General features: G+C 50.5%; 113 protein-coding genes (1 of these 113 running past the window's edge). 35 read left to right on the top strand and 78 right to left on the bottom strand.

Going from position 1 to position 115,343, the window contains the following annotated elements:
- The 7 genes from F3F96_RS08685 to F3F96_RS08655 all read left to right on the top strand — a co-directional run.
- Positions 1-1,235, top strand: the 3' portion of a protein-coding gene (locus F3F96_RS08685; RefSeq protein WP_176962870.1) for an aldehyde dehydrogenase family protein. Its footprint begins 217 nt before the window's first position; the window shows 1,235 of its 1,452 coding nt (coding positions 218-1,452); the start codon falls outside the window, past its left edge; it ends in the stop codon at positions 1,233-1,235.
- Positions 1,232-2,884, top strand: a complete 1,653-nt coding sequence (locus F3F96_RS08680) for an acetolactate synthase large subunit (protein WP_176962869.1) — start codon at positions 1,232-1,234, stop codon at positions 2,882-2,884. Before F3F96_RS08685 ends, F3F96_RS08680 begins: the two co-directional genes overlap by 4 nt.
- 10 nt (positions 2,885-2,894) lie before the next feature.
- Positions 2,895-4,244 carry a glutathione-disulfide reductase gene (gene gorA, locus F3F96_RS08675; RefSeq protein WP_176962868.1) on the top strand — a complete coding sequence of 450 codons (1,350 nt, stop codon included), beginning with the start codon at positions 2,895-2,897 and terminating at the stop codon, positions 4,242-4,244.
- A 1-nt stretch (position 4,245) separates the two neighbouring features.
- Complete coding sequence (locus F3F96_RS08670; RefSeq protein ID WP_176962867.1) at positions 4,246-5,475, top strand: sodium:proton antiporter; 1,230 nt, start codon at positions 4,246-4,248, stop codon at positions 5,473-5,475.
- 29 nt (positions 5,476-5,504) lie between these two features.
- Positions 5,505-6,119 (top strand): glutaredoxin domain-containing protein, encoded by a 615-nt coding sequence (locus tag F3F96_RS08665; protein WP_176962866.1) that lies wholly within the window; start codon positions 5,505-5,507, stop codon positions 6,117-6,119.
- Positions 6,120-6,242: 123 nt separating this feature from the next.
- Positions 6,243-7,199 (top strand): hydrolase, encoded by a 957-nt coding sequence (locus F3F96_RS08660; protein ID WP_176962865.1) that lies wholly within the window; start codon positions 6,243-6,245, stop codon positions 7,197-7,199.
- Positions 7,200-7,234: 35 nt separating this feature from the next.
- Entirely contained in the window at positions 7,235-7,636 is a 402-nt protein-coding gene (locus F3F96_RS08655) for a thioesterase family protein (protein WP_176962864.1), read from the top strand.
- 42 nt (positions 7,637-7,678) lie between these two features.
- On the opposite strand, the gene F3F96_RS08650 is transcribed toward F3F96_RS08655, so the two are convergent.
- The 5 genes from F3F96_RS08650 to F3F96_RS08630 all read right to left on the bottom strand — a co-directional run bounded on the left by F3F96_RS08650 (position 7,679) and on the right by F3F96_RS08630 (position 11,317).
- On the bottom strand, positions 7,679-7,987 hold the full coding sequence (locus F3F96_RS08650) for a hypothetical protein (RefSeq protein WP_176962863.1): 309 nt from the start codon (positions 7,985-7,987) through the stop codon (positions 7,679-7,681).
- Positions 7,988-8,002: 15 nt separating this feature from the next.
- Positions 8,003-8,401: a hypothetical protein gene (locus F3F96_RS08645; RefSeq protein WP_176962862.1), complete on the bottom strand. Its 399-nt coding sequence runs from the start codon at positions 8,399-8,401 to the stop codon at positions 8,003-8,005.
- Between the two features lie 3 nt (positions 8,402-8,404).
- Positions 8,405-10,003, bottom strand: coding sequence for a CRTAC1 family protein (locus F3F96_RS08640; protein WP_176962861.1), 1,599 nt, complete (start codon positions 10,001-10,003; stop codon positions 8,405-8,407).
- Between the two features lie 4 nt (positions 10,004-10,007).
- A complete protein-coding gene (locus F3F96_RS08635; protein ID WP_176962860.1) occupies positions 10,008-10,667 on the bottom strand; it encodes a DUF6796 family protein in 660 nt (219 codons plus the stop codon).
- 95 nt (positions 10,668-10,762) lie between these two features.
- On the bottom strand, positions 10,763-11,317 hold the full coding sequence (locus F3F96_RS08630; protein ID WP_176962859.1) for a sigma-70 family RNA polymerase sigma factor: 555 nt from the start codon (positions 11,315-11,317) through the stop codon (positions 10,763-10,765).
- Positions 11,318-11,493: 176 nt separating this feature from the next.
- Between F3F96_RS08630 and F3F96_RS08625 the strand changes: the two genes are divergently transcribed.
- On the top strand, positions 11,494-12,396 hold the full coding sequence (locus F3F96_RS08625) for an AraC family transcriptional regulator (RefSeq protein WP_176962858.1): 903 nt from the start codon (positions 11,494-11,496) through the stop codon (positions 12,394-12,396).
- A 6-nt stretch (positions 12,397-12,402) separates the two neighbouring features.
- Here F3F96_RS08625 and F3F96_RS08620 read toward each other — a convergent pair whose 3' ends face one another.
- From F3F96_RS08620 to F3F96_RS08495, 26 genes are all read right to left on the bottom strand, one after another.
- The gene (locus tag F3F96_RS08620) at positions 12,403-13,578 is read right to left on the bottom strand and encodes an alpha/beta hydrolase (RefSeq protein ID WP_206675305.1); all 1,176 of its coding nucleotides are present in this window, start codon (positions 13,576-13,578) and stop codon (positions 12,403-12,405) included.
- Between the two features lie 293 nt (positions 13,579-13,871).
- Entirely contained in the window at positions 13,872-14,564 is a 693-nt protein-coding gene (locus F3F96_RS08615; protein WP_176962856.1) for a cytochrome c1, read from the bottom strand.
- A 1-nt stretch (position 14,565) separates the two neighbouring features.
- The gene (locus F3F96_RS08610; protein WP_176962946.1) at positions 14,566-15,768 is read right to left on the bottom strand and encodes a cytochrome b/b6; all 1,203 of its coding nucleotides are present in this window, start codon (positions 15,766-15,768) and stop codon (positions 14,566-14,568) included.
- Between the two features lie 32 nt (positions 15,769-15,800).
- Positions 15,801-16,400, bottom strand: a complete 600-nt coding sequence (gene petA, locus F3F96_RS08605; protein ID WP_176962855.1) for a ubiquinol-cytochrome c reductase iron-sulfur subunit — start codon at positions 16,398-16,400, stop codon at positions 15,801-15,803.
- Between the two features lie 197 nt (positions 16,401-16,597).
- Positions 16,598-17,266: a ribulose-phosphate 3-epimerase gene (gene rpe / locus F3F96_RS08600; protein WP_176962854.1), complete on the bottom strand. Its 669-nt coding sequence runs from the start codon at positions 17,264-17,266 to the stop codon at positions 16,598-16,600.
- 132 nt (positions 17,267-17,398) lie between these two features.
- Positions 17,399-18,136, bottom strand: a complete 738-nt coding sequence (locus F3F96_RS08595) for a DUF1573 domain-containing protein (RefSeq protein ID WP_176962853.1) — start codon at positions 18,134-18,136, stop codon at positions 17,399-17,401.
- A complete protein-coding gene (locus tag F3F96_RS08590; RefSeq protein WP_176962852.1) occupies positions 18,133-18,360 on the bottom strand; it encodes a succinate dehydrogenase assembly factor 2 in 228 nt (75 codons plus the stop codon). The genes F3F96_RS08595 and F3F96_RS08590 overlap by 4 nt, the downstream gene beginning before the upstream one ends.
- Positions 18,361-18,370: 10 nt before the next feature.
- Positions 18,371-19,081 (bottom strand): succinate dehydrogenase iron-sulfur subunit, encoded by a 711-nt coding sequence (locus F3F96_RS08585; protein ID WP_176962851.1) that lies wholly within the window; start codon positions 19,079-19,081, stop codon positions 18,371-18,373.
- 107 nt (positions 19,082-19,188) lie between these two features.
- On the bottom strand, positions 19,189-20,985 hold the full coding sequence (gene sdhA / locus F3F96_RS08580; protein WP_176962850.1) for a succinate dehydrogenase flavoprotein subunit: 1,797 nt from the start codon (positions 20,983-20,985) through the stop codon (positions 19,189-19,191).
- A 157-nt stretch (positions 20,986-21,142) separates the two neighbouring features.
- Complete coding sequence (sdhD, locus tag F3F96_RS08575) at positions 21,143-21,502, bottom strand: succinate dehydrogenase, hydrophobic membrane anchor protein (protein WP_176962849.1); 360 nt, start codon at positions 21,500-21,502, stop codon at positions 21,143-21,145.
- Positions 21,499-21,888 carry a succinate dehydrogenase, cytochrome b556 subunit gene (sdhC, locus tag F3F96_RS08570; protein ID WP_176962848.1) on the bottom strand — a complete coding sequence of 130 codons (390 nt, stop codon included), beginning with the start codon at positions 21,886-21,888 and terminating at the stop codon, positions 21,499-21,501. Before sdhC ends, sdhD begins: the two co-directional genes overlap by 4 nt.
- 51 nt (positions 21,889-21,939) lie before the next feature.
- Positions 21,940-23,490, bottom strand: a complete 1,551-nt coding sequence (locus tag F3F96_RS08565; protein ID WP_176962847.1) for an NAD(P)H-hydrate dehydratase — start codon at positions 23,488-23,490, stop codon at positions 21,940-21,942.
- A gap of 50 nt (positions 23,491-23,540) precedes the next feature.
- Complete coding sequence (locus F3F96_RS08560; protein WP_176962846.1) at positions 23,541-23,921, bottom strand: VanZ family protein; 381 nt, start codon at positions 23,919-23,921, stop codon at positions 23,541-23,543.
- A 19-nt stretch (positions 23,922-23,940) separates the two neighbouring features.
- Positions 23,941-24,327 (bottom strand): holo-ACP synthase, encoded by a 387-nt coding sequence (acpS, locus tag F3F96_RS08555; RefSeq protein WP_176962845.1) that lies wholly within the window; start codon positions 24,325-24,327, stop codon positions 23,941-23,943.
- Positions 24,327-25,037: a pyridoxine 5'-phosphate synthase gene (locus F3F96_RS08550; protein WP_176962945.1), complete on the bottom strand. Its 711-nt coding sequence runs from the start codon at positions 25,035-25,037 to the stop codon at positions 24,327-24,329. Before F3F96_RS08550 ends, acpS begins: the two co-directional genes overlap by 1 nt.
- 190 nt (positions 25,038-25,227) lie before the next feature.
- On the bottom strand, positions 25,228-25,899 hold the full coding sequence (recO, locus tag F3F96_RS08545; RefSeq protein ID WP_176962844.1) for a DNA repair protein RecO: 672 nt from the start codon (positions 25,897-25,899) through the stop codon (positions 25,228-25,230).
- Between the two features lie 102 nt (positions 25,900-26,001).
- Entirely contained in the window at positions 26,002-26,397 is a 396-nt protein-coding gene (locus tag F3F96_RS08540) for a type II toxin-antitoxin system VapC family toxin (protein ID WP_176962944.1), read from the bottom strand.
- Positions 26,394-26,624, bottom strand: coding sequence for a CopG family transcriptional regulator (locus F3F96_RS08535; protein ID WP_176962843.1), 231 nt, complete (start codon positions 26,622-26,624; stop codon positions 26,394-26,396). The genes F3F96_RS08540 and F3F96_RS08535 overlap by 4 nt, the downstream gene beginning before the upstream one ends.
- A 65-nt stretch (positions 26,625-26,689) precedes the next feature.
- Positions 26,690-27,622, bottom strand: coding sequence for a GTPase Era (era, locus tag F3F96_RS08530; protein WP_176962842.1), 933 nt, complete (start codon positions 27,620-27,622; stop codon positions 26,690-26,692).
- Complete coding sequence (gene rnc / locus F3F96_RS08525) at positions 27,619-28,314, bottom strand: ribonuclease III (protein WP_176962841.1); 696 nt, start codon at positions 28,312-28,314, stop codon at positions 27,619-27,621. Before rnc ends, era begins: the two co-directional genes overlap by 4 nt.
- A 21-nt stretch (positions 28,315-28,335) precedes the next feature.
- Positions 28,336-28,806 carry a hypothetical protein gene (locus F3F96_RS08520; protein WP_176962840.1) on the bottom strand — a complete coding sequence of 157 codons (471 nt, stop codon included), beginning with the start codon at positions 28,804-28,806 and terminating at the stop codon, positions 28,336-28,338.
- A 7-nt stretch (positions 28,807-28,813) separates the two neighbouring features.
- Positions 28,814-29,488: a signal peptidase I gene (gene lepB, locus F3F96_RS08515; RefSeq protein ID WP_176962839.1), complete on the bottom strand. Its 675-nt coding sequence runs from the start codon at positions 29,486-29,488 to the stop codon at positions 28,814-28,816.
- 256 nt (positions 29,489-29,744) lie between these two features.
- Positions 29,745-31,568, bottom strand: coding sequence for a translation elongation factor 4 (gene lepA, locus F3F96_RS08510; RefSeq protein WP_176962838.1), 1,824 nt, complete (start codon positions 31,566-31,568; stop codon positions 29,745-29,747).
- A gap of 88 nt (positions 31,569-31,656) precedes the next feature.
- Complete coding sequence (locus F3F96_RS08505) at positions 31,657-31,911, bottom strand: hypothetical protein (protein WP_176962837.1); 255 nt, start codon at positions 31,909-31,911, stop codon at positions 31,657-31,659.
- Positions 31,908-32,552, bottom strand: coding sequence for a hypothetical protein (locus tag F3F96_RS08500; protein ID WP_176962836.1), 645 nt, complete (start codon positions 32,550-32,552; stop codon positions 31,908-31,910). Before F3F96_RS08500 ends, F3F96_RS08505 begins: the two co-directional genes overlap by 4 nt.
- Before the next feature lie 63 nt (positions 32,553-32,615).
- On the bottom strand, positions 32,616-33,677 hold the full coding sequence (locus tag F3F96_RS08495; RefSeq protein ID WP_176962835.1) for a hypothetical protein: 1,062 nt from the start codon (positions 33,675-33,677) through the stop codon (positions 32,616-32,618).
- Between the two features lie 277 nt (positions 33,678-33,954).
- Between F3F96_RS08495 and F3F96_RS08490 the strand changes: the two genes are divergently transcribed.
- Positions 33,955-34,683 (top strand): hypothetical protein, encoded by a 729-nt coding sequence (locus tag F3F96_RS08490; protein ID WP_176962834.1) that lies wholly within the window; start codon positions 33,955-33,957, stop codon positions 34,681-34,683.
- Between the two features lie 79 nt (positions 34,684-34,762).
- Here F3F96_RS08490 and F3F96_RS08485 read toward each other — a convergent pair whose 3' ends face one another.
- The 12 genes from F3F96_RS08485 to parC all read right to left on the bottom strand — a co-directional run bounded on the left by F3F96_RS08485 (position 34,763) and on the right by parC (position 51,218).
- The gene (locus F3F96_RS08485) at positions 34,763-35,704 is read right to left on the bottom strand and encodes a hypothetical protein (protein WP_176962833.1); all 942 of its coding nucleotides are present in this window, start codon (positions 35,702-35,704) and stop codon (positions 34,763-34,765) included.
- Positions 35,701-36,714, bottom strand: a complete 1,014-nt coding sequence (locus F3F96_RS08480; protein WP_206675303.1) for a vWA domain-containing protein — start codon at positions 36,712-36,714, stop codon at positions 35,701-35,703. Before F3F96_RS08480 ends, F3F96_RS08485 begins: the two co-directional genes overlap by 4 nt.
- 58 nt (positions 36,715-36,772) lie before the next feature.
- A complete protein-coding gene (locus F3F96_RS08475) occupies positions 36,773-37,531 on the bottom strand; it encodes a MotA/TolQ/ExbB proton channel family protein (protein WP_176962832.1) in 759 nt (252 codons plus the stop codon).
- Position 37,532: 1 nt separating this feature from the next.
- Positions 37,533-37,697 carry a hypothetical protein gene (locus F3F96_RS08470; RefSeq protein WP_176962831.1) on the bottom strand — a complete coding sequence of 55 codons (165 nt, stop codon included), beginning with the start codon at positions 37,695-37,697 and terminating at the stop codon, positions 37,533-37,535.
- Entirely contained in the window at positions 37,684-39,741 is a 2,058-nt protein-coding gene (locus tag F3F96_RS08465; RefSeq protein WP_176962830.1) for a PEGA domain-containing protein, read from the bottom strand. Before F3F96_RS08465 ends, F3F96_RS08470 begins: the two co-directional genes overlap by 14 nt.
- A complete protein-coding gene (locus F3F96_RS08460; protein ID WP_176962829.1) occupies positions 39,728-41,143 on the bottom strand; it encodes a hypothetical protein in 1,416 nt (471 codons plus the stop codon). Before F3F96_RS08460 ends, F3F96_RS08465 begins: the two co-directional genes overlap by 14 nt.
- A gap of 15 nt (positions 41,144-41,158) precedes the next feature.
- A complete protein-coding gene (locus F3F96_RS08455) occupies positions 41,159-42,400 on the bottom strand; it encodes a hypothetical protein (RefSeq protein WP_176962828.1) in 1,242 nt (413 codons plus the stop codon).
- Between the two features lie 19 nt (positions 42,401-42,419).
- Complete coding sequence (locus F3F96_RS08450; RefSeq protein WP_176962827.1) at positions 42,420-43,040, bottom strand: hypothetical protein; 621 nt, start codon at positions 43,038-43,040, stop codon at positions 42,420-42,422.
- Positions 43,041-43,208: 168 nt separating this feature from the next.
- Positions 43,209-43,937 carry an endonuclease gene (locus tag F3F96_RS08445; RefSeq protein WP_176962942.1) on the bottom strand — a complete coding sequence of 243 codons (729 nt, stop codon included), beginning with the start codon at positions 43,935-43,937 and terminating at the stop codon, positions 43,209-43,211.
- A 606-nt stretch (positions 43,938-44,543) separates the two neighbouring features.
- Positions 44,544-46,397, bottom strand: coding sequence for an ATP-binding protein (locus F3F96_RS08440; protein WP_176962826.1), 1,854 nt, complete (start codon positions 46,395-46,397; stop codon positions 44,544-44,546).
- Positions 46,398-46,479: 82 nt separating this feature from the next.
- Entirely contained in the window at positions 46,480-46,899 is a 420-nt protein-coding gene (locus tag F3F96_RS08435) for a secondary thiamine-phosphate synthase enzyme YjbQ (protein ID WP_176962825.1), read from the bottom strand.
- Between the two features lie 29 nt (positions 46,900-46,928).
- On the bottom strand, positions 46,929-51,218 hold the full coding sequence (gene parC / locus F3F96_RS08430; RefSeq protein WP_176962824.1) for a DNA topoisomerase IV subunit A: 4,290 nt from the start codon (positions 51,216-51,218) through the stop codon (positions 46,929-46,931).
- Positions 51,219-51,568: 350 nt separating this feature from the next.
- On the opposite strand from parC, the gene F3F96_RS08425 reads away from it, so the two are divergent.
- Together F3F96_RS08425 and F3F96_RS08420 are read left to right on the top strand one after the other, a co-directional pair.
- Positions 51,569-53,440 carry an ATP-binding cassette domain-containing protein gene (locus F3F96_RS08425; RefSeq protein ID WP_176962823.1) on the top strand — a complete coding sequence of 624 codons (1,872 nt, stop codon included), beginning with the start codon at positions 51,569-51,571 and terminating at the stop codon, positions 53,438-53,440.
- Complete coding sequence (locus F3F96_RS08420; RefSeq protein WP_176962822.1) at positions 53,430-53,702, top strand: GIY-YIG nuclease family protein; 273 nt, start codon at positions 53,430-53,432, stop codon at positions 53,700-53,702. The genes F3F96_RS08425 and F3F96_RS08420 overlap by 11 nt, the downstream gene beginning before the upstream one ends.
- Before the next feature lie 30 nt (positions 53,703-53,732).
- Here F3F96_RS08420 and F3F96_RS08415 read toward each other — a convergent pair whose 3' ends face one another.
- The 11 genes from F3F96_RS08415 to queG all read right to left on the bottom strand — a co-directional run bounded on the left by F3F96_RS08415 (position 53,733) and on the right by queG (position 62,558).
- Positions 53,733-53,942, bottom strand: a complete 210-nt coding sequence (locus F3F96_RS08415; RefSeq protein WP_176962821.1) for an NF038104 family lipoprotein — start codon at positions 53,940-53,942, stop codon at positions 53,733-53,735.
- A 169-nt stretch (positions 53,943-54,111) separates the two neighbouring features.
- Entirely contained in the window at positions 54,112-54,789 is a 678-nt protein-coding gene (locus F3F96_RS08410) for a tetratricopeptide repeat protein (protein WP_241697741.1), read from the bottom strand.
- A 3-nt stretch (positions 54,790-54,792) separates the two neighbouring features.
- Positions 54,793-55,584, bottom strand: a complete 792-nt coding sequence (locus F3F96_RS08405; RefSeq protein WP_176962820.1) for an SDR family oxidoreductase — start codon at positions 55,582-55,584, stop codon at positions 54,793-54,795.
- A 159-nt stretch (positions 55,585-55,743) separates the two neighbouring features.
- Positions 55,744-56,403, bottom strand: coding sequence for a TenA family transcriptional regulator (locus tag F3F96_RS08400; RefSeq protein WP_176962819.1), 660 nt, complete (start codon positions 56,401-56,403; stop codon positions 55,744-55,746).
- On the bottom strand, positions 56,404-57,903 hold the full coding sequence (locus tag F3F96_RS08395) for an AMP-binding protein (protein ID WP_176962818.1): 1,500 nt from the start codon (positions 57,901-57,903) through the stop codon (positions 56,404-56,406).
- Positions 57,900-58,535: a thermostable hemolysin gene (locus F3F96_RS08390; protein ID WP_176962817.1), complete on the bottom strand. Its 636-nt coding sequence runs from the start codon at positions 58,533-58,535 to the stop codon at positions 57,900-57,902. The genes F3F96_RS08395 and F3F96_RS08390 overlap by 4 nt, the downstream gene beginning before the upstream one ends.
- 123 nt (positions 58,536-58,658) lie before the next feature.
- Positions 58,659-59,252: a glutathione S-transferase N-terminal domain-containing protein gene (locus tag F3F96_RS08385; protein WP_176962816.1), complete on the bottom strand. Its 594-nt coding sequence runs from the start codon at positions 59,250-59,252 to the stop codon at positions 58,659-58,661.
- A 112-nt stretch (positions 59,253-59,364) separates the two neighbouring features.
- Complete coding sequence (thiD, locus tag F3F96_RS08380; protein WP_176962815.1) at positions 59,365-60,105, bottom strand: bifunctional hydroxymethylpyrimidine kinase/phosphomethylpyrimidine kinase; 741 nt, start codon at positions 60,103-60,105, stop codon at positions 59,365-59,367.
- Positions 60,102-60,737, bottom strand: coding sequence for a thiamine phosphate synthase (thiE, locus tag F3F96_RS08375; protein ID WP_176962814.1), 636 nt, complete (start codon positions 60,735-60,737; stop codon positions 60,102-60,104). Before thiE ends, thiD begins: the two co-directional genes overlap by 4 nt.
- On the bottom strand, positions 60,730-61,389 hold the full coding sequence (locus F3F96_RS08370; protein WP_176962813.1) for an HAD family hydrolase: 660 nt from the start codon (positions 61,387-61,389) through the stop codon (positions 60,730-60,732). The genes thiE and F3F96_RS08370 overlap by 8 nt, the downstream gene beginning before the upstream one ends.
- On the bottom strand, positions 61,386-62,558 hold the full coding sequence (gene queG, locus F3F96_RS08365) for a tRNA epoxyqueuosine(34) reductase QueG (RefSeq protein ID WP_176962812.1): 1,173 nt from the start codon (positions 62,556-62,558) through the stop codon (positions 61,386-61,388). Before queG ends, F3F96_RS08370 begins: the two co-directional genes overlap by 4 nt.
- 143 nt (positions 62,559-62,701) lie before the next feature.
- Between queG and F3F96_RS08360 the strand changes: the two genes are divergently transcribed.
- Together F3F96_RS08360 and F3F96_RS08355 are read left to right on the top strand one after the other, a co-directional pair.
- Entirely contained in the window at positions 62,702-63,037 is a 336-nt protein-coding gene (locus F3F96_RS08360; RefSeq protein WP_176962811.1) for a hypothetical protein, read from the top strand.
- A gap of 87 nt (positions 63,038-63,124) precedes the next feature.
- Positions 63,125-63,559 carry a hypothetical protein gene (locus tag F3F96_RS08355; RefSeq protein WP_176962810.1) on the top strand — a complete coding sequence of 145 codons (435 nt, stop codon included), beginning with the start codon at positions 63,125-63,127 and terminating at the stop codon, positions 63,557-63,559.
- Positions 63,560-63,572: 13 nt separating this feature from the next.
- On the opposite strand, the gene F3F96_RS08350 is transcribed toward F3F96_RS08355, so the two are convergent.
- From F3F96_RS08350 to F3F96_RS08330, 5 genes are all read right to left on the bottom strand, one after another.
- Complete coding sequence (locus F3F96_RS08350) at positions 63,573-64,064, bottom strand: hypothetical protein (protein WP_176962809.1); 492 nt, start codon at positions 64,062-64,064, stop codon at positions 63,573-63,575.
- A gap of 23 nt (positions 64,065-64,087) precedes the next feature.
- Positions 64,088-64,522, bottom strand: a complete 435-nt coding sequence (gene nusB, locus F3F96_RS08345) for a transcription antitermination factor NusB (protein WP_176962808.1) — start codon at positions 64,520-64,522, stop codon at positions 64,088-64,090.
- Positions 64,523-65,002: a 6,7-dimethyl-8-ribityllumazine synthase gene (gene ribH / locus F3F96_RS08340; protein WP_176962807.1), complete on the bottom strand. Its 480-nt coding sequence runs from the start codon at positions 65,000-65,002 to the stop codon at positions 64,523-64,525.
- Positions 64,999-66,213 (bottom strand): bifunctional 3,4-dihydroxy-2-butanone-4-phosphate synthase/GTP cyclohydrolase II, encoded by a 1,215-nt coding sequence (locus F3F96_RS08335; protein WP_176962806.1) that lies wholly within the window; start codon positions 66,211-66,213, stop codon positions 64,999-65,001. Before F3F96_RS08335 ends, ribH begins: the two co-directional genes overlap by 4 nt.
- A 152-nt stretch (positions 66,214-66,365) precedes the next feature.
- Entirely contained in the window at positions 66,366-66,971 is a 606-nt protein-coding gene (locus tag F3F96_RS08330; RefSeq protein ID WP_176962805.1) for a riboflavin synthase, read from the bottom strand.
- Between the two features lie 65 nt (positions 66,972-67,036).
- Here F3F96_RS08330 and recQ point away from each other — a divergent pair, with 65 nt between their 5' ends.
- A complete protein-coding gene (gene recQ, locus F3F96_RS08325) occupies positions 67,037-68,845 on the top strand; it encodes a DNA helicase RecQ (RefSeq protein ID WP_176962804.1) in 1,809 nt (602 codons plus the stop codon).
- A gap of 13 nt (positions 68,846-68,858) precedes the next feature.
- On the opposite strand, the gene F3F96_RS08320 is transcribed toward recQ, so the two are convergent.
- The 4 genes from F3F96_RS08320 to F3F96_RS08305 all read right to left on the bottom strand — a co-directional run bounded on the left by F3F96_RS08320 (position 68,859) and on the right by F3F96_RS08305 (position 73,750).
- Positions 68,859-69,344, bottom strand: a complete 486-nt coding sequence (locus F3F96_RS08320; protein WP_176962803.1) for a cyclic nucleotide-binding domain-containing protein — start codon at positions 69,342-69,344, stop codon at positions 68,859-68,861.
- Between the two features lie 207 nt (positions 69,345-69,551).
- The gene (locus F3F96_RS08315; RefSeq protein ID WP_176962802.1) at positions 69,552-72,023 is read right to left on the bottom strand and encodes a fatty acid cis/trans isomerase; all 2,472 of its coding nucleotides are present in this window, start codon (positions 72,021-72,023) and stop codon (positions 69,552-69,554) included.
- A 186-nt stretch (positions 72,024-72,209) separates the two neighbouring features.
- Positions 72,210-72,986 (bottom strand): TatD family hydrolase, encoded by a 777-nt coding sequence (locus F3F96_RS08310; RefSeq protein ID WP_176962801.1) that lies wholly within the window; start codon positions 72,984-72,986, stop codon positions 72,210-72,212.
- An 8-nt stretch (positions 72,987-72,994) separates the two neighbouring features.
- Positions 72,995-73,750, bottom strand: coding sequence for an HAD-IA family hydrolase (locus tag F3F96_RS08305; protein ID WP_176962800.1), 756 nt, complete (start codon positions 73,748-73,750; stop codon positions 72,995-72,997).
- A 78-nt stretch (positions 73,751-73,828) separates the two neighbouring features.
- Between F3F96_RS08305 and clpS the strand changes: the two genes are divergently transcribed.
- From clpS to F3F96_RS08265, 8 genes are all read left to right on the top strand, one after another.
- Positions 73,829-74,158 carry an ATP-dependent Clp protease adapter ClpS gene (clpS, locus tag F3F96_RS08300; protein ID WP_176962799.1) on the top strand — a complete coding sequence of 110 codons (330 nt, stop codon included), beginning with the start codon at positions 73,829-73,831 and terminating at the stop codon, positions 74,156-74,158.
- A gap of 319 nt (positions 74,159-74,477) precedes the next feature.
- Positions 74,478-76,739 (top strand): ATP-dependent Clp protease ATP-binding subunit ClpA, encoded by a 2,262-nt coding sequence (clpA, locus tag F3F96_RS08295; protein WP_176962940.1) that lies wholly within the window; start codon positions 74,478-74,480, stop codon positions 76,737-76,739.
- Complete coding sequence (gene tsaA / locus F3F96_RS08290; protein WP_176962798.1) at positions 76,736-77,335, top strand: tRNA (N6-threonylcarbamoyladenosine(37)-N6)-methyltransferase TrmO; 600 nt, start codon at positions 76,736-76,738, stop codon at positions 77,333-77,335. Before clpA ends, tsaA begins: the two co-directional genes overlap by 4 nt.
- Before the next feature lie 67 nt (positions 77,336-77,402).
- Complete coding sequence (locus tag F3F96_RS08285; RefSeq protein ID WP_176962797.1) at positions 77,403-78,350, top strand: SPOR domain-containing protein; 948 nt, start codon at positions 77,403-77,405, stop codon at positions 78,348-78,350.
- A 58-nt stretch (positions 78,351-78,408) separates the two neighbouring features.
- Positions 78,409-79,914 carry an SPOR domain-containing protein gene (locus tag F3F96_RS08280; protein ID WP_176962796.1) on the top strand — a complete coding sequence of 502 codons (1,506 nt, stop codon included), beginning with the start codon at positions 78,409-78,411 and terminating at the stop codon, positions 79,912-79,914.
- A 182-nt stretch (positions 79,915-80,096) separates the two neighbouring features.
- Positions 80,097-82,250: a diguanylate cyclase domain-containing protein gene (locus F3F96_RS08275; protein ID WP_176962795.1), complete on the top strand. Its 2,154-nt coding sequence runs from the start codon at positions 80,097-80,099 to the stop codon at positions 82,248-82,250.
- A 144-nt stretch (positions 82,251-82,394) separates the two neighbouring features.
- Positions 82,395-83,303, top strand: a complete 909-nt coding sequence (locus F3F96_RS08270) for a hypothetical protein (RefSeq protein WP_176962794.1) — start codon at positions 82,395-82,397, stop codon at positions 83,301-83,303.
- 80 nt (positions 83,304-83,383) lie between these two features.
- Positions 83,384-84,559, top strand: coding sequence for a diguanylate cyclase (locus tag F3F96_RS08265; protein ID WP_176962793.1), 1,176 nt, complete (start codon positions 83,384-83,386; stop codon positions 84,557-84,559).
- A gap of 26 nt (positions 84,560-84,585) precedes the next feature.
- On the opposite strand, the gene purT is transcribed toward F3F96_RS08265, so the two are convergent.
- The 3 genes from purT to F3F96_RS08250 form a co-directional block, all read right to left on the bottom strand.
- Positions 84,586-85,773, bottom strand: a complete 1,188-nt coding sequence (gene purT / locus F3F96_RS08260) for a formate-dependent phosphoribosylglycinamide formyltransferase (RefSeq protein ID WP_176962792.1) — start codon at positions 85,771-85,773, stop codon at positions 84,586-84,588.
- A gap of 72 nt (positions 85,774-85,845) precedes the next feature.
- Positions 85,846-86,289, bottom strand: a complete 444-nt coding sequence (locus F3F96_RS08255) for a DUF1499 domain-containing protein (protein WP_176962791.1) — start codon at positions 86,287-86,289, stop codon at positions 85,846-85,848.
- A gap of 23 nt (positions 86,290-86,312) precedes the next feature.
- Positions 86,313-86,654 carry a hypothetical protein gene (locus F3F96_RS08250; RefSeq protein ID WP_176962790.1) on the bottom strand — a complete coding sequence of 114 codons (342 nt, stop codon included), beginning with the start codon at positions 86,652-86,654 and terminating at the stop codon, positions 86,313-86,315.
- Positions 86,655-86,754: 100 nt separating this feature from the next.
- Here F3F96_RS08250 and F3F96_RS08245 point away from each other — a divergent pair, with 100 nt between their 5' ends.
- Complete coding sequence (locus F3F96_RS08245; RefSeq protein ID WP_176962789.1) at positions 86,755-87,354, top strand: SH3 domain-containing protein; 600 nt, start codon at positions 86,755-86,757, stop codon at positions 87,352-87,354.
- A 47-nt stretch (positions 87,355-87,401) separates the two neighbouring features.
- On the opposite strand, the gene F3F96_RS08240 is transcribed toward F3F96_RS08245, so the two are convergent.
- On the bottom strand, positions 87,402-87,614 hold the full coding sequence (locus F3F96_RS08240) for an RNA-binding S4 domain-containing protein (protein WP_176962788.1): 213 nt from the start codon (positions 87,612-87,614) through the stop codon (positions 87,402-87,404).
- 218 nt (positions 87,615-87,832) lie between these two features.
- Between F3F96_RS08240 and F3F96_RS08235 the strand changes: the two genes are divergently transcribed.
- A complete protein-coding gene (locus F3F96_RS08235) occupies positions 87,833-88,609 on the top strand; it encodes a hypothetical protein (RefSeq protein WP_176962787.1) in 777 nt (258 codons plus the stop codon).
- Between the two features lie 6 nt (positions 88,610-88,615).
- Here F3F96_RS08235 and F3F96_RS08230 read toward each other — a convergent pair whose 3' ends face one another.
- Together F3F96_RS08230 and F3F96_RS08225 are read right to left on the bottom strand one after the other, a co-directional pair.
- Positions 88,616-89,032 (bottom strand): hypothetical protein, encoded by a 417-nt coding sequence (locus F3F96_RS08230; RefSeq protein ID WP_176962786.1) that lies wholly within the window; start codon positions 89,030-89,032, stop codon positions 88,616-88,618.
- A 125-nt stretch (positions 89,033-89,157) separates the two neighbouring features.
- Positions 89,158-89,478, bottom strand: a complete 321-nt coding sequence (locus tag F3F96_RS08225; protein WP_176962785.1) for a (2Fe-2S) ferredoxin domain-containing protein — start codon at positions 89,476-89,478, stop codon at positions 89,158-89,160.
- A 123-nt stretch (positions 89,479-89,601) separates the two neighbouring features.
- On the opposite strand from F3F96_RS08225, the gene F3F96_RS08220 reads away from it, so the two are divergent.
- The 3 genes from F3F96_RS08220 to pflA all read left to right on the top strand — a co-directional run bounded on the left by F3F96_RS08220 (position 89,602) and on the right by pflA (position 95,027).
- Positions 89,602-91,263 (top strand): RluA family pseudouridine synthase, encoded by a 1,662-nt coding sequence (locus tag F3F96_RS08220; RefSeq protein WP_176962784.1) that lies wholly within the window; start codon positions 89,602-89,604, stop codon positions 91,261-91,263.
- 650 nt (positions 91,264-91,913) lie between these two features.
- The gene (pflB, locus tag F3F96_RS08215) at positions 91,914-94,166 is read left to right on the top strand and encodes a formate C-acetyltransferase (protein ID WP_370465525.1); all 2,253 of its coding nucleotides are present in this window, start codon (positions 91,914-91,916) and stop codon (positions 94,164-94,166) included.
- A gap of 66 nt (positions 94,167-94,232) precedes the next feature.
- Positions 94,233-95,027: a pyruvate formate-lyase-activating protein gene (gene pflA, locus F3F96_RS08210; protein ID WP_176962782.1), complete on the top strand. Its 795-nt coding sequence runs from the start codon at positions 94,233-94,235 to the stop codon at positions 95,025-95,027.
- A gap of 103 nt (positions 95,028-95,130) precedes the next feature.
- Here pflA and F3F96_RS08205 read toward each other — a convergent pair whose 3' ends face one another.
- The 3 genes from F3F96_RS08205 to F3F96_RS08195 all read right to left on the bottom strand — a co-directional run bounded on the left by F3F96_RS08205 (position 95,131) and on the right by F3F96_RS08195 (position 97,340).
- Entirely contained in the window at positions 95,131-95,274 is a 144-nt protein-coding gene (locus F3F96_RS08205) for a hypothetical protein (protein WP_176962781.1), read from the bottom strand.
- Between the two features lie 102 nt (positions 95,275-95,376).
- Entirely contained in the window at positions 95,377-96,045 is a 669-nt protein-coding gene (locus tag F3F96_RS08200; protein WP_176962780.1) for a DNA-3-methyladenine glycosylase I, read from the bottom strand.
- Between the two features lie 14 nt (positions 96,046-96,059).
- A complete protein-coding gene (locus F3F96_RS08195; protein WP_176962779.1) occupies positions 96,060-97,340 on the bottom strand; it encodes a M18 family aminopeptidase in 1,281 nt (426 codons plus the stop codon).
- A 194-nt stretch (positions 97,341-97,534) separates the two neighbouring features.
- Between F3F96_RS08195 and nhaB the strand changes: the two genes are divergently transcribed.
- Positions 97,535-99,058 (top strand): sodium/proton antiporter, encoded by a 1,524-nt coding sequence (gene nhaB, locus F3F96_RS08190; protein WP_176962778.1) that lies wholly within the window; start codon positions 97,535-97,537, stop codon positions 99,056-99,058.
- Positions 99,059-99,134: 76 nt separating this feature from the next.
- Positions 99,135-100,310 carry a methyltransferase gene (locus F3F96_RS08185; RefSeq protein WP_176962777.1) on the top strand — a complete coding sequence of 392 codons (1,176 nt, stop codon included), beginning with the start codon at positions 99,135-99,137 and terminating at the stop codon, positions 100,308-100,310.
- A gap of 191 nt (positions 100,311-100,501) precedes the next feature.
- Here F3F96_RS08185 and F3F96_RS08180 read toward each other — a convergent pair whose 3' ends face one another.
- A complete protein-coding gene (locus F3F96_RS08180) occupies positions 100,502-101,212 on the bottom strand; it encodes a cyclic nucleotide-binding domain-containing protein (protein WP_176962776.1) in 711 nt (236 codons plus the stop codon).
- Positions 101,213-101,631: 419 nt separating this feature from the next.
- Here F3F96_RS08180 and F3F96_RS08175 point away from each other — a divergent pair, with 419 nt between their 5' ends.
- The 3 genes from F3F96_RS08175 (at position 101,632) to F3F96_RS08165 (ending at position 103,212) form a co-directional block, all read left to right on the top strand.
- Positions 101,632-101,985, top strand: a complete 354-nt coding sequence (locus F3F96_RS08175; protein WP_176962775.1) for a hypothetical protein — start codon at positions 101,632-101,634, stop codon at positions 101,983-101,985.
- A 189-nt stretch (positions 101,986-102,174) separates the two neighbouring features.
- Positions 102,175-102,498, top strand: a complete 324-nt coding sequence (locus F3F96_RS08170) for a hypothetical protein (RefSeq protein ID WP_176962774.1) — start codon at positions 102,175-102,177, stop codon at positions 102,496-102,498.
- Between the two features lie 207 nt (positions 102,499-102,705).
- Entirely contained in the window at positions 102,706-103,212 is a 507-nt protein-coding gene (locus F3F96_RS08165; protein WP_176962773.1) for a hypothetical protein, read from the top strand.
- Between the two features lie 56 nt (positions 103,213-103,268).
- Here the strand turns inward: F3F96_RS08165 and F3F96_RS08160 are convergent, their stop codons facing one another.
- Complete coding sequence (locus tag F3F96_RS08160; protein WP_176962772.1) at positions 103,269-103,781, bottom strand: hypothetical protein; 513 nt, start codon at positions 103,779-103,781, stop codon at positions 103,269-103,271.
- 367 nt (positions 103,782-104,148) lie between these two features.
- Between F3F96_RS08160 and F3F96_RS08155 the strand changes: the two genes are divergently transcribed.
- Positions 104,149-105,018 (top strand): MYG1 family protein, encoded by an 870-nt coding sequence (locus F3F96_RS08155; RefSeq protein ID WP_176962939.1) that lies wholly within the window; start codon positions 104,149-104,151, stop codon positions 105,016-105,018.
- A gap of 40 nt (positions 105,019-105,058) precedes the next feature.
- Here the strand turns inward: F3F96_RS08155 and F3F96_RS08150 are convergent, their stop codons facing one another.
- A complete protein-coding gene (locus F3F96_RS08150) occupies positions 105,059-106,858 on the bottom strand; it encodes a GGDEF domain-containing protein (RefSeq protein ID WP_176962771.1) in 1,800 nt (599 codons plus the stop codon).
- A 526-nt stretch (positions 106,859-107,384) separates the two neighbouring features.
- On the opposite strand from F3F96_RS08150, the gene F3F96_RS08145 reads away from it, so the two are divergent.
- Positions 107,385-108,305, top strand: coding sequence for a phosphatidylserine decarboxylase (locus F3F96_RS08145; protein ID WP_176962770.1), 921 nt, complete (start codon positions 107,385-107,387; stop codon positions 108,303-108,305).
- A 408-nt stretch (positions 108,306-108,713) separates the two neighbouring features.
- Here F3F96_RS08145 and hrpB read toward each other — a convergent pair whose 3' ends face one another.
- The 3 genes from hrpB to F3F96_RS08130 all read right to left on the bottom strand — a co-directional run bounded on the left by hrpB (position 108,714) and on the right by F3F96_RS08130 (position 114,267).
- On the bottom strand, positions 108,714-111,332 hold the full coding sequence (gene hrpB, locus F3F96_RS08140) for an ATP-dependent helicase HrpB (protein WP_176962769.1): 2,619 nt from the start codon (positions 111,330-111,332) through the stop codon (positions 108,714-108,716).
- 296 nt (positions 111,333-111,628) lie between these two features.
- Entirely contained in the window at positions 111,629-112,090 is a 462-nt protein-coding gene (locus F3F96_RS08135; protein WP_176962768.1) for a VF530 family DNA-binding protein, read from the bottom strand.
- Between the two features lie 74 nt (positions 112,091-112,164).
- Positions 112,165-114,267, bottom strand: coding sequence for a bifunctional (p)ppGpp synthetase/guanosine-3',5'-bis(diphosphate) 3'-pyrophosphohydrolase (locus tag F3F96_RS08130; RefSeq protein ID WP_241697738.1), 2,103 nt, complete (start codon positions 114,265-114,267; stop codon positions 112,165-112,167).
- 582 nt (positions 114,268-114,849) lie between these two features.
- Between F3F96_RS08130 and F3F96_RS08125 the strand changes: the two genes are divergently transcribed.
- The gene (locus tag F3F96_RS08125) at positions 114,850-115,254 is read left to right on the top strand and encodes a hypothetical protein (RefSeq protein WP_176962767.1); all 405 of its coding nucleotides are present in this window, start codon (positions 114,850-114,852) and stop codon (positions 115,252-115,254) included.
- Positions 115,255-115,343 lie beyond the last annotated feature (89 nt).

Raw genomic sequence — 115,343 nt, 5'->3', positions numbered from 1 at the left:
AGGCCGTGGATCTGATGAGTGATCGGGCTGAAGCGCTGGCAGTTGAAGCAGCTCGTGAAGGCGGCAAGCCATTGCTTGATTCCCGCATTGAGATGGTTCGCTGTATCGACAGCATCAATATCTGTATCCATGAGTTACGCACGCATGCAGGCGAATCCATCCCCATGGGCAGCAATGCAGCATCGGCAGGACGCCTTGCTGTCACCTCTAAAGAGCCCATCGGGGTCGTGGTGGCTGTCAGTGCCTTCAACCATCCGTTGAACCTGATCGCACATCAGATTGGTCCGGCCATCGCCACAGGCTGTCCGGTCATCGTCAAACCGGCTGCAGATACCCCGCTCTCATGCATTCGTCTGGTGAAACTATTTTCTGAAGCTGGCCTGCCTGATGGCTGGTGTCAGTTTGTTATGCCGGAGTCGAGAGAACTGTCGGAAGAGCTGGTGAGCGATGAACGTGTGGCATTTTTCAGCTTTATCGGCAGCCCCGGCGTGGGCTGGTATCTGCGTTCCAAACTGGCAGCAGGCACCCGATGTGCACTGGAGCATGGTGGTGCAGCTCCGGTCATTGTAGCCGCCGATGCCGATATCGACCGGATACTGCCCAGCCTGATGAAAGGTGCATTTTATCATGCCGGACAGGTCTGTGTTTCCGTGCAACGGATTTTTGCACACAAGTCCATCGCCAAAGCGCTTGCTGAGAAGATAAAGGATGCCGCAGTCGCGTTGGTGGTCGGTGACCCGCTATCAGACAAAACAGAAGTCGGGCCTCTGATCCGTGAAAAAGAGGCGGAACGTGTGCATCAGTGGGTTCAGCAGGCGGTAGCAGCAGAAGCCGACCTCATGTGTGGTGGCAACAGGCTTGAAAACAACTGCTATGCGCCAACGGTGATTTTCAGTCCCCCGCTTGATGTCAACGTCTCCACCAAAGAGATCTTTGGCCCGGTGGTCTGCATCTACCCCTATGAGGATATCGATAGAGCCATTGAGATTGCCAATTCACTTGATGTTGCATTTCAGGCTTCGGTATTCAGCCGTGATATTGATACGGCTCTCTATGCCGCCAACCGACTTGCCGCCTCAGCCGTGATGATTAATGACCACACCGCATTTCGTGTCGACTGGATGCCATTTGCAGGGTTGAGAAGGTCAGGCCTTGGGGTTGGCGGCATCCCCTACACCATGCACGACATGCAAATTGAAAAAATGATTGTGATTCAATCAGGAGGCCTGTCATGAAAACATCGGAATTGCTTGTAGCCTGCCTCGAAGAGGAGGGTATCGAATATATTTTCGGCATCCCCGGCGAGGAGAATGCCGACTTCATGATGGCGCTGGAGCAATCGGACGCCATCAAATTTATTCTCACCCGCCATGAGCAGGGCGCGGCCTTTATGGCCGAGGTGTATGGCCGCCTGACCGGCACCCCTGCAGGTTGTCTCGGCACGCTGGGTCCGGGAGCCACCAATCTGATTACCGGTGTTGCCGATGCCAATATGGATCGCGCCCCGATGATTGTGCTGACCGGTCAGGGTGCATCTACACGACTGCATAAGGAGTCGCACCAGATCATGGATGTGGTGGCGATGTTTAAACCGGTCACCAAATGGGCCACCACCATTCTGCATCCGGCTTCTGTACCTGAAATTGTGCGCAAAGCCGTGCGTCTGGCACGCAGTGAAAAACCCGGCGCCTGCCTTATCGAACTACCTGAAGACATTGCCAAGATCGATACGGATGCAAAACCAATGACACCACACCGCTATCGCCGACCGGTCGCTGATCCTGAGCAGATCGACAAGGCATTTACGATGTTACGGGCTGCCAAACGGCCCATCATTCTGGCCGGCAACGGCTGCATTCGTCGACGTGCCAGTGCTGAGTTGCGTCGTTTTTGTGAAACCACAGGCATTGGTGTGATCAACACTTTCATGGCCAAAGGCTGTGTCGATATGGATGCGGATTACTGCCTCTATACCATCGGCCTGCAGGCCAAAGATGTGGTTTCCTGCGCACTGGATGCCGCTGATCTGGTCATCACCCTGGGATATGACATGGTGGAGTATCACCCTCGTCTATGGAACAAAGAGAAGGACAAACAGATTATCCATATTGATTTCATGCCTGCGGAAATTGATCAGCAGTATCATCCGGAGCTGGAGCTGGTGGGTGATCTGGCCCATACGCTGGCCACCATCAATGACAACATCGACACGCTCGGGGCGGTGCAGCGCAACCTCTCACAACAGAGCGCGACAAGAGCTGAGATGCAGCGCCAGTTGCTGGAGTATGCTGATGATGAGACCGAAGGTCTGATCCGGCCACAGAAGGTGCTGGCTGATGCCAGAGCTGTGATGGGCGCAGAGGATATTCTGCTCTCTGATGTCGGTGCCCACAAAATGTGGATCGCCCGCTATTACCAGTGCCATGAACCCAACACCTGCCTGATCCCTAACGGTTTCTGCTCGATGGGCTTTGCCCTGCCCGGCGCCATTGCCGCAGCCATGGTGCATCCGGATCGCAATATTCTCGCTATCTGCGGTGATGCCGGATTTCTGATGAATGTGCAGGAGATGGAGACCGCCAAACGGCTGAACAGCAATATCGTTGTCATGGTCTGGGAAGACAACGCTTATGGTCTGATCGCCTGGAAACAGCAGAATGAGTTTGGTCATCACACGGACCTCGCCTTCGGCAATCCGAACTGGATGCTTTTAGCCGAATCGTTTGGCTGGCATGGCCATCATGTTAAGAAGAGTGTCGAGCTTCAGGACACATTGAAACAGGCCTTTACCGAGTCCGGTCCTAGCCTGATTGTGATTCCGATCGACTACCGCGAGAATATGCTGCTGACAGAAAAGATGGGCGATATTGTCTGTTCCATATAACGGAGAACACATGAATTCAGATTACGATTATATAGTGATTGGTGGCGGCAGTGGTGGTGTAGCCACCGCCAGACGTGCGGCTGAATATGGCGCAAAGGTCCTGCTGGTTGAATCCAGTCGCCTTGGTGGCACTTGCGTGAATGTCGGCTGTGTGCCGAAAAAGGTGATGTGGAATGCAGCGGATATCCATCACCATCTGGAGCAGGCTGAAGGTTATGGGTTTGCTGTAGGAGAGCGGCAATTTAACTGGTCTAAGTTGAAGCAGCGCCGTGATGCCTATGTGAAAAATCTCAATGAGGTTTACGGGCGCCTGCTTGATAGCAGCAGTGTCGATGTGGCGTATGGGTTTGCCAGCTTTATTAATGACAAAACGATAGAGGTCGAAGGTCTCCAATACCGTGCTGAGCATATCGTTATTGCCACCGGCGGTTATCCCACCATCCCGGACATCACCGGAGCAGAGCTGGGTATCAGCTCCGATGGTTTCTTTGCACTGGAAGAGAGGCCTGAACGTGTTGCCATTGTCGGCAGTGGCTATATCGCAGTAGAGATTGCCTGCATGTTCAATGCACTGGGCTCAGAAGTGACCATGTTGTTGCGCAAACAGCAGCTGCTACGCCCCTTCGATGTGAGCGTGCGCGAGGCTTTGACAGAACATATGCTCGAGAGCGGCATCAATATTATCCCCAACACACAGATCTCTTCGGCGCGCCAACTTGCCGATGGCTGCATCGAGATTCAGTGCAATAATCATGAAACAATCCTGCATGTTGATGCGCTGCTCTGGGCAATCGGACGCCGCCCTGCCACGGACAAACTCAACCTTCATGCCGCCGGTATCGAAGTGAATGCAAACGGGACGATTCCCACCGACGCGTTTCAGAATACGAATCAATCGGGCATCTATGCCATTGGTGATATTACCGGACGGGCACAACTCACCCCTGTAGCAGTCGCTGCCGGACGCAAGCTGGCAGCGCGACTGTTTGATAACCATGCCGACAGCAAACAGGACTATGATGATATCCCCACCGTAGTATTCAGCCACCCACCTATTGCCACGATAGGCAAAACTGAGGATGAGGCGCGTGAGCTGCATGGCGATGCGGTAAAAATTTATCAGACACGGTTTACACCGATGTACTACGCATTTGCTGAAGAGAAGCCGAAAACCACCATGAAACTGATCTGTCTGGGCCGCGAGGAAAAAGTGATCGGCTGTCATATGATTGGTATGCATGTGGATGAAATGCTGCAGGGCTTTGCCGTGGCTATCAAAATGGGTGCAACCAAGCAGGATTTTGATCGCGCTGTTGCCATCCACCCCACCAGTTCTGAAGAGCTGGTTACAATGCGGTAATATGGACGGCGCTCACCTTTTTGATCCTGCTACAGCTGTACTGCTGGGCTGTCTGTTTCTATTGATGCTGGCCTTCCTTCGTCACTACACACAGAAGACACCCCTGCCCTATGAAGCGTGGATCATTCTGGTGGGTATCGTTTATGCGCAAATTCAGCCGCATCTGGCGCTACTGCCACCGGTCGGATTCCAGCCTGAGGTGATCATGCTGATGATTCTACCGCTGCTTATTTTTGCTGAGGGGCGCTCTGTACATATTCAGAGTCTGTTACAGGTTGCCTATCCTGTAGCATATCTTGCTGTTGCTGGCGTCCTGTTTGTTGCTGCTACGATCGGTTTTTCAATCGCCTGGTTGATGGGTATTGAGCCGATTCACGGACTGCTGCTCGGTGCAGCTCTGGCGGCAACTGATCCTTCGGCTGCAGGTGTGGTGTTACGCCGCTTCTCGATTCCTGAGAAACTACTGATGACTATTGAAGGCGAGTCGCTGTTTAATGATGGCGTTGCCATTGTCCTGTTCACGACAATCGCTGGCCTTGTCCTGTTTGAACAGCAGGTAACATTTACTTCTGTTGCGCTGGACACACTCTGGATCGTACTGGCTGCTGCACCAATTGGCTGGCTACTGGGATGGGTCACGGCCAAAGTGGTTGTCATCTGGTCTGTGCGCAATGAGTTCACCGGATTGACCCTTACTATTGTTTTGGCTTACGGCACATTCCTGCTGGCAGAACATCTGCTGCATATCTCCGGCATTATTGCGGTTCTCTTTGCTGCCCTGGCATTTGTGCGCGGCAGGTACACCAAATGTGAAGAGATGAAGCGGGATGGTAACGATGCTTTTCAGTCATTCTGGGCCTACATCGCAACACTGGCTGGCAGCACTGTCTTTTTCATGCTCGGTGTTGCGATAGGTGAACACACCTTTGTTCTCAGCTGGGCTATTCCGGGCATCGTTCTGATTGTGCTTCTCTCAAGGGTTGCGCTGATCTATGCCAGCCCATGGTTCGTCTCCTCCTGCAGACGCTGGCCTATGGCCTGGCGGCATGTGCTGACACTGGGCGGCTTACGTGGTGCCATTCCAGCAGCGCTCGTGCTGACCATCCCCGCTGAATATGCCTATCGGGAGGATTTTCTCTGTCTGGTCTTTGTGGTGGTGACGACAACACTGTTTATCCAGCCACTTCTACTGAAAACCTACCTGAAAAGGGCTCCGATTGAGTCTGACTGAACTGCTATGACTTGCACAAAGGAGAAGATATGCAACAACAACCGATAGTCGTCACTGTATTTCGCTGGGCCGGTGCATGGGGGCCATTCAAGGTGACCATCCCCTGTGGTGAATGCTCTCTGACCAAAGACGTAATCCATGACACCATCGAGAAGGAACTGGCGGGAATCCCGGTAGAGCTGGAGCTGCGGGAGTGGCTTACAGAGTGGTGGCGGCCTCTGTTCAAGGGTGGCTGGCATGCTCCCATCGTAATTGTGAACAATAAGGTAATCAGCCAGGGCGCGGCGTTAAATCGCGGTGTTCTGACTCAGGCAGTCATTGAAGCCTATGCGGGCAGAGAGCCGATCAGCGGAACCCACCTTTTCGGCAAAAAAACGTGCCCACACTGTGTGCGCGCTAAGGGATACCTTGAGAAAGCCAAGATTGATTACACCTATCATGACGTCGTTGAAAGCCCGCGCGGCCTGTATGAGATGCTTGCCAGAGTCAAACCGATCGTTGGCGCTAAAACTCCGATTACAGTTCCCCAGATTTGGGTTGATGGAGACCATATCGGCGGCGCAGATCAACTTAGTGAAATTATTCATAACACGGTAGAGCCCAATATGGATCGCGGCCAGTGTTCAATCTCTCCCCAACGCTAGCTGATGTTGTTTGAGATTCAGATGACTCCAATATATCTACCGAAACGTCTTAGCGATGACCTTCTCTATCGCAGCTTAAGTGTCGTTAACGGCTAACCATGTATTTTTTACCACACATCAGTAATGCCAATCATCCAGAGTAAATTCAAGCCTGCCTGGTGGCTAAGGAGTGGTCATGCCCAGACGCTCTGGCCCAAGCTGTTCCGCCTCAAACCAAAAATGGAGATGGCGTGGCAACGCGTGGAACTCATCGATGGTGATTTTATTGATCTGGTCTGGTCGGGTCCAAAAGAGGGGCGAACAGTACTGCTGCTGCACGGCCTTGAGGGCAACATCAACTCTCCATATATCCTCGGGTTGATGCATGAGCTTGAGTTACGCGGCTACCGCTCCTGCCTGATGCATTTCCGTGGCTGCAGTGGTGAGCCCAACCGTCTCTCTGAAAGCTATCACAGTGGCAAAACTGCTGATCCGCAGCAAATTCTCTGGTATCTGAAAGAGCATATGGATATAGATCTGTATGCTGCTATTGGTGTCTCACTCGGTGGCAATGTACTGCTTAAATGGCTGGGTGAACAAGGTTGTGCAAGCTCACTGAAAAGAGCAGCAGTGATGTCCGTCCCATTCAGCCTCGGGCATGCTGCTGAACGCATGAACAGAGGCTTCTCACGTTTCTATCAGTGGCATCTGATCCGCTCCTTGCAAAAGGGTTACAAAAATAAATTTGCACGCATCCCCTCCCCCTTATCTGTCGATGTTGATGGACTCGACAGTTTCAGGCTATTTGATGATCAAGTCACAGCCCCACTCAACGGATTTAAAGGGGCGGATGATTATTATACGCAGGTCAGCAGTCGCCAGTTCATTCCGGATATCTGCGTACCTACTCTGATTCTTCATGCCGTTGATGATCCCTTCATGTTTCCATACTCGGTTCCTCATGAAGATGAACTGCCGGAGAATGTCTGGCTGGAACTTGTTGAGCATGGTGGCCACGCAGGTTTTATTAGTGGTGTTATGCCAGGTCAGGAGAAATACTGGGGTGAACAACGTTTGGTGGAATGGATCGATAGTGTCTGAAAACAGTAGAACTATGCCAAAAGAGAGGTGCTACCATGACACATATCAGTGAAATCCATATCCGCTTTGGTGATATTGATGCCATGGGCCACGTGAACAACAGTATCTACCTGCAATATTTTGAGCAGGCTCGTATGCTCTGGTTCAAAGAGATGATCGGTTCAGATTGGAACTGGACTACCGACGGCATTGTTCTCGCCCACTGCGAGATCGACTATAAACAACCACTCTATCTGCATGACCGGGCTGTGATCGAAACCTCGATAGAACAGCAAGGAAGGGCAAGTTTCACCGTGGGCTACCGTATCATCAAAACAGAAGATGACAGAGAGCTACTGGTCGCCACGGGAAACACCGTGCTCGTGTGTTTTGACCATCAATCTCAAAAGGCAAAATCTATTCCAAAAGAGTGGCGAAAAAGGATGAGTGCCACCTAGATGTATAAATTAAGCCGAGCGGTTTGAAGCAGGTTTACCGACCTAAATCACCTCTTTACTGACTGCGTCAGAGTCAGTGATGTCGGTTCCGGGTCTGGTCTGGCGCAGCGCGGAACTGATAATGGTAATTCGATCTCCGATTTTATTCTCCAGCCAGAAGAACATCTTGTTAAACCAGTTTACACGTACACGCAAAAACTGAAGTCCCCGTCTAGCACGCGGGCTTGTGCAAATGAGTGCCGTCAAACTTGCCGCAATTATCAGTGTTCCTCCGGGAATCGGAGTAAGCATGGAAACAAGCCCAAGCAGCAACGTAACAGTGGCTATGACGGCAATGATAGTTTTTACCATGTGGTGCTCCTGTTATCACGTGACCTGTGCAGATTTCTGAGTCCACTTGAACAGACCAAAAATCAAAATACAGAGAGCCAGGGACACATAGCAGAGAGGCAGCCAACCAAATCCTATAGGGCAGGCATGTCCGTTGATGATCTCCAGCGCAGTGCCTGAGAGTGCAATCAGGAATGTGATAGCCCATCCGCTCAGGAAAACAGGCGTCGAGATGTGTTTTACCGGGATGGAAAGCAGCAAGGCCAGGAACATCAGGCCGTAACCAATGGTTACAATATAGCAGATCGGTAAACCGACTATGTTCGGGCAGCTTTCTGCACCCGTTATCTGCAGATAAGAGACCTTCACGACACCGCTTAACCCTATGGCGACAAAGCACCATAGGGCTAAGCGTTTTACATATGTCGTATTCAAAATTTAGAAACGAACCAGTGTATTATCAAATGAACCGTTTTTGCTTACCACTTTGCCATTGAGATAGGATACATTGATCTCCGAGACCTTCTCATCACGCAAACCAAAAATGATGATTCGCGAGCTATCTGAGCAGAGCCCCTCGCCGGAAACATAGGGGCGACTCAGTGTACGACCATCCGTAAGCTTGACGGTAACCGTGGCGCCAATTGAGCCCACCGTATGAGGCAACTCCACCTTCAGATAGTTGCCTTTTCCGGCATGGCTGAGAAATAGTTTGGAATCGCCATTGAGGTTGGCATGCACAATGTCAGGGCGACCATCACCATTGAAGTCTGCAGTCAGCGGTGAAATCGAATAGGTCTGGTTGATCACGCCCGCCTCTTTTTCTGCCGGAGCAAATTCACCATTGGCTTTTTGCAACAGCAGGCGCCCGTTCAAGCGAAGGAATGGCACTTTATGAGGCGGCAAGCCGATATAGTTCTCAGAAACGAGCAGGTCTTCCATGCCATCAAGATTGAGATCTTCAAACACGCCGCCCCATGAGAACTCATAGTCAGCGATCTTGACCTTGGCGGCGACATCTTCAAATTTAAAGCCGCCTCTGTTTTGAAACAACATCCATTTCCAGTTACTCACCTGCTCATCAGTGAGGTCACCACGAATCATGAAATTAGGTGGCGTTGAGCCAACATTGGAGAAGAAGAAGTCAACCAGCCCATCGTTACCCAGATCGGTGATACCCAGACCCATCGGATAGCTGAATTCATTCGTATTAGGGTTGCTTACCCGCTCAAACTTCATGCCACCCAGGTTTCGCCAGGTCACAACGTGGCCTGTGTCATGGGCAACAATCAAATCCTCTTTGCCATCGCGATCAATGTCGATGAAGGCCGACTGAAAGGTGTTATGTTTATAAGTGAGCCCTGCCTGATCGGTCATGTCGGTAAAGGTGTTGTCACCGTTATTGATAAACAGTCGGCTTGAGCCACCGTACCCTTCACGAAACAGGTTCTGACCTTCAACCAGATCATGACGAATATAACCTGCAACATACATATCAAAGGCACCGTCACGATTCAGGTCAGCAATAGCGATAGAGAGCGGCACGGTGCCATCAGGCATGGCTGCATTAAGCTTGGTTGAAGTGAATGAACCCTGATTGTTCTGATGTAGCCAGATACCGTCCTGGCGCGCCACGAGAAGATCCTGACTACCATCACCGTTCACATCCAGAACGACACTTCCATAACTGGCAGCATTGCCTTTGGTAAGACCGGCAGCGCCCTCTATGGCGACCAGCTGATTATTTTTAAACTTGAAGAGCCCGTCCGGGTTATTTTGTCCACCACCTAAAAACAGCTCTTCGATGCCATCGCCATCAATATCAATGATGGCCGATGCCAGAAAAGGCAGGCTGACTGTAAAGTCGTTACCCTGATTGAAAGCAATGGCTGATGCCGTAAAGGTTGGCACCTCAACACCGGTCAGATCAACATCATAATCATCCTGTCTGTCCATCATGGATTTACCTGTCAGCATGGCCATAATGAGGATCACCAAAGCTACAACAGTAAGCAAAAGCCTTTTTAATATACGCATATCTCTACCCCTTGATACTTTTAGAATAAAAAATTGAGAACACAAACAGCACCGCAAATGCAACATTCAGTGCAATAGGCATCAGGTAGATGCCAACAGCCGGTGCAACAGCCCAGATAGCAAAGCTGACCAGAATAAGCAGAATAGGATTAAGCCCTGCTACCCAGCGCGGATAATGGCTACGTCCGGAGAACACCAGCCAGACAAAGATCACTGAAAATCCCAATACAGCAAGGCGTGTTATCTGCAGCAGGTTTTCGTAACGCAACTCATAGGCTGCAATCAGAGATGAAACGCTTGAGACATCACTGAAATTGATAAGCCCGCTTACGCTCGAACGGGAGCCGATCCAGACTGCACCGATGATGATGCCATACGACATAATGGCAAATGCAATACGTGATGCCATGCGATTGGCCGGTTCCAACATCTTCATGATGTGCCAGAAGCCAATAATATATAGCGGAGCGGCAAGCACGCCTATGAAATGACCGACGGATGCTCTCCCTGCATCAATGCCCTGCATGAATGCATAACCACCAGCCTCACCAAAGCGCCCCAAGGGATCAAAATGCAGCAGGAACTCTCCTGCGCCCACAAGAACAGCAGCGATCAGTCCAATCACTCCGGCAATAACAAGTTGTTGTCTATTATCAATTCCCATCTTCTCTCCTTAATAAAACAGATGAGTCGGGCAGAGGCCTGATAGCTTACAAAAGAATATATCCAGAACTCCCCTTATCACTTTTGTCTGGTCTCTCACGTAAGCCAGTGAGTTTCCAACCCCTCTTTCAATGCAGTTCTGGCGCGATGAAACAGCACATAAGCATGCCCTGATGTAATTTCATGAATCTGACAAATCGATGTAGTATCGTGATGACCCAGTTCCCGTTGAAGGAACAGCTCCTTCTGCATTGCAGGCAGTCGATTAATACAGAAGAGCAGCACCTCACTTAGCTGCCGATTATGGAGTTGTAATTCAGGGCAGTTTTGCCGTTCAGGGAGATGCTGCAGCCAGTAGTTATTATCACTGTTATTATCAAGGACTGTTTCAACTTCGATCTCACGCATCAAATCCCTCTGGCGAATCAGGTAGCGAATATGATCATTAATCTTATGCTTAAGAATGCCGACCAACCATGTGCGCAAAGCTGACCTTCCATCAAATGTCAGCCTGTTTTTCCATGCTGCCAAATAAGTTTCCTGAACAAGATCTAAGGCAGCCTCTTCATCGAACAGTCGTGATATCGCAAAACCAAACAGATAATCCCTATGTTCTGTTACACATGATTGAAAGTTACTCTCTGTGACCACAAATCATCCCCTTATTGAATCCTAGGCCTCGGGATTATTGAAACTTATGGCATTAATATTCAATACCCTTAAACATAATATGGTCGAATGGACTCTTTTATAGTCCGATCAGCTAAACTCAGATAATCATAAACTCATGATGTTTCTCATATGGAAGCGATGATGTAATCTACGGTATGGATATTATTTCGGATGTTTTGCACACGCTTCGTTTTACGGGCAATGTCTTTATGCGTGCCAATATGGCTGGCGAATGGGGTGTCCATTATCAGGCTATAGACCTGCCAGTCTTTCACTATCTGATGCGTGGAACAGCATGGATCGCTACCGAGAATCAGAAATCATTCACTAAGCTTGAAGCCGGTGATGTTATCTTTCTGCCTTCTGGAACAGGCCATTTTATTGCCAGCTCCCCGGAGTCTGAGTGTACAAAAATGACCATTGTGCCCGATGAGACCTGCATGCCGACAGAGATCTCTGATGCCGATGCAGAGCAGCAGGTTCTATGCGGTGTTTTCCTCACCAAGGATGATTTCCAGCACCCGCTATTCACATCGCTACCTGAATTAATGCACGTTAAATTCTCCAGCATCCATAGCTCAGAAGCATTTCATCCACATGTTGCTCACCTTATCCACACAGCGATTAGCAACGGATATGGTGGCACGGATATTTTAATCGACCGACTCTACGAAATACTGTTCATCCAACTTCTGCAACAATATTTCAGCGGCAACAGACATGTAGACAGCTTTTACAATGCCCCGGCTATGACTCGGGTAGGCGATATCTTAAAAGAGATCCACCTCAATCCCGGCAAAGCGTGGACACTGGATGAGATGGCTGAAGGCGCTTACATGTCCCGCTCTGCATTCACTGCCAATTTCCGTAAATGCGTGGGTATGTCTCCGATGACATATCTCACCATGTGGCGGATGAACAAAGCCCGCTCACTGATCCGTAATACCGGCCTGTCATACAGGGCCATTGCCAAAAAGGTGGGTTACAGAACACAGATGGGCTTGAACAAAGCTTTTAAACAGCAGTTCGGTTACTCCCCCAAGGAGCTACGCAAGTAGTTAGCCTTACTCTCTGTTGTTAGGGTAGTCAGCAGGCATCTCCCAGAAGTTGTCCTCTTTATGAATCAGTGGTCTGTTTTTGCTTCCTGGTTTACTGCTGTCGCGCAGCACACGGATCAAATCTGAACTGGCTGATGGGCTATCAAGAAAATAGGCGTGACTGATAAAACTTCCAACATCGAGTACATTGATAAAACTGACATTTTTAACCGAGGCAAATATCTGCCTTTCAGTGTCGCTGAAATTCTTCGATTCCAGTTTGCCCAGACGCAGTCCTGTCATAAGCGATTCTGAAATATTCAGAGCATTGTCGGTTTGGGCGGTATATATGGTGATTTGACCGATGGCAGGGCCAAACTTTTCAGCCATCAAGCGCTGGCGCATGACACCGAAATCAAGATCAGGCGCAGCCAATATCAGGTTTTTGATGCGCAGGTCCTCTAACGGCCTTTTACCCGCAGCCCGGCTCTCGATCATAAGCTCTCTTAATGCCGTTGTAGTGACATCTGTGCCTCGGCTGTGTGCGATAATGTGGATGTTCTCTATCTCATTGATTGATGCCAGGAGTTTAAGCATCTTCTTCAGATGAAATACCGTAAATTCACCAGACTCCCGATCAACGAAATAACCAAACAGGCCACCATGTGCTGCCGGCCATGTGTAGAGCAGTGGCACCCCTTGCCTGCCACTGAAATGCCATATCTCTGCCAGACTGGCGGCTGCATCATCGAAAGAGTTATTGAAGCCGTGGATAAAGATAACCACATCTTTACGCTGCGTAAGGCTCAGACGTCGGGCTATCTCTTGTTTAAATTGGGCTGCAGTTTTTTTAAACGCCGCCTCTACATCCGGATTGGTTACAGGCCTGCCAGCCACTATGGAGAATGCATGTGGGGTTTCAGGAAACCTGCCCTGTTCGATGCGCTTGCTTACGCTTAATTCATGCGAGCTACTTCTGGATGCAGACTGACTATCTTTTACAAGTTGATCCCAGCTAACATCATCTCCGATATCAACTGTGGCCGAACCAAAAGCGACTGATGCAGAGCGACCACTGCCATATTCAAGCTGCCTCTTTTCAGGATCTGGCAGACGATCTGTCACATAGAGCAGGTCAATGCGGGAGCTCTTATGCTCCACCGTAATGTCAGCGTCGGGATATCCTTTTTCCCCACTGTACATGTTTGGTGTAGGCATCAGTACAGGAGCTGAGGCACAGCCACTTAGGAATAAGATAGAGATGGATATCAATGTTTTATGGTTGAACATACTCCCTCCTCCACCACTGATTAGGATCATTATAATTAGACCGGAGTTATAGTGAAAAGCTTACACTAAAATGAACAACATTAATTCCAGCTCAGCAACATCTGCTCACTCAAGGTAGGAATCGACAATAAAATACGAAACAGCTGACAACAAAAAAGGCCCGCCATAATGGCGGGCCTCTCTATTTTGCGACTGAACTATTCAGATCAGTGTTTGATATCTTTCCAGACTTCTACTTTCAGACGCCAGAGAACCAGAGTCAGAAGCAGCAGGAAGCCCATCACCCAGCAACCAATAGCGCGGCGGGTGTTCTGATGCGGATCACCGATGAAAGCCAGGAATGCAGCCACATCTTCAGCCTGCTGTTTCAGCTCAGCAGTCTCATCTTCATCATGATCCAGCCATGAAAGTGGATCCGGCATGGCGATACGGTTACCCGGGAACACCTTGTTCCAGTTACCATCAGGAACCTTACCTTCAGGATCATGCTCATAACCGATCAGCAGTGAATAGACATAGTCAGCACCACCACGACGGCCAGGAACAATCAGAGACAGATCAGGCGGAGCCTTACCATAGGAAACCACTGCATCTTCAATCGACAGATCAGAGATCATGCCGCTCATCAGTGATTTCTCACCACGCAGTTCATCCACCGCTTCACGGCTCAGGCCGATTTCAGGATAAGCCATCAGACCACGGTAGGTGATGTACTTAGCTGAGTGACAACCCATACAGACGTCAGTGAATACAGTCAGACCACGACGGATCTGCTCCTGATCACTTACATCAACATTGGCATGCTCAAGGTGAGCACCGCCACCACTGGCCACTGCCTGAGATGAGAAACCCATTACCATTGCAGCAACCGCTGCCATCACGAATTTAGTCATCTTCATGTTAAATCCCCTCCGGCACTGGTTTCGTCTTCTCGAATTTCGGCAGCAACGGCAGCGCGAAGAAGAAGAGGAAGTAGTATGCAGTTGCAATCTGACCTACAACTTTAAGTGTTGCAGTTGGTGCAGAGTGACCACAGTAACCCAGTACAATCACATCGATGAAGAACATAATCACCATGATCTTGTAGACCGGACGATAACGTGCCGAACGCACTGCTGATCTGCAGAGGAATGGCAACACGAACAGAATCGCAAGTGAACCACCCATCGCAGCAACACCCAAGAGCTTGCTCTCAAACGAACGCAGGATCGTGTACCAAGGCGTCAGGTACCAGACCGGCGCAATATGAGCAGGCGTCTGCAGGTTGTTCGCAGGTACATAGTTATCCACTTCAATGAAGTAACCACTCATCTGAGGGTTGAAGAATACGATGTAGCAGTAGAAGAGCAGGAAGAAAGCAACGCCGAACGCATCCTTAAGTGTGTAATAAGGATGGAAAGGAATCATCTCTTCAGGCTTGTGCAGATCGATACCTTCAGGGTTGTTGGAGTGAACCACATGCAGTGCATGGATATGGCCACCAACAATCGCTGCCAGCAGCAGTGGGAACAGATAATGCAGTGAGAAGAAGCGGTTCAGCGTTGGATCACCAACTGCAAAACCACCGACCAGAACCTGGCCGATATACTCACCCAATACCGGAATCGCACCGAACAGGTTGGTAATCACGGTAGCACCCCAGAAGGACATCTGCCCCCAAGGCAGCAGATAACCGAAGAATGCAGCACCCTGCATAATCAGCAGAATCACAACACCAATAATCCACAGCAGCTCACGCGGAGCTTTAAATGAACCGTAGTACATGCCGCGGCCGATATGCATATAGACCACAACAAAGAACATTGAAGCACCAACCGCATGCATGTAGCGGATCAGCCAGCCGAAGTTCACATCTCGCATGATGCGTTCCACCGAATCGAAGGCGACGGTGAATCCACCGAATGTCGCTTCTGCTGATGGCTTGTAATACATCACAAGGAAAATACCGGTCAGAATCTGCAGCACCAGCACCAGCAGTGCCAGGGAACCGAAGTTCCACATGTAGTTGAGATTCTTTGGAGCCGGATATTCAGTCAACTGAGACTTAATAATCGCCCCAGCATCAGTTCGCTTGTCAATCCAGGCGAACAGGTCTGTTTTCATAATTTTATCTAACACTTTACCTCCCCCCTGAATTAACCGATCACTACTGTAGTGTCGGTTTTATATTGGTATGGCATCACGTGCAAATTGTGCGGTGCAGGTGAACCATTAATAACGCGTGCTGAAATGTCATAGTAAGAGCCATGACATGGGCAATGCCATCCGCCAGCCCAATCGTCAGGAACAGAATCGCCCCACTCTTTACGGCCTTCAGATGGTTTAAACAACGGAATACAACCAAGATGGGTGCAACTTGCCACCACAATCAAGTATTCAGGTTTAATCGCACGATATTTTCGTTTTTCCGGTGTATCCATCCACTCCTGCTGAACTTCAGCAATGGCTTCAGAATTTACATCCTTCAGCTTGTCGTCGTGGCCATCCACCTGTTTGAGCAGTTCCGGTGTACGATGCACTACAAAAACCGGTTTACCCTGCCACTGAATAGTGACCAGCTGACCGGCTTCGACTGTAGAAACATCAAACTCTGTTTTAGATGCGGCTAGTGTATCCGCAGCCGGCAACATACTGCCGATAAACGGAACAACTGTAGCGCCTGCAGCAACAGCCCCTAAACCACCCGCAGCAACGTAAAGAAAATTACGGCGCGACTGATTTGCTTGATCTGTCATAGACTCTCCTCCCCTCGTACATTTTCAGACTAAATCTAAAGGATGCATGACTATCAGCGAGAATAGTGACGGTCAACCTTTAATGAACGTGAAACCTTACTCCATTCACTGGCGCACTTCAAAAGAAAAAACCCGCCAGCCATGAGGCTGACGGGTTATGATTATCTGAATTAACCCTACTAAAAAACGGGCTAATCTTATGCGTTATCGGCCAGATCTCTGATCTCTTTGATTGCCTTGGCATAATCATCCGTGTTGTAAACTGCAGAACCGGCTACTACCGCATCTGCACCCGCGCCACCCACTTCAGCCGCAGTCTTCACATTGACACCACCATCAACTTCCAGCCATGCATCAGAACCGGCATCATCAAGCATCTTACGTGCTTCACGAATCTTGTCGGTTACCGCATGGATATAAGACTGACCGCCGTAACCCGGGTTCACACTCATCAGCAGCACCAGATCAACGCAGTGCAGTACATTCTTAATGGTAGATACCGGTGTGCCTGGATTCAGACTGACACCTGCTTTCTTACCATACGAGCGAATCAGCTGCAGCGTGCGCTCAAGGTGAATGCATGCTTCCTGATGCACAGTGATGATATCAGCACCGGCATTGGCAAAGGCTTCAACCTGTGTATCGGGATGATTCACCATCAGATGCACATCAATCGGTTTATCGGTATAGCTGCGGATCGCCTTGCAGATGTTATCGCCAATGGTAATCGGCGGCACAAATGAACCATCCATAACATCGAAATGAATCCAGTCAGCGCCCGCTTTATCAACAGCAGCGATCTCGTCACCCAGTCGTGCAAAGTCTGCCGACAGAATGGACGGTGCAATTACAGTACTTTTTTTCATGGAAAGGCTCCCCTAGTTAACGAATCCGGCTTTTTTCATCCTGCGACAGCACAGGCAGGTCAGAGGATGAAAAAAGCCAAATTCTGTTTATTCCCAATTTTTCTGAGAGACCGCAAAATAGCGATTTTTGCCTTATTCGTCCAGCGTGGATAACCATCGGCTCAGTGCTGATATCTGCTCATCAGTGAGCGGTCCACCTACATTTTTGGCAAAGCCGGGCATATGATGAGAACCTGTGCCGTTGGCAATCAGGGCGGAGAAGGCATTCACGTCACCAATATGAGCCAGAGCCGGAGCCACCCCACCTTTGCCACCTTCACCATGGCACATGGCACAGACTGCGCCATAGATATCACGGCCAGCCATCTTTCCTTTGGCAGGCTCAAAATGGCAGGTCGCACACTTGCCATCAAAAATCGAACGCGTTGTCCCCGCCATATGCGGATTCGGACGTATGGTAAAATTAATCCAGGCCTTGCTGGTTTTGCCATCGCCATCGGTCAACATCACCCACTTCTTAATAGCGTCCTGTTTGGCAAAGGTGTCCACCTTCACACTTATGCGTGTAAAACCACCCGGCATCAGCAGTGAATCTTCAGGTTTAACCTCCGTACAGCCACAGGAGGCCTGCAGATCGGCAATCTGCTGCATACTATTGCCGGAGTTGCGCACACGCAGGTAAGCCACCACATCATCGCCCTCTTTCAGGGTGCCCAAATCAACAACTGCAGGTTCAAACACCAGCAGAGAGGCATGCTCCTCCTGTGAAAGCAGTGGTGGCGCTTCACTTGCCGGCTTAACTTGCATCGGCTCTGAGCAGCCATTGATCAGTAAAACAATCACCATCGATAAAAAGAATCGAACCATCATCTGCACAACCACTTCTCCAGCACCTTAGGAACTTCAGTTTCACCTGTCATCATCATCTGCAACTCAGGCGCCTCGCATTGTAATAACAATTCAATGGCTGAGACCACCCCTGTATCCTGCATATCGGCATCAAGCAGCGGCGATAACCATGCGTCCAGCTCCAGCATACCCTGCCGGTTCAAGCGATAGCGCATACGACGGATAAGAATTTCCGGCTCAGTCATAGATTATAAATCAGGATTTACGGGCAATCAGTTTGCGTTTGATATGATTGATCGCCGCGGTTGGATTGAGCTCTTTCGGGCACGCTTCCATGCAGTTCATAATCTGATGGCAGCGATAGAGACGGAATGCATCCTCCACCTGATCAAGACGCGCACCGGTCGCCTCATCACGTGAATCAACAATCCAGCGGTTGGCATGCAGCAGTGCAGCAGGGCCGAGAAAACGGTCGCCATTCCACCACCACGACGGGCATGAGGTGGTGCAGCAGCCACAGAGAACACACTCGTAGGAGCCATCGAGCCTGGCCCGATCCTCCGGTGACTGCAGCCGCTCATGCTCAGGCACCGGTGTAATGGTCTGCAGCCACGGTTGAATCTGGCGGTACTGATCAAAAAAGTGATCCATATCGACAACCAGATCACGAATGACATGCATGCTCGGCAGAGGCCGCACATGAATCGGCTGCTTCAGCCCTGCAATCGGTGTAATACAGGCTAAGCCGTTCACACCATTGATATTCAAACCATCAGAACCACAGATACCTTCACCACAGGAGCGGCGATAGGTCAGTGTGCCATCGAGCTCCCACTTAATATAATTAAGTGCATCCAGCAGTTTCATGCCGCTGTTAAGCACAGGCACTTCAAACGCCTGCATCACCGGTTTGCCACCCTTTTCAGGGTCGTAACGGAATATGGAGAGTCTGATCATCTCACTCATAACCTCCTCCCCTCCGCCCACGGATGGGCGGCTTTAGTAAGCATGGCAAAACCACGCTTTTGGCATGCGTCAAAAGACCGAAGGCACGATGCTCTGAGGCCGTTCAATTAATACACCCTCTTTTTGGGCGGGAACGTTTCAACACTCATCGGTTGTGTACGCACAGGTTTGTAATCCAGCTTCACCCCGTCATCTCCGATGTAAGCCAGCGTATGCTTCTGCCAGAGCGCATCATCACGATCCGGGTAATCATCACGGGCATGTGCTCCGCGCGACTCGGTGCGTGCCAGTGCCCCGGCAGCGGTGGCGCGGGCGAGCCCCATAAGATTCTCCAGCTCCAGCGCCTCAACCAGTTCGGTGTTAAACAGACGGCAGTTATCATCAATACGGGCATTGGCCACCTCAGCAGCGAGCGCCTCGATCTGCTCAACCCCTTCGCGCATCACATCCTCTGTGCGATAAACACTGAAATGATCCTGCATAATCGACTGCATACGACTGCGCAGCTCTGAAATGCGCATGCCCGTTGTCTGACCGGTAGATGCAAACCATTTCTCCACCCGATTAAAACCATCCTTCCAGCAGTCGCTATCAAGCGGAGGGTGGTAACGCTGCTGCTTAAGAAATTCGATTACCCGCTCGCCACAGGCGTAACCGAAGACAACAATCTCCAGCAGTGAATTACCACCCAGTCGATTGGCGCCGTGTACCGAGACACATGCTGCTTCACCGATCGCATAGAGGCCGGGGAACACCCTGGCTTTGTCATCACCATCACTATAGACCACTTCGGTATGAAGATTGGTCGGCACTCCGCCCATGGTATAGTGCATGGTTGGCTGCACCGGAATCGGCTCTTTGGTGCAGTCCACGCCCGCGAAACGCAGTGCCAGTTCATGAATGTTGGGCAGGCGCTGCATAATCAACTCTTCACCCAGATGATCGAGCTTGAGCAGCACATGATCTTTGTTCGGACCACAGCCACGTCCGGCGCGAATCTCCAGCGCAATAGCACGGGAGACCACATCACGACTGGCCAGATCTTTGGCTGTAGGCGCATAGCGTTCCATAAAGCGCTCACCCTCAGCGTTGAGCAGATAACCACCTTCACCACGTACACCCTCAGTAATCAGCGGCCCGACATCGGCAATGCCGGTAGGATGAAACTGGAAAAACTCCATATCCTCAACAGGCAGTCCCGCATCAAGCACCAGTGCGCCGCCATCACCGGTACAGATATGGGCATTGGTTGTTGTTTTGAACACACGCCCTGCCCCGCCGGTTGCCAGAATCACCGCTTTAGCCTGGAACATGTGATAGCTGCCAGAACCGATATCCCACGCCATCACGCCGTGACAGCCATCTGCATCGGTGATCAGATCAAGGGCGAAGAACTCCTCATAAAAATGGGTGCCGGCGCGCAGATTCTGCTGATAGAGGGTATGCAGAATAGCGTGGCCTGTTCGATCTGCTGCTGCACAGGTGCGCAACGCCTGACCACCCTCACCGAATTCACGCGACTGGCCACCAAAGGCACGCTGATAGATCGTACCGTTATCAAGCCTCGAGAAAGCCACACCCTGATGCTCCAGTTCACGCACAATGCGTGGCGCAGCCCGACACATATATTCAATGGCATCCTGATCACCCAGGTAATCCGATCCTTTAACCGTATCATACATATGCCAGTGCCAGTGGTCAGAGAGCACATTACCAAGGGAGGCATTAATGCCACCCTGTGCAGCCACGGTATGCGAACGGGTCGGCAGCACCTTGGTGACAATAGCCACGCGGTAACCCGCATCGGCCAGTTGCAGCGCACAGCGCATACCGGCTCCGCCGGAGCCGATGATCACAACATCATGGAAATGGTTAGTCACCTTATCGGTCGAGAGGTAAGTCATGCGAACGTCTCCAAATATCTATTCAGGGTGTTTGGATTTTGTTCGCAATCAAGGCGCAAGGAGCGCAGAAGCGGAGCGTATTGTTTAATACGGGAGCATTCGAGCACCGCAGCAACGCAGAGTGCGGACAAAAGACGAATGCCATGGGTAGATATTTTCATGCCCAGGCCCAAATAATAGCCAACCACCAGATACCAAAACCGCTCATCATCACCAGCATCGCGCCAATCAGAGGAATGCGCCAGAATATGCGATGAATATAATCCTCAAGAATCACCTTCAGACCTGCATAGGCGTGAATAATCAGTGCCAGAATAAGAATCGTATGCAGAACTCTGGAGTAGATATGATCGACAATATCAAGCAGTGACTGCTGATTAAGTGAGCCACCATAGACTGAGACAAGCAGGAAAAATGGCAGTGGCAGAAGCAGAAGCAGCACAACGGCAGAGAGTCGCTGCCAGTACCAGTCGGAGAGACCGCTGTGAGCTGAACCCGGCTCTTTCACCGTTCTCATAACAGCACCAGCAGCAGTAGTGCAGCAGCGACAGCTGCAGTGGCTATCACAGCCATGGCTGTATTGCGCAGTCCGGCGCGGCTCTCAAACCAGCCTGTATCGATACAGAGAAAACGAATGCCATTGATAAAGTGGTAGATCAGCGCCACACCCATTAGCCAGAGAAAGAGTTTACCCCAACCCGAATGCAGCCAGAGCAGTGTGTTATCAAACTGTTCTGTGCTGCCGGTCATGCCACGCAACAGCCAGAGGTAGATCGGCACAAACAGCACCAGTGCCACTCCACTGGCGCGGTGGGCAAGACTGGCGATCATGGTCGGATGCCAGCGGTAGATACTCAGACGTGGAGATAGTGGTCGTTCTTCTTTTTTCAGTTGATGCTGCATCTACAAAACCTTGAGATCACAGATATTGGACACCATCACTTCTCCCTGCCATCACCCCTTTTCAAGTTTCTGGCGCATGTCAGAGACAAGCTTAGCCAGTTCACCGGCAAGATACCATCCCCCCTTCGCCCCCGCCTTGGCATGCAGGGCCACTGTCGATGAGATCAATTCAGCCAATGTAGCGCCGTCACCTTTGCGGCGAGCAAGCTGGGCGCCGATCATACCGGCAAGCACATCTCCGGAACCGGCCACAGCAAGGTGCGGCGAACCGAACGGATTGAGATAGATATCGCGCTGTGGTGATGCAACCAGCGTTTCAGATCCTTTCAATACAACCCAGCAGTTATAACGGCCAACCAGACGCAACACGGCCTGTTTACGGTCATCCTGAACCCCACCGACGTCTACCCCAAGCAAGCGTGCCGCCTCACCCGGATGCGGTGTTATCACTGTTAAAGCCGAACGCGTCGCAACCTTCTCCTGCAGAGCAGGGTTCACAGCGATAATATTCAGGGCATCGGCATCAATAACCATCGGCTTATCAGATGCAAGCAGCGATTCCAGTAGTGCATCCCTCTCCAGCCCCCAACCGGGCCCAACTACAATAGCGTCAGCCCTCTGCCACGCGGTGGAGGATTCAGGGTGTGCCATCACCTCCAGGTTGGCAGATGCAACAATGGACCACACCTCATCCGGGCAAGCGATGCTGGCCAGACCGGCACCAGCGGCATAGGCCCCAAGTCCTGCCAGTTGCGGTGCACCGGTGTATCCGACTGAACCACCAAATACACAGACATGACCGAAAAATCCTTTATGGGAAAGACGCGGCCTTGGTGGCCAGGCTGCCCTAAGATACTCTTTATTAATCAGACAGGTGCTGTTGACGCAGAAGCAGTTGTTATCATCCTCACAATCACAGGATGCATGCCAGCAGGATTGAATGATCTCATCACTGATACCGATATCTGCAGCATCAAGCAGAAGGCCGGTATAATCACGTCCCTCAGCAAGCCAGTGCCCCCATTTGGAGGCAGCAAGAGGCAGGGTAATCGTGGCATTGACTGCCGCGCCAAGCAGAGCGCCTGTATCTGCACAGATACCACTGGCGATATCAATGCTGATAACAGGACGATCACAACTGTTAATTCTAACTACCGTCTCCGCCATCAAACCTTCCAGCGGGCGGCAGAGACCGGTGCCAAACATCGCATCGATAATCATTACCGCACGACTAAGCCAGCGCTCCACCTCACAAATATCATCAACGGATGTCGCTTCCCTGATTTTAACACCGGTCTTAATAGCCAGCTCCACATGCGCCTTGCTATCCCCGACGATTGAATCGACAGGAACCAGTGAGACGACGGTAACCTGAATACGGTACTTACGCAGATGATGGGCGGCGGCAAAACCATCACCGCCATTATTGCCAGGCCCGGCAAGGATCAGAACTCGGCCGTAATCGGGCATATTTTTCAGCGCAACACCGGCAACAGCACGGCCGGCACGATCCATCAGATCAAAACCTGAAATGCCTGATTCTATCGCTATCTCATCCGCCCTGCGCATCTGGGCGGCAGTTAAAATCCGGGTAATACTCATTCACACCCCTGCGTCGAAAGATTGTTGATTTCCGACGTCCCGCTTAACTTTTACACACGTCCAATAGCTACAGCCTCTCTTTTCCAGAGGGTAAGTGTCAATAGCAGAGCCCCGAAAAGATCAGCAAGCCAGTCAAGAAATGAGGCGTCGCGACCAGCTACAAAGGACTGGTGCCACTCATCACTGGCACCATACAGCGCAGCAAAAAGAACAGCAGAAAACGCTAAGAAAGCGGGTGTGAAACGGGCATAATCAGAAACATAGATCCAGCCTGCACGCCAGAAAAGAAAAGCCATTAAAGCATATGCACCAGCATGAATAAACTTATCCTGCATGTTGAAAAGATCAGGAACAGGCAGCATAGGCTGACTGGAGAGGTAGAAGATCAGCGCACAATAAGAGAGGAGCAGCAGAGCCCACAGGCGAGACATGTAAGACTCTGATTTTTGTTTAATGGCCTGACTCGGCAATGGCAAATGCCATGGCGATACCATCATCGTCGGTCAGGGAGAGATGAACTGTTTGTATACCCAGCTCAGCAGCCATCTTGGCAGCCACACCGTGCAGAATAATCTCAGGTTTGCCGGAAGCCTGATGAATGGTCTCTATATCTCGCAGGGTAATACCGTGGCGAAAGCCTGTACCGAGCGCCTTGGAGGCAGCCTCTTTGGCAGCAAAGAGCATCGCCAGTCGGCGTGCAACATTGCCTTTGGCTCGGGCCTGCTCAACTTCTTCCTCAGTGTAGACACGATCCACAAAGCGATCACCGAAACGCTCGAGCGAGGCGGCGATACGGGCGATCACCACGCGATCAGTGCCGATACCGAAGATTGCCATCAGCGATCCATCACCGCTCTGAAATCGGCTACTGACTGCCCCAAACCTTTAAAGATCGCATCGGCAATAATGGCGTGACCGATATTAAGCTCTTCGATTTCAGGAATAGCACAGATCGCCGGTGTATTTTCCAGCGTCAGCCCGTGACCGGCATGCACAATCAGACCTATCTCACTGGCCAGCTTGGCCCCTTCGGTAAGTGCTCTTAACTCTTTGGCCTGCGCTTCACCGCTATAGTTAGCATAGTGGCCTGTATGCAGCTCAACCACGGCTGCCCCGATCTCCCGACTTGCCCTGATCTGCTCGGCAATCGGATCGATAAACATCGATACGCGCACACCGGCTGCACTGAGTCGCGCAACAGCAGGCGCCAGACGCGCCATATGCCCGACCACATCCAGGCCACCTTCAGTGGTCAACTCTTCGCGCTTCTCCGGCACCAGACAGCAGGCAGCAGGCGCCAGACGTTCACAGATCGCCACCATCTCATCGGTTACACCCATCTCCATATTCAGATGCAGACCGGGTATAGCGGCAAGACGTTCAATATCGTGATCCTGAATATGACGGCGATCCTCGCGCAGATGCGCGGTGATGCTGTTGGCACCACTCTCCAGACAGATCGATACCGCATCCAGCGGATCGGGATACATAGTACCGCGCGCCTGCCGGATTGTGGCAATGTGATCGATATTTACACCTAGACTGATCATATTCTCTTCCTTAGATCTAAATTCAAAACCTGTCTCCACAGAGTACGCAAAGTTACGCAAAGGAAAATCATTAAAAACACCCGCTTTGTGGTTCGGCATGCATGGATAATTCCAAAGCACCTGGTTCTCCAATATTATAAATGCTTCCTCTGCGAACCTTTGCGTACTTTGCGGTAAAAAAAAACACTCACACTTTAAAGCTGTCAGTGGCCTTGATGCCGTGCTGCTGCAGGATCAGGCGAATCATCTCCCGCCATCTTCCGGCATTGGCTTCGGAGAGCATCACCCGCTCGCCATGCATGAGTGCGGCAACAGTTTTTCTCAGACCTGCGGATATTTCCATACCTTGACCGCATGCGCCACAGAGCAGATGCCCCTGCTTCCAGAACATGCTGCCATTTTCCTCTGTTCCACAGTGCCAGCAGCACGACATATCACCCAGCCAGCCGGTCTGTTCAAGCAGTTTCCAAACCGCCACGAGCAGCGGTTGCTGACTACTAACCGCAAGCAGTTGCAGGGCGGAGTGCAACTCCTCATAGCCGTGCGAATCGCCCTCCTGAAACAGGCGCGATGCAATCGCAATCAGCTCTTGCCCACCGAGCATCTGTGCCGGTTGCAACAGCGCTGCACCCCGATTCACATCAGTGAGTGTGCCCATGCCGGTGCGACCCGGTCGCCAGCCGATCTGCAACTCATACAACGGTTCAAGGCTGGCACGAAAAGCACTTTTCGGACGCCTCGCCCCTCTCGCCATCAACGCGATACGCCCGTGATGTTCAGTAATAAAATGGCAAATCAGCGACGTATCCCCATAAGGAATTCGCCTGACCAGCAGTGCCCTATCCTGAATCTCAGCCATACCCTACTTTCGCCCCAACAGAAATACTGTACGCGCTGGGTTGATCGGATGGTTTTGTCTCTTCGTTATATTTCAATCGAGTCTGACTCCATTGATTTCTCATCAATACCAATCAGTAATCTGTAAACCATCAATGCGTGAAAATTCTTTTGTATTGTGCGTAACAAGTATGCCCTGATGTGCCAAAGTAGTACCAGCAATCAGCGTGTCCATCGGGCCAATGGGTCTCCCTGCCAGCTCCAAAGATGCGCGAATCATGGCAGCAGACTTCGCTTCTCTGTCTCCCAACGGTAAGACTATGACAAGCTCAGTTAACGTTTCAAGCTGCTGACGACGCTTTTCAGGTGCTATCGATTTAGCCAAACCCACTTCCAGTTCGTATAACACAATGGATGGAATGGCTATGTCTCTAGGCGGGTGTTTCAATAATTGCTCTGATACTTGACCCATGCCCTTGAAATAGTAGATCAACGTATTTGTATCGAGAACATACATCAGAAAGGTTCTCGCTTGGCATCATCTCCGGATGTGCCGCGAATTTCTTCTGCAGATGGAAAGTCAGGCCAGGCACCTGCTAATTGAGCTACAGACTCGGGCCATTCACTGCCCGCCTTCTCATGGATTATGCGCGCCACCCATTTGCTCTTAGATATACCTGAAGCCTTAACCGCCGAATTCATCTCTGCTTCGGTTTTGTCATCAAGATATACTGTGACTTGACCCATAACTTACCTCCTGACAACACATATACATGCAAGTATATGTAATCAGCTAGGAAGAGACAAGCGGTCTACTGATCAGCCCCCAAGCCGAGATCTATCAGTTTGCCGGGGTGATTGAACCAGTCTTCATCCACCTTAGCCCAGAGGTTGAGGCGGACTTTGCAGCCGAGGATCTCTTCAAGACCCTGACGTGCGCGGGTGCCAACCGTTTTCATACGGTCGCCGCCCTTGCCGATCAGCATCGGCTTGTGGCGTTCGGCGCCGACCAGAATCACGGCATCAATTTCGATCATATCGCCATGCTCTTCAAAGCGTTCGATATCCACAGCCGTCTGAAATGGGATCTCCTGATGCATGGAGAGGAATACCTGCTCGCGCACATATTCTGCGGCAAGCTGGCGCTGGCTCTGATCGGTAAACCAGTCGGGATCATGGATCGCCGGCTGCTGAGGCAGGTATTTGGTGATCTCCTTGATCAGCCCGTCAACCTGAGACCCTTTTTTGGCAGAGACCGGTATATAGGCCTTAGCTCCGGGATCGAGTCGCTGAATTTCCAGTAGACGCGGCAACAGTCTGTCCTTGTTGGCTTTATCCACCTTGTTCAAAATATGAATGCGCGGCTGCGTTAAGCGGCCATCGGCAAAACGCTCAATCAGCATGCGCGTCTGAGCATCCAGAGGAACACTGGCATCCTGCATAATCGCCAGCACATCAGACTCTTCTGCTGCTGCATAAGCGATACGCACCATATTCTTATTAAGCTGTTTGCTGCCCTGATGGATACCCGGTGTATCGACAAAGATCATCTGTCTCTCATCATCGGAGAGAATACCTAAGATACGGTGGCGCGTGGTCTGTGGCTTGGGTGTTACAATCGCTACCTTGGCACCGATAATCTTATTCATCAGTGTCGATTTACCTACATTGGGGCGCCCTAATAGCGCAACTGTGCCGCAGTGGAAATCACCATCATTCTCGCCATCTCTTTCGCTATCACTCATACTTTCAACTCTCTCCATGCCTGCTCCGCAGCTTCAATCTCTGCCTGTTTCTTGCGCTCACCAAAACCTCTGCCTGCCGCCTTCTCCTGCACACTACAGCGCGCTTCAAAACGCGGTGAGATGCCGACACCGCGATCAATCAACTCATACTCCGGCAAACCCCAGCCATTGGCCTGGGTTAGCTCCTGCAGACGGGACTTGGCATCGCGGGTATCCACCCTATCGATATCCACAAGCATCGCTGCCCACGCCGTTTGCACAACCTTGCGGGCTGACTCCCAACCGCCATCCTCAAAGATAGCACCAATCAGCGCCTCAACAGCATTAGCTCCAATCGAGGGTGATTTAATGCCTCGCTTTGTGCGCTCACTATCACCGACAATCAGATGCGGAATAAGCTGCCAGGCTTTGGCCACCTCAAGCAGCCCTTCCTTTCTCACCAGTGCCGAACGCATACGTGAGAGTTCACCCTCAGGGCTATCGGGAAAACGGCCGTGCAGAATTTCAGAGATCACCAGCCCCAATACAGCATCACCGAGAAACTCCAGGCGCTCCATATGTTTGCCGCCCATGGCAATGGATGCAGAACGGTGCGTCAAAGCACGGGTAAGCAGAGCCTGATCTGTAAAACTATAATGGATTCGCTTCTGCAGAGCCTGTTTGGTGGCGCCTGCAGTCGATGCTTCACCCATGGTCAGGAAAACGTCACAGCGTTATTTGTTGGAGATCGCATAAGGCTCAAACTCGATATCGGTGCGCAGCTTATCACGCACAATATCCATCCCCTCCAGCTGATCAATATTATATCTGCCCTCTTCATCCACAGCCTGCACAGGACCCAGTGGCCAGATCACAACCGAGTAACTGGAAGATATCTCAAGCATCGAACCTTCGCGGCGGATGACCAGGTTATCCTGAAATTCTGGTGGCAGATCAGATGGAGATAGATACATCACATTGAACAGCTGTGGCAGACGGGCACGAATAGCCGCCTCGCTGGCATTGCTCATCTTCTCAGGCACGCTGTCAAAGACATCCTGCACTTTCCAGTTGGTGTAGTGAGCCTGAAAAACCAGCGCGCCATACCAGATAGCAAAACCCACCAGCGCCAGCCAGAATAGTGTTTTAACCATGGAGAAGCCGCGCTCGTTTGACCCCGTCTCAATCAGGAATGAAGCGGACAACAGGCGCTTATTCAAGGACAAGACCTAAACGATCCCAGCGAACTTCACTCTTGAAACCGTCCCACGACCACCAGATGATCGCAGCACGTCCAACCATGTAAGCCTGCGGCACAAAACCCCAGAAACGGGAATCACGAGAATTATTGCGGTTATCACCGACTGCAAAGTAGTGCCCTGCCGGCACGGTCCACTCACCATCGCGAATGGAATAATCTTTGCGCAGCACATGATGTTTAACGCCTGAGAGATTCTCTTCATAGAGGCCAGAAACATCAGCTGTACCATCGGCCATGTAATAGGCACGTTTACCCTTCTCCACCAGTGGCATCTCTTTGCCATTCACCGATAGTTTGTTGTCGCGATAGGTGACCACATCACCGGGAATACCGACGATACGTTTAATATAATCCTTACTCTTATCCTCTGGATAGACGAACACCGCCACATCACCACGGTTGGCCTCTTTGGAGAGAATCTGGATATCGGTGAGAGGAATGCGGAAGCCGTAGGGGTAACGCAACACAAACAGGTAATCGCCAATCTCAAGGGTTGGCACCATGCTGGTAGAGGGGATTTTGAACGGAGCAACCACAAAGCTGCGAATAGTTATCGCCAGCACAGCGATGATCAGCAAGCTCTCAAGCCACTCCCGCCATACCGGTTTGTCAGGGCCTGTTACCATGAGAACACGACTGTAGCGACGTGGTCATTTTTTCGGCCCGGCAAGGCTTTGCGAGCGTGGCGTGCTTGTTGCACGCAAGAGAGCGATAACGTAGCCGGATGGAAAAATGGCCCGTCCCGCAGGGCTGCGCCCGAAATGGGCTCATGCATCGTTGCTCGTCGCTTATTTGGATTCACCAAACCGCACTCCTCGCGCCTTGCCTGCCCCCATTTCGGGCAGCAGCGCTTCACTCGTGTTCTCATGGCAACAGGCCTTGTCACTTGCCATCCCCCAGCTTGAGCACAGCCAGGAACGCTTCCTGCGGCACGTTAACACTACCGATCGACTTCATCCGCTTCTTACCCGCCTTCTGCTTCTCCAGCAGCTTGCGTTTACGCGAAATATCGCCGCCGTAACATTTGGCCGTCACATTCTTACGCACACCTTTGACTGTCTCACGGGCCAAGATACGGCTACCGATTGCAGCCTGCAAGGGAACATCAAACTGATGACGTGGAATCAACTCACGCAGTTTCTTAACCAGATCGCGACCACGCGACTCGGCAATGGAGCGATGTACAATCAGCGAAAGCGCATCTACAGGTTCAGCATGCACCAGCACATCAAGCTTCACCACATCACTGACAGTGAACTCGGAGAGCTCATAATCCATCGATGCATAACCGCGTGATACCGATTTAAGCTTATCGTAAAAATCGATCACCATCTCAGCCAGTGGGATGCTATAGGTGAGCATCACACGCCCCTGGCCGATAAATTTCATATCCTGCTGCATGCCACGTCGATCCTGGCAGAGCTTGATCATGGTGCCGACAAACTCTTCCGGCATAAAGATATTGGCCAGCACCGTAGGCTCTTCAATGCGATCGATATCCAGCGGTTCAGGGAACTCACTCGGATTAGAGATCTCAATCACCGTACCATCGGATTTATGGATGCGATAAATCACACTCGGCGCCGTGGTAATCAGATCAAGATCATACTCCCGCTCCAGTCGCTCCTGCACAATTTCCATGTGCAGCATGCCGAGGAAACCACAGCGGAAACCAAGACCCAGTGCTGAGGAGGCCTCAGGTTCAAAGGTGAAAGCCGGATCATTCATATTCAGTTTTTCCAGCGAGTCACGCAGATCATTGTAATCGGCAGAATCGACCGGGTAGAGACCGGAGAAAACCATAGGCTTGGGCTCTCGGTAACCCGGCAGCGGCTCGGTCGCACCATTTTTCAGCGTGGTGAGGGTGTCACCTACTTTCAGGTCAGCCAGTGTTTTGATACCACCAATGAGAAAACCCACGGCACCTGAATCCAGCTGTGGTGTAGAGAATGGTGTAGGCACGAAATAACCGACATCCTGCACTTCATAGGAGGCGGCTGTTGGCATCGACATCAGGCGGAACCTGTCGCCCTTTTTCACTGTGCCCTCAAAAACGCGAATCAGTGCCACTGCCCCCACATAGGAGTCAAACCAGGAGTCCACCACCAGCGCTCGTAGTGGTTTATCATCATGGTCTTCAGGCGGAGGAACATGTTCAACAACCGCTTCCAGCACATCGATAATACCAATGCCGGTTTTAGCGGAGATCGGAATAGCGTAGGATGCATCCAGTCCAATAACATCTTCAATCTGACGCTTGGCTTCCTCAATATCCGCGCTCGGTAGATCGATCTTGTTGATCACCGGAATAATTTCGAGATCATTCTCCATCGCCAGATAGACATTAGCCAGTGTCTGCGCCTCGACACCCTGCGCCGCATCAACAATCAGCAGCGCACCTTCACAGGCCTGCAGCGAGCGGGAGACCTCATAGGTGAAATCCACATGACCAGGGGTATCAATCAGGTTAAGCTGATAGGTCTCACCATTTTTTGCGGTGTAGTTCAAAGTAGCAGTCTGCGCTTTGATGGTAATACCGCGCTCCTGCTCCAGATCCATGGAGTCGAGAACCTGCTTGGTTTTCATCTCGCGCTCGGAGAGCGTACCAGTGATCTCAATCAAACGGTCGGCAAGGGTAGACTTGCCATGGTCGATATGGGCGATAATAGAAAAGTTGCGAATGTGGGTTTGCTTAATCTTACTCATTGGGGCGGCAGTGTAGCGATGCGCCACGCCTTGCGCCATAAGGTTATGACACGTTTCAGCTGCTAGTGACTGCTGCTCTGACTAATAATCAATTCAATCGCTGCACAGTGACCCTGCCATCAGCGGATACATTGACCTGATAACGGGCCCCATCTGCACAGGTCGCCTGAATGGTTTTATTGCCACTGGCATCTTCGCGCTCACTGATATTGCTCACGGTTCTGCCGGGGCATGCGTGCCCGCGCAGCATAATCGTAGTGGCAATATCTTCGGCTTTGGTCACGGCATGTGCCGCAGGTATCATGAACATCACTGCCAACAGAACTATCAAATATCTTTTCATACCTTCACCTCCAGCAAACTTTTCCAGATCGACTCCCGGCTCACATAAAGATCACGGGAGAGATTTGGATCCCTCTCAAGCAGTGCAACCATCTTTAGCAACAGACCATCAAAACTGGCTCGCATCTCGGCAATTTTCAGTTCAAGTTTGTTCTTTTTGCGGTGGCGATTAATCTCATCCACCAGATCAAGAATGTCGCTGCGAATGGCCAGCTTGGTAAAAACGCCAATAGCATCGGTCTCTTTCAATCGCGTTTTCAAGCTCTCAATATCAACTGCGATCTGTTTTTCACCCGAACTTTCCACAGCTGAAGCCTCCTGCTCTGTCTTGGCCTGTTGAGGCTGCTTCTCCTGCAGAGGGAGAGGCTCAGAATGAACCACCTTAACCGGCGCCCTGCTCTTCTCTCTCTTCACGGGCTGCTCACGCTTGGCTTTTGTAATCGGCGGCTCAGCCATCTCTTCGCTAACTGGCTGCACAGCTTTCTCTACCTTGGCAGGCTGCACACTGGCACTCTCCGCTTTACCGCAAGCCTGGGCATCAATATTGAGAGGAAAGGCCAGAAACAGTACGGCCAGACAGGTGGCGACCACAACAAAAAGGTCCATGACGTTGGGATTACCCGTTGTTTGATACTTGCTCATAGGGCTATTGTAGCCGATAAAACCGGAATTGGCAGATGCAAACATTACACCGGCACGATGAATTTACCCCTTAAACCGGGAGAGAACAGCGTTAGCCGCAACTATTGCACCATCATCCTCATGCAGATCAGGAAACTGACGCGTTGAAGCAAGTGCGCCGCTTAAGGCTGATAACCAGCACCCCTTGCCAAAATCTGTGCGATTCATGCCATGGCTGGGAAAAACACCCTCAAGCCAGCCCTTTAACATCGGATATTCAGGAAAATCAGGCCGCTCCACCCATGCCATGGGGGTCCCTGTTCGCCAGCTTTCGGCCAGAATACCGTAACCGGGTTTACAGACTACCACATCAACAAACGGCATAAGATCCACCGCCATGCAGCCGGAGCCAAAACTAATCGAGGTAACATTCTCCGGCGCCTCATGCAGGGCAGAAGGAATCAAAAACTGCCACGCATCCATCGCTGCCAGAGCCTTAATATCAAAAGCGGGTTGATTCGAACCACCAAAAATCACCAGCGCGACATGCTTTCTGGTGCGTTCAAACGGTGATGTGTCAACCGAAGGATGGGCTGCAATCAATGGAATAGACTGGCGTCTGGGAAACTGATCCATATCCATGGCCATCGGTGGTGTGAGCAAGAGATCACACATTTCATAGGCCTCTTTTAGAGTTGTAATGACCGGATCATCCGTCTCAAGCCAGTGCGAATAGATGGTGAACCAGTCCAGTGTTGCCAGTCCAGCTGAGGGGATGCCCAATGCTCTGGCTGCAGGAAAGGCCAGTGGTGAGATATTGGAGAAGACAAGCGAAGGTTTAAATCTGTTCAGAACATCTATTTCACGTTCAATGCGATCAGCCATCGTAGCTGTCCACTCTCGCATCAGCGCAATGGAGCCATCCCGATCCTCTTCAATGGCACTTTTCTGAATCACGCCGATATCAACTGACTCAGCATCAAGCTCAAAATCAAAATCGAGACGAGCCCTTAACTCTCCCTCTGACAATGCACAGCGAATCAGAAACCGGCACTCCGGTCTGATCTGGTGAATCCGATTGAGCACCGGTGCCATCTGCGCCAGATGCCCGAATCCATGCCCTGAAATATAAACTGCAATATTCATAGCTGAGCACTGTAACAATCCAGAGCAACGCTGAACATTGTCCAAACAGTCCGACAACGATGCACAGTTAGAAAACTCTGCCTCCGCTGCAGGAAGTTTATGCCTCTCCCGGCTACGCAAACAGCTGTTCACCTCATCACTCAGGACCCCCTAAACTTAGCATTAACGTTGAAACAGCATGCTTTTTTAAACGCTGAAGAGCTGCAAAACCGGCCATCACCAACTTGGCCTCATGATTGCTTTATTATCTCTAAACACCGCGCTACCGGAGCACGCCATGCACAGTTCAATCTCTAAATCGCTTATCCTGCTATCACTCGCACTGATAGCCCTCTCAGGCTGCAGCCATGTGGAGGCGATCTACAAAGATGGTAAATCGATGCTCTCAGATAGCATGAAATCAGATGCCTCGGAGACGATGAGCCCGCAGCTGCAGGCTGTGGATCGGGCCAATGACAGAGAAGCAGCGCGCAACAAACTGGCTCGTGAAATGATTGCAGAGTCTGATCGCAGCTGTGAAAAACAACTTTCCAGAATCGATTCTGCTGTCGAAAACTGGAACATCAGCAGCAACTCTCCAGGTGAGCTGGAGGAGAAACTCGATAGCGTGATCAGCAAACGTCAGTTCGACAATGTAGGCAGTGCCGCACCTCTGTTTGCACAGAGCAGCTCAGCAGATGCAGGCAAAAGACTTGCAGACACACTGGTAACAACCATCAAAGATCAGCGCAGTCGTGCCCGCATCGAACTCGACAGGCGCATGGAAGCCAGCATTACCCACTACTCACTCAAGCAGGTCATGATCGATATCCGCAGCTACCACAACAGCTGCACAACAGCATTTGCTGTTAACCAGCTCGCAGGCAAGAGCACAAAGAAGATGACGTCTGAAGAGAAAAATGCAGCCATTGATGAGCTGATTGAGATGCGCAAAAAACTGATGCGGGAAGGTCTGAACCCTCGCCCTATTCAGCAGAAGATTGATGCCATCATCATGGCCGAATAAGTCTGCTAACTAAGATATAAAAGAGACGCTGACAGCCTGAGTTGCATGACGGATATAGCCTACAGCATGTATCCGGAGGTTATGGTGCCAGCGCTAAAAATGTACCGCCATTTCGCTTTGTTACCTCACGCATCAAAATAGAGAAGCGATTGGTTGCATAGTTGGACATAAAACCCACAGCATGAATCTTAGCCAACTGTTTGCCGGTTATCTTATTGCGATTCAATTTTTCAACACTATCAACCACAGCATCATAGGATGAACCGGTATAATCATCGCCAAAGATATAGATCGACAGGGAGATATTCGCTTTCGCGTACCTCTTGAGTGCAACCTCAAGCCCCTCAACCGGACTGCTGTTGGAGGCGGATTGCCATGCCCCAAAAACCTTCATTACACCACTGCGTCGCTGTGGTGTGTCGGGAATCCACTTGCCGACATAACTTGAAATCAGATGAATGCCGTTGTCATTCATAATCTGAAAACCCTTCACCTGCGGATGAATCTTCAGCACATTGATCACCTCCCGCGATACGCGATCCCAGATGGTGAGCATGCTGCCCGAGGTATCGACGATAAAGATGATATAATCGCTATCAACCGGAATGCCACCAACCTCCACATCCCGTGTTGTCGATGAACTCGGCCTAATCGAGGCCCGTTTAAGCGCCGACTGAACAAGTGAGAGCCCTTCAAGATCGCCATCCAGCTTCTCAACCTCTCTGGTTTTTGCGCCCAGCGCACTCTCTGCAGCAATCTGCGAGTCATTAAGTTGCGCGTTGATCTGTTTCAGCCTGCTTAACTCACGCTCTTTCTTTTCAAGTGCCGCAGCTGAAACCTCAACACTGCTTTGTGCAGCGATCACCTGCTGCAACAGCTCCTGGGTCGTACCCACATCACTTGATGAGCCCTCAAAGGGCTTGGATAGCAATACCAGCAACACCACCGCCGCAAATGCGGAAGAGATGATATCGAGAAAGGAGATGGTAAATATCTCAAGGTTTTCTCGCCGCTGCTTCATGGCCAACTCACTGCCGGCGTGATAAGCAGACCACCTGTTGCCGCACTCCAGCGCCAGAACTCCGGAGCTGCCTGCGGGTCACCTTCGATCGGTAGCAGCACAACATTCACTTTCGTGTCTCTGCCAGGCGCACTCTCAGCAACCGTTTGCCGGAACAGTTTCACACGGCAAAGGCCGGAGATATTGTTCGATCTGCCCAGCAGAGAGCTACAGGCGGCAAATGGATTCAAACTTGAGTATCTTGACTCTCCTGCTGTAGGCAGGCCATCGGTGACCAGATAGATATCTGTTGGATTCAGGGAAGCAGCCTTCTGCAAGCCCAGCTGCAGGTTGGTCGCTCCGGTTGGCACAAACTGATCCAGTTCCCTCTGAACCTGACCAATAGCACTGGCATCACGAGCATTGAACCAGCCGCTGCCACCTAGCACCTTCACCTGTTTGTTAAATGCGACGACAGCGACCTGACTCGATTGGGGTGAACGGGCCAGCAGCCACTGCACAATACGTTTGGTGCGCTGCCACTTGGGGCCTCTCTTTTTCTCGGCATCACTGCTGTTTTTTCGACGAATGATCTCAATCAGCTTCTCATCCGTCATTGAGGCGCTGCTATCGATGAGATAGAGGATTTTACGACCCTCGACTTTGAGCCCCATGATATAGTCCTCTTCACCACCAGAGCCACTCTCCACCACATCATCTTTTTTTGCCCGGGGCGCATTTTTTATGCTGTTTTTCACAGATGACATCACCACCTGCTGCTGTTTCAGCGCATCACTTTTTTGCGATATCTCTCTTTTAAGGGTCCTGATCTCAGCCTGAACAGTGGCCATTTTCGCCGCTTCAGCCAGAGCATCCCGGTCGCGCTGGTTAAGCGAGCGCTTCAGACTCTCATCCTGCTGCTCAAGACGCTGCAGATCAGCCTGTAGAAGATCGGCCTCCGGAGTGCTCTGGCCAACATCAAACTTCACCAGAATCAGCACAAGAATAATCGCACCAAGCCCGGATGCCATGATATCCAGAAATGCGACATTGAACCCTTCGGTTTTACGATGGCGTTTCAGAGTCGGCCTACTTCTCGGATATCCGTTTCAGCAGAAACTTCTCACAATAGGCTTGGGTATCCACCACAAGACCATCCTGCAGTCGCAGCAGCTGATGCAGCAGAAACATCAACAGAATGCTGATCAACAGTGCCACAAAGGTGGAGTTAAATGCCAGTCCCAGACTGTTTGTCATACCGGCGATATCGCCTGCCAGTGCCTGATCAGCCTGCGCAAGTGCACCGCCGATACCTCTCACTGTGCCGATAAACCCGATCGATGGAATAGCCCATATCAGATAGCGGATCATCGAGTTTTCAGCATCATGCCGGATAGCCAGCGCTTCTATGCTTGATTCCACGGCATCCGAAGTGTTCTGGACATCACTGGTGATCAGATAACGGCGCAGACTGGCCATTAAAGCGATCACCAGCGGTGTTGAACTGATCTCTGCAGGCAGTCGCTCCAGATTAGAGAGCACGGTTTTAAGCTCTCCGCCACTCTCTTCACCGTTTTCAAGAAGATCGACTGAGAAGAGGTACTGATTTTTTAGTATCGCCAGACATTTACTAATAATCAGAAATCCAGCCCAGAGCATCAGGATGATGCATATCTCCTGCTCGTAATCCTTGAGGATCACAAGCATATCGCGTGGGGCTGACTGCCCGGCCTGCTTTGCAGCATCAATGATCATATCCGCCTGTGGCCGGATAAAACCGATATAGGCAAGATGCACGGAAATGGCACTGACAATCAGCGCTGTAAGGCTTTTCATCATCTCACTCATATCAGATATCCACGGGGAAGGTGGCTGCTGAATCAAGCTGAATCGACTGCTTGGCGGCATAGGCAACACCGGCAACCAGCCCGACCATACAGATACCGAGCAGGGCTATGACCATGATATTTCGCGCCTTTACGGCAGGTTTTCCGGATTCTCTACTCGTCTCCATTTTCGCCTCCATAAACATACCTCGCAACTCTGAATCCTATATCACTGCGCCCCGTTTTTTCACCCTCACGGTAGGCGGCGCGAAGTTCGGTGATTCGTCCTGAGCGCCAGTTCGAACCTTTAACCGTATGGGTATCTCCCACCATCTCGCCTAACGGATCAACCTCCACAGCCTGCCCGCTGCCTGGCACCAATGTATAGACATCATGTACCCACTCACTGACATTGCCGGTCAAATCATACAGACCCATAACTTCAGCAGGAAAACTTCCGATTGGTGCTACCGTTGCAAATCCATCGGAGTAGTTCGGCACATAATGCGATGTTTTGCCTTTGGCATGTTCATCTGCAATGTTACCTGCCTTTGGCGGAATCGTTGTATCATCACCCCATGTGAAACGGCTCTGTTTGGCTTTAGACGCTTTTCTGGCCAGCCACTCCCACTCCGCTTCGCTCACCAGCCGGTAACCATCGGAGGTGATATCTGAACCTTGCAGCTGACCACCACGAATAGTGTAAAATGGCGTTTTTTTCTCCTGCTGACTGAGCCAGTTACAATAAAGTGCAGCCTCAATCCAGCTGATCGAGGTAATCGGTTCGTTGCCTGCCCCCTGCACCGGTCTGAATCGTCCATACTGGGCTCGGGAAACCTCATGTGTGGAGACATAAAATGGCATACTCAGCTTCACTGTTCTTAAAAACTCATTGGCGCGCTGCCCCTTTTCATGGCGTGGAGCCCCCATCACAAACGTACTATCTGGTTTGAACAGTTTCAGCGTTATGCCAGCCGCATTGGTATAACGCTGCGGTGATTCTGCAAGCCTTGCCTGCATCTTCGTCTGTAGTGTCACCCTGACCTGCTGCGCAGCTTTACTACTTGGAGTCAGCGTTTTTCTAAACGAGCGGTAGCCTTTTTTATGCACAAGCAGCCGATGCGCCACTGCAGGCAGTACCAGCTGCAGCGGCGTCTGGCCGATATCTTTACCATCGAGATTCACAGTTGCAGATGGTGTGGAGAAGAAACTGACCTTACCCATCTCCGCCTTTAAGCTGAAAGAGACCCTCCTCTCCTCTCCGGCAGCAACGGTTATCCGTTTTTGTTGCGAGAAGTATCCATCTTTAAGGTAGATAATCGTATTCTTCACACCTGCTTTGACAGCCAGTGGCGCAGCAGGAGATACCGATTTACCGTTGAGCAGCAGCTTACCGCCTGAAGGTGCCACATCGATGTGCAGCACTGCCTCTTTGAGTGCTAAGCGATAATCCCTCTCGATGCTCTGCTCACTGCTGGTGATCTCAATATTTTCTGTGATGCTCTGATAATCGTTATGGCTCACGCCAATCTGATAGCTGCCACCCGGCCTTAATAGCCGCAGCGGTGAGATGCCAACCGGATCGCCATTGATTTCAATCCTGGCACCAGCAGGCTGTGTATCAATCTTAAGTTCTCCCTCAACCGGCTGCAGATCAACGTTCAGCTTGAGAAGCTTTCCACGCTGTAGGGTCACAGGAAGGCTTTTTTTCTGGTAATAGGGATTATCGATCTCAACAACATGATCACCCGCAACCACTTCATGCTTCAGAGCAGCTGCAACAGCAACCAGCTGGCCATCGATCAACCAGCGGCTATGTTCAGATTCTGGCGCTGTTGTGATCTGCAACTCGCCGGGAAGCTCGGATAACTCAACACGAATCGTTCTGCCTGCTTCAGTGCTCTGCAGCGTTTTACGCAGCGACCTGAAGCCTGCCGCTGAAATCTCAACAGTCGAACGCCCACTCAGGGCGTAGACCGTATGGCCTATCGTTGCCGCAAAACCATCCACCACACTCAGGGTGGCACTCGCCTGCGCCTCTTCAGGTGCCACCTCGATGCGCGTCGCGTTGGAGTAAGCGATAAATCCAAGGGCAAAGATCAGCGCCGATAGCAGGCCGGCAGCAATAAAGAGATAGACAACCCTCTGTCGCGCTTTGGCACGCAGCAGTTCGGCAGTGATTCTGTCGATCTGTTTCTCTTCAGGTTGAACAGTAGTTTCAGATGCGCTCATCACACACCACCTCTACCTGCAAGGCCGGTTTACCGACAGGCAGTCGAACCTGAACAAGTTTGGACCTGTAACCACTACGACTACCCTCAAAGGTATAAACTCCGGGTTTTAAGGCGATCTCACGACCATGAGTCAAACCTACCTTGCCGACCCCTTTCACCACGATATAGGTTTGATTATCCGATTTCACAAACACCGGAATTTTCACACTCATACTGGCAAGAAGATCCTTCAACGCACCACTCTTTTCAGCCAATGATCTGCTGTAAGCGGTCAATACAGTTGCCTGAATAAGCTTATCCTCTGCGGCAGCAAAAATGTTTGCGGACGCGAGCCTTTCCGGCCGCTGAATATAATCGGTGATATCACGTTGCAACGCAACGATCCTGCTTGCCAGTTGCAGACCATCGCGAATCGCCTTCTCCTCAGGATGGCGCTGCAAGGCTTGCGCATAGAGCTGCTCTGCCGTTTGCCACTGATCTTCATCGATAGCCTTTTTCACCTTCTTTTTCGTCTGTTTCAAATCCAGTTCATCTGCAACGCTGATCATACCCTGTTTAAGAACCTTCAGCTCCGAACGCTGGGGAAACAGAGCCTTCGCCTCAGCATAATTGCGACGTGCGGCGCTGATCTGTTTTTTCTCCAGACTTAACAGGCCAGCCGCAATCAAGGCTGTGAATCGGCTCTCTCTGATTTTATCATGCAGCGCATCGCGCCGCTCTTTTAACCCCTGACGCTGAGGCGCAATATTGAAGGCCTCGGCAACTGCCGCATGCTCTTTCTCCAGATTGTTTTCGATCGCTGCGACATCTGCCGCTTTGAGCAGTGACAGAAGCTCAGGGAGCTTTTCAACCATTGCCTCCAGAACTTGAGCCTGTTCATCATCCTGTTTGAGTAGTAGGGCTTTGCTGATATGCAGTTTGCCTTGCGTATAATCATCCGCATTCACTGCCTGCCGGGTCAATGCAACCTCCGATGCAAACATAGAGTCCCTTGCCGCAAGCGCCTGTCCCGCCAAGGTTTCGAGTCGAATCAGCGAGCCAAGTGCAGAGGCGTACGCCCCGACAGCAAATGCTGAGATCGCTTCATCTTTAACTGTTGTGATCTCAATATCCCTGGGCTGATCCCACTTTTTCAGATTCGCACTGCTTAGATCCGCCTCAACCTCAGCCTCATAAGCCTGCAGCCGCTGCATAAACTGATTGCGAAGCTCTGACTCAGCGTTTTGCTGAGAAGATGCCTGCGGCTCAGATGCAGGTAGCAGTGGTGCTTGATCATCCAAACCTGAAATGAGCATAACCATAGCGATAGCACAGAGCAGCACGAAACTGGTGATCGCCACGATCCGCCTTCTATCTTTCACACTGGCCTGACTGGCCTGCTCAAGCTTCTTCTCTAACATAAGTTGCTTATCAAATCAGAGTTGAACATCAGGAGTGGCTTCCTGCTCATACATACTTTTCAGGAAAGCCCGCCACTGGGCAAACTGCTCTTTGGCACTACCGGTAAGTTTTGTGGTCGTTTTTTCAAAGTCCACAACCTGTGGTGCCATTTCACCATCGATAGATTGCCCGAGCTCATCCAGTGCTTCTCTGTGAAACTTCGCCTCTTCACTCATCTTGGAGCTCTCACCCAGCATGCCAGCTCCGATCTGACCGGCCACGATAGCTCCGGTTGTACCGGCACTGGCGCCTCCGTATGTATTGGAGCGGGCTCCGGCAATTGCAGAGAGCACCGCAACAGCAATCAAACCAACACCTGCAACAGCTTTACCAATGGCCGCATTTCTTGCCTCACGAGCCGCCCTCACCTCGTTAAAACTCTGCTTCTGCCACATCGTATAACTCTCTTCCATCTGTTGATTAAACTGCTCGTAATGGGGCTGCATGCGATCGGTAAAGAGTTGATCCCGAATCCGGATCGCCTGCACACGCTTGAGCATGCTGTCATCCTGATCGGGATAACCGATCAGCGACACCTTACCCCCCTTTCTCTTCATATAGCGGGAAAATGCCTGTTCAGAAAAGTTCTCACCAAAACGCAGATCAGTAAGCGCCTGCAACTTTGTTAACTGCGCATCATCCTGATCCATAAGCTCTTCAACAAGTCGATCTGCAGCAGCCGTGAAAACAGGGTCGTAGGGGTCTTTGCCCTTGTTTCTTATGTTGCTATGAAAATCTGCCGCCACCTCATGATCGAAAGTTTTATCAAACCACTTGTTGCCACTGATATCATAAACCTTGATATTGATCTCTACATTCTCGCCGTTGGACTCAATAATTTTTCCAACCACATAGAGGTCACCCGTCGCCTTTGCATCCGGCATCACCCGAACCGCCCCGAAAGCATTGGTCTCTTCAATTGCCAGTTTCATCTTGTAGGCAAAGCGGGATGCCTCTGCACGACGCAGCTCCGGCCAGATCCCCTCATCTGCATACTCTTCCGGATCATCTGGCAGGCCGGGATCAAAGACCGGAATAATAATATCCAGTTTTGGCTTTTGAATCTCCACCACCGCTTCAGGTTTTGCTTTCACATAGGCGGAGGATTTCTGAGGACCATCACTCACCTTGGAGGATCCCGAGCTGCCGGCAGCACAGCCGCTCAACAGAAACGAGCATGCCACGATCACTGCAATCGATTTTCTAATCAACATCATACCATTCATCTCATTCTACCTACGGCTTTGTAACAACCGGAAGCCCCTTGTATTTGCGATACTCATTCCACAATTTCTCTTTGATCACTGGATCAGTTTCATTCATTGCCGCCTGACGAATCTGCTCTTCAAGTACACTATCATTATCTGCCGGAGGAATATCATCCGGAATTTTTCCGCTGCCCGGCAAATGGGTTCCATCCTCAGGGGTGCCACCCTCAGGTTTGCTGGTTGGCAACTCACTGCTGGCCAGACTGCTTGCAGCCTCCTGCTCACTAGGAGCCTCGGTGCCGGACATCTCACTACTTGCTGTGGAGGAGCCCTGCCCGCCAGCACCACCGCCGCCGCCATCTCCAGAACCCCCGCCGTTACCGGCAGCCCCACCGCCAGCAGCAGCTGAACGCTCTTGCGCCATCTGGCAGCGCTCATATTTATTGAGAGATTTCAAGAGTGCCCTGTCCATGAGTCTGATCCTCTCCTGCTCAGTCAGATCCGAACGCGCATCAAAATCGACACTGATATCACTGCAGTCATCAGCAGCGCCAATGCTGGAGCCGCCATCCTCTTGCGCCGAAGAGAGACCCGCAGCCAACAGGGCTGCCAGCAGAACAAAAACATGAACAAATGTTTTTAACTTCATATAGATCCCCTGATATCCATGTCACGCTGAGAGTCTAACCGCTATATATAACAGGATAAGTGCGAATATTTCACCACCCAATTATAGGTGCTCATAACATGAATAAAAGGTTAACAGAGATAAAAATTGGTTTAACACGCCATCCCGGACAATGGCCGAACCTTGCAGTTACTGAATCGCAGCTCCGCTTCTGGCGCTGGCAGATGTTGAATCTACAAAGGGATTGCTGTTGCCTTGAATCGCAGCAATTCTCAAATTGCGCTCAATCTCCCAGGCATCCACCGGATCCTGACGATTCCAGATCTCGAACAGCCTGCGATCTTTCTTGCCGATCTTCATGCCGTAGGTTTTTTCCATGTAGAAATAGATGCGGGCAATATCGCCGCGAACGGCTTCAGCCGGTTCAGCTACCCGCTGTTTGAAGTCGACCTCAAAATCCACCTCTCCATATGCCCGGCTTTCACCTGCAATCATGCCGTAACGGAAGTTGGAACGATCACCGTTCAGCTCGCCAATGGCCGGCACAAGATTGAACATGTCCGACTCCATCGCCTGAAAAGTTGCATCAATTTTTCCGCAACATTTGCGCCCCTTGTAGGGCTTGCCTTTTGAGGTTGAGCAGACTTTATTTTGCCAGCACTGCAGGGCATGCCCAAACGCCCAGGCAGGCACCACATGCTCCCACTCGATCTTGCGTCCTCGCTTCTCATTCTTGCGCGCTTTGTAACCACAGCTCTTGCCATTCACGTGCCCTTTCTTGCCATACTCGCATCCGGCATAAAAGGTGAGGCGATGATCCTGATACATTTTCTCCAGCTCTTTTTTCGCTTTGCCAAAACTGTTGCCCGATTCGTTGCCGGCAGCATGAGCTGAGCTCGACAGCAGAGCGATCAGCATCATCAGAATAAAAGTCCTTATTGAAAAGGTAACGTCCATGTTACGCATAGGTTCCACTTCCATGTGTATAAAAATTTAACTTCGGCCAGCATCCAATCTGAGCACTGCGAAGGTTAACCGAAGTTAGCGATTTTCGTCACCACTACTGTGATCAGCGACACCCGCGAGCCCATCAAAGCAACGGCAATACGATCGCTAAAAAAGCGCTAAATCCCGACAGCTGTAGGAAAAGGACCTATACTTTCGCTATTTATCCACCGACGAAGTCGGTTCAAGGGCTGCTAATAGACCTTACAGGCACTGGTTAAAACATACTTTAACATGTGTATCTTAAACTGCTGTTTTATATAGACAAAGATATAAGCCCATTATTTAGGCAGAGGCAACCCATCTCTAGCGGCAACATGACAAGTAACGATTCACTCTATTTCATCCACTGAGTTATCCACAGGCCCTGTGGAGAGATGTCGCAACCCCTTTGATTACAACAACTTCGGTGATTTCAGAGGGACAGCGTGCCATCCCGGCAACTTTTCATACAACCTTTTCATCCACCATAGAGAATAGATCAGAAGAGGTGCAGCCATCCTGCATCGGCTGAAACTATCATGCCTGATCCAGCTGTTGACGGATAAGCAGACTCAACTCTTCAATGGCATAGGGTTTATGAATCACTGGATGATGAAGCTCCTCTCCCCCCCCTGAAAAGCTCTTTTCATCGTAACCGGTCACAAACACTACTCTGGCAGCAGGATCGATCTCTCTGATCTGCTGCGCAGCCATAATCCCTCCCAGCCGGGGCATCACGACATCGAGAATGACAAGGTCAATCTCCTCCCGTTTCTCTCTGTACAGTGAGACAGCCTGCTGCCCATCGGCGGCACCGAAGACACGGTACCCCAGCGACTCTAATACCTCGCAAGTTGCCACCAGAAGCCCCTCTTCATCATCAGCAAGCAAGATAGATTCACCCTGGCCCTGAACAGCTTCATCACTACCCGTAAATTCAACACCCTCTTCGTTTTCAATCAGAGGAAGAAAAACTTTAAAAGTGGCACCACAACCAGGCTCGGATTCAACCTCAATAATGCCGTGCTGACTCTTGATAGAACCGTAGACCATCGCCAGCCCAAGCCCGGTTCCTTTGCCTACCTCTTTGGTAGTGAAGAAGGGTTCGAATATATGTTCAATCACATCCGCTGCTATGCCGCGCCCATTATCACTGACAGTTATTCTGGCAAAATGTTCTGAGGTAACTGCATGTTTCTGCAAAAACTGCTCATCTGCATTGAATCGTTCCACACTCACACTGATATTCTGTTCAGCCATACCCTCTGTAGCATGGAAAGCGTTATTAATCAGATTCAGCAGCACCTGATGCAACTGGGTAACATCCCCGTTCACCGTAAGATCTTCATCACTCACATGGTAGGTGAGATTCACGCTCTCCGGCACAGAGACCCTGTTCAGCTTAATCGCCTCTTTAATAAACGAGCCAAGGGCAACAGGAGCCGTCTCCAGATGTGTCTTATGGGCAAAGGCAAGCAGGTTTTTTACGGTTTCTGAAGAGCGAAGAGATAACACCTCAATCCGGTCCAGCTTCTCAACCACATCAGGCAGGGTAGTCGCCCCCTGTTTAGCCAGGTAGAGATTTCCGACAATACCAGCCAGAGTATTATTGAAATCATGGGCAATGCCACCCACCAGCGTTCCAATCGCCTCCATCTTCTGGGCCTGATTAAACTGCCTCTCCATCAGCAGATGCGCCTCATTACTTGCTTCATAAGATATAGCCAAAGCAGCCACTTCATCAGGCAGATGACTGATCAACTCCTCCTTCTCCTCCCTCTTCAGGTCATCATCCATTAGATGTCTGACTTCATCAACCGGTTTGATCAGGTGCCTGCGCAGAGAGAAATGCAGAACCACGATTGAGAGGATAATAAAGAATATCAGCAGTGCTGCAGTCCAGCCGGTTGAAGTATAAATCGCTTTTAAAATCGGACCTTTATCCAGAATAAGAACCAGCGAACCTGTATGGCCGGGGATTCTCTCCTCAAACAGCACCAGATCATCTTCCAGCGCAACTTCGCTGCGCATCTCTTCCACACTCATGTTACGCGTCAGACTAACCCTTGGTGGCTCCCCATCCTTCAACGATACCTGCACCAACAAGCCTGATGCATCGACCAGAAGAATACCGGAGATTGACTCATCCTGAACCAGAGCCTCTGACTCCTCGGTAATACTTGTCGTATCACCCTGACTCAGATGCTTGGAAAACTCGGCAAGCTGATAATGCATGCGATGCCCGGCCATCTCGGCCACCATGTAATTGACCAGACCATCAAGGGTAAGAACAAATGCTACAACGAGAGCCAGAAAGAAAGATCCCGACCAGATAAGAATATCCTTAATGAGATCCGTACGAAGAGTGTGGTGAAACTGCGATTGCCCCATAGGCTTGGCTCCTGCCCGGCAATTTATCTGCCCCGACTGGACTACGTTAGACTAAAGCCGCGGTTTTTGCAGCAATTATAGATCACTCACCATGTAGTGTGACGATAATTCGCCTGGCTCCACCATGATCACGATGTTCACCCAGATAGATGCCCTGCCATGTACCCATGGCCAGTGATCCATTACTGATCGGTATAGAGAGCGATGAGCCGAGTGTGCTCGATTTGATATGCGCAGGCATATCATCAGAGCCCTCCAGCGTGTGTTGATAGTAATCCTGATTCTCCGGTACAAAGTGATTGAAGTGCGCCTCCATATCCCTGCGCACATCAGGGTCGGCATTCTCGTTGATGGTCAGACTTGCGCTGGTGTGTTGAATAAAGAGGTGCGCCACCCCCACTTTTAACTCACGCAACTCCGGCAGCTGCTCAAGCAGTTCACGGGTGACAAGATGAAACCCTCTCGATTTTGCCTGCAGTCGAACTGTTTTCTGCTTCCACATCCCTCACCCCCTCTGCGCAAAAATGGTCATCATGAGACCACCATGCCGTTCACAGCTGCCATCGGCAGTGGTCTCGGAGCCTTGGCTCTGGCGATGACATAGATCTCCTGTAACTCATCGGCTTCAATGCTCGTCGCACGCTTCTCAGTGCCTACCCGAACCCCCTCTTTCACGGTGATTGGTGCAGCATCACGCAAGCCCTTTGAACCCCGTTTCATCGAGATGGCTGTCACCCCCTTACCTTTGCCGAGCAGCGGGAACTCATCTTTTGCAATAACCGCCAGACGACCATCGGAATCGATAAAGGCAAACGCATCATGGGCAGCATCGATTTCGCGGATGCAGAGCAGTTTCGAGCCTACCGGGAAATTGATAAAGGCTTTACCCTTCTTGTTGGCCGAGAGCATCGACTCACCCATCGCCCGGAAAGCGTGACCTGCCGTGGTGGCGATCAGATATTCAGACTCGGCTTTGACCATCACCATGCGCGTTGGCGCTTCATTGATACTGAACATGAACGTTTTAGAGATCGGCTCACCGTTACCACGGCCACCGGCCAGATCAGCGGCGAGCATACTGAATGCCCGCCCTTTCCGTCCGATCAGCACAAGCATGTCTGTAGTATGCCCTGCAGCTGCATCAAGGAGCTTGTCCCCCTCCCTGAATTTAAGACCGGCCAGATCAACATGGGCGTTTCGCAGCCCCTTGAGCCACCCCTGCCTGGAGAGGATTGCTGTGATCGGTTCACGGTTGACCGTCTGCTGCTTGCTCATGGTGCGCGCTTTTGGCGCATCGGCATCAACCACTGTTCGACGTTCATCTCCGAACTTGGCCAGCGCATCTTTAAGCTCGCCGGTGATGTGCTTCCAGCGATGCCCGTGGTCATCGACAATCAGTTCAAGCTCCGCTTTCTCCTGCAGCAGCTTTGCATGCTCATTCATCAGCTTCATCTCATCGAGCTTACGCAGTTGCGCCAGACGCAGATCGAGGATAGCCACCACCTGCTCCTCATTGAAACCATACTTCTGCATCAGAATCGGTTTTGGTTTATCGTTGTCATAGATCGTTTTCACGATCTCCATCACATTCGGATAAACAACAAACAGACCCTCAAGGATATTGGTGCGCTTATTGATCTCACCCAGACGCACCTCCGCCCTGCGCATCACAATCCCTTCTCTGTTGTTCAGGAAGGAGTTGAGTAGTGCGTCGAGTGAAAAGAGGCTTGGCAGGCGATAGCGATCACCACCGGGTGCATCAATCCACTTCTCCAGCGCATAGGTGGCATACTGGATGGTCACCTGCAGATTGGTGGCTGAGAAGAGATGTAACATGATCTGTTCGGCATCGAGATTTTTCGATTTCGGCTCGATAACAATGCGGATACCTTCAGCTGAGGATTCATCACGCAGATCAGAGATCATCGGCAGCTGGCGTGATTCGGCAATGGTTTTATCCGAAATACGCGCCCCCATCTCGATCAACAGTGGTGACTTCTCAATACCGTAGGGAATCTCTGTGACAATGATCTGCCACATGCCTTTGCCAATATCTTCCTTATGCCATTTGCAGCGCAGCAGCATTTTTCCGTAACCGCTGGCATACATCTTCTCCAGCTCCTCTTCCGTGCTGGTGATAATACCGCCACCGGGGAAGTCCGGTGCAGTGATATGTTTACGCACAAGGGCGAAATCTCTGTTGGATGCCCCCGCCCCTGTCCTGCTTCTGCGTTTGGAGAGCGCAATACATGCGCCAAGCAGCTCAGAGAGATTATGCGAAGGGATTTCAGTCTTAAAGCCAACAGCCGGATTACCTGTGCTTGAGTTCATCAGAATCCACGGGAATGGTGCCGGCAGCAGCATCGGCTCCCTGTCCTGATCATCGTAGTTGGGCTGATACGGGGTGATGCCATCCTTCAGATCACTGGAGAGCATCGCTTCGGCAATCGGCGTCATTCGCGCTTCGGTATAACGCATAGCCGCTGCCGAATCACCATCAATGGAGCCGAAGTTACCCTGCCCATCCACCAGCGGATAACGCATCGCCCAGGGCTGGGCCATACGCACCATCGCGCCGTACACAGCCGAATCACCGTGCGGGTGATATTTACCGATCACGTCACCGACCACGCGGGCGGATTTCTTGGTTTTGGTGTTTGATCTGAGCTGGAGTTTTTCCATCGCATAGAGAATGCGGCGGTGCACCGGCTTCAGGCCATCACGAACATCGGGAATGGCACGATCACCCACCACTTTCAGACCGTAGCTGCGGTAGAGTTCACGGAAGACCGTCTCAAATGGCGCAATGGTATTGTTGCCTGAATCATAAGGTTTAAAACGCAGCTGCAGATCATCGATGTCATCAAGATCATCGGTCATATCACATGGATCATCGATGGATTCGATGGCGGCTGCACTATTTACAAAGCGGGCATCCTCGATCTCCTTACCCATCAGCAGATCACGGCGCTGACCTGCATCATCACCCATCAGCTTGGTCACCAGTGCATCCATGCGCTGCGCATCTTCAGGACTCACCTGCACCAGCACGCGATTTTCAACATCCATACAGGTCTCTTTCAGCTCCGGCGGATTCATCTCACCAAGACCTTTAAAGCGGATATATTCAATCTTCTTGTTCTCAGCCAGCGCCATGGCTCTGAGGCCATCAAGCTCCTCTTCATCCTGCGCGTAGTGTTTCTGTTTGCCTACGGTGACGCCGTAAAGTGGCGGCTGCACGATAAACACACGCCCCGCCTCCACCATTGGCCGCATCTGTCGCCAGAAGAAGGTAAACAGCAGTGTCTGGATATGGCTGCCGTCGATATCCGCATCGGTCATCACCACGATTTTGCCGTAGCGACGCTTCTCGATATCACAGGCATCACCAATGCCGGTACCAATCGCCGTAATCAGATCTGCAACAGCTTCACTGTTGCCTGCATCGGTAGATGTCACACCTTCGCAGTTCAGGATTTTACCTTTCAGGGGGAAAACCGCCTGCAGGTCGCGATCATTGGCCTGCTTGGCAGAACCACCCGCCGAATCACCCTCCACAAGGTAGAGCTCTGTATCTTCAATATCGTTGCTGCGGCAATCGAGCAGTTTGCCAGGCAGCGGTGTTCTACCGGTAAAGGTTTTGCGATCCACCTTTTTGGTTTTGCCACTCTCAGCAGCCGTGCGCGTGGTAGCCCGATCAATAATCAGCTTCATCCATGCATCAGAGATCTCGCCATCACGATTCAGCCAGAGGGCAGCCGAATCATTGATCACACCACCGACAAACTTGGTCGCTTCAGAAGAGGTGAGCTTCTGTTTGGTCTGCCCCTCAAAGGAGATGTCCTGAATATAGACGGAGAGACCAAGCTGGCTGTTGGTCATGATATCGGATGCCGCAATTCTGGTCTTTTTACCGAGCAGTTTTTTCAGCTCCGGGCGCATATCGATATATTCACGAACAGCCTTGAGAAGCCCCGACTCAAAACCCTTTTCATGGGTACCGCCACGCGGCGTGGGCACAGTATTCACATAGGATTTGGTGTAGATCGGAGTGCTCTCTTCAAAAGAGGCGAAAAACCAGTGCACCTTCTCCATATCCCCGAGCTGTCCTGAAAACTCAAACATCGGAGACTCTTCCATGCGCGAGGTCATAAATTCGGAGAGTCCATTTTTAAAGCAGAAAGTCTCATCTTCCAGACCCGGCGCTTTGAACACCACCTCCAGCCCAGGAATCAGAATCGCTTTGTCCATCGCCTGCTGGCGCAACTGCTGCACACGGAACCTGGCGCGCTCATAATATTTCGGGTTGGGAGAGAATCTGATCTTGGTGCCGTGCGTGCGCGGCCCGCATTCGCCGATCTGTTTGATCTTTTCGACTGTACGGCCGTTTTCAAGGCGAATGAACCACTCACCCCCGTCACGCTTTACAGTCGCTTCCAGCCACGATGAGAGTGCATTGGTGACGGTAATACCTACCCCGTGCAGACCACCGGAGACCTTATAGGCATTATGATCAAACTTGCCGCCGGCTTTGTCCTTGGTAAGCACCAGCTCAACACCGGATATGCCGTCCTGGTTCTCCTTCACCGGAATGCCGCGTCCGTTATCTGAAATGCATACCACATTCTCGGATTCCAGTTCAACAATGATCTTATTGCAGAAACCACCGATCGCCTCATCACCACAGTTATCAAGCACCTCTTGTGCGATGTGGTGACAACCAAGCTCAAGGCCGGTATCGGTATACATATTCGGCCGCAGCTGGATATGAGAAATCCCATCGAGGTCTTTAATCGAATCGATATCGTAATCTGCACTCATGTAAACATGTCCTTTGCTTTGAATCTGGTTTGCCGATCCCCCGTCAGGGTAGACGGGATACTGATGGCACTACTCTACACATGCATGGCAGGGAAAATAACAGGGCTGAAAAAGATGCATGGTCATCAACAGCGACCATACAACAAACAGGTCATCTTTTGCAAAAAGATTTGCACCGGATTTCGTGTAAATGTGTAACCGGGAGTAGCAACGCTTGATCCAATATAGCTCCGTATACAATGAAGTCATGGCTTATAATCTCTTGGAAAATAGTTGCAGCGCAAACAGATTGGCGCACTGCAGACCAATATTGATGGGTGCAGTTTTTCGATTCCACCCTAAAATGCCGCATGCTCTATTTTGATAAGGTATCCCTGCGACGTGGCAGCAAACAACTGTTTGGCGATATGAGTTTCTCTGTGCACATCGGTGACCGGGTCGGCATTACCGGTGCCAACGGCTGCGGTAAGTCATCACTGTTCGCGCTTGTACAGGGGAAATTGGAAGAGGATAGCGGCAGCTTCCGCATGGACAGAAATATCGCCATCGCTCAGGTAGAGCAGGAGACCCCTGCCCTGGCCACACCAGCCATTCACTACGTCATGCAGGGCGATGAAGAGCTAACTAAGCTACAGGCCCAGCTGGATAAGGCAGAGACCTCTGGCGACGGCATCAGGGTGGCTGAGCTGCATGAGAAGCTGGCCGCCATCGATGCATATTCAGCTCACGCCCGTGCTGCACGACTGATGCACGGTTTAGGCTTTAAAGTTGGCACCGAAGAGAAGGCAGTGGCTGATTTCTCCGGTGGCTGGCGTATGCGCCTGAATCTTGCCCATGCACTGATGTGCCGTTCTGATCTTCTACTGCTCGATGAGCCAACCAACCATCTCGATCTGGAAGCGGTGGTATGGCTGGAGAAATGGCTGAACAGTTATCGCGGTGCGATGCTGCTGATCTCCCATGATCGCGATTTTCTTGATCGCTGTGTAAACAAAGTCGCTCACATTGAGCATGAAACACTTACCCTCTACTCGGGCAACTACACGGCATTTGAGCGCATCAGAGCAGAGAAGCTGGCACTGCAGCAGGCCAGCCATGAGAAACAGCAGAAGCAGATCAGCCACATGATGAGTTTCATCACCCGCTTTAAGGCCAAGAATACCAAAGCAACGCAGGCACAGAGTCGCATCAAGGCACTGGAGCGCATGCAGCTGATTGCGCCGGCGCATGTCGACTCCCCTTTCTCATTTGAGTTCAGCCATCCCGGTGGCATTCCCAATCCGCTACTGCGGCTGCACAAAACCGATGCCGGTTACGGTGAGACCACGATTCTCTCCGACCTCTCCTTCTCCCTGCTTCCGGGGGAACGCATCGGCCTGCTCGGCCCCAATGGCGAAGGCAAATCAACGCTGATCAAACTACTGGCCGGTGAACTGGAAGCACAAAAAGGCAAATGTGAACGAGCCAAAGATCTCTCCATCGGTTATTTCGCCCAGCATCAGTTGGAGCAGCTGCATGATGAGCTCTCACCTGTTCAACACCTGCGCATGCTGGAAGAGCGACTGCCGGAGAAAGAGGCGCGGCAATTCCTCGGTGGTTTCGATTTTCAGGGGGATATGGCCCTTGCCCCTGTCGGCCCCTTCTCCGGCGGTGAAAAGGCTCGGCTGGTACTGGCTATGCTGGTCTACCAGCAGCCCAATCTGTTGCTGCTGGATGAACCGACCAACCATCTCGATCTGGAGATGCGCCACGCCCTGAATATGGCACTGCAGAGCTTTGAAGGGGCGATGATTCTGGTCTCGCATGACCGCCACCTGCTACGCACTGTCTGCGACGCTCTGATGCTGGTCTCAAACGGGAAAGTGAACCCTTTCAATGGTGATCTGGATGATTACTCCAAGTGGCTGCTGGAGCTGCGCGATGAAGAGGAGAAGGTAACAACGCACCCCTCTCGCAAGGATGACCGGCGCGCCAAAGCCGAACAGCGCAAAGCCCTGCAACCGCTGCGCAACAGAGTGAAAAAACTTGAGAGTGAGCTTGATAAACTGCATCAACGCAGCGAAGCACTGGAGAGTGAACTTGCCGACCCTGCGCTTTATGAGAGCAGCCAGACCGAAAGGCTTAAAACCCTGACCATTGAACACCGCAACCTGAAACAGAAATTAGATGAAACCGAAGAGGCGTGGATGCAGGCCGGAGAGGCACTGGAAGATGCCGAATAAGGGTGAGACGTGGTCTCTCTATCTGATCCGCTGCAACAGTGGTCAACTCTATACCGGAATCACTACCGATGTTGAGCGTCGTTTCACTGAGCATGGCGAGGGAAAAGGGGCAAAGTTTCTGCGCGGCAAGGCGCCTCTTGAACTGGTTTTTTCAGAGCAGATCGGGGATCGATCCGATGCCCTGAAAATGGAGATAAAAATTAAGAAATTACGCCGCAGTGAAAAAGAGCTACTGATCAAGCGTGGCTCGATCAGTCAGTAAGATAACCTTAGTTTACTGCTCATCTTCGTACTACTGCTCTTCGTCGTAGGACTCTTCATCATCAGACTCTTCGTCTTCGTCATCATCATCATCACTGACCACATCAATCACCGCGCCACCGACCTTAAATGGTACTTTGACCACCTCAACGGCAACATCGACAGCCGTACCTACGACGGTTCCGACCACACAACCTGAGAGGCTAAACAGAGCAATGAAAACAAACAGATATTTAAACATGATCACCTCGAAAACTGATAGACACCCTTGCGCAGCATCTTACATAATTCTGTGTCCCATAACACGTCAAAAGCTTCAGCCCAATTCATTATCAGGACGTTCGCGACAGCGCCAACATAAAAACAGAACGGGCAGCCAAAGCCGCCCGTTCAGATCACCAGTTCAAACTTTAAAAAGGCGGTGCCTTCTTTTTGGCTTTGGCCAGTTTGGCCGCAGCTTCAGCTTTGCGCCCCTCTGAATAGATAGGACGATCAGCTACATCCGGCAGAGCCAGCACCTTCTCAAGGTAGGGGATCGCCTTCTTATACTTCTTGCGCTCCAGCCAGTAGTCACCGCTGAAATAGTTGGCATCCATATCGTCAGGTGCCACTTCAATCGCTTTGGCCAGATAGGCCTCAGCTTTGTCATTATCACCAAATCCGATAAAACCACCCGGCACCATGTAGTAGAAGCTACCCAGGGTTGTGTAAACAGCACCATGCATCGCCTTGGCATCGATCTTTTCCGCTTCCAGCAGCAGATCCCGCCCCTTCTCCATCTGCGGCATGGCATTAAACATCGAAGAGACACCGCCCATTGCACCAGCATAACCGGCGCGAATAATCGCTTCCCAGATCTTCGGCTCAGCACGCTCTGCATGTTTGCCACTGAGTGCTTCCGCTTTATCAACCAGCGCCTTGAAGGCTGCCTCTTTGTTCTCATCTGAGGTTTTGTAGTTGGCAATGCCCCACTCTGCCTGCAGGCCGCGCACAGCTTCATCGACTTCATCAGCCACAGTTGAAGTTGCAGGGAACAGTGAAAGTGACAGCGCCACAACAGCTGTCGAAAACAGACGTTTCATCTTCATATCTTACTTCTCTCCTTTAGCAAATTGACGTGCAATACGATTTTTGGCGGCAACCGAGCCATCCACAATCCTTGGCAGAATCGCGTTAATACGTACAAACAGCGACTCCGGAAATCCGAGATAGACATCTTTGCGATCACTCTCAATAGCTGCAATAATCTTTTCAACAACCATCTGCGGCTCATCCATGTTCATGCCAGTTGCTTCACCCATGCGATTCACCGCATCGCTGTTCATGGCTGTTTTCACAGCCCGCGGCGCCACATAGGTCACCTCAACACCAGAGTCAGCAAGTTCACGGCGCAGCGCTTCTGAAAAGCCACGCAGGCCAAATTTAGTGGCCGAATATGTGGTAAAATAGGCAAAACCGATGGAGCCGAAGATCGAACCGACATTAACAATACGCGCACTACTCTGATCCAGCATGGTGGGTAGAAAAGCGCGGCAGAGCCACATCGGAGCCAACAGATTGACATGCATCATCAGCTCAATTTTCTCTGCACTCTCATCCTCAAAAGCGGCAAAACTGTTCACTCCCGCCAGATTAATCAGCAGATCAATACCACCGAGCAGTTCACTGCACTGGCTGGCAACACGCTGGCACTCTGAAGCAGAGGAGAGATCACCGCTGACGCAATGTGCATCAACAATCGAAGCTGCAACCTTCTCAAGGGCCTGAGCATTGGCATCCACCAGTGCAAGTTTAGCGCCACGTTTGGCCAATTCAGCAGCCAGAATGGAGCCCATGCCGCCGGCAGCACCGGTCAGAACGACCCGTTTATCTCTGATATCCATCAGTTATCCTCCATCATGGCAACAATGAGCCATGTGTTGCCGTGCAGCCCATGGACGGGCTGCAAAATCAATGACCACCTTCATTGATTTTGTAAGCAAAGGCAAAATGACACTTTTGTCTTTGCGTTCTGATTAATTGCAGGATGCGGTTAATCAGCATCAATTCAACTCAATGATTGGCAGAGCACGAAAGATATCACCATAGAGCTTGTAGAACATCCTGGCACCGTGAATCACAGCAGCCCGATCCTGCTCTGAATCCAGACGATTCATCAGCTTCTCATAAAAATCGACATGCTCCACATCAAGGGAGCCGTGTGAGTTCAAATAGGAAAATGCCTGCTTCGGCAGCCCGAGACTCTTCTCGATATTGCCCGCAGCATGTGTGGCCAGCGATACACTTGTCCCCTCGAGCACCAACACCATGCCAAAGAAACCGACCGGATTATTGCGATATACGGTGTCGTAAGCGTAGGCGACCATCAGTTCGGTCGATGGGCTTGGCGTACCACTGCGCACAGCCTCTTCATCACCACCACAGGTCTGAATATCGTTAAGAATCCACTCCTGGTGCCCCATCTCCTCTTCGATATACTCACCCACCGCTTCACGTAGCCACTCCAGCCTGCCCGGCAGGCGACCACCGGTTGCCATCAATAGTGGCGTGGTGTGTTTAACATGGTGATAGGCCTGCGTCAGGAAAGCGATATAACTCTTCAGGCTTAATTGTCCGGCAGCTCCCATCTGAATAAAGGGAATCGAGAGCAGGTCATTGCGTTCACTCTCTGTCTCCGCAAGCAGCTGATCATAAAAATCCATTCAGGACTCCTCATACAGGGCTTCGATAGCCTCTTTATAATATGCATAAACCTGTTTGCGACGCACTCTTCCTGTTCCGGTCCAGAGGCCGTCGGCTATGCTAAACGGCCGCTCTGCAATCTGCCATGCTGAAATCCGGGCATAATCGGGGAGGCGTGCATTGGCAGCCTGCACCGCCATCTCTATGTGCGATTCGTCCACACCCTGACGCGGCACAATGACTGCAACATTAAAAGGGCGTGCTTCACCGAAGAGACAACACTGCGCAACAGCAGGTTCAATCGAGAGTTCGCGCTCCACCCACTCCGGTGAGACATTGCGCCCGAAAGCTGTAATAAAAATATGTTTTTTGCGTCCGGTAAGATAGAGGAAACCATCACTATCGAGATAACCGATATCACCACTCGGCCAAAACTCTCCGGAAAAGGCGGCGTCACCGAGATAACCGGAGAACAGGGCTCCTGCAACAAGGATCTCACCATCACCGGCAAAAGAGATCTGCGCATGCGGCAACAGCTTGCCGACACTGCCTAGTCTGTTTTCAGCCGGGCAATTGACAGCCACAACACTGGCCGCCTCAGAGAGACCATACCCCTCAAACACCGGCAAGCCGAGTTTAGCAGCCCGCTCCAGCAGATGTGGAGAGACCGCAGCTCCACCCACAGCCACATAACGCAGTGCTTCAGGTTTTGGTACCCCTGACTCAATCGCAGCCACCAGCGCATGCAGCATCTGTGGAATCATAATAGCGGTTGTTGCTCTGGAGGCCCCCAGCATGCCGATAAAACGACTCACATCCAGCCCGGAAGCGCCACTTAAACCGACCGCCTCAAATCCCGGTGCACAGACCGTAGCCCCGACCAGAAGCGGCGCATAGAGGCCGCCGATATTCTCCAGCAGGGTGGCATAGGGAAGCAGGGAGAGATGCCGGTCAGAAGCGCATGCGCCGGTCACTTCAGCCAGCGATCGCGCCACCTGCTCCATCACCTGTTGAGTAAGCATCACCCCTTTCGGCTCGCCAGTGGAACCGGAGGTGAATGTCACTTTCACGCAATCTTGCGGCAGTTTTACTTTCGAGACGGTAAGCTGAAACAGGTAGAGTTGCTGAGAAGCTACCGTGAAAGGGATCGGCTTGATAAAACCGACCTTCATCTGCTCGCAGATAGCGCGAACCCGGTCCGGGTTATCTGTGAGAATCCCATTGATGCCGGCGGCGTGAAAAAGATGGCCGATCTGGGATGGTGAGAAAAAATTTGGCACGGGAACAACAGGCACTACTGCAGCAAGGCAGCCCAGATCCATTACTGCCCAGGCAGCTCCATTATCAGCAGCCAGCGCCACCGCGCTGACATCGTGCCGGTTCATCATGTTCGCCATGGCAGCTATTTCAGAAGAGAGGGTAGCGTAGGTTACAGGTTCACAGGGGTAACCACTCTCAATCGCCACACGATCCGGAGCCTGGATCGCAAAATGGTTGATCGCCGCAAGAACCTGACTCATGCCTGCTTTTTGATCCTGGCCAACTTTTTACCCTCAGCCTCGGCAGCTGCCCAGGTATCACGCAGAGCGGCCCACATCTCCTGAAGGTTATCATACCCACCCTCAATCGCACCAAAACAGATCACCGGATCACCACTATCGTAATAGCTACCCCACTGTTTTACCTCATCTTCCGGCAGCCGACGAGGATCGGCCTCAAGAAGCTGCTTAGGAGAGAGCCCTAGCCGCGAGAAGGCGTTGCGCAGGCGGGTCACACCGGTAAATACCACCCAACGGAAACCGGCAGCCTGAAAAAATGCGGTGGCACCGATAATTGCCATGCGCGCATCACCGGGGGTGGCTTCAGCAAGATTACCTACCTCAACAATCTCCGAACGTGTTACGGGTTGCGCAATATATCGGGAGATCGCCACTTCAATCGGCTCATCCATATACTTCTCAAGATAGAGGGATTCAGTAGCTGCATCGCGATAACCCACGACTGCTTTGGTTGCACCATGGCGGTCTTTAACACGGATAAAATTGGGCATAAAGCTGTGCATATTCGCACCATAGGTGCGCTTAAAGTTCTCATGAACAAATTCACAAGCCACACCATAATCAGGATGATCCCTGTAAATCACTTCAAACACTCAAGAAAACTCCTTTGCTCGCCATGCGCACAAGTTATCGATTAATCAGTGAGATAAAATGATTTCTGTCACAACCGTCTCAACTCATATTGAGGTACGCGATCTGGTGTTACACTGTACTGCTTAGTACTCGCGAAGCATCTGCTCATGTTCTGAGAGTGAACGTTCAAATGCCGAGCGTTCAAACAGACGATCCATATAACCTTCAAGATTACCCCATTTGGCGGTATCCAGACCGATCGATGGCAGGCGCCACAAAATCGGTGCCAGTGTCACATCAGCCAGCGTGTACTGCTCACCGATGAAATACTCTGTACGACCCAGGTAGGCATTGAGGGAGTCAAAATAGACTTCCATCTTCTTCACGGCATCCTTCTTCTTGCGTCCATTCTGAGTGTCTTCATAAAGGACATAAAGCTCGCGCTCCAGCTGCAATACAGCCAGACGCATCTGAGCACGCTCAGCTGGTGAACCGGGTTTAAGCGGTGGATGAGGATAACGCTCATCGAGGTATTCGTTGACCACGGAGGATTCAAAGAAAACGATGTCACGGTCAATCACTGTAGGCAGTTTGCCATACGGATTAATCTTCAAAAAATCAGCAGGAAGGTTTTCTGACTCCAGCTCCTGAGTATCAACCGGCAGCTCTTTTTCAGCCAGAACGATACGTGTGCGATGCGAATTAGGGCAGTGTGCATCGGAATAAAGCTTGATCATCTAAACCTCCGGCAGGGCATAGCGCCTGCGAAATTGGTTGCGCAGTGTAGCGTCACAGCCGAAAAAATAAAGCTTTTTCTATTTTTTCATTTAAAAACAAAGAGTTATGAGGTTATGTCGCCTGCAGGAAAGCTACCGAATTCTCTACTGCCTGAGTAAGCGACATCCCCAATGCAAGATTGGCAGCTACTGCAGAGGCGAGCCGGCAACCGGTGCCGTGACACTGGTCAGCATCCCAGATCTGTCTGAGATGGGAAAAGCGGCTGATCTCGCCATCGCCATCACACAACAGATCAAGCAGCGTATCCCCATCACCGTGTCCACCTTTAAGTAGAACAGCACAGTTCAGTTGCTCTGCCAGTTTTGCCACTGCCACAACCGGATCATCTACAGCCTCACCCAGCAGATGGGCGGCCTCATCGAGATTTGGTGTAATCAGTGTCGCCTGTGGCATTAACGCATGCATCAGTGCATCCACGCCACCAATATCCAGAAGCGTTTTGCCACTACTGGAGATCATCACAGGATCAATGATCAACGGGCCTTTATGTAGCTGATCCAGCAGGGCAGAGATCAGTGCCACATGTTCGGCATCGACCAGCATGCCTGTTTTCACCACGGCCACATCATAATAGTCAAAGATAGCGTGTATCTCGGCATCCAACTGGGCCAGTGAGACAGCTTCAATACGAGTGATGGTGCTCGGATTCTGAGCTGTTAGTGCAGTTGTCGCTGAACAACCCTCTGCTCCCAATACTTCAAAAACACGCAGATCAGCCTGAATGCCTGCACCGCCACAGGAGTCGGAGCCACCAATCGTCAGGCAGACCGGCCTCTTACCGCACCCTGTCACGCCAACTTCCACATCTCTGTTAGCAATCGTGCCTCTGACTCAATATCTTCAGCAGCAAACAACCCTGAAATCACTGCTGCACAGTCGGCACCGGCCGCTTTAACCTGTGCTACATTAGCAGTCGAAATGCCGCCGATGGCACAGATATTGGCATCGGGAAGCAACAGGCGTGTCTTAGCCAGTCGCGGCAGCCCCAGGGTCGGCACTTCCGGCTTGGTTGTCGTTGCCCACACCGCGCCAAAGGAGACGTAATCAGCCCCTTCATTGAGCACAGCCTTGGCATACGCCACATCGGCCCGGCAGGTCACGCCGATAATGAAATCGTCACCCACCTCAGTTCTCATCTGCATGAGATTAGTCACATCATCCCGCCCCAGATGCACACCATCCGCATCGGCAGCAACAGCCAGATCAACCAGATCATTGATGATCAATCTGGCACCATATTGACGGGTTAACAGACGTAGCGCTTTTGCCCGTTTAAGCGAGCGTTTGTACCCCTGTTTTTTATCACGAAACTGCACAATTTGCAGACCACCCTTCAGGGCTGCCTCAGCTCTGGTCAGCAGATCATCACTATCGATATCGGCAGGCAGAATGCCATAGATGCCGCTTAGTTTTTTATCAGGCATCAAGCAGTTTCAGAAGATCGGTGAAATCAGGCAGAGAGACAACGCGATCAGCATATTCAGCCGGCACGTCCTGATAACCGTGCTCAGCAAAGGCCACGGTTTGGCAGCCAGCATTAAAACCCGCTTCCACATCAAAACGGGTATCACCCACCATGACAGTTTCAGACGGCTCAACACCCATCGCTTTGCAGCACTCAAAGAGCATGTCCGGCGCAGGTTTTTTGGCAAAGCCATCTTCGGGCGAGAGTGCCAGTGTCAGATAAGGGGTAAGCCCCATCTGATCAAGAACCTTAATGCGTGCCTTGGCCGGTTTGGCCGTTACACAGGAGATGGGAATACCTTTGGCTTTGAGTGTATCCAGCACATGCATCACACCGGGAAACGGTTTGCCGAATTCGGCAGGGTTCTGCTCATAGATATCAGCAAAAGCGTGATAGAGAGCCATGGTCTCCTCATGCTCCATCGGCAGGCCGAGAACATTAGAAGCCAGTTTGTGTGCACCACCACCGACATGCGGCTGGGTATCGGCAAGGCTTAAGCGCAGCTCATAACCGAGTGACTCCAGTGCACGATTGGCATTGGCCTGAATATCGGGCAGTGCATCCACCAGTGTACCGTCTAGATCGAAAATAAATGCTTTAGGTGTGCTCATAATAGTTCCTTTATATCTTTTATTGCCGACGTCAGCTCCTGCATAACTGCCGGATCACTCTCCTTTTCTAACTGCAAACGCAGTGCGCTCAGCACCATCTCACAGCTCTGCTGATCGCATAAGCGAGCCAGCGCCCAGGCCGCATGGCCGCGGATCAGCGATTCCTGATCATTGAGAACATTTAACAGCCCCGGCACAAATGCAGCAACACCGGAATTACCCATAGCTATGCAGACATTGCGCAACAGACCGCGTCGTTTTGTTCGCTTGATCGGCGATCTGCGGAAGCGAATCCGAAAGGCCTCTTCGTCGAGCAGCAGCAGACTAGCAAGATCGGCAAGATTATTCTCCCCTTTCGGCATAAGGTAATCGACATCAATCCCCTCACCCTTTGCTGCATGTCCATTCCACGGGCAGACCAGCTGGCAATCATCACAGCCATAAATTCGGTTACCCATCAGCGTTCGCAACGCATCCGGGATAAAACCATCGAACTCAATCGTCAGGTAGGAGATACAACGCCGTGCATCCACCACATAGGGGGCAATAATCGCCTGCGTAGGACAGAGATCGATACAGGCTGAGCAGCTGCCACAGTGATTATCAGCCCTCTGATCCGGCTCAATCTCGGCCGTGGTAAATATCTCACCGAGCAGAAACCATGAACCATGCTGCTTGTGAATGGTAAGTGTATGTTTACCCTGCCAACCAAGACCGGCACGTTCTGCCAGGGCGTGCTCAAGCACAGGGGCGGTATCAACAAATACCCGCTGATCATGTTTCCCCAGCATCACATCGAGTTCAGCAGCCAGCCCTTTCAACCGTTTTTTCATAATCTCATGGTAGTCATCACCATGGGCATAGGCCGTGATCACCCCTGAGGATTTCCTGCTATCTGCCTCAGCCTGTGAATAATCAGGTGGCGTATATAACATTGCTACCGAAATGACACTTTTCACACCGTCGAGCATCGTTGCCGGATTTTTTCGACGCTCAAGGCGCACGGCTTCAGCCATCCACCCCATATCACCCTGCAGACCCTCGTCACTCCACTGCTGCAGTGCATCAACATGCTTCTGGTCAACCTCAGGTCGCGTCACATGGCAGAGCGAGAAACCGAACGCTTGCGCCCTCTCCCTGATCACTGTTTTCAACTCATCTGCACCCATGGCCACACTCTGACACACTCACACAGCCGCCGCATAACATTGTATCAGTCACACATATCGGAACGGACTAACCATGCATTCATCCAGGCTTAACCATCGCTTGTCATAAATCGCTCTGATCATATTAACAAGTGAGGAACAACATGGATTTTATCGCCGCAGTTAATCTGGCAACAGCCACTATTCTGGCACTACTGCTTCTCTCTATGAGCTTTGAATACGCTCAGATTAAATTTTATGCCTACATGACTGTTGGCATTCTCATCGCACCACTACTGCTGGCGTTGGTTGGCAATTCATCAGGCTGGTTCGCTGTCGATTACCTTGAGGTCATCAGGCTCGAACGGGGTGTATTCAGCATCATAATCGCCACCGGTTACGGTGCAGCAGTCGGGCTTGTGCTCAATCTCATCAAGAAAAAGATCATCAGCGCATTCCGCAGCTGGCGCAAAAGCAAGGTTGAAAGCACCCCCCTCTGATATTTCTCATATATCGCACAGGTTTACGGCGCAACCAAAATCGACTATATTAGTTACATATTCATATTGTTTGCATAGGGGGGCTTTATGATCGCCACTGACACAGTCATTCTTATTCTGATAACCGCCATTGTTCTCGTTGTCGGGCTGATACTCTGGCGCGCGGCAGAAGCAAAAACATACGATCCTAACTCAGTCGATCACAGTGCCGGTTATGATCCGAAACATGATCACTTCGGGCCGGATCATGCGAAAAAATTCCAGCAAATGGCGAAGGTAAAACCCAAACCAGTGCCCAGGGCAATGGCAGCCACAGCAGCGGCTCAGCCTGTCACCTCTGCTGAGGAGCCGTGGGATGCGCATCTTATCAAACCCGAACAACTAGAGATCAAACAGGCTGAAGAGTCTGCAGAAGAGAAAGAGCGGCGAGCCGAATCAGATCGGCGCAGGTCTCAGGACAGAAGAAACAACGAGCGGCGAACTATTGCAAGCCGCAGGGCAGCTCAGGCAGAGGGTTCGTGATGCTGTAGCGCCGCTACTGCGACGCAGTATCACCCTCTCTGTTTGTATCATTCTGTCCTGCAGCAGCGGCCTTCTGAAGTTTAGAGTCAAACGCTCCCGGATTGAACGCTCTGACAAACTGCATCTGCGTTGCATCCAAACTCAACTCTCTTTTATCCAGATTTTCGCATATCTCTTTTCTCAACTGGCGGGCAACATCGGCATTTAATTCGAGATTGGCGATGTTTTCGCAACTGGCGAGAGCCTGATTCTCAGCAGCCAGCAACTCTGAATCGGTCAGCTCTGTCTTCCTGATTTTACTGTTTCTATCACCATTGAGAAAATGCAGCAGACGCCAGAGCAGGCCAATACTCATGATATATTTCTTTTTGCGGCTTAATAACTTCCGGGCCTGAACTTCCCCAGCATGCTCCTTGAGGAGAAAATCACGCTGCATTTTTACCGATAGTTCAGCTTTGCTGATCGCCCTGGATATCACTGAATGGGGCAGAGTCTGTTCAGTCATCTTTATTGAGCCCTGCTGACGAATTATTTTTTACCGATCTCTGCAGGCCGTAGCTGTTTGGCCAGGTTATCGAGCACACCATTGATAAAACCACGTGGTGGCTCTCCGGCATAATCACGCGTCAACTCCAGCGCCTCATTGATAATCACACGATAAGGGATCTCCAGGCGATTCTGCATCTCCCAGACGGCAAGACGAATCACATTGATCTCAAGCTGGGCAACCGAGCGCAGGCTCCTGCCACGCACGGCAGTTTTAATCACTTCATCGAGTGCATCGACATGATCGATGACACCATAAACCAGTTCACGCAGATAATTCTCATCCTGATCATCACGCTCTTCATGCTGCAGACGACTGGCAATCAGATCGGGAATCATGCCGCCATCCTTCTCAGCAGAAGCCCATGCATAAAGTGTTTCCAGCGCCGATTCACGCGCCATATGACGATTTGCCAATTAAACCTCCAGAGCCTGCAACTGCCTGACAACCTCAACAGCGGTCAATGCAGCCTCTTCCCCTTTATGACCATGCACACCACCGATGCGTTCATAGGCCTGTTCGTTGCTATCTACGGTTAATACACCATTACCGACACCAACATCGCCACGCTGCGCCACTTTACCAATGGCGTCCATTGCACCCTGGCAGACATAATCAAAATGGGCTGTATCACCACGAATCACACAGCCCAGACAGATGATCGCATCAAAGCGACCACTATTGGCCATGTTGGCGGCAATCGTACCGATCTCAAATGCACCCGGCACATGAATAATGGTCATATTCTCTTCGCTACTGCCATGCTCAAGCAGTGCCGAGACTGCGCCTGAGAGTAGTGCTTCTGTGATTTCATTGTTAAAACGGCTGACTACGATGCCGACATTCAGACCTGTAGCATCGACATTGCCCGCCAGATGGGGTGCATCAAGACTCATGACTTTTCACCTTTCATATTCAGCATATGGCCCATCTTCTCCTTTTTCGTGGTCAGATAGGCGATATTATCTTCATGGGGATTGCTCTGCAGCTGCACACGTTCACTCACCTCAAGTCCGTATCCATCCAGTGCGATGATCTTCTTCGGATTATTGGTCAACAGATTCAGCTTGCGCAGCCCCAGATCACGCAAGATCTGTGCACCGATGCCGTAATCGCGCAGGTCGGCTTTAAAGCCGAGTTTCTCATTGGCTGAAACGGTGTCGTGACCGGCATCCTGCAGGTTGTACGCCTTCAGTTTATTGAGCAGGCCAATACCGCGCCCCTCCTGCCTGAGATAGAGAATCACACCTTCACCGGCCTCAGCGACCTGACGCATCGCCGCATGCAGTTGGGAGCCGCAATCGCAACGTCGTGAACCAAAGACATCACCGGTCAGACACTCTGAGTGAACCCGCACCAGACAGGCGCGCTCGGCATCCGGTTCACCCATCACCAGTGCCACATGCTCAGCCTTGTCCACTGCATTGGTGTAACCGATCAGACGGAACTCGCCAAACTCAGTCGGCATGCGCACCTCAACCTCTCGTCTGACCAGTGAGTCGTGCTGCAAACGATGGCTGATCACATCAGCAATCGAGCCGACTTTCAGATTATGCTTTTTAGCAAATTTCTTCAGCTCCGGCATGCGCGACATGGTGCCGTCTTCATTCATAATCTCACAGATCACACCAGAAGGCTTCAGACCCGCCATACGTGCAAGATCAATACTCGCCTCTGTATGGCCTGCTCGCACCAGCAGGCCACCTTCACGGCCAACCAACGGGAAGACATGACCCGGCGTATGGATATCTTCAGCGCGCGCACCATCAGCAATAGCGGTACGGATCGTATGGGCCCGGTCATAGGCTGAGATGCCGGTGGTTACACCCTCAGCAGCTTCAATGGAGATGGTAAAATTGGTTTTAAACTTGGAGTTGGTGTTGGAGACCATCAGCGGAAGCTGCAAGCGATCAGTCTGCTCAGCAGTTAGTGCCAGACAGATCAGACCACGCCCGTGGGTAGCCATAAAATTGATCGCTTCAGGTGTCACCCACTCCGCCGCCATCACCAGATCGCCCTCATTCTCGCGATCTTCATCATCGGCAAGGATGATCATGCGGCCTGCACGCAGCTCTTCTAACAGCTCTTCTGTTGTTGCCAAAATCATGATTGCTCCTTCGATTCTGATTTGTTGCCATCCTGGCAAAAATCAGGACGCAGACACAAAAACGCGGTTTTGTATCTGCTCACAAACCGCTCACTACCGTTCACGGTCTGGCGGCCCGCCCATAGGCCGCCCGGTAGCACTGAATGCATCATTCAGGCTCCCGCATCAGAAAACTGCATCAGCCGCTCAACATAACGACCATACATATCGGTTTCGATGTTTACTTCTGCACCGGCTTGCAGTGCTCCCAGATTGGTGTGCGACAAGGTATGGGGAATCAGGTTGACGGTAAAGTCGCATCCCTCCACCCTGTTGACCGTCAGGCTGACACCATTAATCGCCACTGAACCTTTGACCACCACATAACGAGCCAGTGATTCAGGCAGTGTGAATCTAAATTCGCGATGTTCACCAATCGTTTTCACTGCTTTCACCACACCTAAGCCATCAATATGGCCGGTCACCATATGACCGCCAAGCGGATCACCCATGCGAAGGGCAGGCTCCAGATTGATGGCATCGCCCTCATCAGCATCTGAGAAGAGCGTCAGATTCAAAGTCTCCAGTGACAGGGTCGCAGCAAAAGCATCGGCCTGTGGAAATGCGGTAATCGTCAGGCAGCAACCATCGCAGGCAACGGAGTCACCCAGTTGCCAGTTATCCATTGCCAGTGCTGTTTTGAAAACTATGTGGGTCTGTTCAGGCTCACGCTGGATACTTACGATGCTTCCAACGTCCTGAATAATTCCTGTGAACATCGGCGCATCTTAGCGGTTTTTACCATCGTTTCCATCGAATCGGTAATTGTGGATAATCGGCAGTTATGCAGCGAGCCCGGAAAATCCTTAAATCGACCTTCGGTTACGAACATTTTCGCCACCATCAGAGTGATATTATTGCTGCCCTGATTAAGGGCGAGGATGTGCTGACGCTGATGCCAACCGGCGGCGGAAAATCAATCTGTTACCAGATCCCTGCGCTGATCCGAGAAGGGTGTGGCATCGTCATCTCACCACTGATCGCTCTGATGCAGGATCAGGTGGATGCGATGAATCAACTGGGCATCTCTGCAGCATTTCTGAACTCAAGCCTCTCGGCCTCAGAACAGCGTATCATTGAAGCCGAGTTATCTTCCGGTGAGCTCGATCTTCTCTATATGGCACCGGAAAGACTGCTCACCCCCACCACCCTGTCGCTGCTGCAATCAACAAAAATAGCGCTGTTTGCCATTGATGAGGCGCACTGCGTATCGCAATGGGGTCACGATTTCCGTAAAGAGTACCAGCAGCTCTCCATGCTGCATGAGTCATTCCCCAACGTGCCCCGCATTGCCCTCACCGCCACTGCCGATGCCCGCACACGCACTGAAATCATCAGCCAGCTGGCTCTTGAGAGTGCATCTGTTTTTGTAAACAGCTTTGATCGCCCCAATATCCACTATGCTATCAATGAATCGGGTAACAGCCGTGATGCTCTGTGGTCATTTATCAGTGAGAACCACGCCCGTGATGCAGGCATCGTCTACTGTCAAACACGCAAAGGTGTCGAAACAACCGCGCAGTGGTTAAGCAGCAAAGGATGCACAGCGCTCCCCTACCACGCCGGCTTAAGCCAGGAGATCAGGCAGCAGAACCAGCAACGATTCCTGCGTGATGACGGGCTGATTATTGTCGCCACCATCGCATTTGGCATGGGCATCGATAAACCGGATGTACGTTTTGTGGCACACATGAACCTGCCGAAAAACATCGAAGCATATTATCAGGAGACCGGACGCGCAGGACGCGATGGCAATCCGGCTGATGCCTGGATGAGTTATGGTCTTAAGGATGTGGTCGGACTACGCCTGTTCACCGAACAGAGTGATGCCGAAGAGCGATTCAAGCGGGTGATGCATCAGAAAACCGATGCCATGCTTGGCCTGTGCGAGTTGACCAGTTGCCGCCGTGTCGCTCTGCTCGCCTACTTTGGTGAGACACTGGAGCAGAAGTGCGGCAACTGTGACAACTGTCTTAACCCGCCAGAGACATGGGATGCCACGATTGCCACCCAGAAAGCGCTCTCCTGCGTATTCCGCACCGGCGAACGCTTCGGAGCCCAATATGTGATTGATGTTTTAGTTGGTAAAACAAACGAGCGCATCGAGAACAACAATCACGACAAACTCTCAACCTTTGATATCGGCCATGAACACACTGCTATCGAATGGCGCGGCATCTTCCGCCAGTTGATCGCCCACGGCTATCTGGCCACCGATGCTGAAGGTTATGGCGTCTTGAAACTGACCGGCAAAGCGTGGCCACTGCTTAAAAAGAGTGAAACCCCGCAAACGGTGATGTTACGTGCACTGCGTAAGGCAAAAACCAAAAAGAGAAAAATATCGGTCGCAGCATCCGAACTCTCGACGGAGGATCAGCAACTCTTCGAAACTCTGCGGATCCTGCGTGCCCAATTAGCAAAAGAGCAGAACGTACCACCCTACGTCATCTTCCCGGACAAGACGCTCTCCGAGATGGCTCTCGTCAGGCCACACACTTCCTCTCAGCTATTGGAGATCTCCGGTGTTGGTCAAACTAAACTTGAGCGCTATGGCTCAGCCTTTTTGAATGAGATCAGCAGTTCAGCTCAGTAGCGAAACCCTGAAATCAGGAAGCATCCGCCAGCTGCCCGGAGGCCCTGCGTAGATGCAGGCTTAACACACGGGCAATACTTTTAAGGAATGAGATACCGGCACGAGGGTGGCGATCAAGAATCTTATCAAAGCTGTCACGGGAGATAGTAAGTAGCGTGCACTCGGTCTCGGCGATCACAGTAGCCGAGCGAGGGAATGTGTCGAGCAAGGCCATTTCGCCAATACTGCGGCCACGTGAGAGGGTTGAAACCTTCACCCTTTTGCCGTTATCCGACTGCTTGAGCACTTCCAGGGTACCGGCAACAACAAAACACATGTAATCGCTATTGTGCCCTTCTGAGAACAGCAGGCCTCTTGCATGGAGCTGAATAATATCCATATGCGCTGCAATAATCCTTAGCTGCCCGCTTGCAACTTTATCAAACATGGGAATAGAGCCCATCATCTCAATGACCTCTTCGATCATCTCCATCTCTTCTTGCTGAGTAACAGCGTTCATGCGGTAACCTCGATATTATTTCATCCCAAGTGCAAAGGTGATGCGCAGCATATAATCCTGCAACTAAAAAACACTGATCCACATCACTTCTAAGGAGTGATTCTAAGACAACCCAGGGCACTCACCTTTAATATAGATTGGATTTCATGAACAACAATATGAGCAAAAACAAAGAGAGTTGCAACGGCCATGCAGAGACGAAAACGATCAATGATCGTTATAGCGGCTCAGATCGAGAATACCCGATTCCACTGGCTGCGATTGTGCATGCAGCGCCTGGAACCAGTCTGCCAGAACCCAGAATTTCGGATTGGTGCGACGAATACCGAACTGCGCCACAATCGCATCGTAATCAGCCTGATTGCGTATCTGTTCACAGGCCGCAACAAACATTTCCAGCTGTTCTACTTTCAGATCAAAGAAGAAGTTGGGGTAGGCACCACTCAACCCTTTCACTACCGTCAGCGTGTCACCACGCATATCCTCATCAGAGCGATTATTCACCTCTTTGATAAAGGAGTCCTCTTCATAAGAGCGGTAGGTTTTGTTGTAGATCAGCGTATAGGCATCTCTGCCATCCACCCGCAGATAGGAGAGGGCCGGAAAATATTGCAACGGCATATAGTGCGACGTTTTCCCACTCAGATTGGCCAGGCGCTGCATGGCCCGACCAGTTGCAGATTTGAAACAGTTTGCACCATCACAACGGTTCAGATCAGCTGCATCGGGAGATTTGGCGGCGACATGCGTCCGCAGCAGCGTGAACAGTTCATGCTGCTCATCGCTTGAAGCGTAACCGGTGACCGAATCGGCATTCAGCCAGGCGCTCTGAAGATCGATATTCTGTTTGCGGGTCGAGCTGCGATTAACGCCATGCCAGAATTCAAACTGTGCCTTGCGCTTGCCCACAGGCAGGAAGAAGAGAAAGTTATCCTCCCCTTCAGTGCGCAGGAAATCCATGTACAGGCGTGCGGAGGCCTGATGACCAAGCGTGCCGAAGGTGTTGTAACCGGCGACCAGCAGATAGTGCAGCCGTTCGAACACCGGATAATCGAGCATCCAGGCCGTTTCCGGCTCATCACCAAGCAGCCCGTAGCTCACAGTGGCACTGTCGAGATTACGGAAGACGGTAAGTGCCGCGTTGCGGTTCACCGAGCCATCCCGGTTTGAGCCGTTCCAGATAAACTGATTAACTGCCCGTTTAACATCAATCGGGAACAATCCCTTCTGACTATCCTGCTGCAGGTAGTAGTCGAGCTTGGCCCGCATATAATCCTGCTCCTGTGGCCAGTACTTGATCCAGGCATTGAGAAGACGGCTGGTATCGCCAAGCTCGGTTGGCAGATGCAGCAGATTATCATTGGCCTTGAGGAAATCGCCATCGAGTCCGTGCTGTGAGTAACCGGTGGGATTCTCAGGGCTTAAGAAGAAGACCCAGAACTGATCTTCGATGGAACTGAGCGCCCCCACCCCACGGCAAACCGGACCTTTGATAAAACCGTTGATAAAGAAGCGAGCATCATCAAGCAGGAATTGGTAACGCGCCTGCACAGGAATAGCATCAAAGATGGTGAAGGGTGTGAGCATCTTCTGCTCATACAAGCCCACCAGTTTTTTTATTTTGATATAAAATCGCTCAGCCCACTGACTCGCCTCTCCCGGATTGTAGGGCGGCAGCTCTTTCACCTCATAAGCAGGTTTAAGGAACAGCTCTTCATAGCGCTGCATACGCGCCTCGGAGAGTTCATACACAATGTGACTCTTATCCACGATACTGGCCCGATAAGGGCGCAGTCGGTAATAGAAGACCCCTTGCGGATCATCGTAGGGGCGCACCGTTGGGATCTCGTCAATATCCCCTCTTTCAGTACGGGAGCGCACCAGTCGGAAAAACATCTGATCAGCGTCGCCCATAAAATGGATATGACCCAGCACCAGATGTTCATAGATATAACGACTGACCAGCTGCTGCTTGTTGCCGCTGGCATTGAAGAAAGTTTCCCACGCTTCTACCTGTGCTACAGATGCAGAAGAGAGGGCTTCAGGTGGTGACGCTTTTGCCCCCTGAGCCAACCACTGCACCAGTTTGCCATACTCCTCTGCGGAGAGGCCGGGCACGGCATAAGGCATACCCCAGTTGGGATGATCGGCCGCAAAAGAACCGAAATCATCAATCGTGGTACAGACCTGTTTACGGTCGATACTCACATCCATACCCGCCGGCAGTTTCCCGGACTCAGGCAGTGGGTTGCGCTGTTTCAGGTTCAGCATCTGGTAGAGCAGTGAGCTTTTCAGGTTCTGCTCCGCCGTTCCCCCCTCTGTCTCATTCACTACGCTGAAGAACTCTTTTTCACGCCACTCATCGGTTGAATTGGCATCGATAAACATGCGTGTCGGCTGCTGGTAGATAAAACGCCCTTTATCATAAACCTTGAGCTTGTTGGCACCGCGGTTTAAACCCTCATATGAGCTGAGTTTGAGCTGGCATGGGGCATCGTAACAGCCGTGACAGACGATACAGCGTTTCTCCAGTGTCGGTCTTATATCGTTGAATGTGAGGCTTTTATCAGGCAGTGAGCGAATCAGATCAACATCCTTTTTCGCAATATCAGGAATTGGCTGACCCGGCTTTGTACATGCTGAGAATATCAGCAGGCCAATCAATGGTATCACGATCACAGCCCTTAATCCCATCACCTGCAAAGAAAAACAACCTGTTTTGAAAACCATAATCACCCGCCCCATGGCAAGTCATCTCAAAAAAAAGCGACTGCCATACCCCTTATCACGGACTCAATACCACAGAGCCGCGTTAAGATTATTAATAGCAGATTTTCAAGTTTTACCCAAATTGTTAGGCAGACCTTAGATAGAGAAGAGAACTCTGGCGTTGCGGGTGGTTTGTGCGGCAAGTTCGGCAAGTGAGAGACCGCGCACTTCGGCAATGCATTCAGCCACCTGTTTCACATAGGCCGGTTCATTGCGTTTGCCGCGAAACGGCATCGGTGCCAGATAGGGTGAATCGGTCTCCACCAGCAGCAGATCAGCTGGCACGCTGGCCGCCACAGCCCGCAGTTCATCGTTGCGTTTGAAGGTAACATTACCTGAAAATGAGATCGCCATGCCCAGCTCGACAGCAGCGTCAGCCGTTGCCTGATCGGCTGAAAAGCAGTGCATGATGCCACCGCATTCGGAGATATTCTCCTCACGCAGAATACGCATCGTATCGGCATCAGCATCACGGTTATGCACGATGACAGGTTTATTGAGCAACTTTGCAGCACGAATATGGGTGCGAAAACGCGACTCCTGCAGTCCCGGATCAACATGGTGGCGAAAGAAGTCCATGCCGGTTTCACCGATAGCCACGCAGCGCGGGTGATCAGCCAGTTGGCAGAGCTGCTCAACTGTTGGCTCAACCTCCACCTCATGGTTGGGGTGAATGCCGACACTAAACCAGACATTCCCTCGTGCTTCAGCCAGCGACTTCAGGCTGTCGATATGATCAAAATCAACAGCAACGACGATACAACCTTCAACACCCGCTGCCGCCATGCGTTCAAACATGGCATCGCGATCCTCATCAAAATGTGAAAAATCGACGTGGCAGTGGGAATCAAAAAGGCGGATCGGGTCACTCATGAATCAGATCAGTCATGCATGATCGCTTTGAGGTGACTCAGTTTAACATGGTGCACATCAAGGGTATGCAGATCCTGCAACACATCCACGGCATCACCATCGGGCTCACCCAGTTCCGAGACCACCAGATCAGCTCCTGTAAAATCATGATCGCGGGTATAATCATTGACGGTCACTACACATTTCAGGCCTGCGGCATGGGCTGATTTCCAGCCGTTCTCAGAATCTTCCAGCGCGATTGTGTTCTCCGCACTGACACCGAGCTGATCCATCGCATAGGTGTAGATATCAGGTGCCGGTTTTTTGGCTGCGACAATGTCACCGGCTGCCAGCACGGCAAAGCGATCAAACCACTCAGGCCCGAGCGAATGTTCAATCAGGGCATCCAGTGCTGACGGTGTAGTGGTTGTAGAGACACCAAGTGTAATGCCTGCTGCATACGCCTCTTCAAGCAGACGTCGCACACCCGGACGCAATGGAATGCGCCCTTCGGCAATAAGTGTTTCGTAATGTGCAGTCTTGCGAGCATGCAGTCCGGCGATCTCCTCAAACGGCATCTCGTGCATATCTCCGCGATCAATATCAAAACGGATACGCTCTTTACCGCCGGTGACTGCCAGCAGCTCGCCATAGGTTGCCACACTCCACTCGCGCTTATGCCCCGCCTCATCAAAAGCCATATTAAAGGCTACGCGATGTCCATCACGTTCGGTATCGGCCAGTGTTCCATCCACATCCCACAGGATGCATTTTAGCTCTGCCATCTTCATATCTCCTTTTTATCTATACCAGAGTGCAGTATATCTCTTGGAAGAATTTCCCAGTCCGCTAACATCGCCACCATGAGCGAAATTCAGATGCCGGAAATTATCCCTAAGACTGAGGCAGATGTTGCCGAACCTCAACTGCAACGTCCCCCTATGTATCGTGTGGTTATGCTCAATGATGATTTTACCCCGATGGAGTTTGTGGTTGATATTCTCATCCGTTACTTCCATAAATCGGAAGAGACAGCAAACACACTGATGATGCAGATCCATCTGCAGGGGCGTGCAATTTGTGGTGTGTTTACCAGAGATCTTGCCGAAACCAAGATCCATCAGGTTGAAACTGCCTGCCGCGCCGGAGGCCATCCGCTGCGCTGTATGATGGAGAGAGAACCGGACCAATAGGCACCAAGAAAACCCTAAAAAACTACGTCCATGTAGTTTTTTAGCACGCAAAGGCAAAAGCGTGGTTTTGCCTTTGCTCACAAAATCAGGCATTCACCATGCATGATTTTGGCAGGCCCTCCGTGGCCTGCACGGATACTCTGACTTTTTCAGAGTATCCGTAAATGTAATCAGTGGGATGGCTGTTTCGACTATAGTTGGTAAAATTGGCACCGATATTGCAGATAAGAGAGTGCAGCAACAGCAGAGGCTGGCAACTCTAAGATGCTGACAAATGGATCGATACACTGATCACGCTAAATGGATCAAGGATGTGACCATGGGAATACTGAGCGAAGAACTCGAAGAGACACTTAACGAAACATTCCATAATGCACATGTTCGCAGAAATGAATTTGTCACCATTGAACATCTGCTGCTGGGTCTGCTGGATAATCCCAATGCGCTCGGTGTACTGCTCGGCTGCCGCGCCGATATTGAAAAACTGCGTCATGATCTTGCCACTTTCATCGAGGATCATATTGCCATTTTGCCGGATGATGCAGGGGAGACCACCGCCAGCATCGGCCTGCAGCGGGTGATTCAGCGTGCCGTGATGCATGTGCAGGCATCGGGCAAACGCGAAGTGACCGGTGGTCATGTACTGGTAGCCATATTCTCTGAAAAAGATTCACACGCTGTCCATTTTCTCAGCCGTCTGGGTATCAACCGTCTGGATGTTGTCAGCTTCATGGCCCACGGAGCCTACAGTGATGAGTCCAGCGAGCAGCATGAAGTTGGTAGCGAAACGCCTGCTATTGAACACGAGAAGAGTGATGCCAATGCATCACCGCTACAGCGCTACTGTATCAATCTTTCAGATCGTGCGAGGGAAGGGAAAATTGATCCGCTGATTGGACGCGATGTTGAGCTTGGTCGCTGCGTACAGATCCTCTGCCGCCGCCGTAAAAACAATCCGCTGCTGGTCGGTGAAGCCGGTGTAGGTAAAACTGCCATTGCCGAAGGTCTGGCACTTAGAATTGAGGCCGGAGAGACATCGGATGTTATTGCCAATGCCACTATCTACGCGCTGGATATGGGCGCCCTGCTTGCCGGCACTAAATACCGGGGTGATTTCGAAGAGCGACTGAAAGCGGTGCTGCATGCACTGGAGCGTGAAGACCAGGCAGTGCTCTTTATTGATGAGATCCACACCATTATCGGAGCAGGCGCTGCCAGTGGCGGCACCATGGATGCCTCCAATCTGCTTAAACCGGCACTGGCCAATGGTGAACTGCGCTGTATCGGCGCCACCACCTATCAGGAGTTCCGTAACCTGTTTGAGAAAGACCGTGCTCTGGCACGTCGTTTTCAGAAGATCGATATTCCCGAACCAAGTGTTGAAGAGACCATCGAAATTCTTAAAGGGCTGAAATCCCGTCTTGAGGAGCATCATGGTGTGCGCTACAGCCAGACCGCCATCGAGCAGGCAGCCAAGCTTGCCAAGCGCCACCTGAGTGAACGTCACCTGCCCGATTCGGCCATCGATGTGCTTGATGAAGCTGGCGCAGCCATGCGCGTGCGCCCTGAAGAGAAACGCCGCAAACAGATCAATGTGCATGATATCGAATCGATGATCGCATCGATTGCCCGCATTCCACATCAACAGGTCTCCGCCTCTGACAAGAAACAGCTGGCGCATCTGGATCGTGATCTCAAACTCTCGGTGTTTGGTCAGAACAAGGCGATTGATATGCTCGCATCGAGCATCAAGCTTTCACGTGCCGGTCTTGCCCATCCTGAAAAACCGATCGGCTCCTTCCTCTTCACCGGCCCTACCGGTGTCGGCAAAACTGAAGTGGCACGCCAGCTTGCACGCATTATGGGTGTCGAGCTTATCCGCTTCGACATGTCAGAATATATGGAATCGCACACTGTCTCACGTCTGATCGGCGCGCCTCCGGGTTATGTCGGTTTTGATCAGGGAGGCCTGCTCACCGAAGCGATCAGTAAAAATCCGCATGCCGTACTGCTACTTGATGAGATCGAGAAAGCCCATCCCGATCTGTTTAATCTGCTGCTGCAGGTAATGGATCACGGCAGCCTGACCGATAACAATGGCCGCAAAGCTGATTTCCGTCATGTCGTATTGATCATGACCAGTAACGCCGGTGCATTTGAGATGCAGCAGAACGCTATCGGCTTTAATTCACAGCCGCACAAGGGCAAGGATGAAGAGGCGGTCAAACGCATCTTCAGCCCTGAGTTCCGTAACCGTCTGGATGCCACCATCGGCTTTGCTCCTCTGGGAGAAGAGATTATCCTGCATGTGGTGGACAAACTGCTGATCGAGCTTGAGATGCAACTGCAGGAGCGCAAAGTGGAGCTTGAGGTGAGTGAGAGTGCCAAACGCTGGTTGGCAAAACATGGTCATGATCCGCTGATGGGAGCGCGCCCGATGGCTCGTCTGATCCAGGAGCATATCAAGAAACCACTGGCTGATGCCATTCTCTTTGGCGCACTGCAGAAGGGCGGCCTTGCCGTGATTGATTGCGAAGATGATAAACTGGTGTTGCAGCAGCCGGAGACAGCCACTGCATGAGCAAAGAGAATCCCGCCTCCCCTCCTGAGCAGAGGTGGGGGCGCAAACCTGCAAAAGGTACACCTGCAAAAAGTTATACCGATGAGTTCTCGCACAGCGACAGTGCTGAGCTGGAGATCACCATGCAACCGATCGGTGTGGTGCACAGCAGTTATCGAGAACGCTTTGCCGTACCACGCCAGCCTTCGCTTGATAATGCACAGGAAGCCACTATTGAACTCAAGACCGGCCTAAACCTTGATCAGGCTCTCAAAGATCTCGATGGTTTTTCACACATCTGGGTGATCTACTGGATGCACCTGAATCAGGGCTGGAATCCTCTGGTCACACCACCGCGTGGCCCGAAAGTGAAGCGCGGCCTGTTTGCCACCCGAGCTCCCCACCGCCCCAACAGCATCGGCCTCTCTGCCGTACGCCTGACCGGCATTGAAGGGAGAACACTGCATATCAAAGGTCATGATATGCTCGATGGCACCCCTGTGCTGGATATCAAACCCTACCTCCCCTACGCCGACGCTTTTCCCGAGGCCAGCAGTGGCTGGGTGGAGGAGACCGGCGTGGCCGATATGAAGGAGTCGATCAATACCGGCAGCTGAATTCTAAGTCGCGATCCTGCATAGTTCTGGTTAGATTCTGAGCAAGACTTATGGTGAGGTTCCGGCGATGGCAGACAACACAGAAAACGGTAAAGAGTTCAATCTCAACAATCTCGATGAACTGGACAACAGTGATCCATTCATGCAACCGCCATCAGCGGCCAGTGATCTGCCGTGGGAGAGTGCAGATATCGATCCCAACCGGGACAGCGATGAAGTGCCACTTGATAACAGTTACGACGCGGAGAATTTCACTGACCCGGTCGATGTTTCACGCAAAGAGCCCATTGTAGCAGTTGATCGAGAGGCGGATCTCTTTGGTGAAATAAACGATACACCAGCAGAGCCAAACCATTATGAGGAGCTCAGATCACCCTCCTATGCGGCCACTGAAACTACTCCGCTTGCCATGCCCGAGAGCGATGAGGGTGACGTGCGCGAAATCCAGTGGACTACCATTCTCTCCATCCTGGCTATCCTGCTCTCATCCGTCGCCATTTTTCTCAACCTTACCACCTCGACTCCGGTGGCATCAGTTACAGAGCAAGAGCTGGAAACCTATGAGCAGAAGGCGCGCAGCAGTGAAGCGCAATATCTTGAGTTGAAACAGCAGCTGGATCGTCGCCTGCGTGCTGTGGAAGCAGCACAGGAGCATATGAATGAGTCCGTGCAGATGCGGATGAAACAGATCGATGCCAAACGCACCAAGACTGTTGCAGCGCCTGTTGTAACAGCAGTCAAAAAAACGACAGCCACCCGGCTGCCTGCCCCGATCACAAGCAGTGGTTGGGCGGTCAACCTTCTCTCAGTGGATGATAAACAGGCCGCCACAAAAGAGAAAAACCGCTTCAATGGCCTTGGCATTCCCGCTGAAACAGCCAGCTTCTATATCAACAGTGTACTGAAATACCGCGTTCGCGTCAGCGGCTTTGCCAGTAAAGAGGAGGCAGCTGCATATAAGGCGAAACTGGCTGCAGAGTATGGCATCAAAGATGCTTGGGTTTATAAACCCTGATTCGCGCTAGTCGAATCATCATACCGGGTTAGACCCTTATCCATTGCCTGGAGGTAACATGGCCGATCAATCAGATGATAGACGACACAATGATCCGGAAGATGAATCCATTATTCCGGCTGATGAGTTGTATGATCTGGACATTTCACTCGATGATCCTGAAGAGCCTGTTGTAAATGATCTTGCTGACCTGGAAGAGCTTGACGAACTCGACGACCTTGATGAATTAGACGAGCTCGATGATCTCGACCTTGATGATCTTCTTGAAGATAAGGTGGATACTCAAAGCGAATCTGAACCGGTAGAGGGCCTGCCTGAAGAAGAGACACCTGTAGAGGAGGCTCCTGCAGAGGAGGCTCCTGCAGAGGAGACACCTGTAGAAGAGACACCTGTAGAAGAGACACCTGTAGAGGAGACACCTGCAGAGGAGACACCTGCAGAGGAGACACCTGCAGAGGAGACACCTGCAGAGGAGACACCTGCAGAGGAACCGACTGCTGTTGAGGAAAGTGATCCGGAAGATGCACTGGCTGCTGTGTTTGACCGCCGCAATCGTGATGAGGAGAGAGATGAACTGGATCTGCCCGCCTCATCATTCGATGATAACGAGGTCTCTGATTTCCTTGACGAGGATCTTGAGGATCTTGATATCTCACTGCAGGAGCTCGATGAGGCTCCACGAATTATCCGCTCTCCCGATGAACTGGATGAATTGGATGAACATGACAATTTCGATGATCTGAAGCGCGAACCGGCATCCGGTTACAGCGCATACAGCAGTGGGACCAATTCAGCAGAACCGGAGCCAAACATGCCCGACAGTAACACTGCTACAGCAGCAGAAACCAAAAAAGGTTTCAGCCTTAACATGGCCGATAGTATCTCCATGAGCATGGGGCTGGTGGCGCTGCTGATTGCAGCAGTTGCAGTATGGCTGGCACTGGATAGTTCAGGTTCGGTCACGGCGCTGCAGTCTGAACCGAAAAAGATTGAAAAACGTATATCCAACATGGAACAGCAACAAGCTGAGGCTATTACCGGCTTAACGCAGCAGGTTGAAACACTGCAGCAACAGCTCAATGATCTGACCCAGGTCATTGCCAGTAAAAGCACCCAGCAGTGGCAAAAGGGATTGGAGCAAAGTGAAGTGAAACCAGCCACCTCTACTACGCCTCAAACTGACTCTGCCGTTGCTCAGCCTACCTCTGGAGAAGTGATTAAAGCCGAAGAGGTCGTTAAACCTGAACCTGTCAAAAAAGCAGTGGTGAAAGCCAAACCGAAACCAGTAGTCAAGAAACTAGCCACGTACGAAGTTGATCTGAAAGCGATCAAAGGGTGGACGGTAAATCTGCAGTCCCTGAGCAGAGAGCAATCTGCCATCAACGAAGTGAAATACCTGCGCGAAAAGGATATTAAAGCTGAGTATGGGCGATTCTCAAGCAAAGGGCGCACCTGGTTCCGTGTTCTGGTACAAGGCTTTGAGCAGGAGCACGAGGCCATTGCCTACAAAAAATTCCTCAAAGGTTTCCACAATATCGATGCATGGCATCACAAAATGCCGTAAGGAGAAGTGATTATGAATATCCAGCATAGAGCGCTGCTCTATCGATTGACATTTTCGCCTCTTATTTTTGGATTATTTAGCGGCAACATCACTGTCGAGATGAAACCCGCAGTGATAATCGGCCATTAATTGCCTATTTGTATGTGTAATCCATACAGATCGACACTCAAGATTGTCCTGTTATGACCGATAATAGAGTACGGGAAGAACAAAAGCAGACCATCAGGGAGCGGGCTCTGAACAAGAGTGGATCCAACACCAACAGAATCAGCTGGTTGAACCGGCTGAACAGTCGATTCCAGCTGACACTGATTGTGGTGCTACTGGTCAGCTTTGCTGCCAGTCAGTATCTGCTATTCAGCAAGCAGCAGGTATCGATCTATCAGGAGGAGGTGGAACGCGCCTCATTCATGGCCGATGGCCTCTCTCGCAGCTTGCAGACCCTGATGCTCTCCGGTAACGCCTCTTACGCAGTCGACTGGCTTGATCGCATCTCAAATAGTCCGGAACTACTCTCTGTGCAGGTGATTCGTAAAGATCAGAGTGAAGCCTTTCTAGATGGTAAAACACTGGATGCCGTGAACCGGCATCTGGAGAGTGAACTGTTCACTCGCCCACTGCACGCCTCCCGGCAGGTCACTGATATCGATGCCGATTCATTTGCCAAAGCCAAAGATGGCGAACAGCTGAGTAACCTTGATGAGAGTAACGGAACCCTTACATTCCTGCTACCGATCAAATCCGGTGACGAGTGCCAGAGCTGCCACGGCTATGACCCATCGAATGTCCGGGGTGTTTTACGCATCACCACATCTGTAGCCCATGCTCAGCAGCGCATAGAGCAGGCACAACACGACATGATATTTTACGGACTATCAGTCGCCTTTATCATCGGCCTGTTGTTATCCCTCTTTATCCGCCGTCAGATTCTCACTCCACTTGAAAAACTGAGTGAAGCAGCTTCCGGCATTGCTGATGGTGATCTTGAAACCAGAGTTGATATGCAGAGTAAAACTGAGATCGGCAGACTCGGCGAATCTTTCAACCATATGACGGATGCTTTGAAAAGCTCTACGGTGTCGCGTGAATACTTTGAAACCATTATGGAATCTATGGGTGAGATGCTTTTCGTTACCGATATGGAACAGCATATCGAGTTCGCTAATCCAACCGTACTGACCACGCTCGGTTATGAGATGGAAGAGCTTCAAGGTAAAACATTAAATTCTCTCATTAAAGGTGGCATGGAACTGACAAAGGATGAGGCTGAACAGCTGGCCAAGGTCGGTAAAGTCAAGAGTGTTGAATATGAATTTCTGAATAAATCCGGCCAGAAAGTCTCTGTTATGGTTACCATCACCACGATGCAACACGGCGATGATGAGAACTACCTGATCGTACTCGCAGGTCGCGATATTACCCAGCAGAAAATGGCTGAAAAAGAGCTGCGTCTTGCGGCTAAGGTGATGGAAAATGATTCCAGTGCCATCCTGATCTGTGATGAGAATGCCAATATCGTACTGGTTAATCCCGCCTTCTGTGAGATCACTGGCTATAGTAAGGAAGAGGTGATCGGCAAAAATCCGCGTATTCTCTCCTCAGGAAAACAACCGCCGGAATTTTACAAAAATATGTGGAACTCGCTGCACAACGATGGCATGTGGTCAGGTGAAATATGGAACCGCCGCAAAACTGGTGGCATCTATCCTGAAAGACTCTCCATTACAGTCGTACGCAATGAAGAGGGTGAGATTACCAATTTCGTCAGCCTGTTTACCGATATTACCGAGCAGAAAGATATCGAACAGCGCCTGTCGCACCTGGCTCACCACGACTCATTGACCGGACTACCGAACCGAACCCTGTTCACTGACCGGCTGGAGCATGCACTGGCGCATGCCTGCCGCGACAAGCACAAGGTTGGACTGATGTTTATCGATATCGACGGCTTCAAAAGCATCAACGACAACCATGGCCATGATGTCGGTGATGCCCTTCTCTGCGCCATTGCTGATGCACTGAGCGAACTGGTTCGCGATGCTGATACCGTGGCACGGGTTGGCGGTGATGAGTTCGTTATTATTCTGGAAAATCTAAACCGATTCGACGATATGATCCTGGTGGCCGATAAGATACTTAAATGTTTCAGCACCCCCACTATGGCTGCCGACATCGCATGCGATGTTGGTTGTAGTGTCGGCATTGCATCGGGTCCGGATGACAGTAGCAGTGCTGATGAGCTGGTTAAAATGGCCGACACAGCGATGTATCTGGCCAAAACTTCGGGCAAGCAGCAGTACCGCATCTATAGCCGTGACTGTGTAAAACCTGAATAAGCATTGAGGGGTCTAAGCCTCTCGAATAGTTACCGGATTACCCCATCTATTAATTCCTTACAGACAATGCCATTGAAACTCAGATGCAACAGCGTCACCCTTCGAACTTAAGAAAAAGGAACAGGTACCGAAGGAGGCTCTCTCATGAGCAGTTTAAATCAGCAGTGGCAACAGCAGGTGGTAAGCTGGGAGTACTCATCAGCAGCTACACCCGATCTGAATGATGTGCCGATCCAGCCGTTTCCGGCATCGCTGCATGAGCAGGGCGAAACCCGGGTCATTGCGCTGGATCTCTCCAAAGCGCTTGAGACCCCCTACCTGGCAACTGCCCCCAACCTGCTGGCCAGTTACATTCGCATCTGTGCCAATGAGAAGATTGCCACATCAATAGCCGCAACCTCCGAGGTCTACTTTGTCTTGCGCGGTGCAGGTCGCACTGAAACTGCAGAAGGTACGATTAACTGGAAACAGGGCGATGCCTTCACCTTGCCCTACAATGAGGGTGTCACCCACTACGCTGATGAGGATAGTGCCCTCTACTGGAGCCACGATGCACCACTGCTGCAGTATCTGGGTGTAACACCGACCAGGCAGATGTTCAAACCCGCTTTTTACAGCAAGGCTTATATGTGTGATGCGGTTGAAAAGCTGCGTGAACCTGCGCTGCGCGAAAAACGTAATCGCATCGGCATCATCCTCGGCAATAACGACTGCACCAAAACCAAAACCATGACCCACACCATGTGGTCACTGTTCAACCTCTTGCCTGCCGGGGAAGTACAAAAACCGCATCGTCATCAGTCGGTCGCGCTGGATCTGGCGGTCTTTTCCGGGCCTGACACCTACACCCTGATCGGCAAAGAGGTGGATGCGAATGGTGATATCATTAACCCTGTAAAAGCGATGTGGGCGACCAACACCGTCTTTGTCACCCCACCGGGCTGGTGGCACTCCCATCACAACGGATCGGATCAGGATGCCTTTGTCTTCCCGGTTCAGGATGCAGGCCTGCACACCTATATGCGCACGCTTGATATCCAGTTTATTCGGTAAAAATAAAAAAGATTCTGACTCTCTGCCTGTTCAGGCTCAGCTGCATTTAGCCATGGCACTGCATATGCTAACATATTGGCATGCACAGCAACCGACTTAACCTTCGCTTCAAACTGATCGCGCTATCGCTGCTTGGGCTGATTGGTATGATCATTACCTTGGGACTGTTCTACTCCAACATCAGTAGTGCACTGTATGAGGAGCGCAAGCATGAGGCGCGCCGACTGATTGAGGCGGCCACAGGGGGACTGCAATATTTCCATCAGCTGGAGCAGTCAGGAGCCATGAGCCAAAGTGAGGCAAAGCGCCAGGCAACCAAAGCCATTGCCATGCTTCGCTATGGAAAAAACGGCTACTTTTGGATCAACGACATGGACGGCATCATGATTATGCATCCGTTCCAGTCCGGCCTCAACGGCACTAACCTTCTCAATACATCTGACAATCAGGGCATTTATCTGTTTCGCGAATTCGTTCAAAAGGCAGAGCGCGGTGGCGGCTGGGTTAAATATAACTGGCCCAAACCAGGCGATGCCGAGCAGTGGTATAGCAAGGTATCCTATGCTTCACCCTTCCTGCCATGGCGTTGGATACTCGGAACTGGCCTCTATCTTGATGACATAAACGAGGAGATTAACCAAACAACGTTGAATCTGGGCATCATCATCTTTTCCATATACGCGGTGATGCTTATCGTCACGCTGCTGGTTGCCAATCGGTTTATGCTGCAGCTTGGGGAACTGGCCATCAGGGATCCTCTCACCTCCATGTTTACCCGTCGTCATTTCATGGAACTGGCTCCGATGTTTATCTCCGGCCATGACCGTAGTCCGCAGGATTGTCTTGCTGCAATCTTCTTTGATATCGATCACTTTAAACATGTCAACGACAGCTACGGACATGACACCGGTGATGTCGTTCTAAAAGCTGTTGGCAACACGATTGCAAAGATGACGCGCGATTCAGACATGGCGATCCGCTATGGCGGAGAAGAGTTTGTGGTTATCGCTCTGAGTAACAGACTGGATGAGGCTGTTGAAATGGCTGAGCGCATTCGTTCTGCATGTGCAGCTCTGAGCTTTCATCACAACAGGGATACATTCACCATTACCATCAGTGCCGGTCTGGCAGAAAGAGCACTGCATGAATCAATGGAGAACCTTATCTCACGGGCTGACCAGCAACTTTATCTCGCCAAAGAGAACGGACGCGACAGGCTGTGCATCTCGCAAGCAGAAAAGCCTGAGTCAGTTTAACTCCAGGATCAGGCATCCTCTCTTGTTCAAAGTGAAATCGTGATGCTGCCCGCTGCCATCACTGCTTTCTGACGTGCCTCTTCAACAGTGGTACCACGTGCAAGCGCAACTGCCATGCGGCGTTTGCCGTGCACTTCAGGTTTACCAAACAGACGAATCTGCGTGTCAGGGGCTCTCAAGGCCTGCTCAAGCCCGCCAAAGCTAACCTGGGTGGAATCGCCTTCCACCACAACAGGACAGGAGGCTGCGGGGCCGTGCTGATGAATATTGGGGACAGGTAATCCGAGAATCGCACGCGCGTGCAGCGCAAATTCTGAGATATCCTGAGAGATCAAAGTGACCAGACCGGTATCGTGCGGTCGCGGTGAGACTTCACTGAAGATCGCTTTGTCACCTTTGATGAAAAGCTCTACACCGAACAGGCCATAACCACCCAAAGCATTGGTGACTTCCGTAGCAATATGTTGAGATGCTTGAAGTGCGGCACTGCTCATGGCCTGTGGCTGCCACGATTCGCGATAATCGCCATCAACCTGTAGATGGCCGATAGGCAGGCAGAAAGATGTGCCATCGCGATGGCGAACAGTGAGCAGAGTAATTTCATAATCGAAATCGACGAAACCTTCGACAATTACCTTGCCTTTGCCTGCCCTGCCGCCCTCCTGCGCATACTCCCACGCCTTCTGAATGTCAGCCGCTTCACGGATCACCGACTGGCCTTTACCCGATGAGCTCATGATCGGTTTAACAACACATGGCGCACCGATGGCTTCAACCGCCGCCTCAAACTCTTCCTGTGTTGCTGCAAATTGATAGGGTGATGTTGCCAGCCCCAATGTTTCTGCCGCCAGACGGCGGATACCTTCACGGTTCATGGTTAGCTGCGTAGCGCGAGCAGTCGGGATCACGTTAAAACCCTCACCCTCAAGCTCCGCCAGTGTGTCGGTAGCAATCGCTTCCACTTCCGGCACGATCAGATTCGGTTTCTCTGTTTCGATCAGAGTCCGCAGGGCAACGCCATCAAGCATACTCACGACATGAGAGCGATGCGCCACCTGCATGGCAGGTGCATCGGCATAACTGTCCACAGCAATCACTTCGACACCGAGCCGCTGCAATTCGATAGCGACCTCTTTACCCAGCTCGCCTGAGCCGAGCAGCATCACTTTTGTTGCTGATGGAGATAGTGGTGTGCCGATCTGAATCTGTGCCATGAAAACCTCCCGGATAAGACGGAAGCGTAGCTTATCGTTTTGCAGGCAAGAATCTACCGTGTGGTAGCAGGGTTATTGAGTGAGTTGAGTGACCCGCTTGCGATTCACACCAAAATCAGAGCGCCCTACCCGTGAAGCAGAGCGGATATGAATCAGACCACCTGCCTGATCAAGGCGCAGCTCTACATCATCAATATAGCGGAAAACAGGTGTGGTGAAGGTGGCATGCAGATAGGAATCACTCTCCTGCTGAATCATACCACCCTGCTCAAGGATGATACTTCTCATCTGCGACCAATCTCTATCGCCAAGCTTAATCGGCGCAATAGCATGCTGTTCACTGTTCTGAGTATGGACTTCGCTGCAGACACAGTTGGGTGAAGCCGGGCATGGGCGCAGAAGCCCGTTCTGCAGAGCAATATTTTCAGGTGTTTTGTGCGACTGCATCGCCATCACGATAAAAGCGGCCAACCCCAGCAGCAACAAAACTGCGACAACGATCAGTAACCATTTCACTGTTATATCACTCCCCTGCCACTCTATTTTCCATTCACCATATTCACATACTGCTGCATGGCTGAGCGGTAATGTTTGATATTTTTCTCGGAGATTCTACCCATCCGGCTTAAGCGCTCAGCGAGTTCATCGATATCGCGGTCAGAACCAAGGATTTTTGCATCAATATTAATACCCAGATGTTTGGAAACACTGTGTAACGATGCGAGGTAAGATTTCAGTGATGCAGCCTGCTTATCACCGCCATCTCTGATGTAACCTTCAAATTCAGACTGATATTTAATCACGCGCCACTCCATAGATGCATCGTTCTGCTCAACTCTCAGCAGAGAGAAGCGCCCATTCCATACTGATTTCAGATGCATGCAAACTTTATCATGGCTATGGATGTGAGAAGAGAAGCAGGTCCAGCGATAGTGTGATCAACCGCACAGTTTTATCACCTCTGACAGGCAAAGTACGCCCATGCGACCTTTAACCGTTATCCCCCTGCTGCTTGCCTCACTCTGGTTACACGGATGTGTAGCCCTTACCGCCGCTTCAGTGGTGCCAGGTGCACTGATTGAGGTGGTATCCAGCGAATTCAAGGGTGAAGAGGTGTGCATGACGCATCACATCACTCCTACCCTTGCAGCCGTTCAAGCAAGTCTGCGCAGCATGAAGCTGGATGTGGATGTGCTGGAGATTGACGAAAACGGCTACACCATCGCTTTCGGCAGTGAAAACCTTCATGGCACCATTATGCTGGAAGAGATGACACCCAAGCTGACCACATTCTATATTAAAGCGCGTGGCAGTATGCGTGAGGCTTCGGTTGAACGTGCCATTATTGATTCAGTGCGGGCAAATCTAAAAAGTAAAAGAGCCAAAAAACGGTTCCAGTTCGCCGGTTATCACAACCTCAGGGCCAAACCGAACATCAAAACTGCAAGGCTTGGCTGGTACCGTCCCGATGCGGAGCTAAAAACCCATCGCAATGGAAAATCTGAGTGGGTAAGTCTGAAGCTGCCATCAGGTAAAGTTGCCTACCTCAAACGTGACATCATCACCGTGGCAAGCAACTAAAAAGCATCCCGGCTTGCCCTGCTGAGCATATCGCTACGCTTGAGTGCTTAATCAAGTCGAATGCAGATCTCTTCGTTGCCAAACTCAACAACATCACCTGTAACAATCTTCTTTCTTTTCCGGGTCTCTATCTCACCATTGACCAGAACCAGACCCTCAGAGATCACCCGGTTAGCTTCGCCACCACTGGCAACCAGGGCTTCAAACTTCAACAGCTTATTGAGCTCAATCGGCTCTTTTGAAATAGTAACTTCTCTCATCTGATTCACACCCTGTATCGATATTCAAGACCCGTTCTGCTACTGCAATTAAAAACAACAATATACCGGAAAGAGTTCGGGGCTCAGGCTGAACCGAGCGCTGCTGTTTTGAAAGCTTTAGCGATTTTATTGCAAGAGTTGTCCTCTAATGTTCTACTCGACAAATCCCATAGATAAAACAGGGTGTTACAGCAGGTTAGCGAGATAGTGGAGAGCAGATGATTGAAAAAATAAAAGCGTGGTTCATCAGGAGAAATCCAATTTTCACCAGCCACCTGCAACGCAATGGCCTGCTCCGCTTAGTGCCCCCGGCGCTTGCCATGTATGCCATGATTCCCGTCTACATCTTTTTCCATATCATCTGCATCAAGCTGCTCTATAACCTGATCATCTGCCCACTGTTGAAGATCGAGCCGATAGCGTTGAAGCACTACATTGTAATCGATCGCCACCTGCTTCCCGGTCTTTCATATACCGCCAAATTTCACTGTGCCTATTGTGGTTATGCCAATGGCCTCAGCGTCGCAACTTCGGTGCTGTTAACGCGCATCTCCTTAGAAGCGACAGCGCCTGGAAACGCAGTTGTCAGGCTCTTTGCCAAGCTGATCTACCTTCTCACCTCAAGCCTTTCGATTCTCGCGCAATCGCTGGTCACACTCTCCTTTGATTATGTGATGGCACCTCTGCTCGGACTGCATCGTCTCTCCATGCAGCAGGCATCTGAGAAAATGAAGAGTAATGGTTTTGCAGATGATTTCAGGGTTTTTGGAAGCTTGGGCCGCAGATTCCTGCGCTTTGAATACAACACCTCATTGCGTCATGCCAACTCACTGGAGCAGATTGAATCACAGTGGTGCCCGATCAAACATATAGACAAACCGGGAGCCATTTATCCGGAGCACCACAAATTTTTTATTGAGCGCTGCGAGTTGTGCAAACTGAGAAAGGTGCTCTGTAGTGAGGGAACAGTTTCGACCAGAAAACCAACCTGGTAAGGGTGATCAGTGCAGCTTTTCCGGTACAGGGCTGTTGCCATGTACAAAGGCACTATTTTTATAGGGCATGGCAGTGGACTCCAGATAGGTGCAGATCACTTCACCGTGAGCCTTGAGAATCTCAACCTGCCCTTCAAACTGGGATAGTGGATAGAAAATCCTGATCTGCTGTTGCGCAGCATCATAGGCCGGTTCAACAATCCTTTTGTCACCATCAGGGAAGAAAGAGATCAGAGCCGATCTGGCTGTAAAGGCATCTCCGGCAGGCAGGCCAAACATCGCAATTGATGCTGAAGCAGCATCGACATCCCCTTCATCACAACGCCATTCACTGCCACTATCAACCTGTATATTTGCCGCCCGCAGTGACTCCATCCTGTGAATTCGCTCTTCAACTGTATGGTTTGCGTCCCTTGACGCCATGACTTCACTTATCATATCAATTCCTTTTCTCCATTTAAGAACTGAATGATAAGAGCTGATTGCGGCATTTTGATGACAAGAGCGAGTGCGGCACTTCTGCCGCGTTAAGATATAAAACTGGCTGTTCAGTCAGACTGTTGCGAAAAGGCCTCAATCTGCTGCAGCACCCCATCCAGATTATCTGGGTCAATCTCGCAGATAAAACCTCCACCGGGTGATAGTTTTACTACTGGTCCCTTCTCACAGTAACCCAGACAGGGGAAACGACTCACCTTGATGTTCCAGCCTCTGGCAGCAATCTCTGTTTCCAGCTTTTCAGCCAGAGCTTCACCACCACCACTGCCACTACAGGATGGCTGATTTGGACTGGCACGATGATTGGTGCAGACGACCAGCTGCTTCAGACAGGAAGTTTGCGGCCCATTGTTCTCTCCATCTCTATCCATATTGCATAATCCCCATGAAAAACAGAGAGCGTATATGAAACCGATGATCTGGTGAATGTCCTGAAGCCCGATGAATCAGTATAGTGTCGCCGATTGCAACAAACAGAGGTCTCTTCTCATAACATGATGGTCACAAAAAGCGATAAACTGGTCACCTGGTTCCCCACGCCTCCCGATGCAGATGAGATCCCCGATGTCATGCCCTCTCCTTTTGCCAATCTACCCCACCCGCTGGCCAGAGCTGCTTGTGAGATGCTGATGCAGAAGCTCTCCGGTGATCAGCACGGACTGCGTGATTTCTCACACCACGGTAAGATGTTCGGCGTGCTGGTGGTCAAAGCAGATGATGGGCGCATCGGTTTTTTGAGTGGTTTCTCCGGCATGATCAACAGCCTGTGGCAGCTGCCGGGATTTGTGCCACAACTCTTTGAGCTGGCAGAACATGAGAGTTATCTCAATGCCGGCAATGATCAACTGGCCGAGTTGACCCGGCAAATCGATCTACTGAAAAGCAGCGAGCAGCGAGCAAATCTGATGCAGGAGATCGCGTCTCTTCAGCAACAGCGTGATCTGGCTCTGGCTGCACTGAAACAGCGCCACAGAGAGGCCAAAGCTGAGCGCAAACAGCAGCGGTTGAAGCTTCTTGCAGCCGGTGATGCTGATGCGCAGCAAACACAAATGCGAGCACTGGCGCTGGCCAGTCAGCATCATAAACGCGAATTCACCAATGCCACTCTCGCCTGGCAGGAAAAACTACAGATCTTACAGCAGCAGCTCGATGAGATTGAGCAGCAGATAAAAGAGATCAAAGCGCAGCGCACCGAAAAGTCACGTCAACTGCACAACATACTGTTTGCCACCTACCGGCTGAGCAACTTTGCCGGCGAGACGCAGCCCATCACCGACTTCTTTGATGGCATGCCACCGGCAGGGTCAGGCGATTGTGCCGGCCCTAAACTGGTTCACTATGCCCGTAAGCATCAACTGCAGCCGATAGCACTGGGTGAATTCTGGTGGGGTGCTTCACCCTCTGCCGGCATCCGACACCATGCCCACTTTTATCCCGCCTGCCGGGGAAAATGCCGTAAGATACTACCGTTTATGTTACGTGGTCTGGCGGTGGAAGCGGAACCCGATTTCGCTGAGCATATCGATGCATCTGAACCGAGAATTGTCTATGAAGATGAGAGTCTGCTGGTGATCAATAAACCCTCCGGTCTGATGTCGGCACCGGGCAAACTGGTTCAGGACTCTGTTTATACCCGCCTGATGCAACGCTATCCGGACAATCCGGAACTGCGACTGGTGCACCGACTGGATATGGCCACTTCAGGGCTACTGCTTGTGGCGAAAAATCTGCTGGCCAACAAATTTCTGCAGCGCCAATTCATACAACGCAGTGTGGAAAAACGCTATGAGGCGATTTTATCAAGAAAGCTATCGCCAGATCAGCTTGAGGGTGAGATCGATCTGCCGCTAATCGTTGATCTTGATGACACGCCACGTCAGATGGTCAGCCTTGAATACGGAAAAGCCGCTAAAACCCGCTGGCAGGTTTTAGGTTTTGAGGGTGAAACCACCCGCGTCTGGTTCTATCCTTTAACAGGGCGTACCCATCAACTGCGCATACACGCCTCACACAAGGATGGTCTGAATGCGGCGATTGTCGGTGATGCGCTCTATGGGCGCTCAGGTGATCGACTGATGCTGCACGCCCAACGCCTGTGCTTTAACCATCCACTCACCCGTGAACGGCTGCAGTTTGAAGTGCCTGCCCCCTTCTAAATGTGCAGACAACAACAGATAACCTGAACAGTCATCACCGGACAGAACGGCACTCCTGCCTCACAAAGAGGCACAACTGCACGATAATTCAGCAGCATCACGATACGCATCATGAAAAATTTGTTGCCACTACTGCCTGCAGCTCTTTTCAGCAGAGTGGAACAGAGCTTGCTGAATAGTTACAGACTTCTATCCCCCCCTCGTAGTAGGAGTTGCTTACAGGCGATGCTACCGGCTCGCCTGTAAGCTCAGGAGGGTGCTGGCTGCAAGGAGGTTGATGCCATGGCTAAACAGAGAGGAGTCCCATCTTCCCACCCAGAATTTTTATATGATTTAGATGTTGTGCATTGTGCCCATGAATATAGAATGCGTTTCAAATTACTATATGCTCCAAAAAGAGAGTAACAAAATGTCTTCCGCGCATACATGCCGTCAACTTGTTAAGATCAGTCATAGCATCAGAATCTCATCTCTACGCCCTGCAAGGGCGCTGGTTGAAGCCTTTTTTCTGGAGTCCTGTCCAGTTCAATCCTGATTGGCACAGCGGAGCCTGATAGCTCACTATTTTCAGTTAACACCCATCAAAGCGGCTCGTCCGCAACACTTGGCTGCCGATGGCAGTTGAACCGACCCAAAACAGAGGAATCATTGTGAATTCACCAGAAACAACTTCAACCCTGCAAGCATGGAACAACTTTAAGGGTAGTGAATGGAAAGAGCGGATCGATCTGCGCGACTTCATTCAGCAGAACTACGCTCCCTATGAGGGCGACGAGAGCTTTCTCGCCCCTGCCACAGCGCGTACCAGCCAACTATGGGTGGAGACCTCAAAGCTGATTGAAGAGGAGCGTATCAAGGGTGTGCTGGATGTATCCAGTGATATCGGCTCATCCATCACAGCCCACAGGCCGGGTTATATCAACAAAGCGGTGGAGTTGATTGTTGGCTTGCAGACCGATGCGCCACTAAAACGCGCCATCATTCCCAACGGCGGCCTGCGCATGGTCGAGGCCGGTCTTCAGGCCTACGGTTATGAGCTTGATGCAGCCGTAAAAGAGGCCTTCAGCCGCTACCGTAAAGATCACAATCAGGGTGTGTTTGATGTCTATAGCCCTGACATCCTCGCCTGCCGTCGTTCCGGCATTATCACAGGCCTGCCTGATGCTTATGGCCGTGGTCGCATCGTTGGTGACTATCGTCGCGTCGCCCTCTATGGCGTCGATTTCCTGATCACCGAGAAGAGACGTGAAAAGGCTGAACTCAATGATCTGCAGTTCAGTGAAGAGGTACTGCGCAGCCGCGAAGAGATCTCTGAACAGATCAGGGCGCTGGATGAACTCAAACAGATGGCTGCCAGTTACGGTTTTGATATTGGCGTTGCCGCGACCACAGCACAGGAAGCGGTGCAGTGGACCTACTTCGGTTATCTGGCTGCGATCAAGGAGCAGAACGGGGCGGCGATGTCGATTGGTCGCATCTCCACCTTCCTGGATATCTATATCCAGCGTGATATCGATGCCGGGCTTCTTGATGAGTCATCGGCACAGGAGCTGATTGATGATCTGGTGATCAAGCTGCGTATCGTGCGTTTCCTGCGCACACCTGAGTATGATCAGCTCTTCTCCGGTGACCCTGCCTGGGTGACTGAAACCATCGGTGGTATGGGTGAAGATGGTCGCACTCTGGTCACTAAAAATAGCTTCCGCTTCCTGCATACCCTCTACAACCTCGGCCCGGCCCCGGAGCCGAATCTCACTGTGCTCTGGTCGAATGCGATGCCCAAAGGATTTAAGGATTTCTGCTCCCGTGTCTCCATTGAGACCAGTGCTATCCAGTATGAATCGGATGATCTGATGCGCCAGCATTGGGGGGATGATTATGCCATCGCCTGCTGTGTATCGGCCATGCGTATCGGCAAGCAGATGCAGTTCTTCGGCGCACGCTGCAATCTGGCAAAAACCATGCTCTATGCGATCAATGGCGGTGTGGATGAGAAGAGCGGCGTTAAGGTTGTCGATGGTTTTGAGCCGATCACCGCCGACTACCTCGACTATGATGAGGTCGTTGCGAAATTTGAGAAGATGATGGACTGGCTTGCCACGACCTATATCAAAGCGCTAAACGCCATCCACTACATGCATGATAAATACCATTATGAGCGCATTGAGATGGCGCTGCATGATCGCGATATTCTGCGCACCATGGCCTGCGGCATTGCCGGACTCTCTGTGGCTGCCGACTCACTTTCAGCCATTAAATTCGCCAGGGTGCGTGTCATCCGCGATGAACAGGGTATCGCCAAGGATTTCGATATTGAAGGTGATTTCCCTGCTTATGGCAACAATGATGACCGCGTCGATGAGATCGCTGTCTGGCTGGTTGAAACCTTTATGGAGAAGATCCGTAAACACAAAACCTACCGCGACAGCGTACCAACCCAATCGGTACTGACCATCACCTCCAATGTGGTTTACGGTATGAAGACCGGCAATACACCTGATGGTCGCCGTGCCGGTGAACCCTTTGCACCCGGTGCCAACGCCATGAACGGGCGTGACAGCAAAGGATTTATCGCCTCCGGAGCATCGGTAGCCAAACTGCCTTACGACGCAGCGCTCGACGGTATTTCATGGACAGCAACCTGCACAGAGGGTGCTCTGGGTCAGACTCTGGCTGATCGAGTGGGCAACCTGAGCAACTGTGTTGATGTCTTCTGTAATGCCAATGGTTTTCACGTCAATGTGAATGTACTGAATCGGGATACCCTGCTTGATGCGATGGAGCATCCTGAAAACTATCCTCAGCTCACCCTGCGTGTCTCCGGTTATGCGGTGAACTTCATCAAACTGACCAGAGAGCAGCAGCTGGACGTCATTAACCGAACCTTCCACCTGCACTTTTAATCTATAAGCTGCGCTGCCTTGCCACTATGGCAAGGCAGCAATGATTGATAGGACAGACTCACAGAGATGGATCAAAACAACACGGTTAATCCCCCGGGTTCTATTTCGCCCGCCTGTATCGATGAACAGGGCCGGCTTTCGGGATTTGTGCACTCCTTTGAGATGGGCAGTGCCGTTGATGGCCCGGGCATGCGCTTTGTGGTGTTTGTTTCCGGCTGCCAGTTCCGCTGCCTCTACTGCCATAATCCTGATACCATAAAAATGCATAACGGCACGCTGATGACCGTTGATCGCGTCATTGAAGAGATGGCCGAATTCGCCTCATTCCTCCGTTTTGCAGGTGGTTTAACGATCTCGGGTGGTGAACCGCTGATGCAGGCGGATTTTATCCGCGAGATCTTCTACCTCGCCAAACATGACTACAGCCTGCATACCGCACTCGACACCCAGGGCTTTCTTGCCGCTCATCTTGACGATGACTATTTCGATGATATCGATCTGGTACTGCTCGATATTAAACATATTGATGCAGCCAAATATCTGGCTTTGACCTCCAAACCGCTGCAGCCAACGCTCGATTTTGCCCGTCGCCTCTCGGCTATGGGTAAGAAGATGCGCATACGTTATGTGCTGGTACCGGGATATACCGATGATGTTGATGATGTTGAGAAGCTCGCTGAGTTCATTAGCACACTGAACGGCGTTGAACGCGTGGAGGTGCTGCCATTCCACAAAATGGGTGAGCAGAAATGGCAGGAGTTAGGATTCAAGTACCATCTGAAAGATGTTCAAACGCCTACCACTGAACTGTTGAAACGTGTCATTGATCAGTTCCGCAGCCATGGCCTGACAGCCTGCTAAGCAGTTATAATTTCCTCAGCCGTGAACGGTTGAAGTTTAAACTGTCAGCTTCGTTTCATGAAACAAGAGGCCGCCAATATTAGCGTCCTCTTTCACGCAATGATTATACCAGAGCGCTCAAATCAATCAGGATTTTAACAGAGAGTATCGCTGCAACAGCAAAACAGGTGATCGCCAGTCTCTTCTTGGTTGCATTGCTGAATATGATTTTAGGACTATCTTCAATGTGGGCAGTTGCTGTTGTCATGATTGGCCTCCTTTCATGCAAGAAGCCAGTTTGCAGTTCTCAAAAGAATAATCATGTAAGCCAGATCACGCATTTTCACATTGGCTCAAAGCGATAGTGGATTCAGCCTATCGAATAGGCAGCGATTTTACTCAAATGGGTATAGGAGAGCCCCGACTCTTCATGCCAACCATTAAAGGTCTGTTGAATAGCTGAAAGATCGCGTTTGGAGGTGGGGTTATCATGGATCTTCAGACCACTGTTCTGCAGGCAGCAGACCACATCCCGGGTCAGCACAAACGTATCCTTACCCACATTGCGCAAAAAACGCTGACCGCTATTGCCCCCAAGCCGGGAGCCCCGTTTTTTGAGCAGTGCAAAGAGGCCGATCAGATCAGCTTCTGGCCACTCGGCAATGAAGCCGGCAAAACTTCCGAACTCCAGTGCTATATCTTCAATAAACTGAGCATTGCCTCTGACTGAGCTGATTTTCTGGCCGTTGCGAACGATGCGAGTATCCTGTTTGATCGCTTCCCAATCCTCAGGCAGAAGCCCCAGAATCGTATTCACATCAAAACTGTGGAATACCGCTTCAAAACCAACCCACTTCTGATTGATTACCCGCCAGACAAAACCGGCCTGAAAAATGCAGCGGGTCATCTCGGCAAGAAAGCGGCTCTCATCCACTGCAGCAACTGATTCCGGTTTAACCACTGCAGGCAGAAGCAGTGCAAGCTCAGCGCTTCCCCCCTTTCGCTCAGCAGCACGCTGATAGATCGATTCGAACTGCACGGCTCAGACCCGCATCATTTAAAACTCTGTTTCAACACAGCGTAGAGATAACAGGCGTCCTGTCGTCCAGCCAGTTCACGAATCGAGTGCATGGCAAAGGTCGGTACTCCAACATCCACAGTGCGCACTCCCAGCTCTTTTGCAGTGGTCGGACCAATGGTACTGCCGCAGGCCATATCAGAGCGCACCACAAATGACTGCACCGGCACATCCGCCTGAGCAGCCCACTGCTTGAACATCGCAGCGGTTTCACTGTTGGTGGCATAACGCTGGTTGGCATTGGTTTTGATCACCGGTCCGGCATTAATCATCGGGCCATGATTGGCATCATGCCTGTCTGCAAAGTTAGGGTGAATAGCGTGGGCATTATCGACTGAGATCATCAGGCTGGAGGCCATCGTACGCACCAATGCCTCTTCACCGCCGCACAAACGATTCAGTACCGATTTGAGGAAGTTCCCCTGCGCACCAGCGGCTGAAACACTGCCGATCTCTTCATGATCACTGCAGATCAACAGCCTGTTTTGTGAGCCCTGCTGATCGATCAGTGCCATCAGACCGGTATAACAGCTAAGCAGATTATCGAGTCGGGCAGCGGCGATGAATTCATCGTTCAAGCCGATGACAGCAGGAGCCTGAAGATCATAAAAGCTCAACTCATAATCGAGTACTTTTGTCGCATTTACATCGCACGCCTTCACCTGCTCAAGCAGAAGATCACTGAAACAGATTTCATCAACCTCTTCTGCAGAGATCCTCATCAACACCGGTGGCAGGTCGGTCTGTTTGTTGATCTTACGATTCTCATTGGCTTCCCGATCCAGATGGATCGCCAGCGATGGAATCGTTGCGATAGCCTTCTGCCAATTAATCAACTGGTGAGCAATCTGACCCTTCTTATCGAGATAACTGACCCGTCCGGCCAGTGAGAGATCACGGTCGAACCACGGGTTAAGCAGTGCGCCGCCATAGACCTCAACACCGAGCTGCAGGTAACCCTTTTCGGTGATTTCAGGGTTGGGTTTCACCTTCAGGCATGGGCTGTCGGTATGAGCACCGACCATATTGATGCCATGTTCAACAAGTGGCTGGTTCAACCGGAATGCGATAATCGATGAATCGTTACGTGTGACAAAGCAGGCCTCTCCCACCTCTGCACTCCAGGCATCCTTTTCACGCAACTGTTTGAAACCGGCAGACTCCAGTATCACAACCATATTTTGCACTACATGAAACGGTGTGGGTGATGCTTTAATAAAATCCAGAAGACCATTCACAAAATCGTTTTGTTGCATCAGAACCCCACCAGCAGACTGTTTATTATTTGGCTCGATAGTAACGACTTCCAACGTGCAAGTGCAACGCTCTGCTTTCTGATTCATCTGCCCCTGCATGGTCATGGAAGCAATTTGTCACATCACTCAAATATCAGCCTGAAATTAATTATTTATGGTGTAGTATGCCGCAGCATTCGATATTGGAGAACCTCATGAGCAGCACCGACAGCGTAGCAACAGCCACCCCCTCTACTGTTTCCATCCCCCTGAAACTTTTCCTCGGCCGATCGCCACTCTGGTACAAACAGATCATTCTCTTCGCTCTGATACTCAACGTTGTGCTCTATTTTATCGCAGGCCCGCTGGTTACCTCATGGTTTATTCTGGTCGAATTTATCGGCACGCTGGCGATGGCGTTGAAATGTTTCCCTCTACAGCCGGGCGGCCTGTTTGCGATTCAGGCGCTGCTGTTGCAGCTGACTGACAGCCATACCGTTTATGAAGAGATCGAGCATGGTCTGCCGGTGATTCTTCTGGTGATCTTTATGGTTGCCGGTGTGCACTTTCTCAGAGATGTGCTGTTTCGCGCCATTAATCACGTGCTGCTGGGTATTCAATCACGTCTGATCGTTAATATGACCACGCTTGTGGTGGTTGCCATCCTCTCCGCATTTCTAGATGCCCTGACCATTCTTGCCATCCTTATCGCTATCGCCACCAGCTTTTATGATGTCTATGAATTTGCAGTTTCAAAGGTCGGTTACCATGAAGATCCCGATCCGAATGATGAATACATCGATGAGCTGTATCGTCAGGATCTGGATAATTTCCGCGCCTTCCTGCGCGGTCTGCTAATGCATGGTGCCATCGGCACTGCCATTGGTGGTGTCTGCACCCTCGTTGGAGAACCTGAGAACCTGGTCATTGGCAATGAAGCGGGCTGGGATTTCGTCACATTCCTGAGCATGGTTTCACCAGCCACTATCCCCACCCTGCTGGCTGGTATCCTCACCTGTCTGGTGGTCGAGAAGTTCGGCTGGTTCAATTATGGTGCTGAACTACCGGTCAATGTCCGCAAAATTCTTGCAGATGAGGACAAAAAACTGCGCGAATCAACCACCCCCAGCCAGCGTATGATCATGGTATTTCAAGCTATCGTTGGCCTGCTCATGGTGGTTGCCTTATCGATGCATCTGGCTGAGATCGGCCTGATCGGGCTCGGTGTGATTATCCTCGCCACCGCCATCACAGGCGTGACCGATGAGCATAAAATCGCCGAAGCCTTTATGCCGGGGCTGCCGTTTGCATCACTGCTGGTGATGTTCTATGTGATTGTGGCGATGATTCAGAGCCAGTTCATGTTCCATCCGATCATGCAGTGGGTGATGAGTCTGGACGGTAGTATTCAGGTCTTTATGGTCTTCCTTACCAACGGATTCCTCTCGGCGATCAGTGACAATGTCTTTGTTGCCACCATCTATATGGATCAGATCAGGGAGCTTCTCGATCAGGGGCTGATCACACGAGCTGCCTTTGAGGCGCAATCGGTAGCTGTGGTGATGGGCACCGGTATCCCCAGCATGTCCACCCCCAACGGTCAGGCTGCATTTTTGTTCCTGCTCACCTCCGCACTCGCCCCGAAAATCCGTCTCGGTTATGGCAGCATGGTCTACATGGCTCTGCCCTACTTCATCACCTGTACCGTGGTGGCAGGCACCATGATTCTGATATTGTAAACGCAGTTTGATCTGAAGCTGGCATCAGGTCATTGAACCCATGCAAAGTTCACGACTGCGATCTAAGATCTCTCGCATGTCCTATGACTCCCATCTGCAACAACTCGATGCACTACTTGTTGAAACTAAATCGCTCTGGCAGCCGGAGCCGTTTAAAACAGCTCGGCCGGAGTGGTGTGACCAATACCCTGAACTCACTCGGGCACTGCTGGCGCTGGATGAGGATTCAGTCAACTTGTATGGCTCGGATCATAGTGCACTGATAACATTTTTATCAGCTTATCTGCCTGCGCTTTCAGCCATTCCAACACTGATCGAATTGCCCGGCAATGAGCAGCGGCAACACGAGCTGATTGAACCACAGCTACATGCAGGCATTCCCGGCAGAAAGTGGTCCCAGATCAAATCACTTTACGCATGCATAGCCAATCCACAGCTAGCCATCACCGAATGGTGTGGGGGTAAAGGTTATCTCGGGCGTCTGCTATCCGGCAGATGGCAACAACCGGTCACAACACTTGAGTATAACCGGGATCTGGTGGATTCAGGCCGTAAACTTGCCGGGAAATATAACGTAGATCAGCAGTTCAAAGCTGTGGATGTGCTCAATGATCCGGTCAGTGATTATCTGAAGGACCACCACCCCATCGCACTGCATGCCTGTGGTGATCTGCATCGTGAGCTGGTCAAACAGATCATCGAGACAAAAACACCGAGCTTCACCATCGTACCGTGCTGTTATCATCTTGGCCGCGACAGAGAATACAGACCCTTCAGTTCCGGCTTGAAACTGCAGTTATCCAGAGAAGCGCTACGGCTGGCGGTGAATGAGACCGTCACTGCCAACAACAGGGAGATAGAGAAACGCAGCAGGGAGATGGCATATCAACTGGGTTTTCAGCAGCTGCGCGAAGCGATTTCCGGAAACGCTGATTACATCTCCTTCAATCCCGTCCCTAAAACATGGTTGAAAGAGAATTTTGCAAGCTACTGCAAAAAGCTGTGTGCCAGAGAAGGCGTGCCACTGCCCGCTAAAGTCGAATGGGAGCGGTGGCAGGTCAGAGGAGAGCAGCGCCGCTTTGAGGTCAAACGCCTGCAACTGCTTCGCCAATGTTTCAAACGTGCTTTAGAGCTCTGGTTGATCATGGATATGGTGGCACACTTTGAAGATCATGGTTACAGCGTGAATGTTTCTCTTTTTTGTGAAAGAACACTGACACCCCGAAACATAGTGATTGAAGGAAAACGTTAACTATCGTTTCGCCGACAACATTCACCAAATTCAGGAAAGGGTGAAGAGTAGATAAACTGTCACCTTTTTCCCCAAGGGCACGACTGTTTGGCTGTTTTGTCATTAAAAACAGGCTCAACTGCGTCTGGCTATGAATGAAACCGCCCCTCTGCCAATGCCGAAGGATCAGCAGAGGGCTTTGAGGAGATCTGTTAGATGAACTGCCTGATCAGGGGAGGCAGCTTCGACTCTTTTCTGTTGATGATGTGATCGATCAGTTTCGGTTGTTTGGTGGTTTTCTCATTGAGAACAGGAACAGCCGCGTCTGCAGTTGTTGCATCATGGGCATCGGCGAACTGACCGGATGTTTTGCGCAGATGCAGACTGATCGATTTCGAGAGGGTCTTCAAAAGTGAGATACCGGCACGGGGGCGCTCATCGAGAATATGATCAAAACTTTCACGGCTGAGTTTGAGCAGTGTACACGGGGTCCGGGCAATCACGGTGGCAGAGCGGGCATAGCTATCAAGCAGTGCCATCTCACCGATGCAGCGACCACGGGATAGCGTGGATACAGAGACCTTCTTACCGGTCTGTGACTGCTTGAATACTTCCAGAGTACCGGAGACAACAAAGCAGATGTAATCGCTGGCTTCACCTTCGGCAAACAGGCGCTGATTTTCATCCAGATGCTTGACCTGCATATGCGCGGCAATAACGCCGACCTGCACGCTGTCAATTTTATCAAACAGAGGAATCGCCCCGGTCATCTCAATAATCTCATTGATCGTATCTTTAGTCTGATTGAAAGGGCCGATCAGATGATCTGCTGCGATAGTTCTGGCCTGTTTCTGGCTCCTGCCAGCGATATTTGCCTGAGCTCTCTTATCTGCACCGCTTAACGCCTTAAAACCAAATTGCATAATATCTCCCTGCCAGTTTAAAAGTTTCTCTTAGCTTACTACCGCAAGTAATCGGCCAAAGACTCATTTGAAATAAATGCCTATAAAACCAATATGTTATGGCTTTTTCAGGGCGTGGTTTTTTCACTATAGGGAAAAACATTCCCTCTAAATGGGGATCTTTTTTCCAACGATCAAAGCAATGGAATCAGGAATTACAATGCAATCAGTTAGACGATTTAATGCTGTGACCAGATCAAAGATGTGGTCTTGCAAGACCTGTAGTCTCAAAGCTCCAGTTCTATGGATAAATAGTGTATGATGTCTGATTGATGAGCAGATTGAGTTGCTCGTTTCCTCTTTTAGCACCCTTTTGCAACTGAAATGGGGCGAGAGTGATACCGTTAGCCAGATACTTTCTGGCAATAAGGGAGTAGCAGATGGCATACGCAGAAGACCAGCTCATATTACGTAACGGCCAGACCCTGGCCGGTAAAGTGCTTAAAAATGATTTCAAAATCAAAACATCCTATGGTGATGTGCTTGTAAAAAAAGAGAACATTGCCCATATCTTTTTGATGCGCCCGGATGAGTCTGGTTTCCCGGCCAGCGATGAGATCAAGACCATTTGCGGTGATGAGATCAGAGGCAAGTTGGTCAAAACCATGTCGATCTCATTTGTGCTGGCTGCCAACAATCAGACCGCCCGAATAGCTAAAGAGAAGATTCACTCCATGATTTTCCTTACTGAGCTGGATAGTGATCCGGAAGGTTATCCTGAACTAACTGTATAGGACTCTATTGAGGGGCCAGGATCTCCTTGAACCCGGCCTGAACCCGTGAATCACGACCTGATCCCGATTCCACACGTTGGTGAGGAGGGCATGTCTCATAAGCAAAGGTTAACCATAACTTGCATGATCTGCGTCACATCAGATGCCGTAAGGGCATTTTAGCTTAAGCTCCTGTGCAAGGAGTCTGTTATGTCTGAAATCCCGTTTTTATCTTACTTAAGTAGCATCAACTGGAGTGATGGTCTGCAGTGGTATTTCAACCATCTGGATGCTGGCTACCTCTTGCGGGTATGGGCGGAGGGCGGAGCATTCACGCATGAAGACTGGATGAGCGTCATGCTGCTGTCTGTAAACCTTATTGCAGCGATCTCCCTTACGTATTATCTGATCAGAAGAGATGGGCAAAAAAAGTCTCATGCATCAAACGAAGTGAATCACTCACAAACAACCGGAAGAGCTGCAAACAAGGGTCAGGAAAACATTGAACCACGGGTTTCAACACTACCTGCTTAAAGCCTGCATATGATCTTCATCGCGTTACCCGTGTATGACCGACCATTGCAACCGATCCATGTTTGGTGATGTTGTAACCACGTTGCAGGGCATTGCAAAACTACCCCATCATTCACCACTAAATCTTCAAAAAGGGTACTTTATTCTTTGAACAACTTACGATAAGTTTAATTTGACTCATAAGCTTAACGCATCGTTGGAGGAGAGATGAAGATCACGGCAACCCTTAATACATTCAAAGGAAAAGTGCTTGATGACACGCTCATGCAACTGATTACCAATCTGTTCGATGCGCAACGCAATGAGATTGATCAGCTGAAAGAGAAGAGTAGCGGGCTTCAGACAACGCTCACTGAATCCGGCGAAAAACTGGCAAAGCTCGCAGATGAGAACGCCACATTGAATAAGATGGTGATTCAGCTGCAAGCGCAACTGGCTGGCATGCAATCATCTGCATCCAAAAGCCGCCTTTCTGAAGTGGAGACGGCAATTTTGTCCAACTGTATCGACTCAGGCGTTTCAGGTTTCTGCTCAGAAGATATGGTGGTTTCACTCACATATAGTCGTCTTCAGATCACCAATGCCATTGACCAGTTAGAGAGAAAGGGGCTGATTCAGGTGGGCCCTCTTGCCCAGAGCGGTACATTTTATCTCATAAGTGAAACAGGTGAAAAGTATGAGCAGGAGATTGAAAAGGATGATTACTCTTTTTAATGGTTCATTGGTAACAAAAGAGAAGAGCTCTGACCCTTTCTTTTTTTCACAGCCTATTACTCAACTTGAGCTTGAGCATGGTTAACTGCTTCCTCGCGTTCCATTTCACTAGGAATGATTGCAGTAAAGGTCTTTTTCAGGGATAAAATCCCATAGAGGAATACGGGTGAAACGACGATCCCGATAATCGAAATTAAACAGATGATAGCAAACGTCTTCTGTTGCTTACGCTTAGCCATGTAGGCCCTGTTCAGGTTATCTGCGATGCCAAAATCGATCACAAGATCATCAGAAATCAGAGCGGCATAAACCGTGATATCCGGTCGCCCTTTGTTGTAACAGAGCAGATCGACCATGTTATCCTCTTTCAGACAGGTATCAATTTGAGTCGGTACCAACAGGTGCTCAAAACAGAGCTCTTCACCACTCTCATCTTTGATACGGACAATTTTATAATGTGCGCCATCAGTTGTTCTGTTTTCCAGTGATGCTGCAACCACAACACCCTTGATCCTTGAAAACTCCACGCTAAAACCACCCCGCAATTTTATTTGTTCCTGATTACCCATGAAATTCAGCAAAAAAATCGCAGGCAACTAAGCCACGAATGTACACGAATCACCACGAATAAAGATTATTAATTAGTGAGAATTAGTAGCTGAGCTTAATACGTAATCAGTTAATTGTTTATAAGAGGTTTCTCCATACGAGAAAAATCCGCATCCTCTTGCTTCACAGCAATCACCTATTTTACAGCCAGGTTACGGTCATAAGCAATCATCAGCAGCAAACTTCTTTGAGTCCTGACACCTGATCTGTATGCATTGAAAGGTTATCATCTATTTTTGTTAGATCGCTTCGTATAAAGTCCGCCCTATAATTTTCTTATTTAACAAGCGACACCCTCACTCCTCTCTCAACATGGTTATAAAACAAATGAATGATAAAACTATAGTCACCCACAACGGCAATTTTCATGCCGATGATGTTTTCAGCATCGCGGCACTGAAGCTTATATTCCCCTCTATTAAGCTTATTCGCACACGCGATGCAGAGCTTATCGCCAGGGCAGATATTGTAGTTGATGTGGGTGGTGAATATGACCCTGATAGCGACCGTTTTGATCATCATCAGCGTGGTGGCGCAGGCGAGCGTGAAAATGGTATTCCCTACTCCTCGTTTGGACTGATCTGGCAGAAGTATGGCGCAGAGATCTGCGGTGGTGATCAGGATCTCGCCAATGGAGTTGATTCTGGCCTCGTATCCAACATTGATGCGATTGATTGTGGTCATGTCGAAGGTGTGATCAAAGGTATCACCCTGAGCCAGACGATTGGCATGTTTAACCCCACCTGGCAGGAGGATACACACTTTGATGCAGCCTTTGATGAAGCGGTTGAGTTTGCAGCGCGCGTGTTAACCCGGTTTATTGCAGCTGCAAGTGGCGGCATCAATGCCAAAGCAGTTGTGGCAAAGGCGATAGAGAATGCAGAAGACCCACGCGTGATTGTTTTAGAGCAATACACCCCGTGGAAAAAAACGGTGTTCAACCTCTCTGAAGAGGCGCTTTATGTGATTTACCCATCGCAGACTGGCGAGTGGCGCATTCAGACTGTGCCTCTTGAGTTAGGTTCATTCGAAGATAGAAAACCGCTGCCTGAAGCATGGGCTGGTCTATCCGGTGACGAGCTTCAGGAAGTGAGTGGTATTGATGATGCCATGTTCTGCCATAACGGGCTGTTTATTGCCGGTGCAGTGTCATTGGCAAGCACCATAAAGATGGCATCCATCGCAGTAGAAGAATAGTAAAAGGGTGCCCCCTTTAACATGAAGGTGTTTTATCGATCTAACCTACAACTCGATTCCTGCCACCCTCTTTGGCTTTATACATATTTTCATCCACGCGTTTAAAGATCTCTTCAATGGATTCTTCTGATTGCCATTCAATCACACCAAAGCTGCAAGTCACAGGCAACGGGGCATCAATGATGGTGGTTGAAGCGATACAAGTGCACAGTTCTGTGGCAATACCTTTCGCCTGATTCAGCTCTGCGTGGGGGCAGAGGAGCAGAAACTCTTCACCACCGATACGAGCCAGCTTGTCTGTTGTTCTAATGCGGCCAAGTACAAGTTCGCTGATGTTTTTTAGCACTTTATCACCCGTTTGATGACCAAGGGTATCGTTGATTCCCTTGAAATGATCAATATCAAACATAATGAGAGAAAACTGCTGCGCATATCGTTTGCATCTGCTTATTTCAGCGTTGATTTGCTCTTCGATATATCGTCTATTATATAATCCGGTTAAGGGGTCAGTAATAGACTGTTGTTTAAGGTTATCAAGCAGATGTTTGGTTTTTTCCTGCAGGCCAAAATATAACTTGGCATGCCTGAACGTTTCAGCCAGATCGGAATACGCTCTCATCTCCTCTTTAGATAGTGCCTCGTCTGTTGACAGAAAGAGATTCAGGGAGGAATAGCTTTTGGAGTTCTTGTTACTTGCTATCGGAATAGAGATGAAACTTTTCACATGTTCGTGCTGTAATAAGGTAAGGGTTCCAGTGTCGATTTCAAGTTTTGAAATATCATCCACAAACTCAATTGTATGATTGGCCGTTGGGAGCAGCCCCGGAATACTGCGATTGTCTTTATTGACCCTCCGAAGTGCGTTGAAATCGATGCAAGGGTGTGGGGATTGATCCAGTTCGATCTCTCCACTATTCGTATTGATCGTAATCATCAGTACGACCGCAACAGCTTTGTTTCTACTGATGATCTCCAGTGCATGGCGGCGAAATTTATCGTATGTTGGTTGTTGATGTAGTGCTTGTTGAACATTGACCATACAGTTCATCATGTTTCTTAATGTGGTCTCTTTTCTCAGCAAGGCCTGAATATGAGCCTTGGTTTCGCGAAAATAGTCAATGCTACGCAGTTCGCACTGGGTACGAATAAAGTTGCCTTGCTTGTCATATAATGCAGTGCCGTTCAGAGCTGCTTCAAATGCAACACCATCTTTTCGCTTGAGCTTAAAGATGACATTACTGATTTGTCCGTAGTTTTTAAGCTTAGGGAAGTTGTCTAACACACAGGCGCGGGATTCAGGCAGCATGAAGTCACCAAAAAAATTTCCAAGCACCTCATCTTCTTCGTAACCCATAGCTTTTAACCAAGTGCTGTTTACATTGAGTACATTGCCATCTTTATCGAGAGACTGGAACATCGGTTCCTGATCACCAAGAGCTAGCAGGTCGTGTATTAAATCCAGTAGCGCCTGATCAGAAAATGGTTCAATCAGAAAATGTGTAAAATTCGCATCAAGGAACAGTTTCAAGTAAATCCCATGATGATGGTTGAAGGTCATGATGAGATGTAGTGATTTGTTAAAGTCGGTTATACGTCTGAGAAAAGTGTCAAACTCTTCTATAGTTGTGAATATTTCACTGGAGCAGACACATATACCCCTTTGATGCTTTGATGCATGTGAAAAAAATTCAACGGGACTAGCGTCCTGTTTGAACCCATATTGATCAGAAAGAGGGCTTATTAAATCGGCTATTGTTGAGAGGGGATCGGATTGAATCAGGGAAATGATCGCCTTGCTGTTGATAGCAATGGAGTCAGTATTCGCTAACTCACTATTCATAGTGATACCTCCTCACTTAACAAGAATTCTACTTTAAAAAATATAGCACAAGCCATGCCATAATAGTCTGTTTATTTTGGGTGTAGCATCACTTGCAAGCAGGATGAAAATGGCATCCATCGCAGTAGAAGCATAATTGACGATTTGACACAGATGGGCGCAGATAAACGCAGATAAATACGGAAAATTCAGCTGTTTTTTTACTCACTACGATTCAGCTGATACCATCCAGCTTAGGGCCTGTTAACACTAATTTAGTTGTTGGCGCTGCTGCCCCAAATGAGCCCAATCAAGGCGCGAGGAATGAAATTTGGTGACTCCAAATGAATTCCGAGCAACGCTGAGTGGTCTCATTTGGAGCGCAGCCCGAAGGGATTGGCTATTTTTCCGTCCTGCTGCGTTATCGCAAGCTTATGTGCAGCAAGCACACTTCGCTTGCAAAGCCTTGCAGGCACACAAAAATAGTAAAATCGCCGCCAGCAAAATTAGTGTTAACAGGCCCTACTAAAAAGGCAAAGGAGCCCCAATGAGCCAAGGCTTTGAAATTCAGGTGTTTAACCGTCGCAAAAACTGCATGGAAATTGAAAAAGTTTATGGTGATGCGATGGTTAAATTTGCCTATGGCAACCCGATTGGGCGGCTGCTGGGGCCCGTGATTGCAAGCAAGATGTTCAGCCAGCTCTACGGGAAGTCTCAAGACAGCCCGAAGTCAGCGCAAAAAGTCGCCCCTTTTATCAATAACTTCAATATTGATATCGATCAGTATCAAAAAGGATCGTTCAAAGCCAATCCTATCGAAACCTCCTACAAATCATTCAACGAGTTCTTTATTCGAGCGTTTCAGGACGGCCAGAGAACATTCACCCAAAAGAATAATGAAATGGCTGCCTTTGCCGAGGCGCGATACTTTGGCCATGAAAGCATGAGCGATGACCTCAATGTCCCCGTTAAGGGATCGATGTTACGCGCTGTTGATCTGATTGGTGATCCAGAACTGGCCAAAGAGTTTATCGGTGGCCCGCTGATGATCGCGAGGCTTTGCCCGGTTGATTATCACCGTTACCACTATCCAGATAGCGGCAACACCCTTCAATCGTTCACCGTGCCCGGTGATCTGCACTCTGTTAATCCATTGGCCCTGAAATACAGGCATGATATTTTCATCAAAAATGAGCGCCGTGTTTCGATCCTGGAGACCGAACATTTTGGCAAGTTGGCCTATATTGAAGTGGGCGCCACATGTGTGGGTAAAATCGTGCAATCCTTTGATGAATCCCAACCTTTTAAAAAGGGCGATGAAAAAGGCTATTTCCTCTTTGGCGGCAGCACCGTTGTATTGTGCGGAGTAAAAGGAGCGTGGGCTCCCTCCAGTGATATGTTAGCCAACACCAAGGCAGGCATTGAGACCTATATCCAACTTGGTGATGTCGTTGCTCAAAGCAGCTAATTAACAATCAGGAAAGTACGATTTGACACAGATAGACGCAGATAAACACGGATAATTTAGCTCTACTGAACCGTCGCCCTTCTCCACCCATCACATCTGCGTTCACAAGGTGAATTGCGCTTGCGCAAGAGAGCATGCCCTGGGGCATCAGTGTCTACTTGTGGTCCATCTGCTTTTTGGTTTTGCTGGTTGCCTCTGTTTTCAGGGGTCAGGCTTTCATACCTTGATAACCTGAGAGTGATTCTTCGTAATAGGCTAGGTACGATTTGACACAGATGGACGCAGATAGACACGGATAATTTAGCTCTACTGAACCGTCGCCCTTCTCCACCCATCACATCTGCGTTCACAAGGTGAATTGCGCTTGCGCAAGAGAGGCTGCCCTGGGGCATCTGCGTCCATCAGTGTCTATTTGTGGTTCATCTGCTTTTTGGTTTTGCTGGTTGCCTGTGCGGTGAATGGATCATCCGGCCAGTAGTGGCGTTTGTATTTGCCACGCAGCTCTTTTTTGACATCGTGATAAGTGGTTTTCCAGAAGCTGTTCAGATCCTGGGTTACCTGCATCGGTTTCCGCGCTGGTGAGAGTAGATGCATCATCAGTTTGCACTGCCCGTTCATCACGGTTGGCGTATCAAACAGGCCGAACAGCTCCTGCAGTCTGACGGCAAGTACCGGTTGCTCCGGATCGCTGTAATCAATAGCCACGGATGAACCGCTGGGCACACTGATGCGCTCCGGTGCCAACTGCTTGATCAGCTGCTGTTGCTCCCAGCTGAGTCGGTTTAACAGCAGACTGTACAGATCCAGTTTGAGACACTGCTTGAGGCTGTTCTCACCACTTAAGTGCGGCTGCAGCCACTCCTCCAGACTCTCACCCAAAGCCTGCTCTGAAAAGTCCGGCAGTGGCCGATCTGCAAACTGTTTTTTAACAGCCGGACTATGATCAAGATGGTGGTGAATAAATTCCACGCGCTGTTGCAGGCTGTGCGCCTTGGCACTCCAGTTCAGGCACCCTACCCCTCTGCTTCTGATCGCCTGTATCAGGCACTCCTGTATGAGCTCTTGCGTCGCTCTGTTTTTCACGTCGCGTAAGGTTGATTCTTCAAGTTTGATGTTACCCATGCGGCTGATCTGTTTCACCTCAACGCGTTGGGCGCTCTCATTCCATTCAACAGACTCTTCCTGCTGAATATTATCCATGAAATATTCCTGCAACTGTTCAGCACTAATATCTGCCGCCAGATAGATACGTGCTTCGCCCCGGTTAGTATCAAAATTCGGATCAAAGTTCGCATCAAGGTTGGCGACCACAAGATACTCATGCAGATGGTGCTGTAGAAACGGTGGAATCACCGCGCCTCTGCCATTGCTGAGCAGATATCGCGGCTGGTTGGCACTGCGCTGCCTGGCGATTCTGTCGGGGTAGGCGTAGGCCAGCAGCACGCCGCTAAAACTACTGTCCGGTCTCTCTTTGTTTCGCGCCGTTTTACTGCACTGTTTAAGGCGTCTGAAAAAATCATCGGCGCTCTGCGTGATGCGTTTGCACTGCTGGTGATCTATACCGTGCTGGTTTGATCTGGAATTTATAAGCACATTAAGCCGATCATGAATATCCGCACTCTTCTCTGCATTGGATAGAAATATATCTCTCTCACTGAGCAGACTGGCGATCAGGCAGGCGTGATAAGATTGATCGAGTTTGACCGCTGCCAGCATCATATGCGCAAGACGCGGATGGGCGCCCAATTTGAGCATGTCACGACCGTGTGCAGTGATGTTGCCGCGCGCATCGATAGCGCTGAGTTGTTGCAGCAGTGCCTTTGCCTGCTCGATTGCACCGTGAGGTGGTGCATCCATCCACTGCAGTTCGTTAACATTAGTCACGCCCCAGTTGGCCAGCTCCAGCACCAGGGATGAGAGGTCACTGTGTAAGATTTCAGGCGATGCGTGTTTAAGCAGGCGTGGCTGTTGCGCTTCTGTCCACATACGGTAACAGACACCGGCGGAGAGTCTCCCGGCGCGGCCACTGCGTTGCACGGCTGAGTCTTGTGAAATGGAGCGGGTCTCCAGTCGGTTCATGCCCGAGGCGGGGCTGTAATCGAGCACACGCTCCAGTCCTGAATCGATCACACAGCTAATGCCTTCAATGGTGATACTGGTCTCTGCGATATTGGTGGCCAGAACAATCTTGCGCATGGTTGTATCTTTAGGAGAAACAATAGCCAGATCCTGCTGCTGCTTGTTCAGAGAGCCATGCAGCGGTGCAATGATCATGTTTGTGATCGATTCGTGATCTAGAATCTGTTTGATCTGCCGGGCCAGCTGGTTGATCTCTTTGACACCGGGCAGAAAGACCAGGCAGTTGCCCTCATGGTCATGAATGAATGTTTTGACTGTATTCACCAGATTCATCATCAGCTGCTGCTGTGGATTGGTGTTGTGCTGACGATTCACGTGATCGAGATATCTGTTCTCGACCGGATAGCTGCGACCCTCGCTCTCAATGATCGGTGCGTGATCCAGCAGGGTGGCAACAGCATCGGTATGCAGGGTTGCCGACATCACCAGGATTTTCAGATCTTCGCGCAGGATCTGCTGGCTCTGCAGAGAGAGCGCCAGAGAGAGATCGGCATGCAGGCTGCGTTCGTGAAATTCATCAAAAATCACCAGTGCGGTGTTTTTCAACTCCGGGTCAGCCTGCAGTTTGCGCGTTAAAATGCCTTCGGTGACCACGAGAATCTTTGTGCTGTCGCTAAAGCAGCTATCCTGACGGATCTGGTAACCCACCCTTTCACCGACCTTCTCACCGAGTAGAAATGCCATGCGCGCCGCCGCATTGCGTGCAGCCAGCCTGCGCGGTTCAAGCATCATGATCTGCTTCTCACCCAACCACTTCTCACCCAGCAAGGCGATAGGCACAGCGGTGGTTTTGCCTGCGCCCGGAGGAGCCTGCAGCACCAGACGATTGTGAGAGTTTAATTTCTCTTTGATCTCTGGCAGAACATCATGGATGGGGAGCGACGGCATGGGGGGATGATAACTGAAGCTAAGGCAAAAACACTTTCAATCATTGGGGCTTCTAACATTTTAGGCCGTCAGATAGCTGAATCTTATACGTAATCAAGAAAATATTAGCCACGAATTCACACGAATTAAAAATCTATGATTTCGTGTGCATTTGTCCCCAAGGGGGCTCCTCTGGCTTTACCATTCATTCGTGTTTATTCGTGGCTTGCTTGTATTTCTGTCTCAGTTACTGGGATGCGTTCCTTTTCTTTTTGAGACTGCAAGATAGCGGAGCTTTGTAGTAATCAGGTGCTCCTTTACCGCGCCCATGGATCAATCTTCTTTTTAGCGGCTTTCTTACCCCACGGATCTTGCGCAGCCGACTTGCCTGAACGCTTGTCACGCAAGTACTCAGCTGACTTTTCTGCACGCTCTTCGCGTAAGCGCTCAGAATCTTCTAAACTCAGTTTTTTAGGCTCACCCGGCACCTGATCTTCTGGAATAAGCCGTTCCCTTGGAGGTAATGCAGACTCGCCATAAGAAGCTCTGGGCAGGTTTTTATACTCATAGAGATAGAAGGCTTCTACTTTTTCTCGCGCCCAATCGGTTTTCTTTAAGAATTTAACACTGGAATCAATGCTTGGATTGGTCTTAAAACAGTTGATATTCAGATAGGCAAAGAGAATCTCAAAACCATAGTGATCCACTATTTCAACCAGCAGGCTTTTTAAACCAAGGCCGTGCAGGGGGTTGTTCGTGTAATCGATCTCATTGTTCATGATTGTCATCCCCAGGTGAGTAAGTAGCGCTACTCTGCCCGAAACAGCATCGATATATATGCTAAGCTGAAGCCTTATGCGTTTTTCCGATAAACCTTAAGCACATTGGGTAACTGCAGAATTTTGTCACTGACTTTTTGCAGTTGTTCAAGGTCCTTGATCTCCATCATGATCTGCATATCTGCCATCTGCGTATCTCTGTCCGACAGAGTCTGAACACTGAGCACGTTTACCTTCTGGTCGGAAAGGATGTTTGTCACATCTTTTAGCAGACCTGTACGATCAATGGCCTGGATAACAAGATTGATCTCAAATGTCTGATCATCATGATCTGCCCACTCAACAGAGATGAGTCGCTTCTGCTTCTCATGTTCCAGATTGAGTATGTTGATGCAATCAGGGCGATGAACCGAAACCCCTTTGCCCTGGGTGATAAAGCCGATGATCTCATCACCGGGAACGGGTCTGCAGCAGTTGGCCATATAGGATAAGAGGTTACCAACGCCACAAACAGTGACAGCCGGGTCTGCACTGCCTCTCTTTTTCGTTTTAGGTTTATAGGGCAGTGCTTTCAGTGATTCAGTGGCATAGAGCTGGTTCAGACCCTGCGTTAACTGCGCTGATGGGATGTCGCCACGCCCGACTTTAGCCTGCCACTCTTTTTCACTGTTCACTTTAAAGTGAGTGAGGGCTTTATTGGTATCAGGATTTGAGATGTGCATGCGTTTGAGTTCGCGGTCGATTGCCGTTTTCCCATCCATCACATGTTGCTCATAATTCTGTTGCCTGAACCAGGCCTTTATTTTTGCGCGTGCCCTGTTGCTGGTGATGTAACCCAGATTCGGATTGAGCCAGTCTCTGCTTGGTGCGGCTTGATTGGTGGTTAAAATTTCGACCTGCATACCATTTTGCAGTGGCGTGGTGAGCGGCACGATATGACCGTTCACTTTTGCACCACGGCATTTGTGCCCGACTTCTGTGTGAATGCCGTAGGCAAAATCGAGCGGGGTTGCACCTTGCGGTAGATCAATGATTTTGCCATCCGGGCTCAACACAAATACGCGATCAGAGAAGAGCTCTGTTTTAAAACTGTCTAAAAACTCCTCATCATCACTTTCCGGTGTTTCCAACAGTTTTCGGATCGAGTGAATCGTTTTTTCCAGCACAGCATCCTGTTTGGTGCGCTCTTTATAACGCCAGTGTGCTGCCACACCGAATTCTGCAAACTCGTGCATGGCTTTGGTTCGAATCTGAATTTCGACCGGTTTTCCCTCAGGCCCATAAACGGCCGTATGCAGGCTTTGATAACCATTGGGCTTGGTATTGGCGATATAGTCATCAAACTCTTTAGGAATATGATGCCAGCGCCCATGGATCAGCCCGAGCGCGGTATAACACTCTGCAATGGTGGTGACCGTGACCCTTAAGGCCTGAACATCAAACAGTTCCGAGAACTGTTTGTCTTTATGGGTCATCTTTGACCAGATACTATAGATATGCTTTGGTCTGCCATAAATTCTGGCATCGATCCCGGAACCTTTGAGCAGGGTATCAATTTCTGTGACAACCTGCTTGATATAACTCTCGCGTCCGCCTCTCTTCTCCTCAAGCATCTTGGCAATGCGCTTATAGGTTTCAGGCTGCAGATAGCGAAAGGAGAGATCTTCAAGCTCCCATTTCAGTTGTCCGATACCCAGGCGGTTGGCAATGGGGGAAAAGATCTCAAGTGATTCTGATGCAATGATTTTTTGTGTCTCGTCATCGGCTTTGGATAGCTCTCTGAGCCGCTGTACCCTGTAGGCAAGCTTGATGAGTACCACACGCACATCATCAACCATGGCCAACAACATTCTTCTCAGGCGCTCAGACTGTTCATGGCCATCTGATGAACTGGCTTTAAAAGCATGCAGTTTTTCCAGGCTCTGAACCATGTGCAGCACTTCGTCAGAAAACTGATGTTGAATGACCTTGTGAAATGCAGCGGAGCGCAAACGAATGTCACTGAGCAGACATACAATAATCGTCGTCTCATCAGCACTTAACTGACTGAGCAATATGGCGACATCCAGACTGCTTGGCATTTCAGAACCGACATCTTGTGCATCCCAAACATGCTGACATGCCTTTTCAAGCAGGGCAGAGCTCTGGTTCAGATGCGCTGAATTGGCAATGAGCATATCGATATACGCTGAGACAGAGTATTGCGATGTAATGCTTTGCTGTTGCTTTGTATTCTTCATATCAATGAACTGATTGGCTCTACCTGCAGCTGGTTAGATATCATATGTAGGAACATATTTTTAAAAGCAGTGAAGCGCAAATGATTCATCATGCATTGATGGGCAGGCTTGGCATGGGGAGGCTCAATCTGCCTCTGAAACTTCCTTACAACTGCCATTTCACCCCTGAAAAGGTGCTTTTAAGCCCGAAAAACAGGGCTTATTTCTGCACTAACACAACTGAATCAATGCTTTAGCTTGGTCCGAACCGATCTAGATGAAAAAGAATGTCATTTAGCGGTATAAATGATGAGATATATTTTTGTCGGTATTAAAGTTACAGTCATTCGCATAATTCATCCCTTTGGCCGGCACTCTCAAGATCATTCTGCATAAGGCTCGCCTAAGTATGCTAACATGACATGAGGGGTTTGTTTCTTTAATATTTAGAATTGAGAGTGAAAAGATTGATCATAGCCAGTTTGAACGCGCAGTCGCATTTGGTGACTACTATTCTGGTTAAAGATAGAGGGGGAATGGATGTGCGATCGATGTGATTCGGACATTGGTTTTATTAAACAGGTTCCTGCAGAGCAGGGTAATAGAAGTGCTGTTTTAGAGATGACACCTATGACATTGAGTCACGCCAACTGGTGGCAAAAAAATATCCAAGTTCATATCAAAGACGATAAAACTCGAGCTGATCATGGCTGGAAATGGCCCACAATTTTTACATTTAATAAAAATATAGGGTCGTTTAGAGGGCAGCTATGCGAAGGGTGGGTTATCAACTTGGTGGCTTCTGAGGACAAATTACTACCTGTAGGAATGGTTCTAATAGCTAAAAGATATGTTTCTCTTGGTGATTTACCTAACCATAGTAGGAAGGCATCTTTTTTATGGTATTTGAATCGCTACCGTATTGCTAGACACCTAAGAGCGTGACAAATTAGCTCTATGGAGGTCACGATGAGTGGCAAGCGATATACAGAAGAATTCAAGATTGAAGCAGTGAAACAGGTGGTTGATCGTGG

Origin of the sequence: Mariprofundus sp. NF (genome assembly GCF_013387455.1) — a bacterium.
Taxonomy (GTDB): Bacteria; Pseudomonadota; Zetaproteobacteria; order Mariprofundales; family Mariprofundaceae; genus Mariprofundus.
Note: the sequence above shows the minus strand (reverse complement) of the source record. Positions and strands in the feature narration are given on the sequence as shown.

Coding starts and splice junctions, on each gene's coding strand:
- F3F96_RS08680 (WP_176962869.1), top strand. CDS start 1,232: ATGAAAACATCGGAATTGCTTGTAGCCTGCCTCGAAGAGGAGGGTATC.
- gorA (WP_176962868.1), top strand. CDS start 2,895: ATGAATTCAGATTACGATTATATAGTGATTGGTGGCGGCAGTGGTGGT.
- F3F96_RS08670 (WP_176962867.1), top strand. CDS start 4,246: ATGGACGGCGCTCACCTTTTTGATCCTGCTACAGCTGTACTGCTGGGC.
- F3F96_RS08665 (WP_176962866.1), top strand. CDS start 5,505: ATGCAACAACAACCGATAGTCGTCACTGTATTTCGCTGGGCCGGTGCA.
- F3F96_RS08660 (WP_176962865.1), top strand. CDS start 6,243: ATGCCAATCATCCAGAGTAAATTCAAGCCTGCCTGGTGGCTAAGGAGT.
- F3F96_RS08655 (WP_176962864.1), top strand. CDS start 7,235: ATGACACATATCAGTGAAATCCATATCCGCTTTGGTGATATTGATGCC.
- F3F96_RS08650 (WP_176962863.1), bottom strand. CDS start 7,987: ATGGTAAAAACTATCATTGCCGTCATAGCCACTGTTACGTTGCTGCTT.
- F3F96_RS08640 (WP_176962861.1), bottom strand. CDS start 10,003: ATGCGTATATTAAAAAGGCTTTTGCTTACTGTTGTAGCTTTGGTGATC.
- F3F96_RS08635 (WP_176962860.1), bottom strand. CDS start 10,667: ATGGGAATTGATAATAGACAACAACTTGTTATTGCCGGAGTGATTGGA.
- F3F96_RS08625 (WP_176962858.1), top strand. CDS start 11,494: ATGGATATTATTTCGGATGTTTTGCACACGCTTCGTTTTACGGGCAAT.
- F3F96_RS08620 (WP_206675305.1), bottom strand. CDS start 13,578: ATGTACAGTGGGGAAAAAGGATATCCCGACGCTGACATTACGGTGGAG.
- F3F96_RS08615 (WP_176962856.1), bottom strand. CDS start 14,564: ATGAAGATGACTAAATTCGTGATGGCAGCGGTTGCTGCAATGGTAATG.
- F3F96_RS08610 (WP_176962946.1), bottom strand. CDS start 15,768: ATGAAAACAGACCTGTTCGCCTGGATTGACAAGCGAACTGATGCTGGG.
- petA (WP_176962855.1), bottom strand. CDS start 16,400: ATGACAGATCAAGCAAATCAGTCGCGCCGTAATTTTCTTTACGTTGCT.
- rpe (WP_176962854.1), bottom strand. CDS start 17,266: ATGAAAAAAAGTACTGTAATTGCACCGTCCATTCTGTCGGCAGACTTT.
- F3F96_RS08595 (WP_176962853.1), bottom strand. CDS start 18,136: ATGATGGTTCGATTCTTTTTATCGATGGTGATTGTTTTACTGATCAAT.
- F3F96_RS08590 (WP_176962852.1), bottom strand. CDS start 18,360: ATGACTGAGCCGGAAATTCTTATCCGTCGTATGCGCTATCGCTTGAAC.
- F3F96_RS08585 (WP_176962851.1), bottom strand. CDS start 19,081: ATGAGTGAGATGATCAGACTCTCCATATTCCGTTACGACCCTGAAAAG.
- sdhA (WP_176962850.1), bottom strand. CDS start 20,985: ATGACTTACCTCTCGACCGATAAGGTGACTAACCATTTCCATGATGTT.
- sdhD (WP_176962849.1), bottom strand. CDS start 21,502: ATGAGAACGGTGAAAGAGCCGGGTTCAGCTCACAGCGGTCTCTCCGAC.
- sdhC (WP_176962848.1), bottom strand. CDS start 21,888: ATGCAGCATCAACTGAAAAAAGAAGAACGACCACTATCTCCACGTCTG.
- F3F96_RS08565 (WP_176962847.1), bottom strand. CDS start 23,490: ATGAGTATTACCCGGATTTTAACTGCCGCCCAGATGCGCAGGGCGGAT.
- F3F96_RS08560 (WP_176962846.1), bottom strand. CDS start 23,921: ATGTCTCGCCTGTGGGCTCTGCTGCTCCTCTCTTATTGTGCGCTGATC.
- acpS (WP_176962845.1), bottom strand. CDS start 24,327: ATGGCAATCTTCGGTATCGGCACTGATCGCGTGGTGATCGCCCGTATC.
- recO (WP_176962844.1), bottom strand. CDS start 25,899: ATGGCTGAGATTCAGGATAGGGCACTGCTGGTCAGGCGAATTCCTTAT.
- F3F96_RS08535 (WP_176962843.1), bottom strand. CDS start 26,624: ATGGGTCAAGTCACAGTATATCTTGATGACAAAACCGAAGCAGAGATG.
- era (WP_176962842.1), bottom strand. CDS start 27,622: ATGAGTGATAGCGAAAGAGATGGCGAGAATGATGGTGATTTCCACTGC.
- rnc (WP_176962841.1), bottom strand. CDS start 28,314: ATGGGTGAAGCATCGACTGCAGGCGCCACCAAACAGGCTCTGCAGAAG.
- lepB (WP_176962839.1), bottom strand. CDS start 29,488: ATGGTAACAGGCCCTGACAAACCGGTATGGCGGGAGTGGCTTGAGAGC.
- lepA (WP_176962838.1), bottom strand. CDS start 31,568: ATGAGTAAGATTAAGCAAACCCACATTCGCAACTTTTCTATTATCGCC.
- F3F96_RS08505 (WP_176962837.1), bottom strand. CDS start 31,911: ATGAAAAGATATTTGATAGTTCTGTTGGCAGTGATGTTCATGATACCT.
- F3F96_RS08500 (WP_176962836.1), bottom strand. CDS start 32,552: ATGAGCAAGTATCAAACAACGGGTAATCCCAACGTCATGGACCTTTTT.
- F3F96_RS08495 (WP_176962835.1), bottom strand. CDS start 33,677: ATGAATATTGCAGTTTATATTTCAGGGCATGGATTCGGGCATCTGGCG.
- F3F96_RS08490 (WP_176962834.1), top strand. CDS start 33,955: ATGCACAGTTCAATCTCTAAATCGCTTATCCTGCTATCACTCGCACTG.
- F3F96_RS08485 (WP_176962833.1), bottom strand. CDS start 35,704: ATGAAGCAGCGGCGAGAAAACCTTGAGATATTTACCATCTCCTTTCTC.
- F3F96_RS08480 (WP_206675303.1), bottom strand. CDS start 36,714: ATGGCATCCGGGCTTGGTGCGATTATTCTTGTGCTGATTCTGGTGAAG.
- F3F96_RS08475 (WP_176962832.1), bottom strand. CDS start 37,531: ATGAGTGAGATGATGAAAAGCCTTACAGCGCTGATTGTCAGTGCCATT.
- F3F96_RS08470 (WP_176962831.1), bottom strand. CDS start 37,697: ATGGAGACGAGTAGAGAATCCGGAAAACCTGCCGTAAAGGCGCGAAAT.
- F3F96_RS08465 (WP_176962830.1), bottom strand. CDS start 39,741: ATGAGCGCATCTGAAACTACTGTTCAACCTGAAGAGAAACAGATCGAC.
- F3F96_RS08460 (WP_176962829.1), bottom strand. CDS start 41,143: ATGTTAGAGAAGAAGCTTGAGCAGGCCAGTCAGGCCAGTGTGAAAGAT.
- F3F96_RS08455 (WP_176962828.1), bottom strand. CDS start 42,400: ATGATGTTGATTAGAAAATCGATTGCAGTGATCGTGGCATGCTCGTTT.
- F3F96_RS08450 (WP_176962827.1), bottom strand. CDS start 43,040: ATGAAGTTAAAAACATTTGTTCATGTTTTTGTTCTGCTGGCAGCCCTG.
- F3F96_RS08445 (WP_176962942.1), bottom strand. CDS start 43,937: ATGCTGATCGCTCTGCTGTCGAGCTCAGCTCATGCTGCCGGCAACGAA.
- F3F96_RS08440 (WP_176962826.1), bottom strand. CDS start 46,397: ATGGGGCAATCGCAGTTTCACCACACTCTTCGTACGGATCTCATTAAG.
- F3F96_RS08435 (WP_176962825.1), bottom strand. CDS start 46,899: ATGTGGAAGCAGAAAACAGTTCGACTGCAGGCAAAATCGAGAGGGTTT.
- parC (WP_176962824.1), bottom strand. CDS start 51,218: ATGAGTGCAGATTACGATATCGATTCGATTAAAGACCTCGATGGGATT.
- F3F96_RS08425 (WP_176962823.1), top strand. CDS start 51,569: ATGCTCTATTTTGATAAGGTATCCCTGCGACGTGGCAGCAAACAACTG.
- F3F96_RS08420 (WP_176962822.1), top strand. CDS start 53,430: ATGCCGAATAAGGGTGAGACGTGGTCTCTCTATCTGATCCGCTGCAAC.
- F3F96_RS08415 (WP_176962821.1), bottom strand. CDS start 53,942: ATGTTTAAATATCTGTTTGTTTTCATTGCTCTGTTTAGCCTCTCAGGT.
- F3F96_RS08410 (WP_241697741.1), bottom strand. CDS start 54,789: ATGAAGATGAAACGTCTGTTTTCGACAGCTGTTGTGGCGCTGTCACTT.
- F3F96_RS08405 (WP_176962820.1), bottom strand. CDS start 55,584: ATGGATATCAGAGATAAACGGGTCGTTCTGACCGGTGCTGCCGGCGGC.
- F3F96_RS08400 (WP_176962819.1), bottom strand. CDS start 56,403: ATGGATTTTTATGATCAGCTGCTTGCGGAGACAGAGAGTGAACGCAAT.
- F3F96_RS08395 (WP_176962818.1), bottom strand. CDS start 57,903: ATGAGTCAGGTTCTTGCGGCGATCAACCATTTTGCGATCCAGGCTCCG.
- F3F96_RS08385 (WP_176962816.1), bottom strand. CDS start 59,252: ATGATCAAGCTTTATTCCGATGCACACTGCCCTAATTCGCATCGCACA.
- thiE (WP_176962814.1), bottom strand. CDS start 60,737: ATGCCTGATAAAAAACTAAGCGGCATCTATGGCATTCTGCCTGCCGAT.
- F3F96_RS08370 (WP_176962813.1), bottom strand. CDS start 61,389: ATGAGCACACCTAAAGCATTTATTTTCGATCTAGACGGTACACTGGTG.
- queG (WP_176962812.1), bottom strand. CDS start 62,558: ATGGGTGCAGATGAGTTGAAAACAGTGATCAGGGAGAGGGCGCAAGCG.
- F3F96_RS08360 (WP_176962811.1), top strand. CDS start 62,702: ATGGATTTTATCGCCGCAGTTAATCTGGCAACAGCCACTATTCTGGCA.
- F3F96_RS08355 (WP_176962810.1), top strand. CDS start 63,125: ATGATCGCCACTGACACAGTCATTCTTATTCTGATAACCGCCATTGTT.
- F3F96_RS08350 (WP_176962809.1), bottom strand. CDS start 64,064: ATGACTGAACAGACTCTGCCCCATTCAGTGATATCCAGGGCGATCAGC.
- ribH (WP_176962807.1), bottom strand. CDS start 65,002: ATGAGTCTTGATGCACCCCATCTGGCGGGCAATGTCGATGCTACAGGT.
- F3F96_RS08335 (WP_176962806.1), bottom strand. CDS start 66,213: ATGATTTTGGCAACAACAGAAGAGCTGTTAGAAGAGCTGCGTGCAGGC.
- F3F96_RS08330 (WP_176962805.1), bottom strand. CDS start 66,971: ATGTTCACAGGAATTATTCAGGACGTTGGAAGCATCGTAAGTATCCAG.
- recQ (WP_176962804.1), top strand. CDS start 67,037: ATGCAGCGAGCCCGGAAAATCCTTAAATCGACCTTCGGTTACGAACAT.
- F3F96_RS08320 (WP_176962803.1), bottom strand. CDS start 69,344: ATGAACGCTGTTACTCAGCAAGAAGAGATGGAGATGATCGAAGAGGTC.
- F3F96_RS08310 (WP_176962801.1), bottom strand. CDS start 72,986: ATGAGTGACCCGATCCGCCTTTTTGATTCCCACTGCCACGTCGATTTT.
- F3F96_RS08305 (WP_176962800.1), bottom strand. CDS start 73,750: ATGGCAGAGCTAAAATGCATCCTGTGGGATGTGGATGGAACACTGGCC.
- clpS (WP_176962799.1), top strand. CDS start 73,829: ATGAGCGAAATTCAGATGCCGGAAATTATCCCTAAGACTGAGGCAGAT.
- clpA (WP_176962940.1), top strand. CDS start 74,478: ATGGGAATACTGAGCGAAGAACTCGAAGAGACACTTAACGAAACATTC.
- tsaA (WP_176962798.1), top strand. CDS start 76,736: ATGAGCAAAGAGAATCCCGCCTCCCCTCCTGAGCAGAGGTGGGGGCGC.
- F3F96_RS08285 (WP_176962797.1), top strand. CDS start 77,403: ATGGCAGACAACACAGAAAACGGTAAAGAGTTCAATCTCAACAATCTC.
- F3F96_RS08280 (WP_176962796.1), top strand. CDS start 78,409: ATGGCCGATCAATCAGATGATAGACGACACAATGATCCGGAAGATGAA.
- F3F96_RS08275 (WP_176962795.1), top strand. CDS start 80,097: ATGACCGATAATAGAGTACGGGAAGAACAAAAGCAGACCATCAGGGAG.
- F3F96_RS08270 (WP_176962794.1), top strand. CDS start 82,395: ATGAGCAGTTTAAATCAGCAGTGGCAACAGCAGGTGGTAAGCTGGGAG.
- F3F96_RS08265 (WP_176962793.1), top strand. CDS start 83,384: ATGCACAGCAACCGACTTAACCTTCGCTTCAAACTGATCGCGCTATCG.
- purT (WP_176962792.1), bottom strand. CDS start 85,773: ATGGCACAGATTCAGATCGGCACACCACTATCTCCATCAGCAACAAAA.
- F3F96_RS08250 (WP_176962790.1), bottom strand. CDS start 86,654: ATGCATCTGAAATCAGTATGGAATGGGCGCTTCTCTCTGCTGAGAGTT.
- F3F96_RS08245 (WP_176962789.1), top strand. CDS start 86,755: ATGCGACCTTTAACCGTTATCCCCCTGCTGCTTGCCTCACTCTGGTTA.
- F3F96_RS08240 (WP_176962788.1), bottom strand. CDS start 87,614: ATGAGAGAAGTTACTATTTCAAAAGAGCCGATTGAGCTCAATAAGCTG.
- F3F96_RS08235 (WP_176962787.1), top strand. CDS start 87,833: ATGATTGAAAAAATAAAAGCGTGGTTCATCAGGAGAAATCCAATTTTC.
- F3F96_RS08230 (WP_176962786.1), bottom strand. CDS start 89,032: ATGGCGTCAAGGGACGCAAACCATACAGTTGAAGAGCGAATTCACAGG.
- F3F96_RS08225 (WP_176962785.1), bottom strand. CDS start 89,478: ATGGATAGAGATGGAGAGAACAATGGGCCGCAAACTTCCTGTCTGAAG.
- F3F96_RS08220 (WP_176962784.1), top strand. CDS start 89,602: ATGATGGTCACAAAAAGCGATAAACTGGTCACCTGGTTCCCCACGCCT.
- pflA (WP_176962782.1), top strand. CDS start 94,233: ATGGATCAAAACAACACGGTTAATCCCCCGGGTTCTATTTCGCCCGCC.
- F3F96_RS08205 (WP_176962781.1), bottom strand. CDS start 95,274: ATGACAACAGCAACTGCCCACATTGAAGATAGTCCTAAAATCATATTC.
- F3F96_RS08195 (WP_176962779.1), bottom strand. CDS start 97,340: ATGCAACAAAACGATTTTGTGAATGGTCTTCTGGATTTTATTAAAGCA.
- nhaB (WP_176962778.1), top strand. CDS start 97,535: ATGAGCAGCACCGACAGCGTAGCAACAGCCACCCCCTCTACTGTTTCC.
- F3F96_RS08185 (WP_176962777.1), top strand. CDS start 99,135: ATGTCCTATGACTCCCATCTGCAACAACTCGATGCACTACTTGTTGAA.
- F3F96_RS08180 (WP_176962776.1), bottom strand. CDS start 101,212: ATGCAATTTGGTTTTAAGGCGTTAAGCGGTGCAGATAAGAGAGCTCAG.
- F3F96_RS08175 (WP_176962775.1), top strand. CDS start 101,632: ATGGCATACGCAGAAGACCAGCTCATATTACGTAACGGCCAGACCCTG.
- F3F96_RS08170 (WP_176962774.1), top strand. CDS start 102,175: ATGTCTGAAATCCCGTTTTTATCTTACTTAAGTAGCATCAACTGGAGT.
- F3F96_RS08165 (WP_176962773.1), top strand. CDS start 102,706: ATGAAGATCACGGCAACCCTTAATACATTCAAAGGAAAAGTGCTTGAT.
- F3F96_RS08160 (WP_176962772.1), bottom strand. CDS start 103,781: ATGGGTAATCAGGAACAAATAAAATTGCGGGGTGGTTTTAGCGTGGAG.
- F3F96_RS08155 (WP_176962939.1), top strand. CDS start 104,149: ATGAATGATAAAACTATAGTCACCCACAACGGCAATTTTCATGCCGAT.
- F3F96_RS08150 (WP_176962771.1), bottom strand. CDS start 106,858: ATGAATAGTGAGTTAGCGAATACTGACTCCATTGCTATCAACAGCAAG.
- F3F96_RS08145 (WP_176962770.1), top strand. CDS start 107,385: ATGAGCCAAGGCTTTGAAATTCAGGTGTTTAACCGTCGCAAAAACTGC.
- hrpB (WP_176962769.1), bottom strand. CDS start 111,332: ATGCCGTCGCTCCCCATCCATGATGTTCTGCCAGAGATCAAAGAGAAA.
- F3F96_RS08135 (WP_176962768.1), bottom strand. CDS start 112,090: ATGAACAATGAGATCGATTACACGAACAACCCCCTGCACGGCCTTGGT.
- F3F96_RS08130 (WP_241697738.1), bottom strand. CDS start 114,267: ATGCTCATTGCCAATTCAGCGCATCTGAACCAGAGCTCTGCCCTGCTT.
- F3F96_RS08125 (WP_176962767.1), top strand. CDS start 114,850: ATGTGCGATCGATGTGATTCGGACATTGGTTTTATTAAACAGGTTCCT.